This window comes from Citricoccus sp. (assembly GCF_032154715.1).
GTDB lineage: Bacteria > Actinomycetota > Actinomycetes > Actinomycetales > Micrococcaceae > Citricoccus.
In genome coordinates this window covers 1-115343 of sequence record NZ_JALDXU010000001.1, presented here as the reverse complement: position 1 = coordinate 115343, position 115343 = coordinate 1, and the positions used below count along the sequence as shown (strand labels likewise).

Annotated in this window: 95 protein-coding genes and 1 tRNA gene; 34 read left to right on the top strand and 62 right to left on the bottom strand. The window is 70.2% G+C overall.

What is annotated here, in order from left to right; genetic code table 11:
- Positions 1-56: 56 nt before the first annotated feature.
- Positions 57-806: a class I SAM-dependent methyltransferase gene (locus tag RUH65_RS00480; protein ID WP_313815193.1), complete on the bottom strand. Its 750-nt coding sequence runs from the start codon at positions 804-806 to the stop codon at positions 57-59.
- A 192-nt stretch (positions 807-998) separates the two neighbouring features.
- Between RUH65_RS00480 and RUH65_RS00475 the strand changes: the two genes are divergently transcribed.
- Positions 999-1565, top strand: a complete 567-nt coding sequence (locus tag RUH65_RS00475; RefSeq protein ID WP_313815192.1) for a GNAT family N-acetyltransferase — start codon at positions 999-1001, stop codon at positions 1563-1565.
- A gap of 98 nt (positions 1566-1663) precedes the next feature.
- Here the strand turns inward: RUH65_RS00475 and RUH65_RS00470 are convergent, their stop codons facing one another.
- From RUH65_RS00470 to RUH65_RS00455, 4 genes are all read right to left on the bottom strand, one after another.
- Positions 1664-2173 (bottom strand): hypothetical protein, encoded by a 510-nt coding sequence (locus RUH65_RS00470; protein WP_313815191.1) that lies wholly within the window; start codon positions 2171-2173, stop codon positions 1664-1666.
- A 726-nt stretch (positions 2174-2899) separates the two neighbouring features.
- Positions 2900-3970 (bottom strand): hypothetical protein, encoded by a 1071-nt coding sequence (locus tag RUH65_RS00465; protein WP_313815190.1) that lies wholly within the window; start codon positions 3968-3970, stop codon positions 2900-2902.
- 5 nt (positions 3971-3975) lie between these two features.
- Complete coding sequence (locus tag RUH65_RS00460) at positions 3976-5364, bottom strand: MFS transporter (RefSeq protein WP_313815189.1); 1389 nt, start codon at positions 5362-5364, stop codon at positions 3976-3978.
- A gap of 30 nt (positions 5365-5394) precedes the next feature.
- A complete protein-coding gene (locus RUH65_RS00455; RefSeq protein ID WP_313815188.1) occupies positions 5395-6180 on the bottom strand; it encodes a hypothetical protein in 786 nt (261 codons plus the stop codon).
- A gap of 388 nt (positions 6181-6568) precedes the next feature.
- On the opposite strand from RUH65_RS00455, the gene RUH65_RS00450 reads away from it, so the two are divergent.
- The 3 genes from RUH65_RS00450 to RUH65_RS00440 are packed head-to-tail and all read left to right on the top strand — an operon-like array spanning position 6569 to position 10571.
- Positions 6569-7195 carry an acyltransferase gene (locus RUH65_RS00450; RefSeq protein WP_313815187.1) on the top strand — a complete coding sequence of 209 codons (627 nt, stop codon included), beginning with the start codon at positions 6569-6571 and terminating at the stop codon, positions 7193-7195.
- Positions 7195-7734, top strand: a complete 540-nt coding sequence (locus tag RUH65_RS00445) for a VanZ family protein (RefSeq protein WP_313815186.1) — start codon at positions 7195-7197, stop codon at positions 7732-7734. Before RUH65_RS00450 ends, RUH65_RS00445 begins: the two co-directional genes overlap by 1 nt.
- Positions 7731-10571, top strand: coding sequence for a WecB/TagA/CpsF family glycosyltransferase (locus tag RUH65_RS00440; protein ID WP_313815184.1), 2841 nt, complete (start codon positions 7731-7733; stop codon positions 10569-10571). Before RUH65_RS00445 ends, RUH65_RS00440 begins: the two co-directional genes overlap by 4 nt.
- A 9-nt stretch (positions 10572-10580) precedes the next feature.
- On the opposite strand, the gene RUH65_RS00435 is transcribed toward RUH65_RS00440, so the two are convergent.
- The 18 genes from RUH65_RS00435 to RUH65_RS00350 all read right to left on the bottom strand — a co-directional run bounded on the left by RUH65_RS00435 (position 10581) and on the right by RUH65_RS00350 (position 34618).
- The gene (locus RUH65_RS00435; RefSeq protein ID WP_313815183.1) at positions 10581-11912 is read right to left on the bottom strand and encodes a hypothetical protein; all 1332 of its coding nucleotides are present in this window, start codon (positions 11910-11912) and stop codon (positions 10581-10583) included.
- A 21-nt stretch (positions 11913-11933) separates the two neighbouring features.
- A complete protein-coding gene (locus tag RUH65_RS00430; protein WP_313815182.1) occupies positions 11934-12842 on the bottom strand; it encodes a hypothetical protein in 909 nt (302 codons plus the stop codon).
- Between the two features lie 3 nt (positions 12843-12845).
- Complete coding sequence (locus RUH65_RS00425) at positions 12846-14231, bottom strand: O-antigen ligase family protein (RefSeq protein ID WP_313815180.1); 1386 nt, start codon at positions 14229-14231, stop codon at positions 12846-12848.
- Complete coding sequence (locus tag RUH65_RS00420; protein ID WP_313815179.1) at positions 14228-15148, bottom strand: DUF6492 family protein; 921 nt, start codon at positions 15146-15148, stop codon at positions 14228-14230. The genes RUH65_RS00425 and RUH65_RS00420 overlap by 4 nt, the downstream gene beginning before the upstream one ends.
- Positions 15145-16455: a glycosyltransferase family 1 protein gene (locus RUH65_RS00415; protein ID WP_313815178.1), complete on the bottom strand. Its 1311-nt coding sequence runs from the start codon at positions 16453-16455 to the stop codon at positions 15145-15147. The genes RUH65_RS00420 and RUH65_RS00415 overlap by 4 nt, the downstream gene beginning before the upstream one ends.
- Positions 16452-17672: a glycosyltransferase family A protein gene (locus tag RUH65_RS00410; RefSeq protein ID WP_313815177.1), complete on the bottom strand. Its 1221-nt coding sequence runs from the start codon at positions 17670-17672 to the stop codon at positions 16452-16454. Before RUH65_RS00410 ends, RUH65_RS00415 begins: the two co-directional genes overlap by 4 nt.
- Complete coding sequence (locus tag RUH65_RS00405) at positions 17669-19141, bottom strand: oligosaccharide flippase family protein (protein ID WP_396179305.1); 1473 nt, start codon at positions 19139-19141, stop codon at positions 17669-17671. Before RUH65_RS00405 ends, RUH65_RS00410 begins: the two co-directional genes overlap by 4 nt.
- Positions 19142-19236: 95 nt before the next feature.
- The gene (locus RUH65_RS00400; RefSeq protein WP_313815175.1) at positions 19237-20418 is read right to left on the bottom strand and encodes a glycosyltransferase family 4 protein; all 1182 of its coding nucleotides are present in this window, start codon (positions 20416-20418) and stop codon (positions 19237-19239) included.
- The gene (locus tag RUH65_RS00395; RefSeq protein WP_313815174.1) at positions 20415-21632 is read right to left on the bottom strand and encodes a DegT/DnrJ/EryC1/StrS family aminotransferase; all 1218 of its coding nucleotides are present in this window, start codon (positions 21630-21632) and stop codon (positions 20415-20417) included. The genes RUH65_RS00400 and RUH65_RS00395 overlap by 4 nt, the downstream gene beginning before the upstream one ends.
- On the bottom strand, positions 21629-22825 hold the full coding sequence (locus tag RUH65_RS00390; RefSeq protein ID WP_313815172.1) for a glycosyltransferase family 4 protein: 1197 nt from the start codon (positions 22823-22825) through the stop codon (positions 21629-21631). Before RUH65_RS00390 ends, RUH65_RS00395 begins: the two co-directional genes overlap by 4 nt.
- The gene (locus RUH65_RS00385; protein ID WP_313815171.1) at positions 22822-23526 is read right to left on the bottom strand and encodes an acetyltransferase; all 705 of its coding nucleotides are present in this window, start codon (positions 23524-23526) and stop codon (positions 22822-22824) included. The genes RUH65_RS00390 and RUH65_RS00385 overlap by 4 nt, the downstream gene beginning before the upstream one ends.
- 2 nt (positions 23527-23528) lie before the next feature.
- Entirely contained in the window at positions 23529-24692 is a 1164-nt protein-coding gene (locus RUH65_RS00380; RefSeq protein ID WP_313815170.1) for a DegT/DnrJ/EryC1/StrS family aminotransferase, read from the bottom strand.
- A 17-nt stretch (positions 24693-24709) separates the two neighbouring features.
- Positions 24710-25762: a GDP-mannose 4,6-dehydratase gene (locus RUH65_RS00375; protein WP_313815169.1), complete on the bottom strand. Its 1053-nt coding sequence runs from the start codon at positions 25760-25762 to the stop codon at positions 24710-24712.
- Positions 25759-26877 (bottom strand): Gfo/Idh/MocA family oxidoreductase, encoded by a 1119-nt coding sequence (locus RUH65_RS00370; protein WP_313815168.1) that lies wholly within the window; start codon positions 26875-26877, stop codon positions 25759-25761. The genes RUH65_RS00375 and RUH65_RS00370 overlap by 4 nt, the downstream gene beginning before the upstream one ends.
- Positions 26877-28499, bottom strand: coding sequence for a sugar transferase (locus RUH65_RS00365; RefSeq protein WP_313815166.1), 1623 nt, complete (start codon positions 28497-28499; stop codon positions 26877-26879). Before RUH65_RS00365 ends, RUH65_RS00370 begins: the two co-directional genes overlap by 1 nt.
- 378 nt (positions 28500-28877) lie before the next feature.
- Complete coding sequence (locus tag RUH65_RS00360) at positions 28878-31535, bottom strand: LuxR C-terminal-related transcriptional regulator (RefSeq protein WP_313815165.1); 2658 nt, start codon at positions 31533-31535, stop codon at positions 28878-28880.
- Entirely contained in the window at positions 31532-34264 is a 2733-nt protein-coding gene (locus RUH65_RS00355; RefSeq protein ID WP_313815164.1) for a LuxR C-terminal-related transcriptional regulator, read from the bottom strand. The genes RUH65_RS00360 and RUH65_RS00355 overlap by 4 nt, the downstream gene beginning before the upstream one ends.
- 282 nt (positions 34265-34546) lie before the next feature.
- Positions 34547-34618, bottom strand: a tRNA-Gln gene (locus RUH65_RS00350).
- Between the two features lie 274 nt (positions 34619-34892).
- Between RUH65_RS00350 and RUH65_RS00345 the strand changes: the two genes are divergently transcribed.
- The 9 genes from RUH65_RS00345 to RUH65_RS00305 all read left to right on the top strand — a co-directional run bounded on the left by RUH65_RS00345 (position 34893) and on the right by RUH65_RS00305 (position 44048).
- Positions 34893-35366, top strand: coding sequence for a UGSC family (seleno)protein (locus RUH65_RS00345; RefSeq protein WP_313815163.1), 474 nt, complete (start codon positions 34893-34895; stop codon positions 35364-35366).
- The gene (locus RUH65_RS00340) at positions 35363-36436 is read left to right on the top strand and encodes a hypothetical protein (protein WP_313815162.1); all 1074 of its coding nucleotides are present in this window, start codon (positions 35363-35365) and stop codon (positions 36434-36436) included. The genes RUH65_RS00345 and RUH65_RS00340 overlap by 4 nt, the downstream gene beginning before the upstream one ends.
- 63 nt (positions 36437-36499) lie before the next feature.
- A complete protein-coding gene (locus RUH65_RS00335; RefSeq protein WP_313815161.1) occupies positions 36500-37375 on the top strand; it encodes an SDR family oxidoreductase in 876 nt (291 codons plus the stop codon).
- 232 nt (positions 37376-37607) lie between these two features.
- Positions 37608-38468, top strand: a complete 861-nt coding sequence (locus RUH65_RS00330) for an IclR family transcriptional regulator (protein WP_313815160.1) — start codon at positions 37608-37610, stop codon at positions 38466-38468.
- 208 nt (positions 38469-38676) lie between these two features.
- Positions 38677-39699, top strand: coding sequence for an ABC transporter permease (locus RUH65_RS00325; RefSeq protein ID WP_313815159.1), 1023 nt, complete (start codon positions 38677-38679; stop codon positions 39697-39699).
- Between the two features lie 186 nt (positions 39700-39885).
- A complete protein-coding gene (locus tag RUH65_RS00320) occupies positions 39886-40695 on the top strand; it encodes an ABC transporter permease (RefSeq protein ID WP_313815158.1) in 810 nt (269 codons plus the stop codon).
- Positions 40692-41609 (top strand): ABC transporter ATP-binding protein, encoded by a 918-nt coding sequence (locus RUH65_RS00315; RefSeq protein ID WP_313815157.1) that lies wholly within the window; start codon positions 40692-40694, stop codon positions 41607-41609. The genes RUH65_RS00320 and RUH65_RS00315 overlap by 4 nt, the downstream gene beginning before the upstream one ends.
- Positions 41599-42375: an ATP-binding cassette domain-containing protein gene (locus RUH65_RS00310; protein WP_313815156.1), complete on the top strand. Its 777-nt coding sequence runs from the start codon at positions 41599-41601 to the stop codon at positions 42373-42375. Before RUH65_RS00315 ends, RUH65_RS00310 begins: the two co-directional genes overlap by 11 nt.
- A 68-nt stretch (positions 42376-42443) precedes the next feature.
- Positions 42444-44048 (top strand): ABC transporter substrate-binding protein, encoded by a 1605-nt coding sequence (locus RUH65_RS00305; protein WP_313815155.1) that lies wholly within the window; start codon positions 42444-42446, stop codon positions 44046-44048.
- A gap of 4 nt (positions 44049-44052) precedes the next feature.
- Here RUH65_RS00305 and RUH65_RS00300 read toward each other — a convergent pair whose 3' ends face one another.
- The 9 genes from RUH65_RS00300 to RUH65_RS00260 all read right to left on the bottom strand — a co-directional run bounded on the left by RUH65_RS00300 (position 44053) and on the right by RUH65_RS00260 (position 54680).
- Positions 44053-45921, bottom strand: coding sequence for an ABC-F family ATP-binding cassette domain-containing protein (locus RUH65_RS00300; protein ID WP_313815154.1), 1869 nt, complete (start codon positions 45919-45921; stop codon positions 44053-44055).
- Positions 45922-46890, bottom strand: coding sequence for a 4-(cytidine 5'-diphospho)-2-C-methyl-D-erythritol kinase (locus RUH65_RS00295; RefSeq protein ID WP_313815153.1), 969 nt, complete (start codon positions 46888-46890; stop codon positions 45922-45924).
- Positions 46887-47819: a 16S rRNA (adenine(1518)-N(6)/adenine(1519)-N(6))-dimethyltransferase RsmA gene (gene rsmA, locus RUH65_RS00290; RefSeq protein WP_396179297.1), complete on the bottom strand. Its 933-nt coding sequence runs from the start codon at positions 47817-47819 to the stop codon at positions 46887-46889. Before rsmA ends, RUH65_RS00295 begins: the two co-directional genes overlap by 4 nt.
- 95 nt (positions 47820-47914) lie before the next feature.
- Positions 47915-48952 carry a transglycosylase family protein gene (locus RUH65_RS00285; RefSeq protein ID WP_313815151.1) on the bottom strand — a complete coding sequence of 346 codons (1038 nt, stop codon included), beginning with the start codon at positions 48950-48952 and terminating at the stop codon, positions 47915-47917.
- Between the two features lie 186 nt (positions 48953-49138).
- Positions 49139-50149: a TatD family hydrolase gene (locus RUH65_RS00280; protein ID WP_313815150.1), complete on the bottom strand. Its 1011-nt coding sequence runs from the start codon at positions 50147-50149 to the stop codon at positions 49139-49141.
- Positions 50150-50263: 114 nt separating this feature from the next.
- Positions 50264-51724 carry a PepSY domain-containing protein gene (locus tag RUH65_RS00275; RefSeq protein ID WP_313815149.1) on the bottom strand — a complete coding sequence of 487 codons (1461 nt, stop codon included), beginning with the start codon at positions 51722-51724 and terminating at the stop codon, positions 50264-50266.
- Entirely contained in the window at positions 51721-53088 is a 1368-nt protein-coding gene (locus tag RUH65_RS00270; RefSeq protein WP_313815148.1) for a Dyp-type peroxidase, read from the bottom strand. The genes RUH65_RS00275 and RUH65_RS00270 overlap by 4 nt, the downstream gene beginning before the upstream one ends.
- On the bottom strand, positions 53075-53788 hold the full coding sequence (locus tag RUH65_RS00265) for a copper chaperone PCu(A)C (RefSeq protein WP_313815147.1): 714 nt from the start codon (positions 53786-53788) through the stop codon (positions 53075-53077). The genes RUH65_RS00270 and RUH65_RS00265 overlap by 14 nt, the downstream gene beginning before the upstream one ends.
- 238 nt (positions 53789-54026) lie before the next feature.
- Positions 54027-54680 (bottom strand): hypothetical protein, encoded by a 654-nt coding sequence (locus tag RUH65_RS00260; protein WP_313815146.1) that lies wholly within the window; start codon positions 54678-54680, stop codon positions 54027-54029.
- A gap of 243 nt (positions 54681-54923) precedes the next feature.
- Between RUH65_RS00260 and RUH65_RS00255 the strand changes: the two genes are divergently transcribed.
- Positions 54924-55538: a hypothetical protein gene (locus RUH65_RS00255; RefSeq protein WP_313815145.1), complete on the top strand. Its 615-nt coding sequence runs from the start codon at positions 54924-54926 to the stop codon at positions 55536-55538.
- A gap of 35 nt (positions 55539-55573) precedes the next feature.
- Here RUH65_RS00255 and pth read toward each other — a convergent pair whose 3' ends face one another.
- Both pth and RUH65_RS00245 read right to left on the bottom strand, forming a co-directional pair.
- Positions 55574-56143 (bottom strand): aminoacyl-tRNA hydrolase, encoded by a 570-nt coding sequence (gene pth, locus RUH65_RS00250; protein ID WP_313815144.1) that lies wholly within the window; start codon positions 56141-56143, stop codon positions 55574-55576.
- An 83-nt stretch (positions 56144-56226) separates the two neighbouring features.
- Positions 56227-56847, bottom strand: coding sequence for a 50S ribosomal protein L25/general stress protein Ctc (locus RUH65_RS00245; protein WP_313815143.1), 621 nt, complete (start codon positions 56845-56847; stop codon positions 56227-56229).
- A gap of 262 nt (positions 56848-57109) precedes the next feature.
- On the opposite strand from RUH65_RS00245, the gene RUH65_RS00240 reads away from it, so the two are divergent.
- Genes RUH65_RS00240 through RUH65_RS00230 form a run of 3 tightly spaced genes read left to right on the top strand, consistent with a single transcriptional unit; the run spans position 57110 to position 61726 of the window.
- Complete coding sequence (locus tag RUH65_RS00240; protein WP_313815227.1) at positions 57110-58093, top strand: MoxR family ATPase; 984 nt, start codon at positions 57110-57112, stop codon at positions 58091-58093.
- A gap of 34 nt (positions 58094-58127) precedes the next feature.
- A complete protein-coding gene (locus tag RUH65_RS00235) occupies positions 58128-59282 on the top strand; it encodes a DUF58 domain-containing protein (protein ID WP_313815142.1) in 1155 nt (384 codons plus the stop codon).
- The gene (locus RUH65_RS00230; RefSeq protein WP_313815141.1) at positions 59279-61726 is read left to right on the top strand and encodes a transglutaminase-like domain-containing protein; all 2448 of its coding nucleotides are present in this window, start codon (positions 59279-59281) and stop codon (positions 61724-61726) included. The genes RUH65_RS00235 and RUH65_RS00230 overlap by 4 nt, the downstream gene beginning before the upstream one ends.
- Positions 61727-61822: 96 nt before the next feature.
- Here the strand turns inward: RUH65_RS00230 and RUH65_RS00225 are convergent, their stop codons facing one another.
- The 14 genes from RUH65_RS00225 to RUH65_RS00160 all read right to left on the bottom strand — a co-directional run bounded on the left by RUH65_RS00225 (position 61823) and on the right by RUH65_RS00160 (position 77026).
- Entirely contained in the window at positions 61823-63316 is a 1494-nt protein-coding gene (locus RUH65_RS00225) for an NAD-dependent succinate-semialdehyde dehydrogenase (protein ID WP_313815140.1), read from the bottom strand.
- A 174-nt stretch (positions 63317-63490) separates the two neighbouring features.
- The gene (locus RUH65_RS00220; protein WP_313815138.1) at positions 63491-63862 is read right to left on the bottom strand and encodes a VOC family protein; all 372 of its coding nucleotides are present in this window, start codon (positions 63860-63862) and stop codon (positions 63491-63493) included.
- A gap of 40 nt (positions 63863-63902) precedes the next feature.
- Positions 63903-64778 carry a 16S rRNA (cytidine(1402)-2'-O)-methyltransferase gene (rsmI, locus tag RUH65_RS00215; RefSeq protein ID WP_313815136.1) on the bottom strand — a complete coding sequence of 292 codons (876 nt, stop codon included), beginning with the start codon at positions 64776-64778 and terminating at the stop codon, positions 63903-63905.
- A 16-nt stretch (positions 64779-64794) separates the two neighbouring features.
- Positions 64795-65484 (bottom strand): response regulator transcription factor, encoded by a 690-nt coding sequence (locus RUH65_RS00210; RefSeq protein WP_313815135.1) that lies wholly within the window; start codon positions 65482-65484, stop codon positions 64795-64797.
- Positions 65481-67991, bottom strand: coding sequence for a DUF4118 domain-containing protein (locus RUH65_RS00205; protein ID WP_313815134.1), 2511 nt, complete (start codon positions 67989-67991; stop codon positions 65481-65483). Before RUH65_RS00205 ends, RUH65_RS00210 begins: the two co-directional genes overlap by 4 nt.
- Positions 67992-67994: 3 nt before the next feature.
- A complete protein-coding gene (gene kdpC / locus RUH65_RS00200; protein ID WP_313815133.1) occupies positions 67995-68603 on the bottom strand; it encodes a potassium-transporting ATPase subunit KdpC in 609 nt (202 codons plus the stop codon).
- Positions 68604-68633: 30 nt separating this feature from the next.
- Positions 68634-70751 carry a potassium-transporting ATPase subunit KdpB gene (kdpB, locus tag RUH65_RS00195; RefSeq protein ID WP_313815226.1) on the bottom strand — a complete coding sequence of 706 codons (2118 nt, stop codon included), beginning with the start codon at positions 70749-70751 and terminating at the stop codon, positions 68634-68636.
- 45 nt (positions 70752-70796) lie between these two features.
- Positions 70797-72470, bottom strand: a complete 1674-nt coding sequence (gene kdpA / locus RUH65_RS00190; protein WP_313815132.1) for a potassium-transporting ATPase subunit KdpA — start codon at positions 72468-72470, stop codon at positions 70797-70799.
- Position 72471: 1 nt separating this feature from the next.
- Positions 72472-72558 carry a potassium-transporting ATPase subunit F gene (locus RUH65_RS00185; protein ID WP_313815225.1) on the bottom strand — a complete coding sequence of 29 codons (87 nt, stop codon included), beginning with the start codon at positions 72556-72558 and terminating at the stop codon, positions 72472-72474.
- A gap of 327 nt (positions 72559-72885) precedes the next feature.
- A complete protein-coding gene (ykgO, locus tag RUH65_RS00180) occupies positions 72886-73008 on the bottom strand; it encodes a type B 50S ribosomal protein L36 (protein ID WP_026544400.1) in 123 nt (40 codons plus the stop codon).
- Entirely contained in the window at positions 73005-74138 is a 1134-nt protein-coding gene (locus tag RUH65_RS00175) for a GTP-binding protein (protein WP_313815131.1), read from the bottom strand. The genes ykgO and RUH65_RS00175 overlap by 4 nt, the downstream gene beginning before the upstream one ends.
- 84 nt (positions 74139-74222) lie before the next feature.
- A complete protein-coding gene (locus RUH65_RS00170) occupies positions 74223-74618 on the bottom strand; it encodes a hypothetical protein (RefSeq protein WP_313815130.1) in 396 nt (131 codons plus the stop codon).
- 24 nt (positions 74619-74642) lie between these two features.
- Positions 74643-75680, bottom strand: a complete 1038-nt coding sequence (locus tag RUH65_RS00165) for a hemolysin family protein (protein WP_313815129.1) — start codon at positions 75678-75680, stop codon at positions 74643-74645.
- Positions 75680-77026: a hemolysin family protein gene (locus tag RUH65_RS00160; protein WP_313815128.1), complete on the bottom strand. Its 1347-nt coding sequence runs from the start codon at positions 77024-77026 to the stop codon at positions 75680-75682. Before RUH65_RS00160 ends, RUH65_RS00165 begins: the two co-directional genes overlap by 1 nt.
- 322 nt (positions 77027-77348) lie before the next feature.
- Between RUH65_RS00160 and RUH65_RS00155 the strand changes: the two genes are divergently transcribed.
- Positions 77349-78974: a dolichyl-phosphate-mannose--protein mannosyltransferase gene (locus RUH65_RS00155; RefSeq protein WP_396179326.1), complete on the top strand. Its 1626-nt coding sequence runs from the start codon at positions 77349-77351 to the stop codon at positions 78972-78974.
- A gap of 24 nt (positions 78975-78998) precedes the next feature.
- A complete protein-coding gene (locus tag RUH65_RS00150) occupies positions 78999-80813 on the top strand; it encodes an AMP-dependent synthetase/ligase (protein ID WP_313815224.1) in 1815 nt (604 codons plus the stop codon).
- A 130-nt stretch (positions 80814-80943) separates the two neighbouring features.
- Here the strand turns inward: RUH65_RS00150 and RUH65_RS00145 are convergent, their stop codons facing one another.
- The 3 genes from RUH65_RS00145 to RUH65_RS00135 all read right to left on the bottom strand — a co-directional run bounded on the left by RUH65_RS00145 (position 80944) and on the right by RUH65_RS00135 (position 84600).
- Positions 80944-82401 carry a TIGR01906 family membrane protein gene (locus RUH65_RS00145; protein WP_313815126.1) on the bottom strand — a complete coding sequence of 486 codons (1458 nt, stop codon included), beginning with the start codon at positions 82399-82401 and terminating at the stop codon, positions 80944-80946.
- 124 nt (positions 82402-82525) lie between these two features.
- Positions 82526-83455, bottom strand: a complete 930-nt coding sequence (locus RUH65_RS00140; RefSeq protein ID WP_313815125.1) for a hypothetical protein — start codon at positions 83453-83455, stop codon at positions 82526-82528.
- A gap of 152 nt (positions 83456-83607) precedes the next feature.
- Positions 83608-84600 (bottom strand): stage II sporulation protein M, encoded by a 993-nt coding sequence (locus RUH65_RS00135; RefSeq protein WP_313815124.1) that lies wholly within the window; start codon positions 84598-84600, stop codon positions 83608-83610.
- A gap of 97 nt (positions 84601-84697) precedes the next feature.
- On the opposite strand from RUH65_RS00135, the gene RUH65_RS00130 reads away from it, so the two are divergent.
- Positions 84698-85501 (top strand): RDD family protein, encoded by an 804-nt coding sequence (locus RUH65_RS00130; protein WP_313815123.1) that lies wholly within the window; start codon positions 84698-84700, stop codon positions 85499-85501.
- 105 nt (positions 85502-85606) lie between these two features.
- On the opposite strand, the gene ahcY is transcribed toward RUH65_RS00130, so the two are convergent.
- On the bottom strand, positions 85607-87172 hold the full coding sequence (gene ahcY / locus RUH65_RS00125; RefSeq protein WP_313815122.1) for an adenosylhomocysteinase: 1566 nt from the start codon (positions 87170-87172) through the stop codon (positions 85607-85609).
- A 68-nt stretch (positions 87173-87240) separates the two neighbouring features.
- Between ahcY and RUH65_RS00120 the strand changes: the two genes are divergently transcribed.
- Entirely contained in the window at positions 87241-88146 is a 906-nt protein-coding gene (locus tag RUH65_RS00120; RefSeq protein ID WP_313815120.1) for a phosphatase PAP2 family protein, read from the top strand.
- 43 nt (positions 88147-88189) lie between these two features.
- On the opposite strand, the gene RUH65_RS00115 is transcribed toward RUH65_RS00120, so the two are convergent.
- On the bottom strand, positions 88190-88621 hold the full coding sequence (locus RUH65_RS00115; protein ID WP_313815223.1) for a DUF3499 domain-containing protein: 432 nt from the start codon (positions 88619-88621) through the stop codon (positions 88190-88192).
- 173 nt (positions 88622-88794) lie between these two features.
- Between RUH65_RS00115 and RUH65_RS00110 the strand changes: the two genes are divergently transcribed.
- Positions 88795-89337: a metallopeptidase family protein gene (locus RUH65_RS00110; RefSeq protein WP_313815119.1), complete on the top strand. Its 543-nt coding sequence runs from the start codon at positions 88795-88797 to the stop codon at positions 89335-89337.
- Between the two features lie 71 nt (positions 89338-89408).
- Here the strand turns inward: RUH65_RS00110 and RUH65_RS00105 are convergent, their stop codons facing one another.
- From RUH65_RS00105 to RUH65_RS00095, 3 genes are all read right to left on the bottom strand, one after another.
- The gene (locus RUH65_RS00105) at positions 89409-91211 is read right to left on the bottom strand and encodes a DUF5719 family protein (RefSeq protein WP_313815118.1); all 1803 of its coding nucleotides are present in this window, start codon (positions 91209-91211) and stop codon (positions 89409-89411) included.
- Positions 91208-94735 (bottom strand): glycosyltransferase, encoded by a 3528-nt coding sequence (locus tag RUH65_RS00100; protein WP_396179288.1) that lies wholly within the window; start codon positions 94733-94735, stop codon positions 91208-91210. Before RUH65_RS00100 ends, RUH65_RS00105 begins: the two co-directional genes overlap by 4 nt.
- Before the next feature lie 71 nt (positions 94736-94806).
- Positions 94807-95433 (bottom strand): WhiB family transcriptional regulator, encoded by a 627-nt coding sequence (locus tag RUH65_RS00095; protein ID WP_313815117.1) that lies wholly within the window; start codon positions 95431-95433, stop codon positions 94807-94809.
- 341 nt (positions 95434-95774) lie between these two features.
- Here RUH65_RS00095 and RUH65_RS00090 point away from each other — a divergent pair, with 341 nt between their 5' ends.
- Positions 95775-96626, top strand: coding sequence for a TIGR03089 family protein (locus RUH65_RS00090; protein ID WP_313815116.1), 852 nt, complete (start codon positions 95775-95777; stop codon positions 96624-96626).
- Positions 96627-96630: 4 nt separating this feature from the next.
- On the opposite strand, the gene RUH65_RS00085 is transcribed toward RUH65_RS00090, so the two are convergent.
- On the bottom strand, positions 96631-97245 hold the full coding sequence (locus tag RUH65_RS00085) for a GtrA family protein (RefSeq protein ID WP_313815115.1): 615 nt from the start codon (positions 97243-97245) through the stop codon (positions 96631-96633).
- Positions 97246-97402: 157 nt separating this feature from the next.
- On the opposite strand from RUH65_RS00085, the gene RUH65_RS00080 reads away from it, so the two are divergent.
- From RUH65_RS00080 to RUH65_RS00070, 3 genes are read left to right on the top strand one after another with little or no spacing between them, the layout of a single operon-like run.
- A complete protein-coding gene (locus RUH65_RS00080; protein WP_313815114.1) occupies positions 97403-98644 on the top strand; it encodes a 5-(carboxyamino)imidazole ribonucleotide synthase in 1242 nt (413 codons plus the stop codon).
- A complete protein-coding gene (purE, locus tag RUH65_RS00075) occupies positions 98641-99213 on the top strand; it encodes a 5-(carboxyamino)imidazole ribonucleotide mutase (RefSeq protein WP_313815113.1) in 573 nt (190 codons plus the stop codon). The genes RUH65_RS00080 and purE overlap by 4 nt, the downstream gene beginning before the upstream one ends.
- Positions 99213-100847 carry an LCP family protein gene (locus tag RUH65_RS00070; protein ID WP_313815112.1) on the top strand — a complete coding sequence of 545 codons (1635 nt, stop codon included), beginning with the start codon at positions 99213-99215 and terminating at the stop codon, positions 100845-100847. Before purE ends, RUH65_RS00070 begins: the two co-directional genes overlap by 1 nt.
- Before the next feature lie 81 nt (positions 100848-100928).
- Here RUH65_RS00070 and RUH65_RS00065 read toward each other — a convergent pair whose 3' ends face one another.
- Together RUH65_RS00065 and lhgO are read right to left on the bottom strand one after the other, a co-directional pair.
- Positions 100929-102251, bottom strand: a complete 1323-nt coding sequence (locus RUH65_RS00065) for an MFS transporter (protein WP_313815111.1) — start codon at positions 102249-102251, stop codon at positions 100929-100931.
- An 89-nt stretch (positions 102252-102340) separates the two neighbouring features.
- Positions 102341-103549 (bottom strand): L-2-hydroxyglutarate oxidase, encoded by a 1209-nt coding sequence (lhgO, locus tag RUH65_RS00060; RefSeq protein ID WP_313815110.1) that lies wholly within the window; start codon positions 103547-103549, stop codon positions 102341-102343.
- Between the two features lie 110 nt (positions 103550-103659).
- On the opposite strand from lhgO, the gene RUH65_RS00055 reads away from it, so the two are divergent.
- Both RUH65_RS00055 and manA read left to right on the top strand, forming a co-directional pair.
- Positions 103660-104370: a GntR family transcriptional regulator gene (locus RUH65_RS00055; protein WP_313815109.1), complete on the top strand. Its 711-nt coding sequence runs from the start codon at positions 103660-103662 to the stop codon at positions 104368-104370.
- Between the two features lie 144 nt (positions 104371-104514).
- Positions 104515-105870 (top strand): mannose-6-phosphate isomerase, class I, encoded by a 1356-nt coding sequence (gene manA / locus RUH65_RS00050; protein ID WP_313815108.1) that lies wholly within the window; start codon positions 104515-104517, stop codon positions 105868-105870.
- Positions 105871-105896: 26 nt separating this feature from the next.
- Here manA and glpX read toward each other — a convergent pair whose 3' ends face one another.
- Positions 105897-106916: a class II fructose-bisphosphatase gene (gene glpX / locus RUH65_RS00045; protein ID WP_313815107.1), complete on the bottom strand. Its 1020-nt coding sequence runs from the start codon at positions 106914-106916 to the stop codon at positions 105897-105899.
- Positions 106917-107074: 158 nt separating this feature from the next.
- Between glpX and RUH65_RS00040 the strand changes: the two genes are divergently transcribed.
- From RUH65_RS00040 to RUH65_RS00030, 3 genes are read left to right on the top strand one after another with little or no spacing between them, the layout of a single operon-like run.
- Positions 107075-107701 (top strand): DUF4245 domain-containing protein, encoded by a 627-nt coding sequence (locus tag RUH65_RS00040; protein WP_313815106.1) that lies wholly within the window; start codon positions 107075-107077, stop codon positions 107699-107701.
- A gap of 30 nt (positions 107702-107731) precedes the next feature.
- Positions 107732-108403, top strand: coding sequence for a carbonic anhydrase (locus tag RUH65_RS00035; protein ID WP_313815105.1), 672 nt, complete (start codon positions 107732-107734; stop codon positions 108401-108403).
- Between the two features lie 24 nt (positions 108404-108427).
- Complete coding sequence (locus RUH65_RS00030) at positions 108428-109486, top strand: LLM class flavin-dependent oxidoreductase (RefSeq protein ID WP_313815104.1); 1059 nt, start codon at positions 108428-108430, stop codon at positions 109484-109486.
- A gap of 43 nt (positions 109487-109529) precedes the next feature.
- Here the strand turns inward: RUH65_RS00030 and RUH65_RS00025 are convergent, their stop codons facing one another.
- Entirely contained in the window at positions 109530-110282 is a 753-nt protein-coding gene (locus RUH65_RS00025) for a response regulator transcription factor (RefSeq protein ID WP_313815103.1), read from the bottom strand.
- Positions 110279-111664, bottom strand: coding sequence for a histidine kinase (locus RUH65_RS00020; RefSeq protein ID WP_313815102.1), 1386 nt, complete (start codon positions 111662-111664; stop codon positions 110279-110281). The genes RUH65_RS00025 and RUH65_RS00020 overlap by 4 nt, the downstream gene beginning before the upstream one ends.
- A gap of 158 nt (positions 111665-111822) precedes the next feature.
- Here RUH65_RS00020 and RUH65_RS00015 point away from each other — a divergent pair, with 158 nt between their 5' ends.
- The 3 genes from RUH65_RS00015 to RUH65_RS00005 all read left to right on the top strand — a co-directional run bounded on the left by RUH65_RS00015 (position 111823) and on the right by RUH65_RS00005 (position 115241).
- Entirely contained in the window at positions 111823-112980 is a 1158-nt protein-coding gene (locus RUH65_RS00015) for an ABC transporter permease (RefSeq protein WP_313815101.1), read from the top strand.
- Positions 112981-113112: 132 nt separating this feature from the next.
- Positions 113113-113793 carry an ABC transporter ATP-binding protein gene (locus RUH65_RS00010; protein WP_313815100.1) on the top strand — a complete coding sequence of 227 codons (681 nt, stop codon included), beginning with the start codon at positions 113113-113115 and terminating at the stop codon, positions 113791-113793.
- An 11-nt stretch (positions 113794-113804) separates the two neighbouring features.
- Positions 113805-115241, top strand: coding sequence for a class II fumarate hydratase (locus tag RUH65_RS00005; RefSeq protein WP_313815099.1), 1437 nt, complete (start codon positions 113805-113807; stop codon positions 115239-115241).
- Positions 115242-115343 lie beyond the last annotated feature (102 nt).

Here is a 115343-nt window from a genome sequence, read left to right as displayed (position 1 = left end):
GGTGTCCACGGCTCCGGCGATCGGATCTTGGGTAGCGGCGATCGTGGTGCAGGTCCTCAGGTGGGCGGGAGACGTCTCAGCAGCAGGGTGATGAAGCCGAGCGTTCCACGGTAGCCCTCCAGCCACGCTCGGCGGTGCTCGACGGACGTGGTCATGACCTGCGCGCTGTCGGGATCGTCGGGGTGGTCCAGGGCCCAGCGCGCGAGTGCCCCGGTCCAGGACCATTCGTAGTCGTCCCACTCCGCCAGGGTGCTGACGTGTCCCTGCAGGGGTACCCACCCGTTCGAAGCCGCGACTTCCACGCTGGTTGCCATGTCGCCGTAGTCCTCGAGCTCAGCGCCGAGCAGGTCTAGGGCTTGCTTGGTCGGGGCCTGCTCCCAGAAGCATTCGCCCACGAGTGCGCGGCCGTCTGGGCGCAGGTGGCGGCCCATCGCTGCCAGCGTGGGCTCGAGACCGCCGAAGGCGTGCGTCGCACCCACGCTGAGGACGACGTCAAACAGGTCGGGAGCAGCCCACTCACGGGCGTCGGCGCACACGAGCTGGAGGCGCTGCGAGAGGCCCTCCCGTTCGGCCTGCTCATGCACCCGCGCGAAGCCCTCGCCGGACAGGTCGACTCCGACCGCGGTCAACGACGGGTTGTGGCGCAGTGCCCGCAGCAGCCAGCTGCCGTCGCCGCAGCCTAGGTCGAGCACGCTGCCCTGACCGGTGACCGCCAGAGCGAGGAGGCGGTCAACGGTCTCCTCGCTCAACGGTGAGGCAATCGGGTGGTTGGCGTGCGCGAGGTCACTGATCCGGTTCCGGTCCACGGCCACAGCCTACGGTGGGGGACGTCGGAGTCATCCCCTCTTGACCGCCGCAGCGTATAGGCCATGGGTCGCGCCCGAACGGGGATCGGCTACCGGGTCGCCATTCGGTCCAGTAGGAGGCTTGCCCGGTGATGACAGGGCTGGTGCTGGACCCACGACGAGGTTCGGAGGCCGCAGACTTCGGAGTGCTGCGTGACGAAGGTAGATACTCTTACTGAGATGGCGTCGCTCAATTTTCCGCTTCGAACTCCCCGGCTGTCGCTTCGCCCTCATTGCGAAGCTGACGTGGATTGGCTGTACCGCGTTTATTCACGGCCAGACGTTTCTCGGTATCTCCTCGACGAGCCCTCAAGCCTCGACGACGTCCACAGAAGACTCTCTGAACGAATCCCCCGCGACGACTTGGATGGTGGACACGGATCGCTCTCCCTGGTGATTGAGCGAGAGCATCTTCCGATGGGAGATGTGCTGTTGTGGTTCACCGACCGAGAGCGTCGAGTCGCAGAGATTGGCTGGGTTCTCGATCCAGCCCATGGCGGTAAAGGCTTCGCTATCGAAGCCGTCTGCGCCGTCCTTGACCTCGCATTCAGTCACTACCGGCTACACCGTGTCACGGCACAGATGGATGCCCGCAATACGGCCTCGGCCAAGCTCGCACGTAGGGCCGGGATGCGTCAGGAAGCGCATCTACGTCAAGATTGGTGGAGCAAGGGCGAGTGGACCGATACCGTGATTTTCGGGAAGCTCTCCTCAGACTAGGCATGCGTCTCATCAGGTTATGTGCTACCGCAGAGGAATCATTCACCGGTAGCGCGCTGCGTGCCCCGCCAGTCTCGAGACCCACGGCCTCTGAACGTTCAGGACCGCGACTCTTGCTCAGCCAGCTTGGCCAGATGATGCAGCGAGTCGGCGAGACGTTCGGGCCCGATGGGCGGGAACTGTAGGTACAGGTGGACGGATTGGGGCACCGCCGCCCAGTCGTAGGTGAGCGTCACCTCGGTCCTCGTCGGACTGACCGGCACCAGGTCGTAACGCCAGAACCATCCGCCGAACTCTGGCTGGCCCTTGCCTTCGGGGTCGTGCCCGGTCATCCAACCGATGGCACGCGGAGGGTCGAGCACGTGGACTTTGTTCAACGTCTGATAGTCACCTTCTGGATGATCCGGGTGGTTCATGCCCATCCTGAAGATTTGACCCACTTCGGTCAGGCGCGCCTCATCCACGGCCTCCACCACCCGGCCAGTTGCGTCGGCAACCCAATTCCTTCCATCGATCGCCGCGTGCATCGTCGGATCTGACAGGACTGCAAACACCCTGTCGGCGGACGCGGCGACCACCATAGTCGCGCTCACATTCTCCTGCTCCACGGCCGGCACACTCCTTCATCATCTCGATCGAGATTTTAGTTGCCCCGGTGACGGGGAAAATGCGCCCTGCGGGCCACCTCCGCTTGGCTCCAGCGTTGCTCGGCTCGCAGGATGTGCATCCGATTGGTGATCATTCGAAGCGACTGCTGAGCCACGTCCAACTGAAGACCCAGACCAGTCCGGCGAAGGCCGACATCACTGCCGCGGTGAGCCGGGCGGGCTCAGGGCGTGAAAAGGGCGGCGCCGGCGGCTGTCAACGCAAGGGGATAGGGCCATCAGGTCTCGCGTCCCGTCCCATTGACGGTCTGACCGAGCAGAGCCAAGATCGTGTCAGCGACGGACTCGGGATCGTGAAGCTGGTGGAGGTGGCCGCCGTTCATCGTTCTCGTGGGCCATCCCCGGCGTACGGCGTCATCACGTTCATCGGTGTAGGTGTCGCCAAAGGCGAGGTAGGCCCCGGGTCGATGGTGCCACCCGCGGGGAGCAGGCATGACCACGGTGGGAGCAGGCCGTTGGCGTCCGTCTTCGTGCGCAGGAGCGCGAGGAAGGCGTTGAGGACGTCCTCGCCCGTCTGAACCCCAGCTGGCACCGACGCGATGATGGTGCGCCGGCCTCGGTCCTTAACAGCGTCGGCGACCGGGCGCCAGACCGACTGGCCGAGCAGCGGCTGGGCAGGAAGAGGAACGTGAGGGTCATTGGAACACTCTAGACACAGGTCACCGTGGGCTACCGGACCACCGAGGGCGACCAGGCGTGCTCGATGAACAGTTCGGGTTCGGCACCAGTCTCGGCCTCCAGGGCGAACACGTCGGCATCCCAGCCGGCGTCCTCGCGGGGCAGGCCGTAGAGCAGGGTGTCCCCGTCCAGCCACTCCAGCTGATCGTCGATCCCGCGCTCGAGCTCGATCACGGTCCGCTCCCCCGAGGCTAGGTCCAGGACCGCCACGTCCCAGTGCACGCCGGATCCGCCGACCAGGTCCCCACCGGAGTCCCGCCGGACCTTGAAAGCCACCCGGCTGCCGTCCGGGGACACCGACGGGCATTCGGCGTCCGTCGCCACTGACGTCATGGTCCGCGCTCCGAAGTCTCCCTCCATCAGCCAGGTCGTCCCGCCCGAGGCCACGGTGGCGTAGAAGCGGTCCCCACCGGCGAAGGTCACGCCCCACACATTGCGGTCGATCGCGGTCAGCGGTGCACCGTCCACGGAGATCCCGAAGTCCTGCAGGTTCCCGTAGTCCCGGCCGTCCGGACCCCCGGCTCCCCTCACGGTGGTTTCGGTGGAGAAGGAGTCCGCGGCGTAGGAGTGCCCGGTGACGAAGGCGGTGGTGGCGACCAGGCCGTCGTCGGACACCCGGGTCCGGCTGGGGATCCCGGCCAACGGCCACGTGGTCACCGGGCTGCCGCTGAGGCCCTGCCCGGAGTCGTAGACCTGCGTCTCGAAGGTGGTGGGCACCCCGCGCAAGGTCCGCAGGCAGGACAGGTACTCCCCCGCCACGTCCACCCGGTCGCAGGCCTGGCCACTGACCTGCCGGGCCCCGCCCGGATCGGCCAGGGCCACCGAGGACACCTTGCCGTACCCCTCGCCGGAGGCCGTGTTCCGGAACGTGACGTGCGGACCGTCCGGCAGGGCGAGCGCGAGTTCCGCGGCCGAGGTCCCCGTGGTCCGCGCCCGATGGTCCTCCAGGGCCTGGACACCGTAGACGCCCACGGCACTGAGGGAGACGGCGGCCACGCCTGCCAGCACCCACCACCGCGCGCGCCGGGACAGCCCGCCCCGCGCCACTGGCCGTTCCCGCACCGGCTTCACCGGCGGACCACCAGCCACCACGCCAGGGGCAACACCACCACCAGCACGACGGCGGCGCCCACCATCGTGGGCACGGCACCGAACAGCACCCACAGCGCCCCGAAACCGGTGGAGGCCACGAGCCGGGTGACCGCGACGACGGTCTGGGCGGCCCCGATGCCCGTGGCCGTCCGGCCCTGCGGGGACAACTGGCCGGCGAGCGCGGCCAGGACACCGTCCGTGGCGGCATAGAAGATCCCCAGCATCACCAGAGCCATCCCGAGCGCGATCCAGCTCCCGCCCATCGCCGCCGCCAGGTAGGCCCCGGCCAGGAACAGGTGCCCACCGACCAGGACCGCTGCACGGGAGGTCCGGTCGGCGATCCGGCCCACCGGGATGGCAAGCAGCAGGAAGACCCCGTTGGTGCCGACGAACAGCAGGGGGAACCACAGTGGATCGAGGTGGCCGTGGGACATGATGGCCAGGTAGATGAACCCGTCCCCCACGGTAAGCAGGCCGAGGATGCCCGCAGCCACCAGGAGCCGCTTGAGGGGACCGTCCAGGGTGCGCCAGCGCGGGCGCCGGGCCGTTCGAGCACGGAGGGCGAGGGAGCGGAGGTCGCGGGACCGGCGCGTGCGGGACCGGGGTTCACCGGACCGGACCACGGGCGGGGTCTCCGCGGCCGCCGGGACCGGTGCGGCCGGCGTCGTGGTGGAGGAGGAGCTGGTGGTGGTTCTGCTGAACCGGACGTTGGGGACGAAGAGGATCAGGGCCGCCACGCCGACCAGGGCGGCTGCGAGGGAGACGGCGAAGACCACGCGGTAGCCCTCGGGGACCAGCAGCAGCACCACGAAGGCCAGCAGTGGGCCGATGGTGGCGCCGATGGTGTCCAGCATGCGGTGGACGCCGAAGGAGCGCGCGAGGTGCTCGGGCTGCGAGACCTCCTGGATCATGGCGTCGCGCGGGGCGGTGCGGATGCCCTTGCCGATCCGATCGATCCCCACCAGCACGGCGATGCCCACGAAGCCCTGCACCACCAGCAGTCCCGCCCGCGTGAGCATGGAGAGGCCGTAGCCGGCCACCGCGATGGCCTTGGGCCGGTCGGTCCGGTCTGCGGCGTACCCGGCGGCGATCCGCACCACCGCGCTCACACCCTGGTGGAGCCCCTCGAGGAACCCGTAGGCCACCATGGACAGCCCCAACGCGCCGGTGACGTAGAGCGGCAGGACCGCCGCGACGGATTCGGAGGAGACATCCGTCAGCAGGCTGACCATCCCCAGGGCGACGACGGTCGGGGCCACCCGGAAGGCGGCGGTCCGGCCGGAGCGGCTTCCGGAGCGCGGGCCGGAGTCCGCAGGGTCAGGACCGGGGCCGGAGCGGGGCCGGTCGGCCAGGGAGAGGTACATGGGTCAGCCCCTTCGGAGTGCTGGTGTGGATTACCCGGCGTCGACGACGAAGGCGCCGCTGGCCGAGAGGTCGACGCGCCCGGTGGGCAGCGTGGGCGCTGTGACCGTCAGGGAGTCCGGGCCGAACCCGCACTGCATCTGCGGTGCCCCGTCCGGCGCCGGCGTTCGCGTGACGGGCCAGCCCAGGTCCTCGCAGCGCCGGGCGTAGAAGTCCAGGAGGTCGTGTGGATCGTCATCGCTGAGCACGTGCAGGCCGACCAGCACGCGCTGGCCCTGTGGGGACACGGAGGATGACTGGACCTCCGAGCCGTCCGGCACCGGCACCACGTGGTCCGGGAAGCCGGCCACCAGCTCGTGATCGGCGACGCCGGCCGCCGGCACCTCGGTGAGGGCCGGCTCCCGGGGGGCGGCGGACGGCAGCCGGTACGGTTCCGTGCCCTCGCCGTTCGGCACCTTGGGCTCCTGATCGGCGCCCGCTGGCGCCCCCGCGGCCGGGTCCCACGTGGGGTGGGCTCCGGCCACGCCGGTGGGGGCTGGCGAGCCGGCGGTTCCCGTTCCTGGACCAGCGTCGGCACCTGCATCTGGGTCTGCACCCGCCGGCTCTCCGGACGGCGCGGCACCCGTTGGCCCTGCCGGCCCAGCCGGTCCGGGGCTGGGGACGGCGGGGGATGCGGTCGTCGGCGTCGGCGAGGCCGGATGGCCCTTGTATCCGTCCGCGACGGGGCGGGCTTGCTGCGTGAGGTGGACGGCCAGCACGGCGATCAGGGCCAGGGCCACCACGGCAGCTGCTGCGGCGGCCCATCTGCGGACGGTCATGGGGACTCCTGGCGTGGTTCCGGGTGCCCGTGAAGGGCTACTGAGGGGTGGTGCTGGGGTGTGCTGGTGACGAGCACCGATGGAGGGCGCTGATCGGGTTCTGCCGCCAGACTATGGGGGTTGTCCCGCCCGGCCCAGAGTGGTTCATCCTCACCGTGGGCCGTGACCGGAGCGGTCCCCACGTGGTCTGCGTGGGCCGCCACCCACCGCCCTACGTGCCCCGGCCGGAGCGCTACTCGATTACCGCGCGATTCACCCGGATGACGGGGATTGCCGTTGCCCGGCACAGAAATCCGGCCCTACGTTGAGACCCACGGCCCACCCTGTGATCCCCCGCAGGGCATCCGGCCGATCGCCTTGGGAACCTGCCACCGTCTGGGAGCACGTGATGACCGTCCTGAACACCGACCCGCTGCGCGTCTCGTCCGCAGCCGCCCGCATCCTGCCGTCGGCCGATGTGGATCCGGGAGCCCAGGTGGGTCACGACTCGACGGTCTGGCACCTGGCCCAGATCCGCGAGGGCGCCGTCCTCGGACCGGGGTGCACCATCGGCCGGGGGGCCTACATCGGGCCGGACGTGGTGCTCGGCCGCAACTGCAAGGTGCAGAACTACGCCCTCGTCTACGAGCCGGCACGACTGGCGGACGGAGTCTTCATCGGCCCCGCCGCCGTGCTGACCAACGATGAGTTCCCCCGCGCCGTGAATACGGACGGCAGCCTCAAGTCAGCCGACGACTGGGTGGAGGTGGGGGTCACCATCGGCACCGGTGCCTCGATCGGCGCCCGCGCCGTGTGCATCGCCCCCGTCACCATCGGCGCGTGGGCCACGGTGGCCGCCGGAGCCGTGGTCACTCGGGATGTGCCGGACCATGCCATCGTCGTCGGGGTCCCCGCCCGCCAGGTCGGATGGGTCGGCGAGGCCGGCCGGCCCCTGAACGCACACGGACCGGGGTGGCGCTGTCCGGCGACAGGGCAGCTGTATCGGGAGACCGAATCCGGACTGGAACGATCCTGATGACCCTGACCACCTCCCCCACGTCCATGGATCTGCCATCCCACCCCACGGCCCGGCGTCACTGGGCCGGATGGCTTCTGGTGGCCTACCTGGTGCCGCTGTCCGCGCTCGTCCTGACCGTCCGACTCAGTGGCACGGGCCTCCCCCAGCTGGCCGACGCACTCGCCCTGCTCGCCAATGACCTGGCCGTGGTGCCCGGCCTGCGATTCGGGCACATCGAGGCCGCAGCCAACGTCCTGGCCTTCGTCCCTGTGGGCTTTCTGCTGGCTGCCCTGCTGGGGCGGTGGGCCGGCGCGTCCCGGCAGCGCAGGACCGGGATGACTCAGCGCCTGAGATCCGGGTTGCCGGACTGGTCGATCTGGCTGAGCGTCACGGCGTTGTCCGCCGGGATCGAGCTCATCCAGCTCTTCCTGCTCACCGAACGCAGTGCCACATGGCGTGACCTCGTGTGCAATTCCGCCGGCGCCCTGGCCGGCGTGCTCCTTTTCCGCATCATCCAGGTGGCACGCCACCGGGCTTCCAGGAGGAACAGACCATGATCGGACTCCATCCCCGTCTGCACACCCGAGTCGACCTGGCCGGAATCGTGGTGGATCTGATGGACGAACAGAGCGCGGTCCACACGATCACGGAGCGGGCCGGCCAACCGGCCCTCGCCGACCGTCCCGTGGGGGCAGAGGACCGGTACGCACCTCCCCTGTCCGTGGTCTCGGCGAACCTGGACCACATCGTCCAGTTCGGCCAGGACGGCAGGTGGCGCCGAACCCTGGGTGATTCCCTCTGCCCCACCTTGACGGACGACCGCGGAACCGCCCGTCGGCTGGACTGGCTCACGCTGCTGGACGGCGCGCCGCTGGTGGCCCAGGCCAACCGGCTGACGGGCCGCGAGTGGCCGCGCCTGGCCGGCAGCGATCTGATCGGCCCACTCCTGGATGCTGCCGACGAGGCCGGCATCACCGTGGGCTTCCTGGGTGGCTCCTACCTGGTCCAGCGGTTGCTGTCCCGCCAACTGGTCAGGACCAGGCCGGGGCTGGTGGTCGCCGGCATGTGGTCTCCGGACCGCAGCGACCTCGCTGACGAGGAGAAGTCTCTCGACCTGGCCGCATCCATCGCCGACGCCGGCGTGCAGCTCCTCATCGTCGGACTGGGCAAGCCGCGGCAGGAACTCTGGATCTCCCGTTACGGTCCGGCCACGGGCGCCAACGTCCTGCTGGCCTTCGGTGCCGTGGTGGACTTCCTGGCCGACGCCATCCAACGGGCCCCCCGCCTCGCCAGCGACCACGGGCTGGAATGGGCGTGGCGGCTGGCCCGGGAACCTCGGCGGCTGGCGAAACGCTACCTGCTGGACGACCCGCCGGGCCTGGTCCAGATGCGCCGGAACAGTGTCCTGCTCCCCCCGGACGGCACCGACGCGGCGGATCTCGATCCAGTGCGGACCGCCTCCTCGCTCGTGCCACGGGTGCCTCCCGAGACCACCGGATTCCCTCGTCAGGCCGGTTCGTTCGTGTCGCCCGGGCGCCATGCGGAGGTCGCCGTGATCACCGTGACCTACAACAGTGAGGCCGACATCGAGCGGTTCATCTCCAGTCTGCGCCGCGAGGCCGGCGACGTCCGCCTGCGCGTGATCGTCGCGGACAACGACTCCTCCGACCGCACGGTGGAGTTGCTCTCGGCCCAACCTGACGTCGTCGTGGTACCGACCGGAGGCAACCTGGGCTATGCGGCTGGCATCAACCGGGGCCAGGGAGCCGTCGGGGACGCCGAGGCCATCCTGGTCCTGAACCCGGACCTCGAGATCCGTCCCGGGGCGATCTCTCGGCTGCTGACCGAGATCCGCTCCGGGGCGGCCGACCTGGTGGTGCCGCGGCTCGTCGACGGCGACGGCGTCACCCAGCTGTCGTTGCGCCGGGAACCCCAGGTCAGCCGAGCGTTCGGTGATGCCGTGTTCGGTTCCTTCTGGCCGCAGCGTCCTCCCCAGCTCGCCGAGATCGACGCTGCGCCGGAGAGCTACCAGTTCGGCCATGAGATCGAGTGGGCCACTGGGGCCGCACTGATGATCGGGATCGGCACCGCCGTGCGCCTGGGCGATTGGGATGAGCGGTTCTTCCTCTACTCGGAGGAGACCGACTACTTCCGGCGGGCCCGGGACCTTGGGGCGACGATCTGGTACGAGCCCTCCGCCGTGATGATGCACTCCGGCTCGGGGTCCGGCTCCTCGGCTCGCCTCAACGCCCTGATGGCCGTCAACCGCGTGCGCTACATCCGCAAACACCATCCCGAACCGGTGGCATCGATGTACCGGACCCAGGTGATCCTCCACGAAGCCCTGCGCTCTCACCGCGACGACCGGAGGGGCATCCTGGGCACCGTCTCCGACGAAGCCCGCTGGGACGAGCTCCCGGGACCGACGGCCACGCCCTACCCCGCCAACGTCCTGACCGATTTCCCTCGCGGCTCGGTGATCATCCCGGCCCACAACGAGGCCGCCGTCATCCAGCGGACGCTGACCTCACTGGACCCCGTCCTGAGGACCGGCCGGGTGGAGGTCATCGTGGTCTGCAACGGATGCACCGACGAGACGGCCGAGCTGGCGGCCGCGGTGCCCGGAGTGCAGGTCCTGGACTGCCCCGTGCCCTCGAAGACCGCTGCCATGAATGCCGGTGACGCGGTGGCGACGCAATGGCCCCGGGTCTACCTGGACGCGGACACGGAGATCAGCCCGACGGCCCTGCGCAAGGTCCTGGAACGGCTCCACGGCCACGTTCTCGCGGCCCGGCCGGAGTTCCGCTACGACGTCAGCGGTGCCACCTGGCCGGTCCGTGCCTACTACCGGGCGCGGCGCCGCCTGCCCAGCACCCGGCAGGCCCTCTGGGGCGCTGGAGTGTTCGCCCTGACCGAGGAGGGGCACGCGCGGTTCGGGGAGTTCCCGAACGTGACGGCAGACGACTACTTCGTGGACCAGGTCTTCTCCGCCGAACAGAAGATGGTCGTTCCCGCCCCTCCGGTCCAGGTGCGGACACCCAAGGACGTGCGCTCCTTGATGAAAATCCTTCGGCGCAACACCCGTGGGCCGGCCGAGTTGCGCGAGAAGAGCGCGAATTCCGCGGTGGCTCCGCGTCTCGGACACCACGGCGTGAGTCCGGTGGACGGTGCCGCTGACTCAGACGACCGGCCAACGGCGACGCCGGCCTCCACGGCTTCGTCCACCGCCTGGGAGTTGTTCCGCTCCGTGCGTGGGCCACTGAGCGTCGTCGACGCCCTGTCCTACACCGGGCTGGCCGCCGCCCCGCGGCTCTACCGCAGGCGGGGCACAGAGACCAGGCCCCTCTGGGAGCGGGACGACAGCAGCCGGCGCCCCGAAAGACTGCCCCGCTGAGGTGGGCGTTCACAGTCCACAATCGTTGCCGATGAACCGATAGAGATGGACGGCGTTGCCATCGGCGAAGGTATCAGTGAAACGGCCTGAGCGCACGGAAACGGTGCGCCCCTCCCCCAACACGGTGGCGTCTCCAGGAACGGTGTCCGCTCCATTCTCGCCTCGGCCTCTGGGCCGAACACAGTCCAGGTGGAAGGACACTTCCCCCGGCGCCGGCGAGGCCGCGGTGGCCAGGACGTAGAGATCACCGTCGTGGGCCTTCACCACGGCGTCAGCAGCACCCTCCACAGTGAGTGCGCCTTGCAGGGAGGGAGCGTTGAGCACCGGAGCCAAGTCGGCCACACCAGAGTTGATCTCCGCGATCCCGTCGGCGAGATCGTCACCGCAGTCGCGCAGCACGTGAAAGCTCGGACACGGTCCACCGAAGCTGTGGCCGAAGTACACGATGCCCCGGGCTCCATGGACCAGACTCGACCAGACCGCTGCACGGATCTGCGGAACTTCAGGCGGCCGCAGGGTGCCGAGGTCCGAGGGCTGCCCCACCTCCACGAACGCCCAGACCGGCTTCGAACCCCGCGGATCCACCAGAGACCGAACCCGGTCCACCGTCCACCCGTAGTTGGCGGGCAGGCGGCACTCCTCATCGTCCAGCACCCGGGGCTCCGCCAGCATGGCCCCACCTTCCTGGGCACCACAGATGTTCGGGTCCGTGAACCAGTAGTTGTCTGCAGACACCACATCATGGGCGCCGTTGACGAAACCGGCTGCCTCCGCGTCCGTCTGCCAGAACGTCACGCCCTTGCCGAGATTGGAATAGGTCATGGTGGGTGAGGCGACATTCGCCGCTAGATCGTCCTGCACCGAGTATCCACAGGCGGTTCCCGGAACGGCGCATATCTCGCCTTGGCCGGGAAAGTTTCCGGTCCACGCGCCGTGGCCGGGGCCCGCCCACATGTCCACCTCGTCCCCCAGAACGGCCCCCTGCGCAGCCGAATCAGGCCATGACGTCAGCGCGTACTGGCCGTCGCCCAGGAATCCCAGTCTGGAATCCACGGAAAGGTCCACATACAGGTTCAGGCCAAGCTGCCGTTCCTGGAGCGCCTCCTCGGAGGAGGTCACGGATCCGAGCCAGAGGCCGAGCGGGAAATACTCCGGACCGGACGGCAGTCCGTTCTCGAATCTCGTGAAGAACTCTGTGCCGCCGTCGGGCTCCACCAGCGCAATTCCCTCCGGCACGTGCAGACGGCGGGCAGTGCTGGATCCGGTACCCGGCTCTGAAGTGGCGGGAAGGCACGCCGAGACCACGATGATGAGGGCCGTCGCCGTGGCTGTGGCCCTCATCCGTCTTTTGGCCGAGTACATCTAGCGGCCGACGATGTGCGGAACCGTGATGGCGTCCTCCAGGACTCGATCCTTTCGACGAGTGTTGTAGCCCGGGACTGCATCGATGGGCTGGCCATCAGCGGCGCCATCGCTCATGCTGCTGGCAGAGGAGCCGGTCGCACCGCTCCGCGTTGAGCGTCGCGCCGTGGTGGAACGAGCCTCCACCCGCTGCCCGCTGACCGGCTCGCTGACGGAGCCGGACGCCGGGACTTCATGACGTCCGGCCGCAGATGCGGCAGCGGCGGACCGGGTCCGGCGGCGGCTCGCCGCAATCGATTCCGCCAGCGAGACCGCGCCGAAAAGGAGCACCATCCCGACGACGCCCAGGATCGCGGTGAACCGGAGGCGACTGGAGAACACTTCCTGCGCCGGTGCCGGGCCGCTGATGGGCAGCGCCTCGATCAGGTACAGGTCATCGGCCTGGTTGACCTTCTGCACATCACGCATGATGCGGGTGAATTCCTCACTCAAGAAGGTCACGGTCTCCGTGGTTATCTCGGGCGATGGCCCCTCCACGGTGAGGTTCATCATGCCGGAGGAGGTCCCGTCCGGAGGCATCAACTCGAAATCGGAGGCCAGGCCCCGTTCCTCGAGTTTCTCGCCCACCTCCGTGGAGTTGACCCTCGCGATCACCACCTGAGCCAGCAGTGAGGTGTCGCGCCACCGCAGGTACGGGTTGTCCGCATTCTTGGCCGCGAGCTCCGGATCGTCCTGCAATTGTTCTTCGCTGGGCACTGACGGCATGGCCAGCGCGAAGGTCGCCCTGGACTCATAGCTCCGCGGAGCCCACAGCATTCCATAGGCGCAGGCCACCACCGTGAGCAACACCAGGGGGATGGTGACCCATTTGTGCGTCCACATGGTCTTGAGAACTGTCAGCGGATCCATGATCTACCTCCGTATTCCTTGCTGTTTGCTGTGGTTTCCAGTGGACCGTGCGATCCCCGGGGTCTGATTGAGGTGTTGCAGGACAAGGAGCCATACGGTGCCCGCCAGGCCGACGAAGATCGGCACCAGCAGGGCAAAGGTCTTGAAGGACATCGAATCGAATGCGGCCGAGGAGACCAGGGCCACGCACATGGCAGCGGCAACGCTCCCCGCCAGCAGCCGCAGCTCGGGGTCCGGGGCGTACCGGGCCGCCAGCATCGACGCCAGCGCGGGCACCAACAGGTAGATCACCAGTCCGGCCAATCCCACGACGCCCATGGTGACGGCCGTCAGGAGGTATTCGTTGTCGAAGATGTCCATGGCGTTGATGGGCATCCAGCTTCCGGGCCCGTGGCCGAAGACCGGCCGCTGGACCAAGAGCGTCCACGCCAGTGGGTAGTCATCGGTCCTGGCCGTGATGGACGGGTCCGAGCTGCCCGCGGTGGCGGTGCCGAAAAGCGTGGACACCATCCCCGGGATGGCCACGAACAGCACCATCAGGAACGTCGGGGCCGCCACCAGGGCCCACCGTCGCGCGGTACGGGGAAGGTACGGAATCATCACCGCGGCGCTGACAATCAGGCCCAGCATGGCCGATCTGGAGACGGTGGCCACGCAACAGAACGCCAACATGACGGCCGGGACCCATCGCCGCCAGGCCTTGGACCAGGTGGAGAACAGCCCCCACCAGATCGACAGGGGCAGCATCATGCTGCTCACGACGCCCAGCTCGATGGGATGCATGGTCATGCCGGCCACCCGGGTGAAAGCCCCGCGGGGCTGGAACGGCGTGCCTGACCCGTTGTCCTGGAATCCGGGCAGGAACGTGGCAATCCAGTCGACAGGATTCGTCAGAGTCGTGAACTGCAAGGCCGCCACCAGGCCGGACACGCTGGCCCCGGCCAGCATCCAGCCCACTGCCCTCCGGACGTCCTCGCGGGTCAGCAGGCACTGGGTGATGGACAGGGTCAGGCCGATTCCGGCCAACAACAACAGCAGCCATCGGTCAGCCGACGCCCTTTCCACCACCGTCGAGGTCCCGCTCATTCCGGCCATCAGCGAGGCGTAGCTCAGCAGCGAGACCAGGAGCCAGACCATCATGCCCACACGCGCCGGATGCCGGAACTCCCAGAGTGAGAACCGACCGAACACCGCCGATACCAGCCAGAGGCCCAGTAGGACGAGGCCCAGCAACTGGGCAACCCCACCGGAGGCTCCCGCCGGTTCCAGGACCAGATAGGCGGGGAATGCCACCACCAGGAACATCGTCCAGCGCAGCACCAGAGGTCCGCCTGTGGGGCGAGTTGCCAGGTGGTCAGGTGGTGCAGGGGCCATGCTGAGCGCGGTCATCGTGGTGATGCTCCGCTCAGTCGCTCGACGACGGCGCTGAAGACCCGATCTTCCGTATCCGTGTTGGACTGGATGTGGACGGCGCAGTCCTCGTCCTTGAACCCGGCGACGAAGCGCTCCACCTGGTCAGCGCCCATGGCCTCGGTTTCCCAGTAGCTGTGGCACAGGGTCGTGTCCCGCTGGAAGCGCAGGTCCGGCTCGGACCCGAAGGCGCGGACGTAGGTGCCGTAGAGGATGTCCTCGCTGAACCGCAGCCGCTCCGCGATCGCCTGGGCCCAGGGACCCCCGGACACTTCTTCGACCCGGTCCAGGCAGGCGCGCAGCAGACGAGGATCCCAGGACACCAGGCCGGCGATGTGATCCGGGTAGCTGTCCTCGAGGGTCCAGGGAAGTCCCAGCAGTTCGTGGGCGGTCTCAGCCCACCGATAGTGCCGCATCTCCGGGCCGATGGAGTTCTTCAGGGTATAGAGGCGGACGGTCCCGTCCCGGACCAGCTTTTCCGGAGCGAGATGCCGGACCAGGACGACGTCCGAGTCGATGTTGACCAGGACTTCTGCTGTCACGTGATCGACCATGCACATCTTGACGATCTGCTGCAGCACCCAGCCGCGCACCGGCTTCCACGGCCGTCGCCCATTGATCGCGGCGCAGTTGAACGACGCCGGCAGACCGGGGACCCTCCTCGTCGCCACGGCGAGCCGGTCGGTAGCTGTCACACCGGCTGGTAGCACGTCCTGATAGGTCCAGACCTCCAGGCGATCGCTTCCGATGTCTCGGAACAGGCGTGCGTCCCGACCGGGGACGATCACATGGTGCTTCACGCCAGCGTCCGTATAGCGACGGACCGAGGCATGGAGTCTGCGGAATCCGGCCAGGTCCGGACGAAATGAGGGGGTGATGACGGCCATGGAGGTCATGATGGATTCCTTCCAGGGGTACGGAGTCCTGCCCGACCACTCGGCGTCCGGGCAGTCTCTGATTGCGGTCGGTACTCACCGGGAGCCGGGACTGTGCCGCGCCGCACGGTGTCCTCGATGAAATCCGCGGTCATGGACTGGGACACCTCCCAGGACGGTCGCGGACGTTGAGCCAGGCGCCGAGCGCGACTGACGATGTTCGCAGCGTCAGCCCACACCACCTCGGCGAGCGCTGAGGCCAGGGCGTCCGGACGTCCTGGGGCCCACACGGCGTCGGGCGAGTCCAGGTCAAGACGAGGCCCGGGCAGGTCGTTGAGGACCGGGACATTGCCCGCGGCCAGCAGTTCGCCGGGAACCAGCGACACATTGGTGAAGGACATGGCCAGGGAGGCGATGGTGCGGTTGTACAACTGGTTCAGTGCGGCGGGGGGAACGGATCCGTGCTGCTCCACGGGGATGTTCCAACCGCGCACCTTGTCCCCGACGATGTGGATCGGCTGGTCCGGGCACAGTTGGTGGAAGCGCTCCAAGGTCTCCTTGGCCAACAGATAGCCCCGGCGGTCCACGGTCCTCTTGGCGTAGTAGACGATGCCGTGCCGGGGTTCTGGGGATTCCAGCAACCGGTAGGTGGAGGTATCGCAGCCGAACGGCACCAGCAGGGCCGGTTCCAGGTCCCGCTGGCGGCGCATCTCGGTCGCCACCATGCCGCCCAGCGCGATGTTCTGCAAGCCGAGGGTGTAGCTGGACTCCGCCAGGTCGTACAGATACCCATGGGGGAAGAAGAAGGGCTCGTAGTCCTGGATGAAGTAGAAGCCGATCGCCGTCCGGTTCCTGCTGGCGACCACGTGGGCGGTCTCCCAGGAGCTGGCCACCACGGCGTCGTAGCCGCCGAAGCCGTCGCCCACACTGGCGATGTCCGCTTCCAAGTCCGGCCAGGCACGGCGGATCACCGGCTCGTGACGGCCCACGCCCCCCGCCAGGGGGTCGTAGAACACCAGGGTGCAGTGATGTCCTCGGTCCTCGAGGGCGCGGACCATCCGGAACAGGGTCGTATGCCCTCCGGAACCGGCGCTGGGAGGGAAGCAGACGATCCCCACTCGCAGCCGGTCCACCCTGCGTCCCGGCTGGGCGGGGACCGGGCCGGCGTCGTAGATGTCCTCCGCTGCCAAGGGCAGCGAGGGCTCGTCCCAGGCCAGACGACGGCCGGCGAGTTCGCCGGCCTTCCGGGAGGCAGACCGTACTGCGCTGGCCCAGCCGTCCCGCTGGATCCGTTCGCCCAGGGTCCTGATGACCGTACTTGTGCTCATCTGGAGTACACCCCGTTCTGGTGCCAGGTGCGGAACTCCCGTACCCGTCGGAACCGGGCGGTCGCCCGGCGGCCCAGGGACATCGCGCGGTCCGCTGGACCGCGGGAGCGTGCCGCGCGGCGCAGGATGCGATCACGCGAGGTCAGGTTCCGGCGGGTGGGGGTCAGCTCCAGTTCGAGGAGGCGGGCGAACACCGGAGAGGTCCCCCCGTTGGCGTCCACCTCGTGTGAGAGCAATTGCAGGGTTTCCCGGTCCAACCGGTCGCTCACCGTCCGGCACGCCTCAGCGGCCCAGGGAAGACTGCCGACGGCACCTGAGAAAAGCGTGCTGAAAGCCAGCCGCCGTTCTGCCAGGTCCACGGCGATGTCCACCTCACGGGCGGAAAGACTGGCCGGGTGATCCCGGTGCCATGCCTGGTCCGCCCCGTGGACGTACCCGACATCACTGAACGAGGCCAGCCGGAGCCACATCTCCATGTCGTGAGTGTGGGCCAGGTCCCGCTGGCCTCCCACGCGATCCACCACGGAGCGGCGCATCAGCACCTCCGCCGAGGTGATGACATTGCGACCGTCCGCACAACGCTCCTGCACCCAACTGGCTCCGGGCCACACCGTCCATGAGGTGGCCCGGTCCCGGGCCGGGGGCAGTTGCTGTCCGTCCGTGAAGTGCACCGGGTGGCCGTACACCAGGCCCACGGAGGGAAACCGGCGGGCCAGGCGGACGGCCCGGGCCAGCGAACCCGGGGTCAGCAGGTCGTCAGCGTCCAGCCGCACCACGAATTCCCCGCTCGCCTCCGCCAAACCGTCATTGAAGGTCTGCACGGCGCCCCCGTTCCTCACGTGACGTACCACCTGGACACGCCCGTCCGCGGCAGCGAGTTCCTCGGCGACCAGGACGCTGTCATCCGTGGAGCAGTCGTCCACGACCACCACGTCCACCTCGACCCCGTCTTGCGACAGCACGCTGGTGATGGCCCCATGCAGGAATCGGCCATAGTTGAAGCAGGGGATCACCACCGTGACGGTGGCCAACGGCACGGACGCATCCGTGCCGTTCCCCACCGCGGTCCCAGTCCGGTCCCTCACCGTTCCGATGCCGGTGGTGATCTCGGCAGGGACGGCCAGGGCGCCGCGTCCAGTGCTGGGGCGGACGACGGCATTCCGGGCCGTGGGCAGGGTGAGGGTGCGGTGGTAGTACACAGCGGTCTCAGAGCTCAAGGGGTGGCCTCCGATGTGGTTGCAGGGTGCTGGATGACAGGGTCAGTGCTCTTCGCGTTGACCGGCTGCGCGGTGGCGACGGCCGTGGCGGGTTCCTCTTCGAGAACCTCGTCCGCCCCCAGAAGGCGCGCTTCCGAGATCCGTTGGCGCATCCACCGGAACAGGACCATCCCGTAGACGACGGTGCCGGCCGCGCCTCCGGCCAGCAGGTCCACCAGGGGATTCGGCCCGGCCAACGCGACGAGCCAGGTGGCGAGGGCTGCTGGAATGACGGCCACCAGCGGCGGCCAGAACACGGCCCAGACGGCAACGATGTCCACCCCGACGACGGCCAGGGAGCGGGCGTACAACGCGAGCAGGACGACGCTGGACACCACATGCCCCAGGGCGGCACCGGCACCGCTGCCAGTGAGGGTGCCGGCCACCAGCAAGGGCAGCAGCACTACCATCCAGGCGATCTGCAATCGCAGCACCCGGCCGGACTCGCCGCGAGCCAGCAGGTAGGAGGTGGACAGGTCAAGGACGGTGCGCAGTGCCCCGAAGGCTGCCAGCACCATCAGCAGGGGCACCGCGGCCAACCAGCGGCCGCCGTAGACCAACTCGATGACCGGCCCTGCCAAGAACACCAGCATGCTGCCCACCAACACCGAGACGGCCCACACCGGGGCCAGCGCGGTGGCCAACGAGCGGTCCTTGTGACCCGAGGCGACCCGCGAGAAGGCCGGGAGGGAGACCGAGCGGACGACTTGGCCGAGCACGCTCATCGGCCAGTTGGAGATGTTGAACGCCAGGAAGTAAAACCCGAGCACGGTGGCACCTGCCAGGGAGGAGACGAGGACCTTGTCGGCACCGAGCAGCACCCAGGACAGCAGGTTGGCGCCGGCCACCGGCAACCCGAAGAGCCAGACGCCCTTGGCGAGGGACCGGTCGAATCCGTAGCGGGGACGTTCCCCCGACAAGATGAACTGCAGGACGACGGCCACGAGCTGGGCGATCACGCGGGACACCGCGAGGGCCATAACTCCCCAGCCGCCGAGCACCAACGCCACCAACAGGACCGTGCCGACGACGAAGTCGACCACCGCGATGACGAAGACCTGTTTCTGCCGGAAGGTCCTCTGCAGGGTGGCATAGGGAACCACGCCGATACCGGCGATCACCAGGGTCAGTGACATCACCGCGAGTACCGGTCCCGTTCCGGGTGCGCCCAGCACCTCTGCCAGCCAGCTTGACCCGGCGGCCATGCCCCCCGTGAGGACCGCCGAGATGAGCACTCCCATGGTGGCCACGGTGGGCGCTTTGGCTCGGTGGTTGGCGGAGCGGATCAGGTCCGAGCTCAGCCCGAAGTCCGCCAGGGTCATCATCACCGTCTGCACCGTCAGCACCACGGCATACAGCCCGAATTGCTCCGGGGTGAACATCCGGGCAAGGAAGATGCCCACTGAGAACGTCCCCAGGCGGAGCACCATGCTGCTGACAGTGCTCCAGGCCAGGCCGCGGCGGATACCGGCGCTGACGGTCGTCTCCCGTTCAGTCCTGGCTTGGCTGGGCGGTGAGAGGACTTTCATGCCGCGACGCCCCCGCTCTTGGTGGATCGGTTCCTGGTGGTCAGGAAGGAACCGAATCCCGCGGCGGAATAGGCCAGGGATGAGGCCTTGCGTACCGTGCTGGTCCGGCGGGCGATGGCTCCGCGGTAGATCTCCTCCAGCCGACCGACGGCTCCGAGGAGGCTGTAGTGCTCCTCCACCACGCTCCGGGCCCAGGCACCCCGGGCACGCCGCTCCCCTGATTCCTCGGCCAGGAACTGCAGGGCGGAACGAACGGTGTACGGGTGTCCATCACCGACCCCGTAGAACCCCTCCTGCCGGAACTCGGGCAGGGTCAGCTGGGTGACCGGCCTGGTATAGCCCTGGTCCCCGAGGACCACGGCGGGCTTGCCGCAGGACATCCCCCGCAGGACGGAGCTGCCCATGCCGACCACCACGTCCGCCGCTCTATAGGCCGGCGCCGGATCATCCATGTTGCCTGGCACGATGACCACTGGGCGTCCGTGGCGGTCGTTGACCCCCCTCGCGGCACGTTGCACCGATTCCAGAGAGGGACCGTCTCCGGCGGCGATCAGGACCACCGGATGATGGGTCTCGGCGAGCCGGTTGACGGCGTCGATGGTCGCGAGGACGCCCGCGTCTTTGCCCAGGTCTGGGGTCATGCGCCCGACGACCGAGACCACGAAGTCTGTGGGTGCGATCCCCCACTGGTGGCGCGCGTCCCGGCGGCCCCCCGGCGCATCGGTGTGTGTATCGATGGGCGGCTCGATGACATGGCGGTACGGGTGGGCCCTGGCCTCATCCAGGAGTCGGCGGGTGCCGACGACCAGGTCGAGGTGCCGGGGCAGGAAACGGGGAATGTCCATGGACAGCACAGTCATGACCTGTGGCACCCCCAGCACCCCATGCGCACCGAAGGAGGCGCCGAGGGAGGGTGCCCATTCGTAAGTGTGCACGAGGTCGGCTCGCCACGATCGTACCCATCGGACGAGCCCCGTGGCCCAGGCGCCTGACAGCCGCAGCCCGCTGGGCGACGGGGCCCAGTCCAGTCCGCGCGCTTCCGCCACCCCGACCAGCCTTCCGGGCTCGCAGTACAGCATGACCTCGTGTCCTCGGTCCTGCATCCCGGCCGCCAGGTCTATCGCGTTGATCTGGCTTCCTCCCATACCCATGTCATGGGGGCAGACGATGATCCTCATAGCGCAGCAACGTTCCTCGATCGGCTTCGGCCGATGGCTCGCTCCAAGGCGATCACCACTCGTTCCTGCTGCTCCGCCGTGATGTGGGGGAAGATCGGCAGGGACAGCAGCCGGTCTGCTGCGGCCTCCGTGACGGGAAAGGCGTCCCGGGCCAGGCCTAGGTGTTCGTAGGCACCGGTGAGGTGCACGGGCACGGGGTAGTGCACCCCGGCCCCGATCCCCGCGGCGTGCAAGCCGTCCAGCACGGCGTCGCGGTTCTCCAACTGAACGGTGTAGAGGTGCCAGACGTGGTGGTTGCCCTCAGCCGCGGTGGGCAGCCACACGTCACCGGAGTCGGCCAGGGGCCGCAGCAGCTCCGCGTACCGGGCCGCCGCGGCCCGGCGCCCCTCGTTCCACCGCTCCAGCCTGGCCAACTTGGCCCGCAGCACCACGGCCTGGACCGTGTCCAGCCGCGAGTTCATGCCGACCGTGCTGTGCCGGTATTTGGACGGGCTCCCGTGCTCGCCCAGCACCCGGACGCGGGCCGCGAGCTCGGGGTCGTTGGTCATCACGGCGCCGGCATCCCCGGCGGCACCGAGGTTCTTCCCCGGATAGAAGCTGGTGCCGGCCGCCAGCCCCAGGCTGCCGGCCATCCGACCGTGCCGGAAGGCCCCCTGGGATTGGGCGGCATCCTCGATGACCACGACGCCGGCCCGCTCGGCCTGCGGACGGATCCGTTCGACGAACGCCGTCTGGCCGTAGAGGTGGACCGGCATGATGGCCTGGGTGCGCGCCGTCATGGCGGCGAGCGCCGCCTCGGGCTCGATCAACAGGTACCGGGGGTCCACATCCACCAGCACGGGCACGGCGCCGATCCGGCTGACGGCCTCGGCCGTGGCGATGAAGGTGTTCGCCGGAAGGATGACCTCTCCCCCGGGCTGCACGCCGGCGGCCCGCAGCGCCAGCTCGAGGGCGTCCGTGCCATTGCCGACGCCCACGCAGTCGGAGACCTCGATGAAGGCGGCGTATTCGGCCTCGAAGGCCTGGACGTCCGGTCCACCGATGAAGGCGGTCGTGTCGAAGACGCGGCGCAGACCTTCCTGGACCTCGGCGTCGATCTCGCGCTGCTGGGCGCCGAGATCCACGAAGGGGACCGGGCCGTTGGCATCGGCCTCAACCCGGGTGACCTGCGGGGTCTCGGCCATGGCCGTCGTCGGGGATGTGAAGGGGGTCATGCGATGGCTCCTTCCCGGGCCCACTGTTCGCGGTCCACCACGGACCCGAAGCGCATGGAGGTGAAGTACCGCGCGCTGGTGGCGGCGGAGCGTGCGAGAGACCGGGCCACGGCGGCCCGAGGAGACCTTCCCAGAGCAGTGTCCACATAGAGAGCGGCCAGGTGCTCGGCGGCCCGGTCGAGGTCATAACGGGTGGCCACGAGGTCCCGGCCGAAGGCTCCCAGCTGCCGGCGCCGCACGGGCGAGTCCGCCAGGTACTCCAGCGCCCCCGCCAGGTCGCGGGTGCCGGCGCCGCCCCGGCCGTACCAGCCGCTGTGCAGGAAGCCTGCCGCGGTGGTCTCGTCCAGGGTCCGCCAGAATCCGGCCTCACCGTGAACCACGAGGGGCTTGGCGTGGGCCAGTCCCTTGATGGCGGAGGACCCCATGCCCAGCACGATGTCCGCCGCCGCGTAGGCCGGGGCGGCGTCCAGCTGGAAGCCCACCGGTTGCACCACGGTCCAGCCGTGATGGGCGTTGACGGCGGCCGCCCGCCTCTGAACGGCCTGCAGGCCTTCCCCGTCTCCGGCGATCAGCAGCCGGACGGGCCGGGTCGCCGCCATCCGGTCCACCACACGGATGGCCTCCAGCACGCCTTGGAGCTTCTCGAGAGCCGTGGTGAGCATCGAGACGATCGAGATCACCAGGGCTCCGTCCGGGATGCCGAACCGGGCGCGAGCCGCGGCGATGTCCGTGGTCCGGTACCGGTCCATGTCCACGGGCGGCTCCAGCAGGTGGGCCCGGCGGCCCTGCTCCAGCATCCGTTGCTGGAGTTCCGGCGTCCCGACGACGAGGGGCACGTGGGTGGGCAGGAACCGGGGCACGTCCATGGACATGACGGACATCAGCAGGGGGACCTGCCGCCCGGCACCGAAGGCCGCCTGCAGGCAGGGCCGCCACTCATAGGCGTGGATCAGGTCGATGCGGTGCTGCCGAACCACCTCCTCCAGCCGCCGTGACCACCCCAGTCCGGGGGCGTCCGGCGCGGGGGCCTCCGCCCACTCGAGGCCGGTGTCCCGCAGGAGCTCCGTGAGGACGCCGGGCGCTGAGTAGATCGTCGGCTCGTGACCGTAGTGCCGCATGGCCGAGGCCATCTCGATCGCGTTCAGCTGGCTTCCGCCCATGCCGAGCTGGTGGGGACAGATCAGAATTCTCATGACGCGGTTCCTCTCAGGGTGCGAAGGGTGGCATGTGCGCCGGGGACCTGGCCCACGACGCCGGCCGGTTCCGGTTGACGGAGCGGCCCGGCTGGGTTTCCGGCCCAGGTCTGGGCGTCAGGCACGTCCTGCAGCACCACGGCCCCCATCCCGATGACCGCGTCCTCCCCCACCCGGACGTCCTGGCGGACGGAGACCTGCATGCCGAGATAGGCGCGGGAGCCCACGTGCACCCGGCCGGCCAGCGTGGCGCCGGCCGCGCAGGTGACGTGGTCGCCGAGGACGTCATCATGCGTGAGCACAGTGCGCGGCATCAGCACCGTGTGGCGGCCCAGGCGAACATCGCTGGTCAGCACACAGCCGGCCAGGAGGATGGACCCCGCTCCGATCTGGCTGCCCCCGCCGATCACCACCGAGGGGTGCACATGGGTGGCATAGCGCCCCTGCTCCACGCCCAGCCCGGCCAACCGGGCCTCGATGGCGGCTCGGCTGCGGCCCTGGCCGGCGCACAGCAGCAGCTTCTCCCGGCCGCCGGCCGCCTCGTCCAGGCCTCCGAGCACGGGCACGCCGTCCAGGACGGTGCCGTGCAACGCCTCGTCGTCATCAAGGAGGCCCACCACGGTGTCCCGGCCCGAAGACCGGATGGAGGCCAGCGTCTCGCGCGCCAGACCGCTGGCGGCCACCAGGAGAATCCGCGTCATGGCTATCGACTCCCCATGATGGTGGAGTGATTGCGGGTGTTGCGGGGTGACTCCGCGGCAGCCCGCAGGCTTGAGGTCACCCGACGGTGCTCGTCCTCGGTCATGGAGTGGAACACCGGCAGGATCAGCGTGTTGTCGGTGAGCCTCTCGGTCATGGGCAGGGGCCTGACCAGGCCCGAATGACCGGCGTAGGCGCCCTGGCGGTGTGCCGCCATGATGCCCCGCCGGGCGGAGATCCCATCCGCCGCCAGCCACGCGAGCAGTTCCTCGCGGTTCAGCGGGAAGTCGGGCAGGACTTCGACCCAGAAGGACTGGAAGTTGGAGGTGCCGTACTCCGGGTCCGTGACGTAGCGCAGCCCGGGCAGGGTGGACAGCACCGCCCGGTAGTCCTCCGCCAGGGCGCGGCGCCGCCGGACCATCTCCGGGAGCTTGCCCAGCTGGACCAGACCCATGGCCGCCTGCAGGTCCGTCATCCGGAAGTTGAACCCCACTTCGGAGTAGCTCTCCTGGACTGGCAGTACGGAGGTGTGACGCTCCGCCGCGGACACGTCCATGGAGTGTTCCCGCAACCGCCGGGCGCGGGAGGCCCACTCGGGGTTGTCCGTGGTGAGCATGCCACCCTCGCCGGTGGTGAGCAGCTTGCGCGGGTGGAAGGACCAGGCGGTCACGTCCGCCCCTGCGCCGACGGGATAACCGCGGTACGTGGACCCCGCCCCGCAGGCGGCGTCCTCGACCAGGGCCAGGGAGTGCCGGTCGCACAGGGTCCGGATCGGGTCCAGGTCCACGGGGACGCCGCCCTGGTCCACGGCGATCACGGCCGTGGTCCGAGGGGTCAGCACCGCGTCCAGGGTCTCGGCGGTCACGTTGCCGGTCACCAGGTCAACGTCCGCGAACACCGGCCTGGCTCCCACGTAGGTCACCGCATTGGCCGTGGCTATGAAGGAGAACGAGGGGACGATGACATCGTCGCCGGGCTGCACCCCCGCCACGAGCAGGGCGAGGTGCAGGGCGGTGGTGCAGGAGGAGGTGGCCACACCGTGGGAGACCCCGTGGGCCGTGCTGAAGGCCCGTTCGAACTCGACGGTCCGGGGCCCCTGGGCGACCCAGCCCGAGGCGATGACCCGGGCGACAGCCTCGGTCTCCTCCGGGCCCAGCCAGGGCTTCATCACATCAATTCGATGGCTCACGTCGGCACCGACTCCCCGGACCAGTTCGTGGCAGCCACTTGGTCCAGCAGTTCTTCCGGACTCGTTCCACACGTGCGGAACCACTCGACCAGATCTCTGATGCCCACGGAGAATTGCTGGGTGGGGCTCCACCCGGTCAGCTCGGTCATCCGTCGGTTGTCCACGATCAGCCGCCGAACATCACCTGGTCGGTCCGGCAAGACCTCCGGTACGAGATCGGAGCGTCCCACGGCCTCAGAGATGAGATCGCACAGGGATCTCATACTGACCTCGCGCCCCGTGCCAAGGTTCACGGTCTCGCCCACAGCCCTGTCGCACTCGGCCAGGGCCATCAGACCGGCCGCAGTATCGAGTACATGCATGAAATCTCGGGTCTGTTCACCCGTGCCGAACAACACCGGAGCTGTTCCTCCCAGGAGCCGGACGATCGTGCGTGGGATGATCTCGCCACTGTCACCCTCGTGGTGGCTTCGTGGCCCATAGGTGTTGAAGGGCCGCGCCACAATGGTCGGCACGCCGTACGTTCGGTACATGGCCCGCGAATAAGCCTCTCCGGCGAGCTTGCCTGCCCCGTACACCGTTTCCGGCCACGTCGGATGGCGTTCATCCATGGGCGCGTACTGAGCTGTGCCGAAGACCTCACTGCTACTGACGTGGACGAGTAGCCGGATCCCGGCGTCGCGGGCAGCCAAGCCGACGGTCAGGGAGCCCTCAGCATTGACTGCATGGTTCTCCTCAGGGGAGTGAAGACTGTGCCGAACACCCAGGCATGCAAGGTGGAAAACGATGTCGGCATCAGCACAGACGGCGTCCATGGCCCCTCTGTCCCTGACGTCGGCCACAGTGAGCGAGAATCTGTCATCGCCATGCCAGTGCCGCACGTTGCCTTCTGACCCGTTGGACAGGTTGTCCACCACCGTGACGGCAGCCGGGTTCCGGTCGTTCAGCAGCGCATCCACGAGGTGACTTCCGATAAAGCCAGCTCCGCCGGTCACGACAATCCGGGCGCCGTCAAGGGTGCTCGTGTCAGTGGATTGGACAGTGTTCACAGCGCTACCTCCATCGTGGTGTTCTGAGTGGCATCCGAGGGGATGCGCCCGCCCAGAGGGAACTTCGCCCCACCGGCGGCGAGGGAGGCACTGGCGGCCTCCAGCACGGCGAGCACCCGCAGCGCGGAATCGCCATCGGTGGGCGCCGGCTGGTCCTTGCGGATGGCCTCGGCAAAGGAAGTCACCATCAGGCCCAGAGGCTCGAACTCGGACAGCGCCGGGGACCAGGTGTCCCCCAGTCGGTAGGAGATGGCCGCGCCCTTGCGGGAGGCCACGTCCCCGAAGACCTGCTCCTGGCGGCCCAGGTCCACGCCCCGGTCGAAGATGCTCAGCCGCTGCTGCGGGTTCAGATCGTCCCAGACCAGGGTCTTCTTGCTGCCGCCGATCACCATCTGCCGGATCTTGGTCGGGGACAGCCAGTTGACGTGGACGTGGGCCAGGGCGCCGTTGGCCAGCGGCAGTGCCAGGTAGCCCACGCAGGACTTCCCGGATCGCAGCGGGTCAGCGCCCTGGGCCGAGACGGCTACCGGTTCCAGACCTCCCGGGAGGATGAAGTCCAGGATTGAGAGGTCGTGCGGGGCCAGATCCCAGAAGACGTCCACGTCCGGCTGGACCAGGCCCAGGTTGATGCGGACCGAGTCCACGTAGAGGATCTCGCCCAGCTCGCCGGAGGCGATGAGCTCACGGATCTTGAGCACGGCCGGGGTGTAGCAGTAGGTGTGGTCTGCCATCAGGACGGTCCCGGCGGCTCGGGCGGCCTCCACCATCTCGCGGCCGTGCTCGGAGGTGTCCGCCAGGGGCTTCTCCACCACCACGTGCTTGCCGGCGGCGATCGCCTGCATGGCGATCGCGTGGTGCGTGCGGGCCGGCGTCGCGATGGCCACGGCGTCCACCTCATGCCTGGCGAGCAGCTCGTCCACGGAGGTGACCACGGCCGGCTCGCCGGTCTTCCGGGCCAGCTCTTCGGCCCGCTCGAGGTCCATGTCACAGATGGCGACCAACTCCCAGTCGGAACTCATGGCGAAGTTCCGGGCCAGGTTGGGTCCCCAGTAGCCGGCGCCGATGACGGCGACGCGGAGGGCGGGGTTGACGGTGGAATCGGCGGCGATACTCATCAGTACGCTCCTTCGGGTTGGATCATGACTTTGAAGGTGCGCCACATGATCTGAAGATCGCCCGTGACGGACCAGTTCTCGACGTAATAGAGATCGAGGCGGACGCTTTCGTCCCACCCCAGGTTGGAGCGGCCGTTGATCTGCCACAGACCGGTGAGTCCGGGCTTGATGAACAGCCGGCGGCCCTCGTGGCCGGCATAGGCCGCCACCTCATCCGGCAGCGGGGGCCGGGGGCCGACGAGGGACATGTCCCCCTTGAGCACGTTCCAGAACTGCGGCAGCTCATCCAGCGAATGGTGCCGGAGCCGGGTGCCGATGCGGGTGACCCGGGGGTCGTCCTTCAGCTTGAACAGCGGTCCGGCGCCCTCATTGGCGAGCGTCAGCGCGGCCTTCTGCTGCTCTGCGTCCGGCCGCATGGTGCGGAACTTGTACATCCGGAACGGCGTCCCGCGGCGTCCGGTGCGGGTCTGGGCGAAGAACACCCCACCGGGCGAGTCCCGGTGGATCATCAAGGCCAGGACCCCGAAGAGGGGCAGCATCAGCAGCAGCGCCACGGCGGAGACGGCGATGTCCATGGTGCGCTTGACCACGTGTCGTCCGCCGTCGAAGGTGGGCTGCTCCACGTGCATCAGCGGCAGTCCCTCCACGGGACGGACGCTGATGCGGGGACCGGCCACGTTGGTCAGCGAGGACACCACGATCAGCTCGGCCCGGGACTCCTCCAGGGACCAGCCGAGATCGCGGATGGCCTGGTTCCCGCCGGTCAGCGACCCGGCCACGATCACGGCGTCGGCGTGCAGCCGTGCCACGGCGGAGGTGACGTGGTGGGTGCCGAGGAAGCTGGGGGCGTGACGGGAGGCGAGGGACGTCTTCTCCTCGTCCTCGGACGTGGCCTGCCCGTCCAGGACCACCCCGACCACCCGGTAGGCGGCACCGGACTTCCGCTCGATCTGGCGCAGCACATACTGCACGTCAGCCGGTTGGCCGACCACCACGACGTCGGACAGCGCGCAGCCGTGGATGCGCCGCCGGTGCAGCCACACACGCCAGAGCCACCGGCCCGCCAGCAGTCCGGCCAGGCCGGCGGGGAAGGCGATGAGCAGGAAGTACCGGCCCCCGGTCCCGCCCACCAGCAGGGCCAGGATCGCGAAGAGCCCGGCGGTGGCCGCGGTGGCCTCGAGGACCCGCTTGTACTCGGTCGCCCCCACAGCCATGGTCCGTGCCGAACGCGTCCGGAACAGCTGCAGCATGCCCACCCACAGCAGGGTGACGACGCCGGCCACCACCATGGCGGGCCGGTCCGGGTCCGTGAAGGCGAGCGCGGAGACATGACCGCCCAGGGCCGTGGCCAGGACGACCAGGACCACATCGGTCACGAGCACGCTGCGCCGGTAGCGGTCCCTCCAGTAGAGGGCCGGGACGGTGCCGGTCAGTGGAAGCATGGCCGGCACCTCCACGGTCCGGCCGAGGGTGGCGATACTGTGCCGGCCGGCGGGCACCGTCCCACCGGGGGTGCGCCAGGCGCGGAAGGGATGGCGCAGCGATGAGCGGCGAGAGGATCGGGACGCCGCGTCAGCGACCGGGTGGTGTGGTGCGATCACGCGTTCAGTGGCCTGGGACATGATCACATCCCGAGCCCATGCCGGCGCGCGGCGACAACGAAGTACTGCATCGGATCTCCCACCGGGGGTTGGTGCGGGAGCCACCCATGAGCGTGGCGAAGGACGGTTGACCGTTCAGGAAGGCCGGGGATGGCCTGCCGTTCGGACACCTTGAGCGTAGGTTCGGGGACCCCCGTCACACACCCGTATCCGCCTACTCGATTTGTCTGCGTGGACCGCGTGTGCGGTACCTGTCCGCTCCCTACGGGTACCCGGCACCCTCGTGGAATGACGCCGGCCACACTGGTGCTCTTTCATACGAGCGAGGCACCCGTCCCCCAGGTGGGGGGGGGGGGGTCCCTCACAAGGTCCGGAATCCGGACGCGCTCATGCTGCGCTTCAGAACTGGAGGTCGCGCAGCTCAGATCGGTCGGCGATGCCCAGCTTCGTGAACACCCGGTACAGGTGTCCCTCCACGGTCCGTTGCGAGACGAAGAGCTTCTCCGCCACGGCGGCGTTGCTCAACCCCTGGGCCGCCAGGTCCACGATCTCCTGTTCCCGCACGGTCAACTCGCCCAGGGCCAGGGCCCCCGCGATGTACGGCGGGAAGACGACGCCGGCCCGGCTCTGCAGGTGCTTGAGCCGACGGAGCGCCTCGCCACGGCGGCGCAGGTCACCAGCGCGGTGGTGCAGAAGGATCAGCCGGGCCCAGCACAGCGCCGCCGGCAGGACCGCTCCAGCGGCGGCCGCCTCCTCGGCCGCCTCGGCCAGTCCCCTCGGGTCCCGGACCAGGGACGGGTCCAGGGCCCGGGCGATTCCCGCTGAGCGTGGTCCCTGCGTGACCGTGGCGGTGCCGTGCAACTCCTCGATCACGGCCTCGTCCAGGTCCAGGGGATCCCGCAGCAGGATCAGGCTGAGCAGGATCTCGCGCCGGATGACGGGGTCTTGCTCCAGGCGCGGGTCTTCGAGGATTCGGCGCCACAGCGGTGGGTCCTCGTCCGCGGCGTCCGGATTGCGGTCCTCGGCGATGCTGAACAGGGCCAGGGACAACAGCCATCGGCTCTCCGGTCCGTAGGATGCTCCCGCCGCACGTTCCTCGGCGGTGGGGCTGGGCAGTCCCACGGTGACGGCGGCCCGCTGCGGTGCCAGCAAAGCCTCGGCGTACGGGAGCATCTGGGCGGGATCGTGGTGACGCAGCTCCACGACGGCGTCTTCCAGCCAGGCGGTCGCCTTCACCGGTGCCCCGTCGGCCGTCTCGGCCAGGTGCTGCAGGACCAGCACGGTGCCGGACCGCTGATGCCACTGGCGTGGTTCCAGGCTCAGCTGGTCCGCCAAGACCGCCTTGGCCCGGTCCGTGTACCCCGCCGCGATGTAGGCGAGCACCAGGTACACGAGGGCGTCCAGGCCGAACCGGGCGGAGAAGACCGGGACGGTGGCCGCGAGCTCGTAGGCCCGCTCCGCGGCGGGGATGGCGGCGTCCGGTTGTCCGGCCATGGCCAGGGCATCGGCCTGCATCAGCAGCATGATGGCCCGGGTGAAGTCCGGGGTCTGCGGATCATCTACCAGGAGCTGGGCCTGCTCCAGCAGTTCAGGCCGGTGCAGGTGAAGCGCGTCGCTGACCAGCATGTCCACCATCGTGGCCAGGGAAGCCGGCGTGACGGTGTGCTGGGGCAACCGTTCCCTGAGCTGGGCCATCAACGCGGGCAGGGCAGCCCAGGGGTTGGGTGCGTCCCCGGTCCGCACCCGGTTCAGGGCCATCAGGCTGAGGGCCTCCAGCCTGAGGTTCGGGTCCGTGGTCCGGACCGTCAGTTCCTCCAGCTCCGTCCTGGCCGCCCAGGTCCGTCCACCCACGAGCATGAGTTCGGATACGAGCAGGGCGGCCCGCGGATCCTGTGACTCGGACAGGAGGGGGGCCATGGCGCGGGCGGTGGGCCAGTCCTTGACCTGCAGCGCCCGGTAGCCGGCGTCCATGATCTCGCTGAGCGGCACCGGCTGTCCGCATTCCAGCGCCCAGAGGACGCTGCGGGCGGTCCGGTGTTCCGCCGCATCGCCGCCCGCGGCGTGCCACCTCTTGTACAGCTCAAAGCTGCGCCCCGGCGGGATGCGAGCCCGGAGCACCTCGGCGTGGATGGCCGCGGCCGGGCCCACCATGTCCGTGGACGCCCCCTCCCGCAGGAAGCCGGCGCCGAGCAGGTCATGCACATGCTCCCCCGCCACGGTCCTCAGGAGGGACCGCGGCGCCCACCCGGCCAGGGCCACGAGATCGAGTGTCTCGCGTTCGCCGGGCAGCAGGGAATCGTGCATGGCCTCCACCGTGTCGATGAGCCGCCCGTCCGGATCCGGGGCGGCCCGCAAGAGCATCCACGGCGCCGGCCGTCCCGGCAGTGCCGCCCCTTTCGGGGCCCGCACGAGGATCCCCTGGTCATGCGCGGACGCCAGGTAGGCGTTGATCAACCGGGGGTTACCCCCGGTCATCCCATGGATGGTTCGCACGGCGGCCTCGGTCAGCGGCCCGTCGAGGACCCCCGTGCACTGCCGCCGGACCTGCTGCAGGTCCGCGGGCTCCAGGCGGATGGTACTCAGTACACCGGTGTCTGCCAGGGCCGCGATGCCGGACTCCCGGCCGAGTGATCCGGTTCCGATCGTCAGCAGCGTGGCGGCCCGGTTCTGCACCAGCTGTGCCAGCACGAAGGCACTGGCCGCGTCGAGGTGCTGGACATCCACCACCACGATGACGGGGTTCGGCCCGAACTGCTGCAGGGCACGCAACACCTCCACAGGGGTGGTGAGGCCGGGCAGTGTGGCCAACAGGGGCGTCAGGGCCCCATACGGTACCTCGCGCAGGTTGGGGCTGCACTGGACGGTCTGCACGTCCGCCGTGCGTCCGCTGATCTCCAGGGCGGTCTGGACGAGGGAGGACTTGCCCATGCCGGGGCCGCCCAGGATCACGGCACCGGCAAAGCGCTCCCCCTGCAGGATGTCCACCAGGATGTCGACCTCCGGCGTCCTGCGCGGCAGGGTCCGCGGCGGAACGCGGCCCGTGACGGGTGCGGTCATGACGCGTTCCGTTGCGGGGCGTGCGCCGCAGCCAGCCGGGTCAGCTCGGCACGGCCCTTGAGCTGGAGCTTGGCGTAGATCTGGTAGAGGTGTCCTTCCACCGTCCGGATCGAGATCCCGCTGATCCGCGCGATCATGGCGTTGCTCTTGCCCGCCACCACGAGCCGCGAGATCTCCTTCTCCCGGCGGGTCAGCTCGGCCATCCAGTCCGGATCGCCCTCCAAGTCCTCCGTCTCCGCACCGCTCTTGCGCGCTGCGGATGCCGCGGTCTCGGCTAGGCGCCGTAACTGAGCGGGTGGCAGGTCCTTCAGCAGGGGTGAGCTGACGCGCTCGAAGTGCGCCGCATACCCCGCCGCCGCCAGTTGTTCCAGGGACCGGTACAGCAGGTCATGATCGTCCTCGAGCACCGATCGGGCCATCAGCAGACCCGGCCCGGAGGTGAGCGTCTGGGTGCCGGCAGCCGTCTCGGCCAGCCGCGGTGCCAGCCACATCTCTCCGAACTGGAAGGCGCTGGCCACCGCGAAGAACTCCACGGCGTAGAGCCCGTCGGCGGCAGCCCGGTCCGCGAGCGCCAGGATCCTCGCCGTCCGTGCCCGGGTGGAGTGGATCTCACCCGTGGACCAGGCCAGGAACAGTTCGGCCAGCCAGCCCAGCCGCCCCAGGGACGGGGCCGCCGCCGCGCGCGGATGTCCCTCCGCGCGGGCGTCCAGCAGCCGTGAGGGATCTCCTCCGGACGGATCGCTACGGTCGGCGGCACAGAACGCCTGAATGGCGATCGCCAGCTGGAGGTCCTGTGGTTGGCCGGCCACCTCCAGTTGGGCCGCCGCCCGTGAAGCCCGCTGCTCGGCGCGGTCCGGGTATCCCGTGATGGCGTCCAGGGCGGCGATGATGAGATCGGCATACAACACCGCATGGGGATTACCATGCCTCCCGGCCAGGACCGCCTCGGCCAGGTCCCGGCACCGCTGGGTCTGACCGCAGGTCAGCAGGACGGTCAGCATGGACTCTGCCATCACGGCCCGCTCGTAGGGACTGAGCACATCGTTGATGATTCCCAGGGTCCGGAAGCCGGTGAGTTCCCGGTCGAGCGAGACCAGGAGGCCCAGGGCGCCGGTCTGGTCGTCCGCCAGGGCCAGCGCCTCAGCACGGATGGACTTGGCGCGGAAGTGGATCGCCTCACTCGTGAAGAACACCCCGCCGGCGTCGAGCAGTTCAGGACGGTGTTCGGCCGGAACCACCTCCAAGCAGGCCAAGGTTTCGCGGAGGTCTCCGCGGGCCACGGCCAAGGCCGCGGCCTGCACGCTGAGCACGGCGGAGGACTGTTCCGGCGAACGCCGGATCGCTGCCTCGGCACCGTCCAGGTCGCCCACCACGGCCCGGGCCCGCGACTCGGCCCAGGCCAGGTGGACCCGACCCGCGGCCAAGGAGGCCCGCGGGCGGCCGCCCGTGGCCCGGACGACGTCGGAGAACAGGGAAATGGCTCCCTCAGCATCGCCGGCGGCCACCAGATCCTGGGCCGCCCGGAGCACGCTGAGGTATCCGGGGTCGAGGGCCTCGAGAGTACTGGCCAGCTCACGGTGACGGTCCGGTTCGATGGCCGCCAGGATCTCGGCCGCCTGCACGGAGGTGACCAGGGCCAGCCGGCCGCTGTGGCCGTTCCTGATCTCGAGCACCCGCTCGTCGTCGAGTTCGTCCAGCTCGGCGGCGAATCCCGTGTGGATGAGGTCACCGACGCGCATGGGCCCGCAGATCGCCAGCATCTCCAGCAACGCTCGCTGGCGCACCGGAAGATCCCGCAACACCGCGGTCGAGGCACCTCCCGAGGTGGATCGGGGCAGCGGTCCCGGGGCGAGGACCCAGCTGGAATCGATGCGCCGCAGCTTCCCGGAGACCACGCAGTCCCGGGCCAGTTGCCGCAACCGGTGGACGGAGCCCGAGCTGTGCTGCCACAGCACGGTCGAGGCGAAGCGGGACACGGTTCCCCCGAGCACTTCTTCGAGCAGACCGTGACTCGCCGTGGGGGTCAGCGGCCAGACCGTGATCCCGGTCAGGATCCCCATCCGGCGAAGGGCCGCCAGATCGAGGGGGGCCTCCGTCGGCCGGTCGCAGTGCACCACCAGGGTGATGCGGTTGATCTGGGACAGCTGTGCCAGGACGGTGATGGTGTCCGGGTCGATCTGGTCCGCCTGGGACACGATCACGATGGCCGGCTGCTCTCCGGGCGAGCGCAGGTAATCGGCCAGGGCCCAGACCATGCCGTGAATCTGCGCCGGCGGCGCCTCCTGCAGTCCAGAGAGCAGGATGGCCAGGGCTCCGTAAGGGGTGGCCGCAGCGAAAGGGCTGCCGTGGAGCCGGTAGACCGCCCGGTCCGGGCTGACTCCCGAGAGAGCCGATTCAATGGTCTCGCGGCGGTCACCGAGTTCGCCGGTTACAATCGCCCCGCCGGCACCGTGGCCCGTCAGAATCCTGCCGAGGGCCCGGGTCGCCTCATCCGGGGACTCCATCCAGCGACCGTCTGCCCCCGAGTCCAGCCAGGAGAGATCCAGCGGCGCCAGATCGGGGACGGCTACGGGGTCAGAAGCCAGCAGCCCGGTGGGGTGGATTACCGGTACCGGTCCGGGACGTGGGGGCTGGTCATGCTGGTCTTGCTCGTCGTGCTGGCCTGAGGACGGTTCGGTCACGAGCCGTTCGGGCGCGATGGATGGGGACGGGGAGGGAGACGGTTGCATGCTGTGAGCTTCCGGTTCAGTACTGACCATCCGGAGGGGGATCCGGACGGACCGCCGGGTGAGGGCGGTCCAGGGGCGGGGATGCCTCTAACCACCAGATCCTATGGAGCGCCGGCAAAGAGCGGAAGGTCCGTCCGCTGGAATGCGGTCCCCCGGGGTGAATTCAACCCTCGGATTTAACCCTTGACATTGCTCCGGGACGATGCATCGGCCAGTTTTCCCGATGTGCCTCTTCGGCCGAGAGGCGGGCGTCCTCGCCGCGGGCGGCATGGCGCCGCAGAGTTCCGCCCATAGGATTCGAACCTATACTGCACAGCTCCAAAGGCTGGCGTGCTGCCGTTACACCAGGGCGGAAAGGGTCGGCGTCGGACGGCCGTCGCGGACCGGCAACCTATTCTTCCACAGAGTACGGACCGACGCAGACGACGGTGGCACACGCAGGTCTTCCATCGCTTGGAATCCAACCCACCGAGAGCCTCCACCCCGGTCATAGTGGCCAGACGAGACTGCGGCAGCTGCCGCGAGGATGGAGGAAGCCATGACGGCCGGGATCCTTGACCCCACCATCAGCAGCATCAGCGGTAGAGAGCGGCCCGGCGGGCCGGCCACTGCAACCCAGAGTGCGACGGTGCCTCAGGTGGATTCCCTCCGGGGCAAGCGCGTGGGCCTGCTGGAGAACACGAAACGCAATGCAGCGGCCCTCCTGGATGCCCTGGGCACCGGACTGGCGGAGACGGACCACGTCGACCTGGTCCGGATGACGAAGCAGGACTTCGCCATGCCCTTGGCGCCAGACGTGGTGAAGGGCATCATCCACGACTGCGATGTGGTGGTGATCGGCATCGGTGACTGCGGCTCCTGCAGCGCCGCCGCGGTGGCGGACGGCATCGCCCTGGAGGAGCGGGGAGTGCCCGTGGCGGTCCTGTGCACGGAGGCCTTCGAGGTCACGTCACGTGCCATGGCCGGGCTCAAGGGGCGGCCGGACTTCCCCGTGCTTCTCATGCCGCATCCGATCGCCAATCTGACGAACGGAGACCTCACGGAACGCGGCCAGACGCTGGCGTCCCGGGTGCGCGGCCACTTCCTCGGCCCGGCCGCATGAGCCCGGACCTGGACGGGCCCACGGTTCCGGCGGGCACCACCGTCCCGGAGACCCGGCTGGATCCCGCCGCCTCCCGCGCCATGGCCGAGTACCTGTTCGACCGCGGGTGGTCGGACGGCCTGCCCGTGCTCCCGGCCACGCTGGAGGTAGTCGAGGACTTCCTGCTCCACACCGACCGGGATCCGGACGAGGTCCTGGCCGGTCTGCCCCAGCTGGACCGCCACGCCACTGTCCGGGACATCGCCCTGCACGCCGCCATGGCCGGGTGCCGCCCGGAGTACCTGCCCGTCGTCCTGACCGCCTGGGAGGCCCTGTCCCATGAGCGGGCGGCACGGGGTGGTGGCTGGCAGTCCACCAGCGGCCCGGCCCCCTTAGTGATCGTCAACGGCCCGATCCGCCACCGCCTGGGCGTCAACTCCACCGGCGGGGTGTTCGGTCCGGGGTTCCGGGCGAACATGACCATCCCCCGCGCCCTGGGCCTGACCGTGCGCAACGGCTTCGGAGTGGTTCCGCAACAACTGGAACAGGCGACCCAGGGGGTCCCGGGCCGCTGGTTCCACTGCGTGGGCGAGGACGAGGAGTCCAGCCCCTGGGCACCGCACAGCGCCGAGACCGGGGTGCCGGCCGGGCAGGACGCCGTCAGCGTGGTCCTGACCCGGACCAGCGAGTTCATCGACAACCGTTCCTTCCGCAGTGCCGGGGAGCTCCTGCGGGACATCGCGGACACCCTGCAACGGATGGGTCCCTGGATCTTCCGCAGCAGCTCGGCCGTCCTCGTCCTGAACCCGGCGCATGCCCGCGCCCTCGATGACGAGGGCCTGTCGAAGCAGGACGTCCGCCAATGGCTCGTCGAGCAGGCCGGGCACACTGAGGCCGATCTGGCCGCCGCCGGCAAGGGCCTGAGTGACCGACCCTTCGGCCCCTTCGCCCCGGACCACTTCCACCCGGCCGTCACGGACGCCACACCGGCTTCCCTGCCGATCGTGGTGGCCGGCTCCCCCAACGCGGCGATCTCCATGGTGGTCCGGGTGTTCAGCACGTGGTCGGGGCAATCCTTCCCGGTGCACTGACCCGCACGCCCACCCACCTCACAGCCCACCCACCCCACACCCCGACCCTAGGAGCACCACACCGTGTCCACCACCGCCCCCAGCCCCAGTACCGGCACTCACCCCCAGGCCTGGTCCGCAGCCGTCCAGGACGAGATCGCCCAGGCCGAGCACACTCCCTGGCTCGCCGGCAAGACAGCCGTCGTCGCCGGCGGCGGCCTGAGCGGGCCCGAGGGCGGCGTGGGTTTCGCCATGGCCTGGCTCTTCTCCCGGGCCGGCGCGGCCATCGCGGTGCTGGACCGGGACCAGGAGGCGGCGCAGCGGACCGTGGACGCCATCCGGGAGGCCGGGGGCCAGGCCAGCCGCTTCGCCGTGGACCTCACCGATGAGACGGATGTCCTGGCCACCGTGGACCGGGTGCTGGCCGAGTACGGATCCATCGACGTGGTGGGCAATTCCGTGGGCGGCGGCGGTATCACCGGCATCTTCGAGACCTCCCTGGAGGACTACCAGCGCGCCTTCGACGTCAACCTGGGCACCGCGCTGCTGCTGATGCGCGCCGTACAACCCCACATGACCTCCGGCGGGGCCATCATCCACGTCTCCTCCGGGGCGGTGGAGGGCCGCGGCCCCGGACTGCCCTACACACTGGCCAAGACGGCCCTCGAGAAGCTCTGCGTCGGCGCGGCCGCCACCCTGGCTCCGCGCGGCATCCGGGTCAACTGCATCCGGGTCGGCATGATCTGGGGCGCCTTCGCCGCTCGCGGCATGTCCCAGGAGCGCCGCGAGCTCAGAGCCGGCAGCGTGGCTCTGCGCACCGAGGGCAACGTCTGGGACATCGCGTCCGCCGCGCATTTTCTGTGCACCCCCGCCGCCCGGTGGGTCACCGGCCAGGTCCTCCCCGTGGACGGTGGCGGGACGGTGGCCCCGAGCGCGGGCCAGGCCGGATCCACCTCCTGACGGTCCGCTCCGGCCTGCCCCCTCCCCTCAGCCCCTTCCCCTCCGGCTTTCACCCGGCGGAAACCGGCCAGTAGGCACGACGCCGGCCCCTAACCTGATCCACACCCACCACCGGTGCGCCCCGCGAGCCCCGTCTCGCGCACGCCACTGAGCTTCCGGCTTCCGGCATCCGCCGGTCCGATTCGGCTGACGGCGTACCCCAACCGGGTGGGCACCGGAGGACTGACCCGCGATGAACCAGAACCTGCCCGTGGACATCCAGAGCGTCCGCGACCGGCTCCGCGACACCGCACCCGGACGCCCCAAGCGCACGGCCGCCTCCCGCGTCCTGTCCCTGCTGGACGCGTTCGGCCACCGGGGTGAGCCGCTGACGCTCTCCGAGATCGCCCGCCGTGCCGACTTGAGCCTGACCACCACCCACCGCCTCGCCCACGAGGTGCGGGAATGGGGCGGCCTGGACCTGGACGAGGAGGGACGGTACTGCCTCAGCCGCAAGATCTTGGAATTGGCGAGCGCCTCCACGGAGGACCTGCGCATCCGCGAGCTGGCCCTTCCGCATCTGGTGGACCTGCAACGCCGGACCGGACTCACCGTCAACCTCTCCGTGCGGGAGGGTGAGGATGTCATGTACCTGGAGGCCCTGCGGGCCCATCCCAACTACACGGGGCAGAACCGTATGGGCGGCCGGCTCCCCCTCCATGTCACCGCCACCGGGCTGGTCCTGCTGGCCTTCTCCAGCCGGCAGGAGCAGGACGAGTACCTGGCCACCCCCCTCAAGCGGTACACCCGGTTCACCAAGACCCGGCCTGAGGAACTGCACGAGAGCATGGACGCGGCCCGGCGCGAGGGCATCCTCCGGCTGGACGGCGCCCTGGCTGCCGGGGCCGGCTCCATCGCGGCCCCGGTGCCCGATGCCCTGGGCCAAGTCGATGTGGCCGTGGGCGCCATCTACGCGCTGCGGAACCCGGAACCCCACGGACTGCCGGACCTGGTGCTCGCCACCGCCCGCCGCATCGCCCGGGCGCGCTCCGAGCGCCCCGTCCTGGACCCTCGCACCATCGCCTTCAACCGCAGCCAGGCCGGTCTGGGCTGACGACGCCGGCCGAGCCGCTTCACCCTCCGGCGCGCCTTCCAACGCGTGGAAGGCGCCCTGTGGTCCACGTCACAGCCCCAGCAGACTGAGGGGAAACCCGGTCCGGACGGTCCCGGTCCACTCCCCCGGCCTCACGGCCGGGTCAACGGACCCCGGTGCATTCGCACCCGCCTCCTGACCGGATCCCCCCACCGCCGAGGAGGTGCCGGTGAAGGCCCGATTGATCCACTACGGCAGTCTGCTGTTGTCGTCACTCATCCTGTTCATCGCCGTGATCACGGTGCTGTTCTTCCTGCTGGAGCTGGCCCCGGGGGACCCCATCCAGACCCTGGTCGGTGACGTCCCCCTCTCCGAGGCCTTCCGGGCGCAGATCACCGCCGCCTACGGCCTGGACAAGTCGGTCTGGGAACGGTACGTGCTCTACCTCGGCAACGTCTTCACCGGAAACCTCGGGTTCTCCTTCGGCACGAACAACGAGCCGGTGCTGGACCTGATCCTCAGCCGGGCCGGGAACACCCTGGCCCTGGCGGTCCCCGCCTTCCTGATCTCCACCATCGGCGGCATCATCCTCGGCTCGATCGCCGCCCGGACCCGCAAGCGGTGGCTGGACGGCGGCATCTCCGGAGGCGCCGTGGCACTGTTCTCCGTCCCCAACTTCTGGTTCGGCATGCTGCTGATCATGGTGTTCTCGATCTGGCTGGGCTGGTTCCCCACCCAGGGCAAGAGCCCCTACGGGCAGCCGGGCATCGGCCTCGAGTACCTGGTCCTGCCCGTCATCACCATGGCCACCAGCGAGCTGGCGTACAAGACCCGCATCATGCGCTCGTCCATGATCGAGTCCCTGGGCCAGGACTTCGTGGACACGGCCCGCTCCAAGGGCCTCTCCTCGTCCCACGTGCTCTGGCGCCACGCCCTGCCCAACGCCCTGCTGCCCATGGTCACGGTCTCCGGCTACAGCCTCGGCTACATCCTGGCCGGATCTGTGCTGGTGGAACGGGTGTTCGGCTGGCCCGGCATGGGCCTGCTGTTCATCGACGCCATCAACCGCCAGAACAACATGGTCATCCTGGGCGTGGTGATCGTCCTGACCGTCGTGATCATCCTCGTCAACATCCTCACGGACGTGGTGTACGGGCTGGTCGATCCACGGTTGCGAGCCCAGTTCTCCCCCCAACGCACCCTGCCGCCCGAGGGCCGGCAGGACCGGCAGAGTGACGAGGTAGCGGCATGACCCAGCAGGAAACCAGCATGGTCCCCCCACCGGAGACCGCCGGCGCCGCCCGTGCCCTGGACCGGATGTTCCGCAATCGCAGCACCGCCCGGCCGCACCGGGGCACCACCACCGGCACGGCCGGACGCCCCCGCCGGTGCCGCCGGCCGGCGTCGTCCCCCGGGCACCGAACGGTCCCCCTGGCGCGTGTTCCTGCGCAAGCCCAGCACCATGGTGTTCCTGCCCCTGCTGGGGCTGTTCGTCCTCATCGCGGCCCTCGGACCGCTCCTGGTGGGCGATCCCTCCGCGACCGGCAACGCCGAACTGCTGGCGCCCAGTGCCGCCCACCCCCTGGGTACCGACCACCTGGGCCGGGACTACCTGGCCCGCGTGGTCAACGGCGGCCAGATCTCCCTCCTGGTGGGCTTCACCGTGGCGGTCCTCTGCATGACCATCGGCCTGATCGTCGGCGGACTCGCCGGCTATCACGGCGGCTGGATGGACACCCTGATGGTCAAGCTCGCGGAGTTCTTCCAGGTGCTGCCCGGCATCGTGCTGGCCCTGGTGGCGGCGGCGCTGCTGGGGGCCAACGTCTTCATCATCGTGGCCATCCTCTCCATCACCATGTGGCCGGCGGTGGCCAGGATCGTGCGGGCCGAGGCCATGCGCATCTCCCAGCTGGGCTACGTGGAGTCCGCCCGTGCGGCCGGGTTCCGGTCCGTGCGCATCATCTGGTCCGATGTGCTGCCCAACGCCCTGCCGCCCGTGCTGGTGGCCACGTCCATGACGGTGGGCCGGGCCATCCTCATCGAGTCGGGCCTGGCCTACCTGGGCATCGGTGATCCGTCCCACCCCTCGTGGGGTGCCCTGCTGAACTCCGCACAGGCCTACATGCGGGACGGCTGGTGGCTGGCCGTGGCCCCAGGCCTGTGCATCTTCCTGGTGGTGCTCGCCGTCAACATGCTCGGCGACGCCCTCAACGACGCCTACAACCCCACCGTCGGGAGGGTGAAATGACCACCACAGAGAACCCACCGGCAGCGGGCACTCCGCTGATCGAGCTCACCGGACTGAACGTGGTGCTGCCCACCGGGGAACGCAGCGAGGTGGAGGCGGTGAAGTCGGTGGACCTGGTGGTCCACGACGGCGAACGCGTCGGCCTGGTCGGCGAGTCCGGGTCCGGCAAGTCCGTCACCGGCCGGTCCATCGCCGGTCTGCTGCCCACCTCCCCCCGGGTGCGGGTGAGCGGCTCCATCCGCATCCGCGGCCAGGAGATGGTCGGGGCGCCGGCGCGGACCTGGGACGAGGTCCGGCGCAAGACCGTGGGCATGATCTTCCAGGACCCGTTGACGTTCCTGAACCCGACGATGCGCGTGGGGCGGCAGGTGGCCGAGTCGATCCCCGACCGGCGGCTGGTGCGCTCCGGGGCGGGCGGGGACCGCACGGCGCGGGACCGGGCCGTGTTCCGGTTCCTGCGGCAGGCCGGGTTGCCGGACGCCGAACAGGTCGCCGCGTCCTTCCCGCACGAACTCTCCGGCGGCATGCGCCAGCGGGTGCTGATCGCCATCGCCATCGCCAAGGAGCCGTCCCTGGTCCTGGCCGACGAGCCGACCACGGCCCTGGACGCCACCGTGCAGCAGCACGTGCTGCGCACCCTGGATGAGACCGTGGCCGAGCTCGGGACCTCGCTCATGCTCATCTCCCACGACCTCGCGGTGGTGGCCGGGATGACCGACCGGGTCTATGTCATGTACGCCGGCCGGATCGTGGAGGAGGGCCCCACCGCCCGGGTGCTCGCCGAGCCGCGGCACGAGTACACCCAGGCCCTGCTGCGCAGTGTCCGCAGCCTCACCGACCGGGACACCGACTTGTATTCCATCCCCCTGGCCCTGCGCCAGCGGTTCGCCGAGGAGCCGACCCATGTTGCTTGAGGCCATCGACGTCTCCAAGACGTTCCGTTCCCGCCGCACCTCGGCGCCCGTCCACGCCGTGCAGAACGCCACCCTGCGGGCCAGGCCCGGCGAGTTCGTGGCGATCGTGGGTGAGTCCGGTTCCGGCAAGTCCACCCTGGCCCGCCTGCTGCTGGACCTGCTCGACCCGACCGCGGGCTCCATCCAGCTGGACGGACGCGAGGTCGGCTCCATGGACCGCACCGAACGCCGGGCCTACCGGCGCAGTGTCCAGGCGGTGCTGCAGGATCCGGCCGGGTCCCTGAACCCCCGCAAGCGAGTGGTGCAGGCGATCGGCGAGGTCATCCGGCTGCACGGGATGGCCCGGGGGCCCGCCGAGACCCGCCAACGGGTCACCGAGGTCCTCGAGCTGGTGGGCATGGAGCCCGCGGCGGCCTTCATGGACCGCTTTCCGCACGAGCTCTCCGGCGGGCAGCGTCAGAGGGTGCTGATCGCGCGCGCCATCGCCCTGGATCCCCGCATCATCGTGGCCGACGAGGCCGTCTCCGCCCTCGATGCCTCCGTGAAGGCCGGCGTACTGGCCGTGATGGCAGACCTGAAGGACCGGCTCGGGGTCGGCTACGTCTTCATCACCCACGACCTGCCGGTGGTGCAGAAGGTCGCCGACCATGTGTACGTCATGCGCCACGGCCGCATCCTGGAGCACGGGCCGAAGGACCAGATCTTCGCGGACCCCTCCCACCCCTACACCCGTGAACTGCTCGCGGCGTCTCCGGCCCTGCCCTGAGCCCCGGCCGGCGTCCCACCAAGCACCTGCACCCATCCCTGCACCTCACCCTTGAAAGGCACCACATCATGCGCACACCACAGAAGCGAACCACCGGCCTGCTGGCCGTGCTCGCCGCCGGGGCCCTCGCCCTGACCGCGTGCACCGGAGGCACCGCCGGCGGAGGCGGCAACGGGGCCGAGGGCGGAGAACGTGTATACGTCCAGGCCATCGCCGACGATCCGATGGGCCTGAACGCCCAGCTGATCAGCGGCGCCACCCCCTCCATGTTCAGCGCCCAGATCCTGGACCCGCTGATCTTCCTCTCGCAGGACTACGAGATGACCCCGGGCCTGGCCGAGTCCTGGGAGCTCAGCGACGACGGCCTGGACCTGACCCTGGTCCTGCGGGAGGGCGTCACCTGGCACGACGGCGAGCCCTTCACCGCGGAGGACGTGGCTTTCAACTTCGAGGAGATCGTGCCCCTGCAGTCCTTCGGGGCGCAGATCGGCGAACGGCTGGAATCGGCCGAAGTGGTGGACGAGCACACCGTGGTCCTGCACCTGACCGAGCCGTTCGGGCCCCTGCTGGAGACGGTGGCCTCCCAGTTCATGGTCCCGAAGCACCTCTACGAGGGCACCGACTACGTGACGAACCAGGCGAACATGGAGCCGATCGGCACCGGGCCAATGGTCTTCGACTCCTACAGCTCCGGGGAACAGGTCACCCTGACCGCCAACCCGGACTACTGGGGCGGCGAGGTCCAGGTGGACCGGGCCGTCTACCCGATCATGACGGACCCAAATGCCCGGGCCGAGGCTCTGTTCGCCGGTGAGGTGGACCAGGCCTCCGTGGACGTCTCCCAGCAGGACCGCGTCGCGGATGACCCCACCACACTGCTGCTGGAAGACAGCAACTTCCCGCAGCTCGTGACCGTCATGTTCAATGCCCAGAGCGAGTACCTGGAGGATCCGGCGGTGCGGGCCGCCGTCTTCGCCGCCCTGGACCGGGAGGCGATCGTGGATACCGCCTTGAGTGGCATCGGCACGCCGGCCAACGGGTTCTTCCCCGAAGCCCTGGAGTGGGCCGTGAGCCCGGACGTGGATTTCTCACAGGACTTCCCGCGGGACGTGGACGCCATCAACGAGGCCTTGGATGAGGCCGGGTTCGAGCGCGGGGCTGACGGGATGCGGTTCACCCTGAACGTCCGGTACATCAATGAGCTCTCGGACGTGGCCGCCACCGTGGAGATGGCCCAGTCCATGCTGGAGGAGGTCGGCATCGGCATCGAGATGCAGGGCACCTCGGGCGCGGTCTTCACCGAGAAGGTCTACACGGAGAGCGACTTCGACCTGGCGTTCCTGCGCTCGACCGTCGGCGCGGACCCCAGCATCGGGATCGTGCGCTGGTACGAGTGCAACGACCAGAAGGCGGCCGCGGCCAATCCGTCCGGCCTGTGTGATCCCGAGATCGACGCCGCCGCGGCCGAGGCCCTGGCGACCTCCGTCCAGGCCGAGCGCGGCGTGGCGTTGACGGCCCTGCAGGACCGCGCCGCCGAGATGATGTACTACGCGCCGCTGGCCTGGTTCAACGGCGCCTTCCCGACCATCAACACGACGCGCTGGCAGGGTCAGGATGAGCCCACGCCGATGACCAACCGGATGCCGTGGACCACCATGACGATGGACGGGTAGGCGCCTAGCCCTCGGCGACCTCGCCGGCCTCGAGCCAGGCCATCTCGGCCTCGTCCTTGCGCTCGTGCAGGTCCTGTAACTGGGCGTTGGCCTCGGCCAGGGCGCCGAAGTCGCCGGCCGCGGACAGGGTGGCCATCCGCTCGTGCAGCGCGGACTCCTCCTGGGTCATCCGGGCCAGCTGCTTCTCCAGCTTGGCGGCCTCCTTGCGGGCGGCCCGCTTCTCGGCCTCGCTGACGCCGCCCTGCCCGGCGGCTCCCTCCCCCGCCTTCCCGACGCCGGCCCCGGAGCCGGCAGCGCCGGCACCGCCCGCTCCGGTGCCGGTCCCGCCGAAGCCGGTGCCGCCGGCCTCCTGGGCGGCGCGCAGCTTCAGGTACTGCTCCACACCCCCGGGCAGGTCACGGATCTGACCGTCGCCGAGCAGGGCCAGCTGATGGTCGGTGACGCGTTCGAGCAGGTAGCGGTCGTGGGACACCACCACGAGGGTGCCGGGCCAGCCGTCCAGCATGTCCTCCACCGCGGCCAAGGTGTCCGTGTCCAGGTCGTTGGTCGGCTCGTCCAGCATGAGCACGTTCGGGGAGCCGACCATCAGGCGCAGCAGCTGCAGCCGGCGGCGCTCGCCGCCGGAGAGGTCCGCCACCGGCGTCCACTGGCGGGAGGTGCCGAAGCCGAGCTGCTCCAGCAGCTGTCCCGGGGACAGGTCTTTGCCCCCCACCTGGAAGGAGTTACCCTCCTGGGCCATGACCTCGGCCACGCGCAGGTGCCGCACCTCGTCGAGTTCCGTGACGTCCTGGGTGAGGATGGCCGTCTGCACGGTCTTGCCGCGGCGGATTCGGCCGGAGTCCGGCGTGAGCTGGCCGTCGAGCAGGCGCATGAGGGTGGACTTGCCGGCGCCGTTGACGCCCACGATGCCCACCCGTTCGCCGGGGGCCAGCCGCAGCGTGACGTCGTCGAACAGCGTGCGGCTCCCGCCGCCGTCGGGCACCGGGACGGAATAGGTGACGTCCTCCAGGTCCAGGACGTCCTTGCCCAACCGGGCGGTGGCCATCTTGGACAGGGAGACGGAGTCCCGGGGCTCGGGGACGTCCGCGATGACGGCGTTGGCGGCGTCGATGCGGAACTTGGGCTTGGAGGTGCGGGCCGGGGCGCCGCGGCGCAGCCACGCCAACTCCTTCTTCACCAGTTGCTGGCGTTTGCCCTCGATCACGGCGGCGGCGCGGTCCCGTTCGGCGCGGGCGAGCATCCAGGCCGCGTAGCCGCCGTCGAAGGGCTCCACCGTGGCGTCATGGACCTCCCAGGTGCGCGTGCAGACCTCGTCGAGGAACCAGCGGTCGTGGGTGACCACGAGCAGGCCTCCGTCCGTGGCGCGCCAGCGGGTCTTGAGGTGTTCGGCCAGCCAGGCCACACCCTCCACGTCCAGGTGGTTGGTGGGCTCGTCCAGGAAGATCAGGTCGTCGCCACCGGCGAGCAGCCGGGCCAGGGCGGTGCGGCGGCGCTGGCCGCCGGAGAGGGTGCCCACGGTGCGGCCCCAGTCCAGTCCGCCGAGCAGGCCGCCCATGACGTCGCGGACCTTCGCATCCGAGGCCCAGACGTGGTCTGGGACATCGCCGACCACGGCGTGCTGCACCGTGTCCTCGGGGTCGAGGTCGTCCCGCTGGTCCAGGACGCCCAGGGTGGTGCCGCCGCGGCGGGTGACCCGGCCGTCGTCGGGGTCCTGCTGGCCGGCAAGGATCCGCATCAGAGTGGACTTGCCGTCACCGTTGCGGCCGACGAGACCGATCCGGTCCCCCTCGTCCACGCCGATCGAGACGGCGTCGAGGACAGTACGCGTGCCAAAGGAGATGCCGATGTTCTCGGCGCCGAGCAAATGAGCCATTTACAGCACTCTAGCCCCGTGGACCGGCCCATGGACGGCCACGGCGGCCACCCCGGTGCGGTCCTCGATGCGGGCGGCCAGCTGGAAGCTCTCCTCCGCGCTGCGGGCCAGGAACATCACGGTCGGGCCCGAGCCGGAGACCTGGCCGGCCAGGGCCCCCTCCTCGAGACCGACGTCCAGCATCTCGGAGAGCTCCGGCACCAGGGTGGCGGCGGGGACCTGCAGGTCATTGGCGAGCAGCAGGGCCAACTCCTCGGCATCACCGGACGTCAGCGCCTGGACGAGGTGGGGGTCCACCTCGGGGTCCGCCTCGGGCATGGGCAGCCCGCCCTCCTCGCGCAGCTGGTCCAGCAGCCCGTAGACCTGCGGGGTGGAGAGCCCGGTGGCGGCGGGCACCAGGACCAGGTGCACCGGATGGCGGGCCAGCAGGGGCGTGAGCTCATCGCCCACCCCGAGCCCGACGGCGGCCCCGCCCATCACGGCGAACGGCACGTCCGCGCCCAACGGCGCGGCGATCTCGGCCAGGGCCTGCCGGGAGAGGCCCGCGTCCCACAGGGCGGCGCAGGCCAGCAGGGCGGCGGCGGCGTCCGCGGACCCTCCACCCATGCCCCCGGCCACGGGGACCTGCTTGGTGATCTCCAGGTGCACGCCGTGGGTCTGCGGATCACGTCCCAGGTGCTCCCGCAGACGCAGCGCGGCCCGGGCGGCCAGGTTCGAGGAGTCCACGGGGATGGCGTCCGGGTCCACGAACGCACTGGACTGCTCGGAGAGGGCCACCGTGATCTCGCCGTCCTGGCGGGGGGTGGCCGTCACCTCCTCCAGCATCGAGACCGCGAGGTAGACGCTCGCCACCGGGTGGTAGCCGTCCGCACGCGGGCTGCCCACGCGCAGGGACAGGTTGACCTTGCCGGGGGCCTGCGCCGTCGCGTGACTGAAGAGCCGGGTGGCCGAGGGGGCAGGAAGGCTCACAGGCCGGCTCCTTCAGTGGGGGTCTCGGCGGCGGAGCCGTCCACCCGATGGGCGGCGATGCGGGCGAAGTCCCCGATGCCGAGCACCTCACCGCGGGCCCGGGGGTCGACTCCGGCGGCCCGCAGGGTGGCCTCGGCCGCGGTGGGTGATCCGGCCCACCCGGACAGTGCCGCCCGCAGCGTCTTGCGGCGCTGGGCGAAGGCGGCGTCCACCACGGCGAAGACCTCTTGACGACTGGCCGTGGCCTCGGGCGGCTGACGCCGGGAGAAGGCCACCAGCCCGGACTGGATCTTGGGGGCCGGCCAGAACACGTTCTTGCCGACGGTGCCGGCCTTGCGGACGGAGGCGTACCAGGCCGCCTTGGCGGAGGGCACGCCGTACGTCTTGGACCCCGGCCCGGCGGCGAGCCGGTCCGCGACCTCCTCCTGGACCATGACCAGGCCGTGCTCCAGCGAGGGCAATTCGGCCAGCAGGTGCAGCAGCACGGGCACGGCCACGTTGTAGGGCAGGTTGGCGACCAGGGCGGTGGGAGGGCCGGAGGCCGCGGCGGGACGGGCGGCTTCGAGCTCCGCGGCGGAGACGTGCATGGCGTCAGCCAGCACCACGGCCAGGCGATGGCCGGCCCCGGGGCGGAATTCCTCGGCGGTGCGGGCCAGCCGGCCGGCGGGAACGGGGTCGATCTCCACGGCGGTGACGGCCTCGGCCGCGTCCAGCAGCCCGAGCGTGAGCGACCCCAGGCCGGGGCCGATCTCGAGGGCGTGCTCGCCGGCACCCGTGCCGGAGACGGCCGTGATCCGCCGGATGGTGTTGGGGTCGATCACGAAGTTCTGCCCCAGTGTCTTGGTGGGCCGCAGGTCCAGCTCCGAGGCCAGTCGCCGGATGTCGGCGGGGGAAAGCAAGGGGGCGTCGGGTCCGGTCACGCACTCCATCCTACGTGGGGAAGAGACGCCAAGGGCCCGCCGAGGCGGGCCCTTGGGGATAACGGCGTCCTGCTGACGCCGGTGCAGCGGTGCGCTTCAGGCGCTCAGCGCAGGCCGAGCTGGGCGGAGCAGTGCGGCCAGTGGCCCCAGCCGCCGTTGGCCCGCAGGTTCTCAGCGGTGGCGATCTGCTCGGCCGGCGTGGCCTGGTGCGGCAGCGGCGCATACTGGGTGCCGCCGGCACCGGCCCACGAGGAGGCCGAGAACTGCAGGCCACCGTAGTAGCCGTTGCCGGTGTTGATGGACCAGTTGCCGCCGGACTCGCACTGGGCCAGGGACTGCCACACGCCGGACGCCGGGGCGCTGGCCCGCGACGCGGAGGAGGTGCCGGACGGCTCGGACGAACTGGCCGACTCAGACGAACTGGCCGAGTCAGTCGCCGCAGACGACCTGGCGGAGTCCGCGGCAGAGCTGGCGGAGGAGCGGGTCGGCTCCGGCTTCTGGGTCCCGACGGCGATGCGACGCTCGGCCGGTTCGCTCACGGTCTCGGTGGACGCGACCTGGCGGTCGGTTTCCTCACCGTCCACGGTGGTGACGGACCAGGTGGTGATCTTCTCGCCGGGAGTGCCGGCGGCCAGGACGGAGGTCTTGCCCTCGGCCAGGTCCTCGTCCTCGACCTCGACGGTCTCGAAGGGCACCTCCTCGGAGGTGGTCTCGGTGGTGGTGTCCACCCGCTGGACGGTCACGTCCACGTCCTGGGTGATCTCGGTGTCCAGGGCCGGCGAGACCAGGTCGTCCGCATCGAAGGACACCTCGTTCTCCCGCAGCGCCTGTTCGATGGTGGAGGCCTGGGTGGCGAAGCTCGTGGTCTCCCCGCCGGCGGTCACGGTGAGCACCTTCGGCAGGTCCACGGTCACCTGGGACGCGCGCTCCAGCTGGAGGACGGATTCGCCGAGGCTTTCGCCCGGAGCGCCCGCGTCCTGGCCGGCGTCCCGGGCGGAGACCCGGCTGGCGGTCTGATCCGAGGCGGTGACCTCGGCGCCGCGCTGGGTGACCACGAAGGCCACCAGTCCGCCGACCACCAGGGCCAGGGCTGCTACTTGGGCGATCACCTTGGCCAGGCGGCCCTTCATCATTCGTGCCATGTCCGTCCCGACGTTGTCGTCTCCGGTCACGGGGCTTCAGGGCCAATGGCACAGGCACACTGAACGGCCCGATCCGGCCCATTGAGGGACAACGATAACGGCAAGATAACGAAGATCTCAAATTGATCACGGCGGCCGGCGTGTCCGGAGTCCTTCCGGCGCGCCCGCGGGGGGCGAAAGCGCTGGTCAGAAGTCCCCGTAGACGCGCCTCGTGTTGTTCGCCACAGCCGCCGCCAGCACGTCGGCCTCCAGCCCGCGGGTCTCGGCCATGCCGCGCAGGGTCAGCGGCACCAGGTAGGGCGCGTTCGGGCGGCCCCGCCAGGGATGCGGGGTCAGGAACGGAGCGTCGGTCTCCACCAGGAGCAGGTCCTCGCGGGCCTCGGACAGCGCCGCGCGCAGGCCGTCATTGGCTTTGAAGGTCACGGGGCCGGCGAAGGACATGTACCAGCCGTGCTCGTTGCAGATCCGGGCGAGCTCCACATCACCGGAGAAGCAGTGGAACACCACCCGGTCCGGGCGCCGCGGGGTGTCCACGAGGATCCGGACCACGTCGTCATGGGCGTCCCGATCGTGGATCTGCACGGCCTTGCCCAGCCGGTGCGCCAGGTCCAGGTGCCAGCGGAACGCCTCCTGCTGGTCCTCCACCCCCTCGGGGCCCGTGCGGTAGTAGTCGAGGCCGGTCTCCCCCACGGCACGCACCCGGGGGTGGGCCGCGAGCGTCTCGATCTCGGCCAGCGCGGCGTCCAGGTGGCCGCGGGAGGCCAGCCGGGCGGCGTCGTTGGGGTGGATGGCCACGGCCCCCAGCAACCGGGGCTCGGCCTCGATCGCCTCGATGGTGAAGCGCGCCGACTCCACGTCACATCCCACCTGGATGGCCCCGGCGACCCCAACGGCGGCCGCGGCGTCCATCGCCTGGTGCACGTCCACGGAGACCAGGCCATCGCGGAAGTCCAGGTGGGTGTGGTTGTCCACCACGGGCACCCCCAGCGGTTCGGGTGCCGGCGGGTACTCCAGCCGGCGCTGGCGCTTGGACTTCTCCTCGTGTGGTTCCCGACGCCGGCCGGCAGCCGAGCCCTCCGCCTCGCCGTCACCGGTGGCCGGACTCTCGGTGGCGACCGGACGATAGGCCTCGGGAACGGCGGAGGTCTCGGGGTCGGTTGCGGCGCTGTCGGGCGTCGAGGATGCATCGGGGGCCATGCGCACCATGCTGGCACATCAGGATTCGGGCCCGGCAACTCCCGGGCGGGGTGCCCAGGCGCGAAGCGCTCGGGCGGGCAAGGATGTGCCCTGCTCGCTTGCCCGCCCGGGCGGCTAGGGGGACGGCACCCTTCGTTGTCGGGAGAGGCCGATCAACGTGTCGAGGACCAGGAACCCGAGCAGGGTCCATCCGACCAGAGGCAGGGCCAGAGCGATGAGGATCGCGCCGGTGGCGAGAGCCGCCAGACCCCACCAGGGTGCCCGTCCCAGGACGCCTCGCCGGGGCGGCGTGCCGACGGGTGACCGGGATTCGCGGGTAGGCCGGCGTTTCCACCACATCAGGTAGCCCAGCACGACCATGGTGGCGATGCCGGCGGCCAGGAAGAACAAGGCGATCTGGTTGGCCAGTCCGAACATGGAGCCCATGTGCAGGTCGATGCCCCACCGGGCGAGTTTCGCGGGGAGGCTGAACTCGGCGAAGTCCACGCGGTCGGTGGCCTCCAGGGTGGCGCCGTCGATGGCCACGGCGTCGACCTCCGTGGGGAAGCTGCGCTGGATCTCTTGGACGAGCCAGGCCGTCCCCTCGTCGGCGGGTGGCCTGATCTCCACCAGACCGGTGTTCACGTTGACCTGCTGGGAGGTGGCGAGCACGGCGTCGAAGATCGCCGGGTCCGTGCTGGCCGGCTCTGGGCCGCCGGGGGCGGATGCTGCATCTCCGTGGTGGTGGGCGTGTTCATCGACGGTGCCGGCCGGGTTCTCAAGACTGGTGCTGACCGTGGGGGTACCCCAGTTCAGGGCCGTGCGCAGGTTGGTCACGTTGGTCCCGGCCAGTTGGGACCAGGTGATGCCCGTGGCCGAGAGGAACAGAGCTCCCAGCACGATCCAGATCCCGAGGGAAGCATGCCAGCCAGAGAGGCGACGGCGTCCCGCGAGCCCGCGGCGGGGGCGGAGGAGATCTTTCTTCACCCGGGCCCGGCGAAGGCGCACGATCCACAGTCCGAGGCCGGCGAGGGCGACGATCCAGAGCCAGGAGGCGGCCAGCTCGCTGTAGAACCGTCCGGCATCGCCCAGGTGCAGGCTGCGGTGCAGCTGATCGATCCAGGTGCGCAACGGCAGGGCTCCGCTGGTGCCGTAGACGGTCATGTCGCCGAGCACCTGCCCCGTTCCCGGGTCGATGAAGACCGCGCGGGACTCGCTGTCACCGAGCCCGTCCTGATCGAACATCACCCGGGTGGTGTCGCCGGGGTCCGGGGCCGGACGGACGGCGGTGAGGGTGGCCTCTTCCCCGATGCGCTCCTGTGCGATGCCGACCTGCTCCCCCAGGGACAGCGGATCCGCGGTGGGCGGGGCACGGAGCACGTCGGCGTAGACGGCCTGCTCGAGCTGAGGGGAGAGAGCGTAGAGGGCACCGCTGGTGGCCGCGATGAGGATGAAAGGGCCGACGAGGATCCCGGCATAGAAGTGCAGGCGCAACAGGAGGGCACCGAACCACTTCTGCGGAGGGCGGGGCGGATCGGCGGACCGTGCTGGCGGCGGTGATCCCGGGTGAGTGTGGAGCGTCTGGTGCGTCGTCATGGCGTGGTGGTCTTTTCCGTGAAGAGGACATCGCCGATGAAGCCGCCTTCGGTGCATCCAGGAGGGATGGCGAAGACGGCTGAGCCGATCGGCGTGGTCCAGAGGTTCAGGTGGTCGGAGGAGTCCAGGCGTCGTTGGATCGGCACGTATTGCCGGTCCACATCGCACTGATAGGCGGCGAACAACAACCCCGCGTTGGACACTGGACGGGTCGCACCGTCGGTGTCGTCGGATCCCAGGTCCGGGCCGTCGTCGTAGTTGTACGCCCGGCGGAGCATGGCCTCGTCCGGGTTGTCGGTGCGGGAACGGCGCACGTGCGCGATGTCGGAGATCGTCGAGAACCCCGTGGGGTTGACGGCCTCCAGGTCTGGCTCGTCATGCTCGCGCTCCCCGGTGAGAGGCGCCCCGGTGTCCAGCCGTCGGCCGACCACGAGTTCCTTGCCCGGCCGGTCGAGCTCATCCCAGGAATCCAGGTCCATCGAGATGCGCCGCAGGACCAATGAGGTGCCGTTGGGAACCCAGGGCACCAGGGGCGACGTGGTGCCGTCCGCTTCACCTCCCCAGACCACGCGCTCCATGTGGCCGCTTTCCCTGGAGGGGTTGCCCGTGCCATCCACCTGACCGAACAGGTTGCGCATGGTCGTGCCCCCGGGGTGCGATCCACGGGCGGCCCGGAACCCGGTCTGGACCCACCGCACGGTGGTGAAGGCCCGGGCGTCCTTGAGCAACATCCGGCGCGCGTGGGCCAGGGAGACCGGGTCGTCCCCGCAGACCTGCAACAGCAGGTCCCCACCACTCCACCTGTCCTGCAGTCGGTCGATGCCGAAGTCCGGCAGATCCCTCAGCCAGGACGGAGCCCGCCCGGACGCCACGATCCGCATCAGTTCGGGCCCGAATCCGAAGGTCACGGTCAGCCGTGCCGGGGCGGCGGCCAACTCGGGCTCGGTGTCCGCCAGGGTGGCTTGGCCCTGGGTGAGCCGGGCCGAATCGTCGGTGAGCAGCTTCAGCATCCGCTGGATCCCGTCCCGGTCAGCGCCCTCACGCAAGTTCATCGCCACGAACACCGCATGGGTCTGGGCCGGCGTCTCGATGCCCGCCTGCCGCGGTCCGTAGAACGGCACAGTGTCGGTGCCCTGCGGCGAGCTGACGGGGACCGTCCCCGACTGACCGCCCGGACGCACCAAGCCATCTGTGCCCACCTCGCCGGAACCACCGCCAGCCGGTGGCGCGGTGGTCGGAGCGGCGTACCAGCCGCCCGCGTAGCCCAGGGCCGAGCCGACCAGCCCCCCTCCGACGACGCCCGCACCGAGCAGGAATCCGCGACGGGTCGGGTCGAACCGGTCCTCGTGCTCAGTGCTCGCCATGCCCGGCCCCTTGATCCATGTCGCCCATGTCTCCCATGTCATGTCCAGCGCCATGGCCCGTGCTGTCCGACGCCTCGTCCGTGCCCTCGTAGGTCTCGTTGGCTCCGGCATAGTCCTTGGCCACGGCCGTCAGGGTCTGCGTGCTGCCATCGGAGAACTCCACGACGACCTCGACGGTCTGTCCGGGTTCTATGGACTCGTTCAGTCCCATGGGCATCAGGTGGTTTCCGCCGGGAACCAGGGTCAGGGCTTCACCGGCCGGCACGGTGAATCCGCCCTCCTTCTCCTGCATCATGGTGGCGCCCGAACCGTCGTCTACGGTCTCGTGCAGCTCGACGGCGTCTGCCATCGGAGTGCGGGCGTCGACAATCTGCAGGTCCTGGTCCGTGGTGTTGGTCAGGGTCGCGAAGACCGCGGTCATCATGTCTTCCTGCTTGACAGCCTTGATCCAGGGGTCTTCAACGGACAACGGTGCGGTCGATGACGCCGAGGCGTCCTCTCGTGCACTGTCGGTGGACGTGGTACCACCGGCACTCGGGGCGGTGCTGCCGCCCTGGTCCGAGGCCGGCGCCGCGCAACCGGTCATCAGCAGCACGATGGCCGCACTGGTACCGAGCCATGCAGAGGCACCTCGCGCGCGACGGCCGGAGCGCGTGGAACGAATTGAACGGGACGAAGAGGTGGTCGTGGACAGCATCATGGGACTACTCCTGAGAGGACTGGGGTGCTCGAACGGTCGATCCGGCACAGCACCCAGGGAAAAGTGGATGGAGCCTGCGAGCGGAGGAGCGCGGAACGGCGTGAGGCCGCCGCGGCGCCTCGGGGACGCTCACGGAGAAAAGGGGATGCGTCGTCGCGCGCGCCCGTGGGACGTTGAGATGCCCCCCATGGGCCTGCTCATCAGAAGAGGGCAGAAGGGGAACCTTCCGCGACGAATCTCAGAACGAGGTGGCGGGAGGCCCTCGCAACCGCAGTGATGTCAGGATCGGCGTGGCCCGCCAACGCAGCCCCACTGTGGAAACGATCGGGACGACGGGGTAGGGCACGGCGGGCCGCCAGAGCACCAATTGTCCTGCCGGGGTCCTGAGCAGGAACCACCCGAGCGCCGACAGCGTGGCGCGTTCCCCGCCCCGCAGGACGGCAACGGTCAGGATCGCGGCGGTCAGGTGCGCCATGAGCATGGCCGGGCCCAGGGTGTGGTCGGCTGTGGCAGAAAGTCCGGACATCGTGGCGCCGGGGAGTTCTGCTCCGCCCACGGCAGGAAACGCTCCGCCGGGCAGATGGTGGGCGTGAGGGTCGATGAGCATCGGACCCGCAGCTGAGCCGGCGCCGGAATGGCCGGGCGAGAGGGAATACGCGCCATGGTAGAGGAACTGGCTGGCACTGACGGCTCCCAGCAGTCGCCACCAGGACAACATCCGGCCCGCCAGTCCGGTACAGATCAGGGCAGAGAAGACCAGCGTCAGCACCAGGACAGGAACCGAGGGCGTGGCATGTGCCGCCGCAGTCCCTTCAGCCGATCCGGTCATCGATGACGACGAGAGCAGGCCGGCCGCGGTGTGAGAACCGGCGGCGAGCAGAGTGGCGACCAACGCTGCAATCCACCCGCGCATCAGCCGGGCCGGACCGCGCATCGCCATTCCCCTCGCCGAACCTGTCGAGAAACCTAGCCAGAGCCTATCGGAGTTCTACACGTGGTAGAACAGGACAGGACTCTCCGGTCTGTAGCCCGCGGGATTCTTCGAGTACGGAACATCTCGCCGTTCACTACCATGGAGAGCCGGTGCTCGTCCGTCCGCGATGCACGCGCCACCAGCGAAAGGCCCCCCTCGAGCATGACCCACCAGCAAGCCACCGTGCTCTTCGTCTGCACGGGCAACATCTGCCGCTCCGCCTACGGCCACCACCTGCTGGCCCGGGAGCTGGACCAGGCCGCCCCCGGCAGCTACGCGGTCGTCTCAGCGGGCACCCAGGTCAATCCGCGGCTCACGGTCCCGCCACAGATCCATGCGCTCGAGCGTGCCGCGGGCCTGCAGACCTTGCGGGAGCACTCACCATCCCAGGTCAACGGACGGACAGTGCAGAAGGCGGACCTGATCGTGGGCGCGACCTCCGAGCACCTGGCCGCCGTCCTGCGGGAGACACCCGGGGCGCTCAACCGCTCCTTCACCATGCTGGAGTTCGGGGCGGCCGCCGCCGCCCTGGCCGCGGGATCACTGCCGGCGTGGACCGGTCCCGCCTCGGTGGATGCGACCCTGCCGGAGCGGGTCCGCGAGCTGGCCCGCCACCTGTCCCGGCACCGGCCGGCCATCCGCGGCTCACTGGAGTCGATCGATCTGCCGGACCCCTACGGCCGCGCGGACGAGGCTTACCCCGCCATGGCCGAGGCCCTCGAGCCGGCCGTGGACCACATGGTGCGGCTCCTGGCGGACGTGGCACGCCGGAGCTGAGGACACCGGCACCGGCACCCGTGCAGCCCCACCGCTCAACGCGTCGGCGCGGGGTGGAACTTCTGTTGCGCCTGCTCCAGGCTCGCGGTGGCCAGTTCGACCACGGCGTCGGCCGCGCGGTCCACGTGGAGGGGCAGCAGCTCGCGTTCGGCGGCGCTAAAGGGCCGCAGGACGAAGTCGGCGGCGGGCTGGCGCCCCGGCGGCCGGCCGACGCCGACGCGGACGCGGGGGTAATCCCGCGTGCCGAGCACCTGGGAGATGGACTTCAGCCCGTTGTGGCCGCCCTCGCTGCCGCCGATCTTCAGCTTCAGCGCGTCGAAGGGGATGTCGAGCTCGTCGTGCACCACGATGATGTTCGCCGGGGCCACGGAGTAGAACCGCGCCAGGGCGCCCACGGGGCGCCCTGACACGTTCATGTAGCTGGCCGGTTTGGCCAGCAGCAGCTTGGGTCCGCCGGGCGCCGTGTGGGCGGTGCCGACGGCGGCGCCCGCCTTGTGTGCGGTCAGGCGGGTCCCGAATCGGTCGGCCAGTTCGTCGATGACCATCTGGCCGACGTTGTGCCGGGTACGGGCGTAGTCGGGCCCGGGGTTCCCGAGCCCGACCACCAACCAGGTGGAGGCACCTGAGGCTGACGGAAAGGCCGGAGCACCGGCCCCCCGCCCCGTATCCTGCGGTGACACGAGAGGGATCAGCCCTCGGTCGTCTCGGCGGTGCCCTCGGAAGCGCCCTCGGCGGTCTCACCCTCGGCCTCGGTCTCGCCCAGGTCCTGGACGGTCAGCTCCGAGACGGTGGCGATGACGTGGTCATCCTCCAACTCCAGGGTGGAGCCGGCGGGCAGCTGAACGTCACTCGCGTAGACATGCTCGCCGGCCTGGTGGCCCTCGATGTTGATGGTGACGCTCTCCGGCAGCTGCGTGGCATCGGCCAGCACCGGCACGGAGGCCTCTTCGAGGTTGAAGGTGGTGCCCGGGGCGGCCTCTCCCTCGACGTGCACCCACACGTCCACCACGACCTTCTCGCCCCTCTGGACGACGATGAGGTCCAGGTGGTCGATGGTCTGCTTGATGAAGTTGCGCTGGATGGCCTTCGGCAGCACCAGGTGCTCCTTGCCGTCGCGGACCACGGTCAGCAGGGCGTTGGGATTACGAACGGCCAGGGAGGTCTGCTGGGCCGGCATCAGCAGGTGCACGGGGTCGCCGCCGTGGCCGTAGACCACCGCGGGGATCATCCCATCGCGGCGGGCCTGGCGCGAGGCGCCCTTGCCGAAGTCCTCGCGCAGGGTGACCTGGATCTTGGTGTTGTCGCTCATGGTGTTCCTCCTGTACTTCTTCATCCGCAGCCACGGTGGTGGCGGCGGGCCTTCCAGGCAGGAAAACAGCCGTGCAGTACGGCGGCCTCGTCGATCACGGAGCTGGAAGCTCCCTCGCCTGGGCAACGCGGACCAGCATACCAGTAGGCTGGGTTACCGAGGGGCCCGCACCAGCGCAGGAGGATCCGTGGACGTGTCAACCGCCCAGCAGGAGCACGAGGACGGAGCCGGCTCACGGCACGAGGGCGGGACCGGGAGCAGCCTGCACCAGGATGACTCATGGGCCGCGGGCGGTGATCGGCTGACCGCCGCCACGGCGGCGATGCTGGACGCCATGGACTCCGTGGTGGACGGCAAGCACCAGGCGGTCCGCACCGCCCTGCTGGTCCTGCTGGCCGGCGGGCACCTGCTCGTGGAGGACGTCCCGGGCGTGGGCAAGACCCTGCTGGCCCGGGCCCTGGCCCGGACCGTGGGCGGGAGGGTCAATCGCATCCAGTTCACCCCGGACCTGCTGCCCGGGGACGTCACCGGCGTCTCGGTGTTCAACCAGGACCGCCACACCTTCGAGTTCCGCCCGGGCGCCGTGTTCGCCAACATCGTCATCGGGGACGAGATCAACCGCGCCTCGGCCAAGACCCAGTCCGCCCTGCTCGAGTGCATGGAGGAGCACCAGGTCACCGTGGACGGGACCACCCACCGGCTCGAGGAGCCGTTCATGGTGGTGGCCACCCAGAATCCGGTGGAGTCCGAGGGGACCTATCCCCTGCCGGAGGCTCAGCGGGACCGATTCATGGCCCGCATCACCATGGGCTATCCGGACCCGGAGGCCGAGCTGCAGATGCTCCGCACCCACCAGGGGCCGCTGCCCTCTTCCGCCCCCGTGAACCGGTTGGCCCCCGTGACCACCACGCAGGACGTCCTGCAGATGATCGGGGCGGTGTCCCGGGTGCACGTCTCCGAGGCCGTCGCCCGGTACGTGATCGACCTGGGCCGTGCCAGCCGGGAGCACCCGGACGTCCTCGTCGGCGCGAGTCCCCGGTCCCTGCTGCAGCTGCTCCGTGCCGCCAAGGCCGAGGCCGCCATCAGCGGGCGGTCCTTCACCACGCCCCAGGACGTGGCCGGCGTCGTGCCCGTGGTGTTCCCGCACCGGCTGATGCTCCGGCGCCGCTCCACACAGGAGGCCGCCCAGGCCGACGCCACCACGCAGCGGATCCTGCACTCGGTTCCCGTGCCGGCCGGGCCGTGATGTCCTGAGCCGCTCCGAGACGATCCCCTCCGCCATGGCCCCCGCCCGCCCTTCCGCCCGAACCGCCCGGCGCGCCGCCGCTGGCTCCTCCTCCCCGACGGCGCCCCGCCCGACGCCGCGTGGGCTGGCCCTGACCGTGGCGGCCGCCCTGCTGGTGGTGGCGGGGCTGTCCCTGGGCCGGCGCGAGGCCGTCACGCTGGGACTCTTCCTGGCCGTGGCCGTGGGGATGTCCTGTGCGGTACTGGCGGCCCGGACCGTGCTGGCCCGGCGCGTCCGGCTGACGCGGTCCGTGGTGCCCGGTGCGCTCCAGGTGGGCGGCAGCGCGCAGATCACCCTGGACGGCACGATGCCCGGGCTGGTGGACGCGCTCCCCGCCGGCCGGCCGGTTCCCGTCCCGCCGAGCGGCTACCGGTGGCGGGCCCGCGAGCGCGGGGTGTACGACGTCGGCCCGGCCCTGGCCCGCCTGTCCGGCCCCTTCGGCCTGTGGTCCGCCCGTGCCCAGGTCGCCGGGACGAGCCGGGTCGAGGTGGAGCCCCTTCCCTTGGAGGACGACGAGCTCGACCGGGTCCTGCGGGCCGGCGTTGGTGAACACGATGCCGCCGACCTGCTGGGCAGCCACGCCGCGCCGGACGACCTGCTGGTACGCGAGCACCGGGACGGGGATGCCCTGACGCGCGTCCATTGGGGCGCGACCGCCCGGACCGGCCGGCTCATGGTGCGCCAGGAGGAATGGGCGCACGACGCCTGGGCGGTGGTGGTCCTGGACTGCCGCGCCGTCTCCTTCGCCGCCGGGCGGTTCGACGTGGACGGCGGTGCCGGCCGCCACTGGCAGAGCTCCCCGGGTTTCGAACGGGCCGTGCGGGCTGCGGCCGCCCTGATCCTGCGGCTGCAGGAGGCCGGCCACCAGGTGCTGCTGCTGGACCACGACGGCCACGCCCTGGACCCGTCCCTGGCGCCGGCCGTCCTCGAACCGTCCGTCCGGGAGGCCACGTGGCCGGCCGCGCTGCCGGGCGAGGCCGCCGCCGTCGTCGCCCTGCTCGGCACCGCCGTGGGGCAGGACCTCCCCGTGCTGGCCACGGTGCCGCACCATCTGCAACGGGTGGCGGTCCTCTTCGGGACCGGGGGCCGCCGGGACGCCGCCGAGCGGTTGGAGACCGACGGCTGGCTCGTGGCGGAGGGTGGGTCATGACCGCGGAGCAGACGGTGTCCCGGCCTGCATCCCACGCCGCCCCGCATCCTGATCGGACCGGCCGGTCACGGCTCCGGACCGTATGGCTGCCGGCGGCGCTGGTCGCGGTGCTGGTATTGTCCGCCGCCGTGGCCCTGGACGCGGCCTTCCGGGCACCGGTGGCCACGTGGCTGGGGCCCGCCTCGGGACCGGCCGTGGTGGGGCTGGGGGCCGCTGCGGTGGTCCGCAGCCTGGGCCCCCGGATGCTGCGCCCGCTGCTGGCGGGGTTGCTGGCCGCGGGGTGGTTCTGGTGCCGGCAGTGGTGGCCCGAGACCTTGATGTTCGGCCTGGTGCCGCAACCGGAGACCCTCGCCGCGATCGGCACCTCCACCGCCGATCTGCGCGAGACGATCTGGACGGGCACCATCCCCGTGGAGACCAGCGCGCCGCTGCTGGCCGGCGTCGGCGCCGTCCTGGCCCTGACCGCCCTGGTGACCGATGCCATCGCCGTGGGCCTGCGCTGCCCGGCCATCGCCGGACTCCCGCCCTTGGCCCTGATCGCCGGGGCGGCGGCGATCACGGCGGGGGCCACCCCCTGGCCGGCCCTGGCACTCGCTGCCGCCGCCTGGCTGGGACTGCTGGCAGCGAACGCGGGTTCGGCTGCGGTGGCGACCGGGGCTCCGGACGGAGGAGTCGGGGACGGGGACCGGTTCGGGAACGCGGGACGGGGCTGGACGGCGGGATGGGGCACGGTGGCCGCGGCCGGCGTCGCCGTGGGGGCCCTGGTCCTGGCGCAGTTGACCCTGCCCTTTCTGTCCGCGGGACTGGCACCCGAGGGCCAGCGCTTCATCATCGGGCAGGGCACCGGGCCGGTGAACCCGGCAGCGGATCTGAGTCAGGAGTTGCGCAGCGGTCAGGGGTACGCGGGCATCACCTATGAGACGGATGACGGCTTGGGCGTCTATCTGCGCACCGCCGTGGTGGACGACGTGATGGCCTCCCCCTGGGATGCGAACCCGCCGCAGTACGGCGGCGATCCGGCCGACACCTCCTTCTACCCGGCCGCGGCCCACCTCGCTCAGATCGAGGGCGGTGACGCCGCGCCCAACGGAAACCCGGTGTCCCTGTCCCTCGACGGCTGGACCGGGAACTGGGCCCCGCTGCCGGATCAGACCGTGGCCATCGAGCCGATCGTCGGCGAGTGGGGCTGGCAGGTGGACCCCACCACCTTCAGCGCCTACCGCCAGGAGGCGAGCCCGGTGGACCTCTCCTACCAGACCGACGTCCTGCCGCTGGACCTCACGTTCGAGGAGCTGGCCGACCGGGCCGGAGCGATCGCCCCGCAGGGCGTGTACAACCGGTGGGGCGCGGACCCGGCACTGGAGGGCTCCGCCGTCCAGGAGCTCGCCGAGGACCTCACCGCGGGGACGGACAACCCGGTGGAGCAGGCCGTGGCACTCCAGGACCATCTGCTCTCGGACGACTTCACCTATTCGGAGACGGCTCCGCTGGAGCAGGGCTATGACGGTTCCGGCCTCGAGCTGACGGAGCAGTTCCTGGAGGCCGGCGCCGGATACTGCATCCACTTCGCCTCCGCCATGGTGATGATGGCGCAGTCCGTGGACATCCCGGCCCGTGTGGTGGTGGGGTACGCCCCGGTCGGCGCGGCGGACGGGCGCCATCGGGTGACGGCGGATCGTGCCCACGCCTGGCCCGAGCTCTATATCGACCAGGTCGGCTGGGTGCCCTTCGAACCTACCCAGGGCGTCGGCCGCGTGCCGTCCTACGCCCAGTCCGAGGACACCGAGGAGCCCGTCGCCTCGCCCGATCCCTCCGTGGAGGGACAGGGAGCCTCTGCGTCCCCCTCCGCCTCCGAGGAAGCGGAGGCCTCGGGCGACGACGCCGGCCCGGCCGCCACCGCCGGGCCCGGTACTCCGGGTGCCCCCGGAGTCCCGGTCGGGCTGTTGCTCGGTGTGGCCGGGACGCTCCTCGCGGTGATGCTGCTGCTGGTCCTCCCCCGCGGGCTGCGGCACCGTCGGCGCCAGGCACGCTGGTCCTCTGGATCGGTGCCCCGGGCCTGGGCCGAGGTGGAGGACACCGCCCTGGACCTGGGTCTGGGCCGGCAGCCGCATGAGTCGGAGCAGGCGTTCGTCTCGAGGCTGACGGTGGCGTCTGAACTGAGCGGAGCTTCCGCGCCCCAGATGGTTGGGATCACCGGGATCACTGAGGTGGCGGGGATGGCAGGACGGTCACCGGACCTCGAGACCGCCGCGGACACCCTGGTGAAGGCGATCACCTGGGCCCGCTACGCCCCGGAGGGCGCACCGCCTCCCCAGGATGCCGAGGACGTGGCTGAGGCCGCCCGGGTGATCACCGCGGGACTGGAGGAGGCCGCGGATCCGGCCGCCCGGCGTCGTGCCCGGTGGTTCCCGCGGTCCCTGGTGCCAGAGTCACTCCGCAGCTGATCCAGCGCGACCAGTCACGGGCCACCACGCCACAAGACCCGCCGATCGTGACGGGGTCTAGAGGGGGTGGCCCGCGCGAGGCCCTGACGTCAGGGACTACTTCTGTGCGGCGTACGGGTCGGACAGGCCGATGTACTGCACCGTGGTGTACTCCTCGATGCCCTCGGCGCCGCCCTCGCGGCCCAGGCCGGACTGCTTCACGCCGCCGAACGGGGCGGAGGCGTTGGAGATGACACCGGCGTTGAAGCCGACCAGGCCGAACTCGATCTGCTCCGAGACCCGGAACATCGTGTTGACGTCCTTCGTGTAGATGTAGGAGGCCAGCCCGTACTGGGAGGCGTTCGCCAGTTCGATGGCCTCCTCCTCGGTGGCGAAGGTGGTCACGGGGGCCACCGGGCCGAAGATCTCCTCGGAGAGGATCGGGTTGTCACTGCCCACGGAGAGCAGGGTCGGGAGGTAGAAGTAGCCGTCGCCGTCCTTCGGCTGGCCCCCGGTGACGACCTCGCCACCGGCGGCCACGGAGTCCTGCACCAACTGGTGGATGTCATCGCGGGCGCCGCCGTCGATGATCGGACCCACGGTGGACTCCGGCTCGGTGCCTCGGGCCGGGTTCAGGGCCTGGAGTGCGGCGGCGAACTTGGCCTTGAACTCCACGGCCACGTCCTCGTGGACCAGGAAGCGGTTGGCCGCGGTGCAGGCCTCGCCCATGTTGCGCATCTTGGCGGCCATAGCGCCGTCGACGGCGGCATCCAGGTCCGCGTCCGCGAACACCAGGAACGGGGCGTTGCCGCCGAGCTCCATGGAGGTGCGCAGCACGTTGTTGGCGGCGTCCTGCATCAGCTTCACGCCCACCGGGGTGGAGCCGGTGAAGGAGACCTTGCGCAGGCGCGAGTCCTTCATCAGCGGGCCCGAGATGGCGGAGGCCGAGGAGCCGGCCACCACGTTCAGCACGCCCTTCGGCAGCCCGGCCTCCTGCATGACCTCGGCGAACAGCATGGAGGTCAGCGGGGTGAGCTTGGCGGGCTTGAGCACCATGGTGCACCCGGCGGCCACGGCGGGGGCGACCTTGCGGGTGGCCATCGCCAACGGGAAGTTCCACGGGGTGATCAGCAGGGACGGGCCCACCGGCTTGTGCGTCACGATCATCTTGTTCTTGCCCTCGGGCGAGGTGAAGTAGCGGCCGTAGTGGCGCACCGCCTCCTCGGAGAACCAGCGCAGGAACTCGGCACCGTAGGCCACCTCGCCGCGGGCCTCGGCCAGCGGCTTGCCCATCTCCAGGGTCATCAGCAGGGCGAAGTCCTCGGCACGTTCGGTGACCAGGTCGAAGGCGCGGCGCAGGATCTCGGCGCGCTCCCGCGGGGCGGTCAGCGCCCAGTCGTGCTGGGCGGCCGCGGCGGCGTCCAGGGCGGCCAGGGCGTCATCGGAGGTGCCGTCCTGGATGGACAGCAGGACCTTGCCCGTGGCCGGGTCATGGACGTCCAGGGTCTTGCCGGAGCTGGCGTCACGCCACGCCCCGTCGATCAGCAGGCCGGTGGGGACGGACTGCAGCAGTTCCTGCTCGCGTTCGGCAGTGACAGTGGTGACAGTCATGGGGAACCTCTCTTCCGGTCAGTCGGCTCGGTCGGGCCAGCCTGCGGCGTCCTGAGGACACCGGACGGCTGGGCACCGTCGGCCTCAGCCTACTGGCCGGCCACGGCCGGTGACGTGCGCGGGTCACTTTGCGACGAAGCCCCGGGAATCTCAGCCACTGGTCCCGTGAGGCAGCTAGGACCGGCAGAGACAGAAGGGGTGGCCCGCCGGGTCGAGGAAGACGCGGAAGCTCTCGCCCGGCTGGTGCTCCGTCTTGGTGGCCCCCAGCTCGAGAACGGCCTTCTCCCCCGCGTCGAGGTCCTCCACCATCACGTCGACGTGCATCTGCTGCGGGTTGTCCTGCCCCGGCCAGTCCGGTGCACGGTAGTCCTGGGCCCGCTGGAAGGAGATGCAGTTGCTGCCGTCGGCGGGCCGAAGGTCGAGCCAATGGTCGTCGCCCTCGGCCTGGTCCTGGACCTCCCATCCGAGCAGGGTGCCGTAGAACCCCGCCAGGGACGCTGGATCCGGACAGTCGATCACGAACGTGGGAAAACGTGCGATAGCCATGAGCGCCACCGTACTCCGCCGGAATCGGCTGGCCGAGACCTCAGGCGCGGGCGGCCAGCACCGCCTCGTAGAGGCCCCGCTTCGGGACGCCGCGGGCGGCGGCAACGGTGTTCACCGCCTCCTTCAACCGCGTTCCGGACGCCACCAGAACCTCGACGTCGGCCACCTGGCCGGCCGTGTCCGTGTCCGGTTCCGCCACGGTCCCGGCGGTGACGATGACGATCTCGCCGCGGATCTCCTTGGAGTTCGCCCACTGCACCAGGTGGGCCAGCGAGCCCCGGGCCACCTCCTCGTGGAGTTTGCTCAGCTCCCGGGCCACGCAGGCGGGCCGGTCGGCGCCGAAGGCGTCCCGCAGCGAGGCCAGCGAGGCGGCCAGCCGGTGCGGTGACTCGAAGAACACCAGGGTGCGGGCGTCCCGCGCCAGTTCGGTCAGCAGGCGCACCCGCTCGCCCTCCTTGCGGGGCAGGAACCCCTCGAAGGCGAAGCGGTCCGTCGGCAGCCCGGACAGCGCGAGCGCCGTGGTGACGGCGCTGGGCCCCGGGGCACAGGTGACGTCCACGCCCTCGGCCGCGGCCGTGGACACCAGTCGGTAGCCGGGATCGGACACCAGCGGCATCCCCGCATCGGTGACGACGGCGACGACGGCGCCACCCCGGGCGGCCGCCAACAGTTCCGGCGTGGATTCGCGTTCATTGTGTTCATGGTGGCTGACGACCTTGCCGGTGATCCGGACGCCCAGCCCCTGGGCCAGGTGATGGGCCCGCCGGGTGTCCTCGGCGGCCACGATGTCCGCGGTGGCCAGCAGGTCCTTGAGCCGCTGGGAGGCGTCGGCCAGATTCCCGATCGGTGTGGCCGCCAGCACGATCTGACCGGTGGTGTCGCCGAGCCGGTCCTCGGGGGTCTGTGTAGGCGCCATCCCCTCATGCTAGAGGTCATTCTTCAGGCTTGAACCGGTACCCCATGCCGGACTCGGTGAGCAGGTAGCGCGGATTCTTCGGATCGGGCTCGATCTTCTTGCGGAGCTGAGCGATGTAGAGCCGGAGGTAGCCGGTGTCGGTGACGTGCTCGGAACCCCAGATCTCCGTGAGCAGGTGTTGCCGGGTCACGAGCCGGCCCGCGTTCCGCACCAGGATGCCGAGCATGTCCCATTCGGTGGGGGTCAGCCGAATGGGCTGCGCGCCGTGATCGGTCTCGCGGGTGATGCTCTTGGCCGCCAGGTCGATGGTGATCCCGGCGATCCGGGTGACGGGCTCCGGGTCATGGCCAGGGGCCCGGCGTGTCAGGGCGCGAATGCGGGCGAGGAGCTCGTCGATCGAGAACGGCTTGGTGACGTAGTCGTCGGCTCCCGCATCCAGTGCTTCAACCTTGTCCGCCGCCCCCGTGCGTCCGGAGACCACCAGGATGGGAGCCCGGCTCCAGCCCCGGACGGCGTGGATGACCTCGAGGCCGCTGAGTCCGGGCATGCCGAGGTCCACCATGAAGAGGTCGGGGCGGTCGGCGACGGCGGCGTTGATGGCCGAGGTGCCGTCCGCGGCGGTGGTGACCTCGTAGCCCCGTGCACTCAGGGTGATGCGCAGGGCACGCAGGATCTGCGGGTCGTCGTCGGCGATGAGGATCCTCATGCGCTATCACGTCCTTGGGTGCCGGTGCCGTCGGGGCCGGCGCTCGGGAGGGCGATCACCATGGTGAGACCTCCACCGGGGGTGTCCTCCGCGTCCAGGATGCCGCCCATGCCCTCGGTGAATCCCTTCGACAGGGCCAATCCGAGGCCCAGCCCGCTGAGATTGTCCGTGTCCCCGAGCCGCTGGAAGGGAACGAAGATCTCCGGGCGGCGCTCGGCGGGGATGCCCGGCCCGTGGTCGATGATCCGAATCTGGATGGTGCCGGCGAAGGCGCTGGTGGCGATGCGCACCCGGGTGCCGGTGGGGGCGAAACGGTGGGCATTGGCGAGGAGGTTGACCACCACCCGCTGCAGGAGTCCCCGGTCGGCGATCAGCGGTGCGAGGCGGGAACCGAGATCGAGCTCCACGTCGCCGGGCCCGAGGTCGAGTTCGTCCAGGGCGGGCAGGATGACATCCTCGGCGTCGACCGGACCGAGTGAGACCCCGAGGGCGCCGGCCTGGATCCGCCCGACGTCCAGGAGATTGGTGACCAGGGAGCCGAGCGTCGCCAGGCTCTCCCCGGCGGTCGCCAGCAGTTCGTCACGGTCCTGCTCCGTATAGGCGGCGCCCGGCGATCTCAATCCGCCGACGGCGGCCGTCGCGGCGGCCAGCGGGCGCCGCAGGTCGTGGCTCACGGCGGAGAGCAGGGCACTCCTGACCCGGTCGGCCTCGGCCAGTGGCCCGATCTCTCGCGCCGTCTCCGTCAGGTCGGCGTGTTCCAGGGCCGCGTCCAGCTGGGCGGCGATGACGGCCAACAGCCCGCGCTCCGAGGCCTGCAGCGAACCGCCATGGAGCTCCAGTGTGGCGCGGGTTCCCACCGGCACCGTGGAGGGTGGCCCGCCCGCAAGCGGTTCACCCGACTGGGCCAGCACCCGCTCCCCCGCCACCAGTCGCACGCCGGCCAGGTGGAAGGCGTCACGGGTGCGGTCGATCAGCGCCCCGAGGGCGTCCTGCCCCCGCAGGACGCTGCCGGAGACCGTGGCCATCAGCTCGGCCTCGGCTCTCGCGCGGCGGGCTGCCCGGATGTGCCGGGCCGATTGGTCGACCACATAGCTGACCAGCATCGCGATCACGGTGTAGAGGACCAGGGCGAGCACATGGGCCGACTCATCCACGGTGACGGTGTGGAACGGTTCGACGAAGAAGAAGTCCAGGGTGATCCCGGACAGAACGGCCGCGAACACCGCCGGCCAGATCCCACCGACCAGGGCCACGATGACGACGAGCAGCTGATAGCCGAGCACTTCACTGGTGATGGACTCCGGGCTGCGCAGGGAGACGAGCAACCAGGTCAGCAGGGGCCCGCCACACAGTGCCAGGACCGCGCCCAGCACCTGCCGCCTCAGGGTCAGGCCACCGCTCAACCGGGGCAGTGTCTGGTGGCTCCCCGCCGCCGCGTGGGTGACGATGTGGACGTCGATATCGCCGGACTCGCGGATGACGGTCGCACCGATCCCGGGACCGGTGACGGCGGCTCGCAGGCGGCTGCGGCGGCTCACTCCGATGACGAGCTGGGTGGCGTCCGTCCCTTTGGCGAAGGCGACGAGCGCTGCCGGGATGTCGTCTCCCACAACCTGGTGGTAGGTCCCTCCGAGCTTCTCGACGAGGGATCGCTGGCGCGCCAGCGTCTCGGGCCGGGCGGGACGCAGCCCGTCCTGTCCGGCGATGTGGACCGCGAGGAGCTCACCACCCGCCGTGCGGGCGGCGATCCGTGCCCCCCGTCGCAGCAGGGTCTCTCCCTCCGGCCCTCCGGTCAGGGCGACCACGACGCGCTCGCGGGTCTCCCACGCGCCGTCGATGCCGTGTTCGGCCCGGTAGTCCTTCAGCGCGCTCTCGACCTCATCGGCCAACCACAGCAGCGCGAGTTCGCGCAGTGCGGTGAGGTTTCCCAGACGGAAGTAGTTGGACAGTGCGGCGTCGATGCGCTCGGCGGGATAGACGCGCCCCTCCGCAAGGCGGTCCCGCAGAGACTGGGGCGCGAGGTCGACCACCTCGATCTCGTCGGCGGAGCGTAGCACCGCATCAGGGACGGTCTCCCGCTGCGGCACCCCGGTGATCTGCTCGACCACGTCATTGAGTGACTCGATGTGCTGGATGTTCACGGTGGTCAGGACGTCGATCCCCGCGGCCAGCAGGTCCCGGACATCCTGCCACCGTTTCTCGTGCCGGGCCCCGGGGGCGTTGGTGTGCGCGAGCTCGTCGACCAGGGCCAGTTCCGGCGCCCGTGCCAGCACGGCCTCGAGGTCCATCTCTGTCAGTACGATCCCGCGATGCTCCAGGCTCCGGCGGGCGACCGTGTCCAAGCCCTGGGCCATGGCCGCCGTCGCGGCCCGGCCATGGGTCTCCACGAGCGCCACCACCACGTCGAGCCCCTCCTGGCGGAGGCGTTGGCCCTCCTCCAGCATGGTGTAGGTCTTGCCCACGCCCGGAGCGGCACCCAGGAGGACCCGCAGCCGTCCTCGCCCCATGCCCTATTCCTCCAGATCGTCCAGCGCGATGTTCAGGACGAGGACGTTCACCGTCGGCTCGCCCAGATACCCGAGGTCCCTGCCTTGAATCGTAGCCTCGACCAGGCGCCGCACCTCCGGTTCGGGCAGGCTCCTGGCACGGGCCACCCGGGGTACCTGGAGCAGGGCGTAGTCGGGGCTGATGTGCGGGTCGAGTCCGGACGAGGAAGCCGTGAGGGCGTCCGCCGGAATCGAGTCCTGGTCCACGCCGTCGAACGCGGCGATCTGGGCCTTCCGGTCCGCGATGAGGCCGACCAGGTCCGGGTTCTCCGGCCCGAGGTTGCTGCCGCTGGAGCCCGCCGCGTCATATCCCTCCCCTGCGGCCGAGGGGCGGGGTTGGAACCATTCCGGCAGCGGGTTGCCCTCGGTATCGCTGAAGGACTGCCCGATCAGGGCCGAACCGACGATCTCCTCCCCGGCCCGCACGGGCGAGCCATTGGCCTGGACTGGCAGAGCCACCTGTCCGATCCCGGTGACCACGGCGGGGTAGGCCACGCCGAGGACGAGGGTCAGGATGAGCATGGCGCGGAGGGCGACCCCGTAGGTTCGCGCTCCGGTGCGCGGTGAGGACATGGTGTGTCTCCTTGGATTCGGGAGGGCGGCTCAGAAGCCGGGGACGAGGGCGACCACGAGGTCGATCAGCTTGATGGCGATGAACGGGGTGATGACCCCGCCGAGGCCGTAGACCAGCAGGTTCCGGCCCAGCAGCCTCGAGGAGCTGCCCGGCCGGTACCGGACGCCCCGCAGGGCCAGCGGGATCAGGAGGATGATGATGAGTGCGTTGAAGATGACCGCCGAGAGCACGGCGGATGCCGGAGAGCTGAGCCCCATCACGTTCAGCACGGAGAGCCCGGGGAAGATCCCGACGAACATCGCCGGGATGATCGCGAAGTACTTGGCGATGTCGTTGGCGATCGAGAAGGTGGTCAGGGCACCGCGGGTGATCAGCAGTTGCTTGCCGATGGCCACGATGTCGATGAGCTTCGTCGGGTCGGAATCGAGGTCCACCATGTTCCCGGCCTCCTTGGCCGCCGAAGTCCCGGTGTTCATGGCCACCCCGACGTCGGCCTGGGCCAGCGCCGGGGCGTCGTTCGTCCCGTCCCCGGTCATCGCCACGAGTCGGCCGCCGGCCTGCTCGCGTTGGATGAGCGCCATCTTGTCCTCCGGGGTGGCCTCGGCGAGGAAATCGTCGACGCCGGCCTCGTCGGCGATCGCGCGGGCGGTGAGCGGGTTGTCGCCCGTGATCATCACCGTCCGGATCCCCATGGAGCGAAGCGCGGCGAAGCGTTCGGTGAGTCCGGCCTTGACGACGTCCTTCAGGTGTACCACCCCGAGAATGCGTGCCTGCCCGGCGGCGGTCCTGGTCGCCACCACGAGCGGAGTTCCGCCGCTCTGCGAGATCCGTTCCACCTCGGCGCCGAGTTCGTCCACGATCGCGGCGGGGATCGGTCTGTCCTGTCCGGCCCACGCGGTCACGGCGGTACCGGCACCTTTTCGGATCCGGGTCCCGTCCGGCAGGTCCAGACCGGACATCCGCGTCTGGGCCGTGAACGGCACGACGTCTCCGGGCGCCGTACCGCCGACGTCCACTCCACGATCCCGGGCGAGTTCGACGATGGACGTGCCCTCCGGCGTCGGATCCGCCAGCGAGGACAGCGCGGCGGCACGGATGAGGTCCTCGCGGGAGACGCCACCCACCGGGACGAAGGCGGATGCACGACGGTTGCCGTAGGTGATCGTCCCGGTCTTGTCGAGCAGCAGCGTCGTGACGTCGCCGGCGGCCTCGACGGCACGGCCTGACAGGGCCAGTACGTTGCGCTGCACGAGCCGGTCCATCCCCGCGATGCCGATCGCCGAGAGCAGGGCCCCGATAGTGGTCGGGATCAGGCAGACCAGGAGGGCGATGAGCACGGGCAGGGTGACCTGGCCGCCCACGGCGGAGGCGATCGGGGACAGCGTCATCGTGACCACAACGAAGATGATCGACAGGCTCGCCAGGAGCACGTTCAGCGCGATCTCGTTGGGGGTCTTCTGCCTCGTGGCGCCCTCCACCAGGGCGATCATCCGGTCGACGAACGTCTCCCCGGGGGTGGAGGTGATGCGCACGACGATCCGGTCCGAGAGGACCCGCGTGCCGCCGGTCACCGCACTGCGGTCACCGCCGGACTCGCGGACCACGGGCGCGGACTCACCGGTGATGGCCGACTCGTCGATCGAGGCGATGCCCCACACGATGTCCCCGTCCCCGGGAACCAGGTCGCCCGCGCAGACCACGACCGTGTCCCCGAGGCTCAGGTCCGCGGAGGCGATCTCGCTGACCGCCGCCCGCTCAGCCGCGGGATCAGCAGTCTCGTCGTAGTCATCGATTCGCTGGGCCATGGTGCTGGTCCTGGTCTTGCGCAGGCTTTCTGCCTGGGCCTTGCCCCGTCCCTCGGCCACGGACTCGGCGAGATTGGCGAACAGCACGGTGAACCACAGCCAGAGCGCGATGGCCCAGGTGAAGGAGCCGGGGACCGGTGTGCCGCCGGAGGACCCGGGACCGCCCAGGAACGGTTCCGCGATCGCGAGCACGGTGGTAAAAACCGCCCCGACTGCGACGATGAACATGACCGGGTTGTGCCAGAGCATCTGAGGGGCCAGCTTGCTGAATGCCCCGGGGACGGCAGCGGCCAGCGTCGCGGCGTTGAACGGGCCGCGATGACCGCCGTGCGTCAAGTTCATCCGGCCGCCCGGAGTGGTGAGGGAGTGGACAGTGGTGGGCATGGTCTAGAGCAGTCCTTCTGCGAGGGGACCCAGAGTAAGGATGGGAAAGAATGTCAGGGCGGTCAGGATGACCGTGACACCGGTCAGCAGGCCGATGAACAGTGGCCGGTGCGTCGGCAACGTGCCCGCGGTCTCGGGAACCTTGTCCTGGGACGCGAGGGAACCGGCCAGTGCCAGGACGAACAGGATGGGGAGGAAACGGCCCAGCAACATCACCACCCCGAGCACCGTGTTGAACCACGGGGTGTTCGCGGTGAGTCCGGCGAAGGCGGAGCCGTTGTTGTTCGCCGCCGAGGCGAAGGCGTAGATCACCTCGGACAGGCCGTGGCTTCCCGGGTTCCAGATCGAGGTGGACTCGACATCGGCCCGCACGGCCGGGAGCGCGAAGCTCAGGGCCGTCCCGAGGAGGACCAGGGTGGGCATGACCAGGAGGTAGAGACTGGCGATCTTGATCTGGCGTGGCCCGATCTTCTTGCCCAGGTACTCGGGGGTCCGCCCGACCAGCAGCCCGCCGATGAAGACGGTGATGACCGCGAGGACCAGCATGCCGTAGAGCCCGGCACCCACGCCGCCGGGAGCCACCTCCCCCACCATCATGTTGAGCATCGGCATCATCCCGCCCAAGGCGGTGTAGGAGTCGTGCATCGAGTTCACCGCACCTGTGGAGGTGATGGTGCTCGTGGTGGCGAAGAGTGTGGAGGCGAAGATGCCGAACCGCTGTTCCTTGCCCTCCATCGCACCGCCGGCCAATTCTGGTGCGGTTCCCGCGCCGGCCTGCTCCACGCTGGAGAGGATGACCAGCGAGGTGAGGTAGAGCGTGGCCATCACCGCGAGGACGGCGTAACCCTGCCGGTGGTCTCCCACCATGCGTCCGAAGGTCCGTGGCAGGCAGAACGGGATGGCGAGCATGAGCACGACCTGGAGCAGGCTCGTCCACGCCGTCGGGTTCTCGAAGGGGTGGGAGGAGTTGGCGTTGTAGAAGCCGCCACCATTGGTGCCCAGCACCTTGATGGCCTCCTGCGAGGCCACTGGCCCGCCGGGCACACTCTGCGTTGCTCCGGCCAGGGTGGGCATGTCCGTGAAGCCGTTGACGTTCTGCACCACACCGCCGATGATCAGCGCCACGGCCCCGAGCAAGGCCAGGGGCAGCAACAACCGGACCGTGCCACGCGTCAGGTCGACCCAGAAGTTCCCGAGGGTTCCCGAGCGTTCCCGGGCGAAGCCCCGGACGAGAGCGATGGCCACGGCGATGCCGACGGCGGCGGAGACGAAATTCTGCACCGTGAGTCCGGCGAGCTGCACGGTGTAGCCGAGGGTGGCATCCGGGGAGTAGCTCTGCCAGTTCGTGTTGGTCACGAAGGACACGGCCGTGTTGAAGGCGAGCCCCTCCGGGACGGCCGGGTACCCCAGTGAATACGGCAGCACCGCCTGGAGCCGCTGCAGCAGGTACACGAAGAGGATGCCCACCACGGAGAAGGCCAGGACCCCGCGCAGGTAGGCCCGCCACGACTGTTCGGCGGCGGGGTCCACACCGATCACCCGGTAGAAGCCCCGTTCGATCCACAGGTCTTTCCCCATGGTGTAGACGCGGGCCATGTACTCGCCCAGGGGGCGGTAGAGGAGGATCAGGACCAAGGCGACCGTGGCGCCCTGCAGCAGGGCGAACAGCACGCCCATCTCAGAACCGCTCCGGCTTCACCAGGGCACAGACCAGGTACGCGAGCGCGCACACACCGAGCACCGCCGCGATCAGGGATAAGACCATCACAGGCCCTCCACCCCCCGGGCGACGAGACCGAGCAGGACGAACACGGCGACCACACCGAGCGCGTGGACGATGTCCAACACAAGAGGCTCCTTCAGGAGACGAATCCGCATCCCTCTCAACCAGGAATGCGGCGGCCCGTTCTCGGGCACGCCACCTGATTACACACCCCTGATTCCCTGGAAAGCGGCGTCCTCACGGAATCCAAACGGTGAACCGCAGAACCCTCACCGTCCCCCTACGCCCGGCGGGCTACACAGGTACCCGCACGCTGTGGGCGGGGCGTGCGGCGTCAGGACCGCCGCGACATGCCGGCGGTGAACCGCCTCAGCCCTGGCGGGCCTTCATCCGTGGATTCTTCTTGTTGATGACGAACGTTCGCCCGCGCCGGCGGACCACCTGCGCGCCGGGGACCTTCTTCAGCGCCCGCAATGAGTTCCGAACTTTCATGATGTCCTCCGGGAGTCGATGTCATGGGTGGTGTGCAGGCCGAACGGGTCGGCCAGTGCGGTGAGACCGCTCTTCATCTCGGCGTCTGTCAGCTGACAGTCCGTGAGAAGTCGTGTGATCTCGACCGCGTCGAGGTCCTCGCCGGTCGCGGAGATCACGGTGCTCGGGTGGCCCGCGTCCGCGACGGCGCGGACAGAGGCGTTGGTGTCCTTGGCAGCCGATACCCCAGACGGGGCGCCCAGATAGGCGGGCCAGGGGCCTACATTCTCCAGCCATATGCGCGGACCGGCTCCCCGCAGCAGAATCCGGCATTCCGGTGCCGGCGCCATCCACAGCTGGCCACGGAGGCGACAGCAGCCCTGGGCGAGGGAACGCAGGGCGTGATGGAAGCGCTCCGGATGCAGCGGACGGTGGACCTGGTGGATGATCGTGGTGAACGGCGACGCGGAGGCGGCGCCGGCGGAGGACTCGTATGGATCGGCCCGCGACGGTGGTGCCGTCACGTCCTGCTGGAGGATGTCGACCTCGGGGGCCCGGTCGGTGATCCGCGCATGGGGGGCCAACTCCCGGAGCAGTTGAAGGCCCCGAGCACTGGCAGGTGGGTCGGCGGAGACCACGTCGGGGTCCGCCAGCAGCACGGTGTCAATCGAGGCCAGCTCCTCCATGAGGAACTCCCCGGGGGTCCTTTCATCATCGGGCAGGGCCAGGTAGCCGGACTCGAAGAGGGTGTGGCGGTCCCAGACCTGGTCCTCGACCGCACTCGGCGAACAGGCCAGCACCACGGCATGGAGCACCAATGACCGGCGTGCGCCGCTGCGCAGTGCCCCCACCACGGCGGCCGCCGGCAGTGCGGGAGGTAGGCCGAGTATGAGGTGCTCCACGCCGGCATCCCGGGCGCGTTGCACGGCGGGCACGATGTCCAGCCGAATGGCGCAACTGGGACAAGGATGTTCCAGTCGGGTCTCACCGCGCCGTGGGGGCACGCCGGGCCGGACAGTTCGGCACACCAGCAGTCCGTCCTCCAACAGGTCATGGAGCATCAGCACGGCTTCGGGATAAGCGGCGGCCAGCATGTCGCAGGCCTGTTGACGGCACAGGGCATCGAGAGAGCTGATGACGGTGAGGCGCATGACCGACATGCTACATGAGAATCATTCTCAATAATTGGCCGAACACAGCCGGTCCATCCCGTACCGCCCTCGTGGTCCCGGTAGTCAGCCGAACACCATCGGCAGGAGGGACAGCGCGAACCCGCACACCCCCAGCACCACGAAGGTGGACCCCAGGGCCAGGCAGACGCTGGTCGCTGCGGTGCGGCGCTCGAACCGCACCGCGGAGGGGTCACGCCGGCTCACATAGCCCCGGCACACGTCCTGGCCGGCCAGGCGGGCGCGTTCAGCGCCGCTCAGGGGCCGCTCCTGGAACTCGCCGGCGGAGAACCAACGCGCCCACAGCATGCCGCCGTCCGCCACGAGGACGACCTCGATGGGGGCCAGGCCCTTCTCACTCGCGCGCAGCAGCATTCCCACGAGCAGGACGGGCAGTCCGAGGATCAGCCCGATCCCAGAAATCAGGTCCCCCGCCACCCCGGCCCCTTCGAGGCCGTTCACGGCGCGCCTCCGTCCCGCCGGGCCCTACAGGGCGGCACGGCTGTCATCACGGATCTGGCCGACGAGTTCCTCCAGCATGTCCTCGAGCGTCACGACGCCGTAGGGGTGCCCGGCCTCGTCCACGGCCAGGGCGAGGTGCGCACCGTCGCGCTGCATGCGGCGCAGGGACGACTGCAGGTGGTCCTCCACGTGCAGCCGCGGCAGCTGCCGCACCAGGCCGTCCGGCACCGGCACGGTCCGCGCCTCCGGCTCCAGGCCCAACAGGTCCTTGACGTGGATGTAGCCGTTCAGGCTCCCGTCCTCGGCCTGGACGGGGAACCGCGAGTAGCCGTTCGCCGCGACCTTCTCGATCTGCTCCGGCGTGCATCCGGCCGGCAGGGTGACGACCTCGTGCAACGGGATCACGATGCTCTGGACGGAGCGCTCCTCGAAGGTGAGAGCGCCGAGCAGCAGCCGCTCGTCCTGGTGGTCCAGCAGCCCGCCCTCCCGGGACTCACCCACGAGCCCGGCCACCTCGTCCCGGGTGAAGGTGCTGGCGACCTCGTTCTTGGGCTCCACCTTGAACAGGCGCAGGATGCCGTTACCCATCGCGTTCATGGTCCACAGCAGCGGCTGCAGGGCACGCACGACGATGACCAGGGCAGGGCCCAGGATGAAGGCCATGCGCTCCGGCCCGGCCAGGGCGATGTTCTTGGGCACCATCTCGCCGAGCACCACGTGCAGGTAGGTCACCAAGGCGTACGCGATGATGTACGCGATGGTGTCGATCATCGTCACCGGGATCCCCCAGGCTTCGAAGGGCCCCTGCAGCGCGTAGACGATCATGGGCTTGGTGACGTAACCCAGGGCCAGGGAACACACCGTGATCCCCAACTGCGCCCCGGCCATCATCAGCGAGACGTTCTCGATGGCCCACAGGGTCATCTTGGCACCACGCCCGCCCTCCTCGGCCTGGGGTTCCACGATGCTGCGGCGGGCCGCGATGAGGGAGAACTCGGCGCCCACGAAGAAGAAGTTCGCCGCGAGCAGCACGACGGTCAGGATCATACCGACGGTATCCACTAGCGATCGTCCTCCTGGGACTCGAGGGGCGTGGCGGTGGCATGAACGCGGGCGATGCGCGCCCCGTCCATGGCCTCCACGGTGAGGGCGACCCGGGCGGCCGGGTAGCCGTGGGCCGGTTCGGTCACCAGTTCGACGCTGTCACCCACGGCCGCGATGCGGCCGAGGTCCAGGGTCAGGAGGCCGGCGATGGTGTCGTACTCGGCGTGCTCGGCGATCTGGTGCCCCAGCAGTTCACTGACCTCGTCCGGACGCAGTGCGCCGTCGAAGGCCCAGACCCCATGGGGCAGCCGCTCACTGGTCCGGTCGTCCGGATCGTGTTCATCGACCACCTCCCCCACGAGTTCCTCCACGAGGTCCTCGAGGGTGATCAGGCCGGCCACGTCCCCCGTCTCGTCCATCAGGACGGCCATCTGCAGGCCACCGGCGCGCAGGGTGTCCATCAAGTGGTCCAGCTCGATCGTGTCCGGCATGAGCGTGGGCACCTCCATCACCGTGGAGACAGGCGTGGACGCCCGCGCCTCGAACGGCACGGCCAGGCCACGGCGGATGTGGACCAGGCCCTCGACGGCCGACGAGCCCGGCTCCATCACCGGGAACCGTGAATGACCGGTGGTGGCCGCCGCCTGCAGCAGGTCCTGGACACTGCTGCCCGGGGCCAATGTGGTCATCCGGGTACTCGGGGTCATCGAGTCGTGGGCCCGGCGGTTGCCGAAGGCGAAGGAGCGCTGGATGAGCTCGGCGGTCTCTGCCGGCAGCACGCCCTGACGGGCGGAATGGCGCACCAGTACCGTGAGTTCCTCCGGCGAGCGGGCCGAGGCGAGTTCCTCCTGGGGCTCGATGCCGAGCAGTCGCACGATGCGGTTGGCCGTGCCGTTGAAGAACGCCAGCAGGGGCTTGGTCACGGTGCTGAAACCCCGCTGGAAGCCGACGACGGCCCGTGCGGTCGCCAGGGGCCGGGCGATGGCCAGGTTCTTCGGCACCAGCTCGCCGAACACCATGGTCAGGACGGTGGCCAGGACCAGGGCGAGGGCCACGGAGACGGACCGGGCCAGCGGTGCGGCCAGGCCGGCGTCGGTCAGAGGACCGACCACCAGGGCGGCGATGGCCGGTTCGGCCAGGAAGCCGATGCCCAGGTTGGTCAGGGTGATGCCCAACTGGGCCCCGGAGAGCTGCGTGGACAGGGTGTTCATGCCCTTCAGCACACCCGCGGCCTTCCGGTCCCCGTGCGCGGCGGCCTCACGGACCTCGTTCTTGTTGACCGTGATCAGGGCGAACTCCGCAGCCACGAAGAGGCCGCAGGCGATGATCAGCACCAGGCCGATCAGGATCGAGACTATTTCCAATGACTACACCCCCCACCGCACGTTGTGAGCGCCTGCGCTCGTGTCAGTGGGAGGCACGGACTGTGCCCCGGACTGTCACCGGGAGTAGACATCGGTTTCCTCTCAAGAAATCAGAAAAATCCCCGACCGACGGCCGGGGATGGACAAAATCATGCCAGCGTGATGGCTCCCGCGCAACTGGACGAGGCGGCCAGCCCACGCGCCCACCAGGGAGAGGCCGCGGAGGGACTCCCGGGCACCCGACCCCGTCCCCGCCTGCACGTACGATGGCAGGGTGCCTCAGTCCACCCCCACAGCGCAGTCGGTGCAGCCGGTGCAGCCGGTGCAGCCGGCACCTCCAGCGACCGCCACGGCCTCACCCCGGTGGTTGAGCACCCCCACAGCCGCCTACACGGACGCCGCCCTGCGGCTGAGGCTGCTCGGCGAACGCTTCCACCCGGGCCACTGGGGCTGGATCGTCCCGCTGGCCGTCACCGTCCTGGCCGGCGTCCTGCGCCTGATGCGGCTGGACCACCCGCACCAGCTGATCTTCGACGAGACCTACTACGTCAAGGACGCCTTCACCCTGCTGCAGTCCGGCGTGGAGATGAACTGGCCCGAGGACCACAACGAGCAGTTCGTGGCGGGCGACCCGCAACCGGAGAACACTCCCGAGTACGTGGTGCACCCCCCGCTGGGCAAATGGCTGATCGCCCTCGGTATGGCGGTGTTCGGTGCTGACAACGGCACCGGCTGGCGGTTCTCCGCGGCCGTGGCCGGCACCCTGTCCGTGCTGCTGACCGCCCTGATCGCCCAACGGCTCTTCCGTTCGGTCTTCCTCGGCGGCGTCGCCGGTCTCCTGCTGGCGGTGGAGGGCCATCACCTGGTGATGTCCCGCACCGGGCTGCTGGACATCTTCCTCTCCTTCTTCGTCCTGGCCGCCTTCGGCGCGTTGCTCCTGGACCGCGCGGACGGTCGGCGCCGACTGGCCGAGCGGCTCGCGGCCGCGGCCGCACGCCGGGGTGGGGCGCCGCCGTCGTCCCTGCTGAGGTACGGTCCGTGGCTGGGATGGCGCCCCTGGCGTCTGGTCGCCGGAATTCTCCTGGGCGCGGCCTGCGGGGTGAAGCTCTCCGGGCTCGCCTTCATGGCCGTCTTCGGGCTGATGACCGTGCTGTGGGACATGAACGCCCGGCGCGTGGCCGGCATCCGCCACTGGGTCCGCGCCGGCGTCACGCATGACGGGCTCTACGCCTTCGTCGCCGTCGTCGGCGTCGGTGCCCTGGCCTACCTGGCCACCTGGACCGGCTGGCTCGTCACCGGCCACGGCTACAACCGGCAGTGGCACACCACCCATCCCCCGCAGTCCTGGTGGGAGCACCTCGTGCCCGGCCCACTGCGCTCGCTGGGCGACTACCACCGGCAGTCCACCCAGTTCCACGAAGGCCTGTCCTCCGGCCACGACTACGCCTCGAACCCGTGGACGTGGCCGTTCATGGGCCGGCCCACCTCCTTCTACTACGAGGGCTACGACGACGGCGCGAACGGCTGCTCGGTGGACACCTGTTCCGCTGCCATCACCGATCTGGCGAATCCGGTCATCTGGTGGGCGGGAACCCTGGCCGTGCTGGCCCTGGTGTTCCTGTGGCTGGGCCGCCGCGACTGGCGGGCCGGTGCCTTCCTCGGGGTCTATGCCGCCGGCCAGCTCGTCTGGTTCCTCTGGCCGGAGCGGACCATGTTCTTCTTCTACACGATCGCCTACACGCCCTTCCTCATCCTCGCGCTCACCCTCTGCCTCGGGGCCCTGATGCGCACCGGCGGCCCCGTCAACCGCCGCCGGAACACGGTGCTGGTCCTGGCGGTCGTGGTGGTGGCCGTGGCCACCAGCGCGTTCTTCATGCCGGTCTGGACCGGCGAGATGATCCCCTATGACCAGTGGCGGCTGCGGATGTGGATGAGCAGCTGGATCTGATGCCGCGCTAGCATGAGGCGCATGATGCAGGAAGCCCAGACGGACCAGGTCGCCGACCTCCCGGCCGAGACCAACGTGACGGACCGGTTCCTGGCGGTGGCGGCCGAACGTCCCCACGCACCGGCCTATGCCGTGCGCAATGGGTCCGGCGGGTGGCTGGACGTCTCCTATGCCTCCTTCCTGGAGCAGGTGCGCTCCGCCGCCAAGGGCCTGATCGCGCTGGGCGTGGAACCGCAGTCCATGGTGGGCATCATGGCGCCCACCTCCTATGAGTGGGCCGTGATCGACCAGGCCATCTGGTTCGCCGGTGCCGTGTCCGTCCCCGTCTACGAGACGTCCTCCCCGGTGCAGGTGCAGCACATCCTCGCGGACTCCGGCACCCGGCTGGTCTTCACCGCCGCCGACCGGCACCGCACCGCGGTGGAGCGCGCCGCCGAGCAGGGCGGTTTCGAGGTCTCGGTGGTCCCGCTGGATGCCACCGGGCTGACCGAGCTGGGCCGCGCCGGCCGGGACATCACGGACGAGGCGCTCGAGGCGGCACGGACCTCGAGCTGCCTGGCCGACGTCGCCTCCCTCGTCTACACCTCCGGCACCACCGGCAAACCCAAGGGCGCCCGGATCACGCACGCGAACTTCGCCGTGGGCGCCGCCAACATCCTTCCCTTCGCCCGGGACATCGTGGGCGGCGGCGAGCAGCGCACCCTGATGTTCCTGCCGCTGGCCCACGTGCTGGCCCACGCCGTGCAGTACATCTGCCTGGTCGGCGGGATCCAGATCGCCCACGCCTCGGACCTGAAGACCCTGACCGCGGATCTCTCCTCCTTCCATCCCACGTGGCTGCTGGCGGTGCCGCGTGTGTTCGAGAAGCTCGACGCCGGCGCTGCCGCCGCCGCCCTGGAGGGTGGCACCGCGAAGGTCTTCGCGGCCGCCCGCGCCACCGCGATCGAGTACTCCGAGGCCCAGGACGCGCAGGCCCGGGGCGAGGGCAACGGGCCCGGGGCCCTGCTGCGGGCCCGCCACGCCTTGTTCGACCGCCTGGTCTACCCCAAGATCCGCCGGATCCTCGGCGGCTCGGCGCGGTACACCGTCTCCGGGGCCAGCGCCCTGAACCCGGAGCTGGCGCACTTCTTCCGCGGCGCAGGACTGGGAATGCAGGAGGGGTACGGCCTGACCGAGACCACGGCCCCCGCCACCCTCAACATCCCGGGCCACACCCGCATCGGCTCAGTGGGCCTGCCGGTGCCGGGCACCACCGTCCGCATCGCCGAGGACCAGGAGATCCTGATCCGCGGCACCATCGTCTTCGACGGGTACCACGGTCAGCCGGAGTCCTCCGCTGCCGCGCTGGACGAGGACGGCTTCTTCCGCACCGGGGACATCGGCCGGCTGGACGAGGACGGGTACCTCTACGTCACCGGCCGCAAGAAGGAGATCATCGTCACCGCCGGCGGCAAGAATGTCTACCCGACGCCCCTGGAGGAGACCATCCGCTCCGCCGGAGTGGTCTCCCAGGTGGTGGTGGTGGGCGACGGCCGTCCCTTCGTGGGCGCCCTCATCACCCTGGACGCGGACGGACTGGCCCAGTGGGCCAAGGCCCAGGGCCTCGGGTCCCTCTCCCGGGCTGAGGCCAGCATCCACGCAGGACTGCGGGCCGAGGTGCAGAAGGCCGTGGACCTGGCCAACGAGGAGGTCTCCCAGGCGGAGTCCATCCGGAAGTTCACCATCCTGGACACCGAGCTGACCGAGGAGTCCGGCCACCTCACCCCGTCCCTGAAGCTGCAGCGCAACATGGTCATCGCCGACTACTCGGGGGCCATAGAGGAGTTGTACCGCAAGTAGCCCCGCGGTTACGAGCACCCCCAGGTTACGAGCACGACCGCCGTCGTCTGGCCCGGCGCGTCTGAACAAGCAGCGTGATCGTAACCTCGTCGGCGCTAGGCCTCGGGCCTCAGGCCTCAGGCCTCAGGCCTCAGGCCTCCTGGGCGTCGTACCAGTCGTTGCGGCGCTGGATCAGGTCCATCTGGGCCACGCGGGACTCGTGCCGGCGGCGGCGGGTGGGCCAGGTGCAGATCAGGGTGACGATGAGGGTCACCAGCACCAGGGCGGCGATGCCGATCCCGGCGTCCATCCAGAACTGGTTCGGGTAGAGCCGGATCAGGGCGTCCGTGGCCTGGAACGTCCAGGTGCCGTCCGCGAAGAACAGGCTGTGGAAGGTCGCGAAGAACTGCTCCCAGCCCAGCACGGCCAGGACGGCCAGGGCGATCAGGACCACGAGCATCCAGACTGATCCGGCGAACAGCGAGCGGCGGATGCCGCCCTTGGCGGTGCGGGCCAGCACGATCATGAAGATGATGCACAGCAGGCCCAGTACGGCGCCGACGGCCATGCTGATGAGCATGACCAGCTTGACGTCCGCCATGTGGGAGACCTCGGTGTCCGTGAACAGCTGGTTGCCCTGGTGTGTCAGGTCGGACAGGTACCGGGGCGGTGCGGCGTTGAAGAGGAAGTCCATGCCGGCGGAGCCGTAGGTCAGCCGGTCCTCGGTGGTGAACCCCAGCTCGTCGGCCGGGAAGCCGGGACGGTGGTACTCGATCCACAGGAACAGCGGGGAGGCCACGGCGCGGACGGCGGCGATCAGCACGACGATCGGGAAGAAGATCGCCAGCAGCACCTGCAGCACCTTGGGTGCGGTCGAGGGGCCTTCCAGCGCCTCATCCCGGGCCGCGGCCCGCGCCTCGGCACCACGCAGGTCCCGACGCCGGTCCTCAGCGTCCGTAGCGGTCGCACCGCTGGCGAAGCCCCGGTAGTCATCCTGGGCAGTCTGCGGGGCCGTGCCGGACGTCCCAGCAGCCGCTCCCGCCCCCACAACAGCACCAGCACCCACCCCAGCGGCGGTTGAGCCGGCCACGGCGTCATCGTTCCACAGGGTGCCCGTTCCGTCGCGGCCGGACTCGGTATCCGGCTCCGGCGTGGATGTGGCGGTCACGGTCTCCGGCGGCAGTCCATTCCTCTCCCCGCGCGCCCGGCCGGCCGGGCGGTCCCGCGCCGCGGTATCGCCGGCGGCCCAGGCATCCAGCTCGGCCCGGTCGATGGACTGCGTCGACTGGGTTCCCGGATCCGCACGGTGTTCAGCGCGGTCGGCACCGCCAGCCCGGGCGATGGACTCGGTCGGCTGGGTGCCCAGATCCGCACGGTGTGAGCCGCCATCACCGGAGTCCAGGGCATCCGAGGTCACGGGCGCGGTGTCAGGACCCGCCTCGGCGGTCGGATCAGAGGTCTCCGCCTCGTCGTCCTCCATGAACGCCGCGTAGTCCAGACCGCTCTCGAACTCGTGGCTCTCCGCGTGCTCCGCTGCCCGCCCGTCCCGGTCCCCGTTCATACCCGAGGAGGCGTTCGTGCCGTCCTCTGACCTGTCCTTGCCAGCCATCGTCCTGCCTTCTGTTCGCGCGTGATGAGACGTTTCCTTCAGAGACTAGTGCCGCCTGAAGAGTCGGAGGCGGGGGCACGCCCGAGCCGGGCCACCACGGCGTTGCCAAGCCGTCAGTGGGCGGTCAAGCACCAACTCCATCGCAGACCCCATCATCATCGAATTCGCCGCTGCAGAGCTTCGTGGACTGCACCGAGGACACCGTGAAGCGGCCGTCACTGTCCTGCAGCTGGACCTGAAGACGCTCGCCGTGCGACCTGTCTCCAGCATCGGCCTCGCCGCCTCGGTAACCACCGATCAGGTCGACAGTCCACGTGCCGGCACCGTCCGGCGGAGAGCTGACGATGGCGCGTTCGGTCCCCGTGTTGTGAAATTCGGGTCCTGGCTCACCCTCCGGGGCCCGGAGGTCTGCCAACTGGAGCATCAGCTCTTCTGCATCGGTCCCGGATCCGACATCTGCGAAGTCGTCAGTGACGTCCGCCGCCGGGCCGAAGGTGGCCACGTACGGGCGGCTCACCCACCCGTAGAGGTCGCCGCCGTCCTCCGCGTCGGTGACGATCTCGATCCACCACCCTCCCTCGTCGACGAAGAATCCTTCTCGACCGGTCAGCGTCAGTCGGTCCATCGGGCCGGCGCTGGCGATCACATGATCCTCCGGGCCACCCGGCGTCAAGCGGATGTTCAAGCTGCTGTCCTCCGGCACCCCGACGACGTGGACCTCGTCCGTGGTGGGGAAAGCAGGCTCCGCGTTCTCGTCGTCATAGGGGCTGAGGGCATTGATCTCGTCGTCAGGCAGGGGTTCGGAGCCGGGACCGGAGGCGGCGGTGCCGTCCTGGTCCGGACTGGGCTCCTCACTCGGACTGGGCTCCCGGCTCGGACTGGGTTCTCCGACGGGAGACGCGGTGCCTTCCGCTGGAGCAGTGACAGTCTGGGTTTCCGAAGCGCCGCTGCTGCTGCCGGCCGGAACCTCAGACTGTGCACACGCCGTCGCCCCGAACAGGACTGCCGCAGCAAGGCCCAGGGCTTTGACGGTGGGCCTCAAGAATGCGTTCACGGTTCGGTGCCTCTCTCTGGGTGCCAGCACTCCACTGACATTGACTCTTCATCGTCACACCGTCCGTCTGCGGGGCACAACCACACCACGGCACTGGTAGCCGGATCGTTGCGGAATCGTGGACCCCCGGGTGCGGTGTACCCAGGGCGACCTCACGCCGTCAGCTGGCGGGCGCCGGCGTCGTGCGCCTCGAGGTCCCCGGTGGCGCCGGCGGCGACCGCGCGACGGCCGAGGATGAGCGTGTAGGCCCAGTAGCCGGCCAGCACGAGCAGGCCGATGCCCAGGCGCAGCCAATGCGGCAGCCCGGACGGGGTAACGAAACCCTCCACCACACCGGAGACCGCCAGCACGAGGACCAGCCCGGCGGCCACGGTGAACAGGGAGCGGCCCTCCGAGGCCAGGGAGTCGAGCCGGGTACGCTGCCCCGGGGCCACCCAGGACCAGAAGATCCGCAGCCCCGCGGCGCCGGCGATGAAGATCGCGGTGAGCTCCATGAACCCGTGCGGGAGGATGTACAGGAAGAAGGTGTCCAGCTCACCGTGGGCCGCCATGACTCCCCCGGAGATCCCGACGCCCTGAGCATTGACGAAGAGCACGTAGGGCACGAAGTAGCCGGTGATGCCGAACGCGACCTCCTGCGCGGCGATCCACGCGTTGTTGGTCCACACCTGCCCGGCGAAGGACGCGGCCGGGTTCTCGGAGTAGTAGCCGGTGAACTGTTCCTCGGCGTACGCGCGCATCTGCTCCTCGGTGCCCAGGGAGGCGAGCACCTCGGGTTCGCCGTTCACCCAGAAGCCGAACCAGACGGCCACGAGGCAGAAGGCCGCCCCGAGGAGCACCGTGAGCCAGCGGATCCGGTAGAACGCCGCGGGCAGCTGTTCGAGGAAGAAGCGGGAGAAGCCGGCGGAGGCGTTGGAGGGCGCCCCCGTGATCCGGTTGCGGGCCCGGGCCAGCACCATGGACAGCCCGGCAGCCTGTGGGCCGTCCGGGTCCTGAGCCTGCACCACGGAGAGGTGAGTGGAGGCCCGGCCATAGAGCTCGAGCAGCTCGTCGGCCTGCCCGGCGTCCAGGCGGCGGGTGCGCGCCAACGAGTCCAGCCGCTCCCACGTGGGGCGATGTACTGAGGCGTAGGCGTCCAGATCCACGACATCAGGCTACCGGCCGCTACGCTGGGCGGGGCACACGACGGGCCGCAGGAACCGTCCGGCACAGCTGCGGGACCGTATCGGGGGGGGGTAGTTCATGAGCACGACGGTGGTCACCGGCGAGGCCGTGGTGCTGCAATTGCGGCCGGCGTCGTTCGTGATCCGGGCCGCCGGCGCCCTCATCGACGCCATCGCCCTCGTGCTGGTCTTCCTCGCGGTGATCTGGGTCCTCGCCCAGACGATCCTCGAGGAACTGGACCCGGCCGCCGCCCAGGCCACGGTGCTGGCCCTCGTCGTCGGCCTGCTGGTGGGCGTCCCGCTGGCCGTGGAGACCCTCAGCCGGGGCCGTTCCCTGGGCAAGCTCGTCTTCGGCACCCGCGTGGTGCGGGACGACGGCGGTGCCATCCGTCTGCGGCACAGTCTCGTCCGCGTCCTGGTCGGGATCATGGAGTTGTGGATGACGTTCGGTTCCGTGGCCCTCATCGCGTCCATGCTGAACGAACGGGGCAAGCGCCTGGCGGACATGGTCGCCGGCAGCCAGGTGGTCGTCGAACGCCAGCGCGCGGTCCCGCCGCCGCTGCCCGGCGTTCCCGAGTCGATGCGGCCGTGGGCCGAGGTGGCCGACGTCGGCCGTCTCCCGGATGCCCTGGTCGCCTCCGTGACCCAGTTCCTGCGCAACGCCCGCTCGGTCCCGCCCGCGGTCCGCCACCAGACCGCCGGCCGCCTGGCCGCGCAGGTGGCGCCGTTCGTGACCCCGGGCCCGCCGGCCGGAGTGCTCATGGAGGACTTCCTGCTGGCCGTGGTGGCCGAGCGTCGCAACCGCGACTTCCGGCAGTTGAGCCGCCAGCAGGAGAGGGCGGACGCCGCCGCCGAGCGCCTGCACTCCCTGCCCTTCTCCTGATTCCCACCGCCACTCGCAACTGAGTCTCACGAATTGCCCCGGATTCGGTGGAAACAGGGGCAATTCGTGAGACTCAGTTGTGCGGGTGCTGGGGCGGGGCGGGGATCAGTAGCGGTAGTGGTCCGCCTTGTACGGGCCGGCCACGTCCACCCCGAGGTACTCGGCCTGGCCCTTGCTCAACTCGGTCAGGTGGGCGCCGAGGGCGGCCAGGTGCAGGCGGGCGACCTTCTCGTCCAGGACCTTCGGCAGCACGTAGACCTGCTTCTCATACTCCAGGCCGGTGATGGACCCGTGGCGGGCGAAGAGCTCCATCTGGGCCATCACCTGGTTGGTGAAGGAGGCGCTCATGACGAAGGACGGGTGGCCGGTGGCGTTGCCGAGGTTCAGCAGGCGCCCCTCGGAGAGCACGATGATCGAGCGCTCGTCCGCGGTGCCGGAGTCGAACGTCCACTCGTGGACCTGCGGCTTGATCTCGGTCTTGGTGATCCCGGGCGTCCGGGCCAGGCCGGCCATGTCCAGTTCGTTGTCGAAGTGGCCGACGTTGCCGACGATCGCCTTGTCCTTCATCCGGGCCATGTCCTCGGCCATGATGATGTCCTTGCCGCCCGTGGTGGTGATGAAGATGTCCCCGGAGGAGACCACCTCGTCGAGGCGGACCACCTGGAAGCCGTCCATGGCTGCCTGCAGGGCGTTGATCGGGTCCACCTCGGTGACGACCACGCGGGCCCCCTGGCCGCGGAAGGCGTCGGCGGCGCCCTTGCCGACGTCACCGTAGCCGCAGACGACCGCCGTCTTGCCGCCGATCAGCACGTCCGTGCCGCGCATGATGCCGTCCGGCAGCGAGTGGCGGATGCCGTACTTGTTGTCGAACTTCGACTTGGTGACCGAGTCGTTGACGTTGATGGCCGGGAACATCAGCTGACCCGTCTCGGCCAGCTGGTAGAGGCGGAGTACACCGGTGGTGGTCTCCTCCGTGACCCCGCGGATGCCCTGGGCGATCCGCGTGAAGCGCTGGCCGTCGGTGGCGAGCGAGGCCCGCAGGGTCTCGAGGATGACCTGGTACTCCTCGGGGTCCTCCGCCGTAGGGCTCGGCACGGCGCCGGCGGCCTCGAACTCGACGCCCTTGTGCAGCAGCAGGGTGGCGTCACCACCGTCGTCGAGGATCATGTTCGGGCCCAGCTCCGGGTCCTGGTCCGCCCCGGGCCAGAGCAGGATCTGGGAGGCGGTCCACCAGTAGTCGGTGAGGGTCTCGTTCTTCCAGGCGAAGACGGGGACGCCCTGGGGCTCCTCCACAGTCCCGTGGCCGACCACGATCGCGGCGGCCGCCTCGTCCTGGGTGGAGAAGATGTTGCAGGAGGCCCAGCGGACCTCGGCACCGAGCGCGGTGAGGGTCTCGATCAGCACGGCGGTCTGCACCGTCATGTGCAGGGAACCGGCGATCCGGGCACCCTTGAGCGGCTGCTCCTCGCCGAACTCGCGGCGCAGGGACATGAGCCCCGGCATCTCGTGCTCGGCCAGGCGGATCTGGTGGCGGCCGGCCTCGGCCAGGGAGAGATCCCGGACGGCGAAGTCGAAGGCGGCCCCGGGGACGGTGACGCGGTTGGCGTAGGCGGGATCAGCGGCCGGGGTGCCGGCCTGGGGCATGTCTCGGGCGGCGTGCTGTTCAGTCATGGACCTCAGCCTAAGGCAGCTGACTCCGTGAATCTCCCTGGGCGGATCGGGATGATTAGGCTCGCACTATGCGACGGCCACATCCCGAGGGCGACTCCGAACTCCTCTTGCCACGTGACCGAACTGCAACGCGATGGCTGCTGGGCGCGGGAATCAGCGGCCTGGTCCTTGTCGGCACCTACCTGCTCGCCGTCTGGACGCCGACGGGGCAGGCACTGGAGAACGCCGCTCTACGCGGTGCCGACCAGGTGAACAGCCAGGAGGTGGCCGACGCGAATGACGCGCTGCACGCCATCACGGTGTTCTCCCTCGGACTGGCCATCGTCGTGGTGGTGGCCATCGCCATGGCCCGGCGGCGGCTTGACCTGGCCGTCGCCGGTGCCGGGGTGATCGTGCTGGGCCAGGTGCTCACACAGGGACTGAAGCGTTTCGTCCTGCCACGACCGGAACTGGTCGAGGTCACCGGCAACTACACCCAGAACAGCTTTCCCAGTGGACACACCACCATCGCCATGACGGTCCTCTTCGCGTTGCTCATCGTCGTGCCGTACCGCTGGCGCGGAGTGATGATGTTCTTCGTCTGGCCCTGGGCGGTGGGAATCGGCGCGTATACGATCACCGCCAAATGGCACCGGTTCAGTGACACCCTCGGGGCCATGGCCGTGGCCCTGTTCTGCGCCTGCCTGGCCTCCTGGTGGCTGGCCCGCCGCGGCCAGGTGTCACGGCACACGGGCCGGGCCTACCCTGGCCGCGTGGTGCTCGTCGTCTTCATCGCGCTCACCGCCGTCGCCGCCGTCGCGCTCGGCGGCTTCCTGTGGGGCGTCGGCTTCGCCCAAGGCGTGGACTTCACCCAGCCGGAAGCGGCCTGGGACTACAACGCGTACCTCGGCGCGAACACCCTGGCCGCCGGGTTCGCCGGCGTGGCCACGCTGGCCTTCTGGACCCTGTGGCACCGGCGCCGGATCGGATCCTGACCGGAGCCAGTCCCTGTCTGGAGTCGGCAGCAGGACGGCCGGTTCAGCTGTCGCGCAGCAGGCGCAGCGCGGGACGGCCCGGGCGGGCGGGTGCGTCACCGTTGACGGAACCGTTGGCCTCCGGGCGCGGGCCGGCGTCGGGCGAGGTGCCGCGACGCCCCACCGAGGGTGCCGAGAACGACGCCGGAGGGGCCGGTTCGCCGCGGACCGACGGTTCACGCACCGCATGGGCCAGGGCCAACAGGTCGTCCGGCTCCTCCGGGACGGGGCGTTCGGAGCCCTCCGGCGGCTGGATGCGCAGCAGCTCCCAGCCCTTCGGCGCGGTCATGCTGCGGGCGTGCTTCTCGCACAGGTCATAGGTGTGGGGTTCGGCCAACCGGGACATGGGGCCCAGGACCACGGTGGAATCGGCATAGTTGTACGTCAGCGTTGCCAGAGCCGCGGATTGGCAGCTGGTCTTGGAGCACTGTCGCATCGATCCCACGGCAGACCACCCTACCGCGCTGGGTCCCGGAAGCCGTGCACTGCCTCGCCGGGACGCGTGTCCGGCGGCTCCCCGGCCCCGTCCGGAGACAGGGCCTCCATGCCCCGGCGGCGGCCTGCCGGTGTCCAGTACCGGCGCGTCCGCGCGGCGACTAGCATCGAGTCATGACTTCCTTCGAACCCGTTGCCGTGGAACACGGCGTGGCACGGGGCATGGGGCAGGATTCGGGCGCACCCCGCACGCCCAGCACCTCAGGACCCGCATCCGGACTCTCGTCGCCCTCGCCCCGCCGGGACCGCCGGGGACGGGGGCTGCGCGGACCGCTGATGCCACCGGGCCTTCCTGGCGCCCGCAGCCGCAACGAGGCCTTCTCCGACCACCTGGCCGCGGCGGTGTCCCGGCTGGCCGAGGTCTGCGGCCCCGCCGTGGAACAGGCCCGCTTCCGCATGACGATGGTCCCCGAGGACCTGGAGAGCCGCCTGGAACTGGTGCGGGCCTGGGGTGCCGAACTCGTGGACGATCCCACCGGCTCCATGCGCCGCGATGCCCAGGGCACGGCGGTCATCACCATCCACCGGCGCCCGCTCGAGGCCCGCTGTCCGGCTCCCTCCCTGCTGCCGGACCTCGTCTATGGCGCGGTCGTGGAGCAGTGGGCGGAGCTGACCGGTCTGGCACCCGAGGCCGTGGACCCGGACTTCCACTGGTAGACGGCGTCAACGGCCGGTAGTTGATGCCGGCGGGTGCGGGCCCTGGCCGGCGCCGGCGTTTCGGGGCCGGCTCAGTACCCCACGCGCACCGGGACGCCGGAGACCTGTTGCTGCCGCGGCACCACCGGGTACGCGGAGATCCCCTGCTCGCCGCGCACGTCCACGGCGGCGTGCACCTGGCCCTCGACGGTCTCCAGCAGGGCCCCCGCGGGGACGGCGCCTTCTCCGCCCGCCAGGTCCGCGAAGGAGAGGGCCCGGGTGGACTCCGGACCGAGTTCCTGCACCCGGGACTCCCCCAGGCTGCCGTCGTCCGCAACGGGGGTGATCTCCACGGCCCCGCCCTCCGCCGAGTACAGCACCAGGTTCGCGGTGGTGTTCTCGGGCCGGGACACCAGCTGTTCCAAACCCAGCGGGTCTACGGCGGACACGCTGGAGAAGTCGATCGGTTCGCCGGCCTGGCCGGAGAGGCCCCGGGCGCTGGCCGCCACGGGGGCATCGGCACTCACGGTGACGGTGTAGACGCCGTGGTCCAGCCCGTCGAGGGGAAAGCGCACGGTGGACCCGGCGCCGATGTCCACCAGGCCGCCCTCCGGCAGTTCCACGGTGCCGTCCGGGCCGCTCACGGTGATCTCGGCGGTGGCCGCACTGGCCGGCGCCGTGAGGGAGACGGCCGGGCCGGCCTGTTCGTAGCCGTCCTGGCCGGTGATCTCCTCGGTGACCGCCCGGTTCGGCACCACGAGTCCGGGCATGACCGCACTCTGAGAGGGGTTCGAGGTGGGCTGGATGATCTCCACACCGCCGGGCGTGATGCCGAAGAGCCGGTGCTGCTGGGCTGTGGCCCCGACCGCGCCCCCCTGGGCACGGAGGTGGACGGCCAGGTGCTCCTCATCCGGAGCCACGCCGCCGAGCACGATGGACCGGGTCTGGCCGGGAGCCAGCACGATGCCGGCGGTCCCCGGTGCCTCGACCGGCCCGTCCGCCCCGTAGAGGGTCAGGTCCACGGTGCTGGCTGAGGCCGAGGGGTTCGAGAGCACCAGGATCGAGGTCGAGCCCACCGTGGTGGTCAGGCCGGTCAGCCAGTGTTCGTGGGCCGGGGCGAGGCAGGAGCTGGCATCGGTGCCAGCCAGGTCGCCGTCCGTGGCTGAGTACAGGGACACGGCGTCCGAGGGCATCGCCTGCCCGCCGATCGGCTCGACCGTGACGGCCGTGGCCTCGCCCTCCTCGCCCCCCGGGGACAGCAGGTGGTCCACGGCGGACTCACGGACCGGGACGCCATCCGCTCCGGCCGTGGCCGGGTCCCCCTGTTGGACCTCTTCCGGCTGGGACTCGGTCAGGTCCACCGGGTCGGCGCCCCCGTCGGAGTCGCCGGTCTCGGCCGACTGCAGGGCGCTGACCGAGCTGCCGGGGAACCGACCGGCCAGATCGGAGAGCAGCACCGAGGTGACGCGGGAGACGGCGGAGGTGGAGACGGGGCTGAACTGCGTGTCCGTCCCCTCCTCGGCGCCGGCGGGCAGTCGCGGCGGGCCGGCGCAGACCGACCGGATCGGCACCGCGTTCAGCGCGGCGGGTGCGGCACGCCCGTCCACCTCCGGTGTGGCGGGCGGTACGAGCGTCCCGGCGGTGACCGCGGCGGCCACCAGGAGCACGACGCCGGCTCCGGCCAGACCCGCAGTCATCGGCGCCCGGCGGAGGGTGCCCCGTTGGTGCGCTTCGAGAGCCGCCTGGCGCTTGAGGTCGCGGGCCGCAGCGGCCCGCTGGCCCTTGAGCTGTCCCCGCGAGACCGGCTGGTCCTGCAGCGAGTCCTGGCCCGGGGTCCCGTCTCCGGCCGGAGTGCTGGAGTCGTCCGGCTGTTGATCGTGGTCCTGGCCGCTCATCCTTGTTCCCTCCGCACTGTGTCATCAACGGGGTCATCAACGGGGTCATCAACAGGATCATCGACGGAGTCGTCCCCAGGGCCGTCACCCGCTGTTCGTGGTCGGCGGTCCGTGCGCCGAGTGGGCGAGGGAATGGCCAGCAGGGCGGCGAGCACGAGCAGGAGTCCGGGGATCCACCAGGCCCACGCCGCGGCCGGGGAGGAGTGCCACACCCGGAGCTGACCACCGTCAGCGGGCAATTCGAACGCTTGGGCCCAGCCGGTGCCGTCATCGGTCTCGGCGTCGAGCGGCTCACCGTCGAGGGTGGCGTGCCAGCCGGCGTCGGCCCGTTCGGCCAGGATCAGCCGGCGCTCCTCGCCCTCCGCCGCGTCCTCGGCGGCGGGAACGGGGGTGTCCACGGTGGTGCCGGGCCGGGACACCAGATGGGTGGTCTCGCCGGCGCCGTTCACGATCCTGGCGCGGGCCGTCGAGAAGCCCATCCGGTCCTCGAGGTCATGCGTTCCGGCCACGGGGATGCCGCCGGGCTCCCCGGGAAGCACCCTCCACAGCCAGCCCGAATCGGTCAGGCCGACCGGAGCGAGGCCCGGAACGGCGTCGATGGAGGCGGCGGTGCTGAGCTCTCCCCCGTTGGGGTCCCGCAGCACCACGAATCCGGCCCCGAAGTCCTCGAGGGCGGGCCGCGGGTCCGCGTTGACCCCGGAGACCAGCTGGGCTCCCAGGCTCCGCAATTGTTCGTCGGCACGGTCGGGGGCGGCCGCCGTGGGGGTGGACAGGGGCCCGGTCAGCGAGCGGGCGGTCCACCCGGCGCTGAGCCGGTCCAGGGCGGGGCCGGCACCACTGGTGAGACTGACCTGCAGCTCGTCGGCACGGCGTTCCAGGACCACCGTCCGGGTCGCGAGCGCACTGGCGCCCTGATCGGCTGCGGTGGCCGGGAGCAGCCGGACGGGGCTGGGCTCGATGTTGCTGCCGGTGCCCAGCGTGGACAGGACGGCCTCGGCCTCGCCGTCCGCGGTGCGGGAGGTCAGGGCCTCGCCGGCGGCGGGGTCCAGGGTCGAGCCGGGGACGGTGCGCGGCAGCACCCAGAGGGTCGCGGTCAGGGCCACGGAACAGCTGGCCAGGACCGCCAGCACCACCACGGCGGTCCGCCGCGCGGGGCCGATGCCGGCGCGCAGCCCCAGCTGCGACGCCCCGGGGACCCGGCGTGGTCCAAGGACGCCGTTGAACCCGGCGACGGCGGCGATCAGCAGGCCCAGCAGCGCGGTGGAGGTGAAGGGGCCGGTGAACACCGTGACCAGGTCACCGTTGGCGTCCACCGAGGTGGCGATCAGGGGCGCGACGGCGGCACCGGCCAATCCCAGCACCGTGGCGGCCAGGGCGATGCGGGCCTGGGTGCCGATCCGCCCGGTCATGAAGGCGCCCACGACGGCTGCGATCAGGACGGGGAGCCCGATGACGAGTGCCGCGACCAGGGCCCAGGGGTATCCGGCCCCGCCGGGCACAGCCGTGTCCAGCCACGGCAGGGCCACCAGGCCGGAGTCCGCGGCGAAGGCCTCCGGGAAGCCGAGGATCTGCTGCCACAGCGGAGCCGGGTCGTAGGCCTGCGGCACGCCGGGATCCCCGAGGACCGCGCGCAGGTCCGTCCAGTGCGTCAGGACGGTGGGGAGGAACAGGGCCAGCCCGGGCAGCGGTGTCCACCACAGGGCCCGCCCTCGCTGGCCGATCAGCCCCGCGAGGAGGAGCACGCCCACCACCAGGAACGGCAGCAGCAAAGGCGCGGCGGTCCCCAGGGCGGCGAGGAGCAGGGCGGTCCAGCCCGAGGCGGTCCAGGAGATCACCCCGCGGTGGCCTGGGCGTTGCAGGGCACCCAGGGTGTCCTCCGTGACGCCCTCGGGGTCGGGACGCCGCAGGGCGGCCGAGCCGGTGGCGCGGATGACGGCCAGGGCCAGCCAGGGCAGGCCCAGGTGCACCAGGAGCGCCCCGGGACGGCCCTCACCGGCGGCGGTCAGCAGGGCCGGGGACAGCCCCCAGAGCAGGGCTGCCAGCAGGCGCACGCCGCGGCTGCGGGCCACGGCACCGGCGGCCATCCAGGCTCCGACGGCCGCCAGGGGCATGGCCAGGATGGTCAGCCACACCAGCGCCAGCGACCCCTGGCCGGTGACGCCGAGAACCGTCAGTGCCAGCCCGAAGGGGCCGGACTGGACGGGCGCTCCGACTCCGGCGGGCGCCCAGCTTCCCGTGGCGTGGTGCCAGAGTTCGGCGGCCGAGGCGGACAGCGGCAGCAGCGACCCGCCGGTCAGGGCCGGGGCTGCCAACAGGTCGCGCAGGCCCACGAGGGAGAGCCCGCCGAGCAGTAGCAGGGCCAGGACCAGGCCGGTGCCCACCCAGTTGCGTGCCGGCGTGGCCAGGGCGGCGAAGTCGTCGTGACCGCCCGTCGCCTCACTGGCGACCATCGTGGAGCCGGTGCCGTCCCCGATGATCTCCTCCGGGGATTCGAGGTCCAGGACGCTGCGCCGGTAGTTGCGCACCTCAGCGCGGGAGGCTTTGAGCGGGGCCACGATCGACCGGGGCGCCCGCCGGGTCTGGCGGGACCGGCGTCGGGCAGCCGCCAGGGGCAGGATCCGCACGAGGGTCCGCACCGTGCCGGCCAGATGGGAGCCGCCGCGGCCGGGTTCCTTGGCCAGCAGTGAGGCGGCGAATCCGCCCAGCCCCGTGATCAGGCCCCAGATCCACAGCAACGGCACCGCCCACGGCCGGGCGTGCTTCAGCCGTAGCCACAGGGAGGCCTCGCGGAGCGCCGAGGTACCGGCGTCCAGGCCCTCACCGCGGCCGTCGTGGCCGATGACCGCCTCGGGCACCACGACCACGCGGTGCCCGGCGAGCCGGTTGCGCCAGCACAGATCCACGACGGCGGACGCGGCCGGCCCGGAGGGATCGAATCCGCCCAGCCCGGACCAGACGTCCTGGCGGATGAGCATGCCGGGGGCGGACACGGCGAAGGTGTCCGTGCGGGCGTTGTACTGCCCCTGATCCAGTTCGCCGGGCTCGACGAGGCTGATGGGCTCGGCGGCGGCGGTGACGGTCAGGCCCACGTCCAGCAGGTGCCGGGGGCGGCCCAGCTCGATCTGCTTGCAGCCGGCGATGGTCACGGAGGGGGAGGTCTCCACGACCGTCATCAACCGCTGGAGGGCGTCCGGGGCGGGACGCGAATCGTCGTGGATCCACCACAGCCAGCCGGTGTCCCCCGCGCCGCCGGTGGGGTCTGAATCGGCGCCGCCGTCGAAGGAGCTCCATGAGTCGTACGCGGCGAAGACGAGGCCGGCGTCGTCCACGAGGCCGGCGAGCTGCTGCTGCAGTTCCCCGGCCAGGCCGGCACCGGTGCCGGCCTGGGTCTCGCCCGTTCCGGCCTCGGCGTGCCTTTCGGCGGCCCCGGTGAAGACGGCGACGATGCGGTCCGGGTGCCGGTCCTGGCCGAGCACTGCCTGGACGGCGTCAGCGGTCAGGTCGGGCCGCCGGTCGACGACCACGACGGCGGTGACGTGCTGGGCCGCTGGGCCGCCGGTGACGGCGGAGGCAGGCAGAGTGGCCGGTGCTGAAATCAGACTGACCGTTTCCGCAGGCGGCGCCGCTCACGCTCGGACAGGCCGCCCCAGATGCCGAAACGCTCGTCGTTGCCGAGGGCGTACTCAAGGCATTCGCTGCGAACGGTGCAGGCGGAGCAGACTTTCTTGGCGTCACGGGTGGACCCGCCCTTCTCGGGGAAGAAGGCCTCGGGGTCCGTCTGGGCGCACAGGGCGTCGACCTGCCAGGCGAGCTCGCCGTCCACGTCGAGGGGATCGGCCAGTCCGGGCAGGCCCAGCCACACGGAGGGCTGGGCGGTGTGGGAGGAGCCCGCGCCGGGCGCCTCGCCCGGGGCTTCCAGAGGTGCGACCGTGCCGGGGTGCAGGGCGGTCACGGTGGCGGTGACGTCGAGGGCGGAAACGGCCGGGGCATCGGCGTCGTCGACGCCATGGTCCACCAGGAAGGCGGTGGCCTGGTCCTCGAGGGATCCCAGGGAGGTGCCGGTCTCGAGGCGGCGGCCCGCGTCCGGGTCCGCCGGGTCGAGGAACCAGTCAGCGGGTACGCTGCGGCCCGGGTAGGGGCCGTCGGTCAAGGGCTGGCCGGACAGTCCGGACTGGTTGGCTTCGGACTCGTGGATCTCGTCGAGGCGCTGGGCGTTCTCCATGTGATTCCTCCCCGTTCTCACGCTGGTCATCCCGTCACCGGAGGTTCCGGTGTCTGCGGATCGGGCAGGGCTCCTGACACGCCTTCCGACCACGTTCCCCGCGGCGCCGGGCACGCCCGGACCGATTCCGTCTGTACAGACGGCAGCGGGGAACCAGTGGTGGGCGGTGGGAAGCGCCGTGGTCACCATGACCGTTCCTAAAGTGAATTACACCCGTGTAACTCACTGTTCGTCAAGCGGAGGCGGCACAATGTGAGGCGGGGAACGGCCCCGGACCTACCGACACGCCGCCGCGCCGACACGCGGATGTGGGCGTGTTGCCCCACGGTGAAAGGACATCCATGGTCAACCTCGGAACGAATCTACCCGGTGGAGCGGCGCGAGGCGGAAACGATCCGTCCGGCCGGCGGCTGACCTGGTTCGAGGCCATCGCGGCCTCACCCCGTCCGGCCGTGGTGGACCACTCCGCCGGCGGCGACCGCATCGAGCTCTCCGGCCGGGTCCTCGCCAACTGGGCCGCCAAGACCGCCAACCTGCTGGACGTCGAGGGCCACGGTCCCGGCTCCACGATCCTGGTGGACCTGCCCCTGGGCTGGAAATCTCTGGCCCTGCTGCTGGGGGCCGCACGCGCCGGCGTCCAGGTGCGGTTCGCCACCGCCTCCTCGTCCGCCCCGGCGGAATCCGGTCCGGTGGACCTGGTGGTGTCCGGGACGCCCGGGGCCTGGTCGGAGCATCCCGCCGACCTCTGGGCAGTGTCCCCGGGGACACTGCAGACCTCGGCGGCGGACGCGGAACTGCCGTCCCATGCCCTGGACTATGCCGCCGAGGTGCAGATGCAGGCGGACCAGTGCCACCTCCCCCTGCCGGGGACGAGCCTGCCGTCGCTCGCCGAGTCATGGGAGAACCTGCCGGCCCCGCCCCCCGCGGAGCAGGGCCCAGAGGTGACCACAGAGCACGCCGCGCGCCACCCCACCGACGACGCCGGCGCGGCCCTTCCCCGGTGGTCTCACCGCGAGCGGGGGCTGGTGGTGGCAGCCGCGGGCGGGCGGCTGGACCGCGCGACCGCGCGCGCCGTCGTCGAGACCTGGGACCGGGGACACCCGGTGGTGCTGGTGCCCGAACAGGACACCGACCTCAGCGGGGCCTCGGCCCGGCTCGTGGACGCCGAGCGGCTGGGCAGCCAGTCCCGGTGAGGGGTCAGCGGGGCTCGGCGGGTGTGCGTGCCGACGGCGCGACCGGCCCGGAGGCCGGTCCGGCGGTCGACGACGTGGCCCCCCTGCGGTGGCGGTGCGGCGTGTCGGCGGTGCGGATGACCGGCAATTCACCGGTGAGCCGTTCGCGGTCGTCCTTGAACTTGGGGTCCGCGTCCAGTTCCTCGGTGAACACCCAGAACCGGTAGGCGAAGAAACGGAAGATGGTGCCCAGGACCAGCCCGACCACGCTTCCGGCGATGAAGATGCCGGCGGTCGAGGTGACACCCAGTCCGTATTGCGCCACGAACACGCAACCGGCCTGGATGCCCATGCCGATGACATTCATCACGGCGAACAACACGAATTCGCGCATGAGGTTGTTCTGCCGGCGGTGGCGGAACGTCCAGAGGCGGTTGGCCACATAGGAGAAGATCGTGGCGACCACACTGGCCACGATCTTGGACTTGACGTTGCTGCCCTCCATCGGCCCGTGCATGAGCCACAGGAAGATCGCCGAGTCCACCACGAAGGCGGCCGCACCGACCGCCCCGAACTTGGCGACCTCGCGCCAGAGCATGGCGACCAGGGCCACGAAACGTTGCCACAGGTTGCTGATCATGGGGGTGGGTGGACTCCTTGTTGCGTGCAGAAGACGGGCCGAGAACCGGCAAATGTCCTTGCACACTTTAGACCGGATTCCTCCCCGTTTGCTGACAACTGGAGGCCGCCGGGCGGTTCTGCCGGGTTGGGACGGATCCGCTGGTTACCCTAGGTCCGTGAGTTTTCCTGTGATCGGAGTAGTGGGCGGCGGCCAATTGGCGCGCATGATGGCCCCGGCAGCAACGGCCCTGGGCGTGCGGGTGAAAGTCCTCGCCGAGGGCCCGGACGTCTCGGCCACCACGGCGGCCCCCTCCACGGTGGGCGACTACCGGGACCTCGAGGCACTGAAGGTCTTCGTGGCCGAGGTGGACGTGGTGACGTTCGACCATGAACACGTACCCCCGGGGCATCTGCGGGCGTTGGAGGCGGCCGGCGTGAACCTGCAGCCCGGGCCGGAGGCCCTGCAGTACGCCCAGGACAAGCTGCTCATGCGCCAGGCGTGTGACCGCCTGGGACTGCCGAACCCGGCATGGGCCGCCGTGTCCTCCGTGGCCGAGCTGCTCGCTTTCGGAGACCGGACCGGCTGGCCCGTGGTCCTCAAGACCCCGCGCGGGGGCTACGACGGCAAGGGCGTGCGGGTCCTGCGTTCGCCCGAGGCCGCCGAGAGCTGCGGCGACTGGTTCGAGCTGGGCTTCGAGGCCCTGCTGGCCGAGGAGATGGTGGACTTCTCCCGTGAGCTCTCCGCCCAGGTGGCCCGCAGCCCTTCGGGGGCGACCGCCTCCTACCCGGTGGTCGAGTCGATCCAGACGGACGGGGTGTGTGACGTGGTCACCGCCCCGGCGCCCGGCCTGGATCCCGGGACGGCCCACGCGGCCCAGGAGGCCGCCGTGGCCTTGGCCGAGGGACTCGGCGTGACCGGCATGCTCGCCGTGGAACTGTTCGAGACCCCCGGGGTCGGCCCCGGCTTCATGGTCAACGAACTGGCCATGCGCCCCCACAACTCGGGCCACTGGTCCATGGACGGCGCCGTCACCGGCCAGTTCGAGCAGCATGTCCGCGCGGTGCTGGACCTGCCCTTGGGATCCACGGCCCCTCTCGGTGCCTACACCGTGATGAAGAACTACCTCGGCGGAGCCAACGAGGACCTGTACGCGGCGTTCCCCAGCGCCATGACGGCCTTTCCGGAGGCCAAGATCCATGCCTACGGCAAGTCCGTTCGTCCCGGCCGCAAGATCGGACACGTCAACGTCACCGCGGCCACCCCCGAAGACCTGGCCACCGCCCGCGCGGCCGCCGAGGGAGCCGCCGCGATCATCAGCGAGGGACCGCAGTCCGGTCCAGAGGCCGGGCCAGACGCCCGTCCGGGCACCGGCGCACGGGCCGGATCGCCGGCCGCCGATCAGCAGGAGCAGTCATGACCCCCAGAGAAGCACCCGCGACCACCGGCCAGGCCGGCACGGCCCCTGCCCGGGTGGCCGTGATCATGGGCTCCGACTCGGACTGGCCCGTGATGGAGGCCGCCGCAGCGGCCCTGGAGGAATTCGGGATCCCCTATGAGGCCGGCGTCGTGTCCGCCCACCGCATGCCGCACGAGATGGTGGCCTTCGGCACCGAGGCACACGAACGCGGAATCCAGGTGATCATCGCCGGCGCCGGTGGCGCCGCACACCTGCCGGGCATGATCGCCTCCACCACTCCCCTGCCGGTGATCGGCGTGCCCGTGCCCCTCAAGACCCTCGACGGCATGGACTCCCTGCTGTCCATCGTGCAGATGCCCGCCGGCGTCCCGGTGGCCACCGTGTCCATCGGCGGCGCCCGCAACGCCGGGCTGCTGGCCGCGCGGATCCTCGCGGCGGGCGCTGACCCGGAGGCGGCGGAGCTGCGTGAGAAGCTGGTCCAGTTCGCCGCCGAACTACGGAACACGGCCAGCGCCAAGGGTGAACGGTTGCAGGAGTCGCTGGCCGGCCGGCCCGGATACCAACCGTGATGGCAGGCCAGACTCCCCAGCGGCATACCTCCCTCCTGCACGGCCCGCAGGGCGCGGGCACCGGAGGGTCCGACCCGGTCCGTGACCCGCAGAGCGCCCCGTCGCCGCAACGCACCAAGCGGGCCTGGATCCTGCTGCTGCTCACCCTGTTCGTCCCGGGCGGCGCCCAGGTGGTGGCCGGCAATCGTGCGCTCGGCCGCGCCGCACTGCGGGTGACCCTGACCGTGTGGTTCCTGGTCGTCGTCGGGCTCGTGCTGCTGGTGGTCAACCGGGACCTGCTGGTCCAAGTCTTCGCCAACACGTGGATCCAGCTGGCCGCCATTGTGGTCCTGGCGGCCCTGGCCATCGGCTGGGTGGTGCTCTGGATCGACACCTTCAGACTGATGCGGATCAGGCTGGTGTCTCCCGGGATGAAGCCGCTGCTGGCCTTCTCCACGGTGCTGCTGCTCGTGGCCACGTCCGGCGTGCTGGGATACGGCTCCTTCGCCGTGAACGCCGGACGCAACGCCCTGAACGAGATCTTCGCGCCCGGTCCCGCCATCGAGCCGGTGGCCGGCCGCTACAACTTCCTGCTCATGGGGGGCGACGCCGGTGAGGGCCGGACCGGGCTGAGGCCGGACTCCATCCATGTGGCCTCCGTGAATGCCGAGACCGGCAGCACGATCCTGTTCTCCATCCCCCGCAACTTCCAGAACGCCCCCTTCTCCGAGGACTCCCCCCTGTGGGGCGCCTACCCGGAGGGCTTCAACTGCGGCGACGAGTGCATCATCAACGCCCTGTACACGGACGTGATGGAGAACCACCAGGACCTCTACCCCGGTGCCGAGGATCCTGGTGCGGAGGCCATGATGGATGCCGCCGGCGGCATCCTCGGGCTGGAGATCCAGGCCTACGCGATGGTGGACATGGGCGGGTTCTCCCAGCTCATCGACTCCATGGGCGGAGTCACGGTCACCTCCGGCGGCTGGACCACCTACCGCGGCCCCCGGCCTGACGGCGAGTGGGGCAACGCCTGGTGGGGTCCCGGAACCTATGACTTCACCGGCGAGGAGGCCCTGGCCTTCGCCCGCTCCCGCCACTTCTCCACGGACTATTCGCGCATCCGCCGCCAGCAGTGCATCCAGTCCGCCATGCTGGCCCAGTTCAATCCCCAGACCCTGGTGACCCGCTTCCAGGGCATCCTGGATGCCGGCGAGCAGATCGTGGAGACCGATCTGCCCGGGCAGCAACTGGGAACGTTCGTCTCCCTGGCCACCAAGGGCCAGTCCCACGGCATGGGGCGGCTGACCATCGGTCCCCCGGACTTCGAGGGTGAGGACGGCCGGTTCACCACCTACCCGGACTTCGATGAGATCCACACCCGGGTGGACGGCATGCTCGCCGAGGACGGCACCCCGAACGCCGCCGGCACGTCCCCCGCACCGCTGCTGTTCGTGAATGCCACCGCTTCCCTGGTGGCCTCCGCCTCGCAGGAGGCCGGCACCAGCGACGACCCCGCTGACTGGCCGGCCCCGCCGACCCAGCCGGACGGATCCGAGATCACGCAGGAGTATCTGCAGCACCTCGAGGACACGGGCCAGACCGGCCTGCTCGAGGACGCCGCCTCCACCAACCACCTCTGCGCGGCGGGGTAAGCGACCTGGCTCAGCAGCGCCAGAGGCCCGCCCCAGGGTGCTGGCGGGCCTCTGGGGCTGACCGGATCCCGGCCGGGCGGCTCAGTTCCTGTCGGCCGTGTGCCGCTTGCCCTGATCGAAGGCTGCCCCCAGGATCACAAGGAGGCCGGCGACCACCAGGACCACGCTGACTCCCACAGTCGAGTTGGTGGGTGAGGCCACCACGAGGGACAGGGCGCCCAGCGGAGCCAGTCCGCCCGCCACGGCCGTGCCGATCTCACGGGCGGTGCCGACGCCGGTCGCCCGGGACTCGGCGGTGAACTGACGGGACAGAAAGGACCCTTGCGCGGAGAACATCATGGGCGCGAGGATGCCCGTGCCGATGCCGATGGCCAGGTATACGGACCAGGTGGAGGAGATTCCCAGCAGGCCCAAGAACCCGAACGCGAAGACGGCGGACAGGGCGCCGCCCCAGGAGATGACGGCCTTGGAGCCGAAGCGGTCGCACAGTTCACCGCAGATCGGCACCACCACGATGGCCACGAGCCCCGCGACCATGACCGCACCAGACGTGGTGTTGGCGCTGATGCCCTGGAACTCGTCCAGGTAGGCCACCGAGAAGGTCTTGAAGATGTAGCTCAGGGCGTTGTAGCCGATGGCCACGACGAAGACCACGAGCAGGCCGCGCCAGTGATTGCGGAACACCTGGCCGAACGTCGACTTGTGGTCCGTCTTCTCCACCTGGTTCTCGAATTCCGGCGACTCCGGCAGGGACTGGCGGACCCACATGCCCACACCGATCAGGACGATGCTGGCCACGAACGGGATGCGCCAGCCCCCGCTCATGAGGAATTCATCTCCGTTGAGGGTCATCACGAAGATGGTGGCGGAGGACAGGACGAGGCCGAGGTTCAGGCCGAGGGCCGGCCAGGCGCCCTGGCGGCCACGGCGGCCCGCCGAGGCGTGCTCGTAGGAGTTCACGGCCGCGGAGGCATACTCCGCGCCCGCGCCCATGCCCTGCAGCACGCGCAGGACCACCAGCAGGACCGGCGCCCACACTCCGGCCACGGCATAGGTGGGCAGGATGCCGATCAGGAAGGTCGAGATGCCCATCAGGGCGAAGGTAACGACCAGGGTCTTCTTGCGCCCGATGCGATCGCCCATCCGTCCGAAGACGATGCCGCCGATGGGCCGGGCGATGAACCCGACCGCGAAGGTCGCAAAGGCGCTCAGCGTCGCGAGCTGACTGTCCACGGCGGGAAAGAACACCGCGCCGAAGACGATCGAGGCCATGGTGGCGTAGAGGTAGAAGTCGAACCACTCGACGGTCGTTCCGACGACGGTGGCGGACATGACCTTGCGCAGGCGGCTGCGTTCCTCCTCGGGTGTCTCGGGCGGTCGGGGGGTGGTGGTGTGGGTGGTCATTCTCTTCTTTCACGTGGTGGAGCGGACTCGCCCGTCCGGCCCGTCCAGGCCGGAGGGCCTGGATGGAACAGGAGGGGTGGAGGAAGTGCTTAGACGGAGGACAGCCGGTGCTTCGCAGCCATCTCGGAGACGAGGTGTTCGGCGATGGCCAAGGAGGAGGTGGCTCCCGGTGACGGTGCGTTGCGCAGGAGCGTGGCGCGTCCGACGTCCTCGATGACGAAGTCGTCCACGAGGTTGCCGTGGGCATCCATCGACTGGGCGCGGATGCCGCGGGTGATGGGCGTGGACTCCGCCCCGTCCAGGGAGGGCACGTAGCGTGCGGCTCCGGCCAGGAACTTCTGGCGGGAGACCACGGCACCGAACTCCTGGACGGCCGCCGACACGTTGCGACTGGCGAACTTCCAGAAGCCCGGGCTGGCGACCACGTCCAGGCTGTCCTTGATGCCGATGCGGCGCCCGGAGTAGTTCTCCCGGCCGAAGGAGAGGAAGGCGTTGGGACCCACGAGCATCTCCCCGTCCACGCGCTTGGTCAGGTGGACGCCGAGGAAGGGGTAGGCCGGATCCGGTACCGGGTAGACCAGTCCGTTGAGCACGGTCCGGTACCCCGGGGCCAGCTTCGAGTACTGGCCGAAAAACGGCACGATCTTCGGGAAGGCACCTCCACCGGCCATCCGGGCGATGCGGTCCGATTGGAGTCCGGCACAGGCGATGACGAAGTCGTAGGGCTCGGTGCCTTCCGGGGTGCTGATGCTGCATCCGTCCGCCGTGTTGGTGATTCCGGTGACCTCGGCGCCGAGGCGAACGGTCCCACCCGCCGACCGGACGTCGTCGATCAGCGCGCGAGTCACCGCCGCGTAGTCGATGATCGCCGTGTGCGGGGAGTGCAGCGCGAGGCGCCCGGTGGCGTTGGGCTCGATCTCGAGGATCCGTTCCGGGCCGATCAGTTCGACTCCCGGCACGCCGTTGGCAAGGGCCTTCTCATGGATGGTCCGCAGCCGGTCCTCCTCGGCCCGCTCCAGGGCCACGACCAGCTTGCCGCACTCCTCGTAGGGCACGCCGCGATCCAGGGCGAAGTCCCGCAGCAGGTTGACCCCACGGCGGCACAACCTGGCCTTCAAGCTGCCTGGCTGGTAGTAGAGGCCGGCGTGGACCACGCCGGAGTTGTGGCCGGTCTGGTGGGAGGCCACACTGTCCGCCTTGTCGTACACGGTGACGTGGTCGTCGGGGAACCGTTGGGTCAGCTCCCGGGCGACCGCGGCACCGATGATTCCGGCTCCGATGACGGCGAATGAGGTCATGACTGGACCGTCGCTTTCTGTGGGTTGGGTGGAAACGCAGCGCATCAGGGCCCCGTCACCCCGTGGGGTCTATGGGGATGGCGGGCTGCCTGGATTGGCATACTGGAGGGATGAAATCTGTCCATCGGCCTTCGAGCCTGACCGACCAGGCCGTGGAATCGATTCGGATAGCGATCATCAGCGGTGACCTGGTTCCCGGTGAGCTGTACACGGCGACCGAGCTGGGCAACCAGCTCAACGTCTCCCGCACCCCGATCCGCGAGGCCCTGCAGGAGCTCGCCCGCCGCGGACTCGTCCAGATCGAGCGGAATCGCGGCGTACGCATCCTCAGCACCTCGCTCCAGAGCCTGATCGACGTGTTCCAGATCAGGCTCATGCTGGAGGTGCCGTTGGCCCGCCGCGCCACGCAGCTGAAGACGGCGGCCACGGCAGCCACGGTGGAGGAGGCCTACGAGGCTTTTCGACGCGCGGCGGAGGACGGTGACCCGGAACTGGTGCTCCGGGCCGATCGGGACTTCCACCGCACCCTGCTGGCCGGAGCCGGCAATGACAAGGCCACCCAGCTGCTCAGCGAACAGCGTGACTTCGTGCTGCAGACCGGCGTGGGAACCGTGCCCACCTCGCGCACCGCGCGGGAGTGCTTCGAGGATCACCGGGACATCATGGAGGCGTTCCGCCAGGGGCGCGACGCCGAGGTCGGTTCGGCCCTGGCGCGGCACATCAGCCACACCGCGACCATGCTGATCACCCAGGAGACCAGAGACCGGCCCGAGTTCGCGGATGCGCGGAGCGCCGAGGCCATCGACTGGCTGGTGCACTGACGGCTCCTCTCATGCCCGCGCGATGGTGGCCACAGGGCCACCGCGCCTGAAGTGTGGTGTGGACAACAGCCAGCATAATGGGTTGCATGCAACATGCAAGTACGATGCGGCGGGTCGACCCCGGCGGGTGGATAGGCTGGGAGCATGTTCCTGTTGCGCACCTCCATCCGTGACTACGCGTGGGGTTCCGCCACCCTGCTGGCCGAACTCCAGGGCCGGACTCCCACCGGCCGGCCGGAGGCGGAGATGTGGATGGGAGCCCACCCCGGTGCCCCCGCAGGAGCGGTCCCGGCGAGCGATCCCGACTCCGCGCCGGTGCCCCTCGACGAGTTGCTGGCCGCTGATCCGGAGGTCCTGCTGGGAGAAGCTGCGCGCTACGGCCGTCTGCCCTTCCTCGTGAAGCTGCTGGCGGCGGGGCGCCCCCTGTCCATCCAGGCACATCCGACTCGCGACCAGGCCCGCGCCGGGTTCGCCGCCGAGGAGGCCACGAACGTCCCGGCCTCTGCGCCCCACCGCAACTACCGGGATGACAACCACAAGCCCGAGATGCTCGTGGCCCTGACCCCGTTTTCCGCGCTGTGCGGATTTCGCTCGGCCCAGGATGCCGGCACCTCGTTCTCCCGGCTGGCCCAGGTGCTGGCTGAGAACATGGAGGAGCACGACGGCGGCCCGGACGGCCCCGCAGACGCCGCATCCGGGGCGCCTGGCACGTCCGCTGCCTCCGTGGCGCAGAGCCTGGCCGGCCACGCCGACCTCCTCCTGCACGGCGGCGCGGGGCCGGACGGCCAGGGCGGGCCGGGCAGCGCCAGTCTGGACGGCGGCGGGGGCCCGGCGCTCGAGCGCGTCTTCTCGGACCTGCTCGATCCCGCCGGGGACTGGTCCTCCGGCACCTGGGTGACGGCCGTCGTCGCCGCCCTGAAGAACGCCCCGCGGGCCCTGGACGAGGATCTGAACCTCGCCACGGCGGTGGGGATCGCCGAACATTTTCCGGCCGACCCGGGGGTGCTGGTCTCGATCCTGCTCAACCGCGTGGATCTGGCGCCGGGCCAGGCGGTCCACCTGCCGGCCGGCAATGTCCACGCCTACCTGCATGGACTGGGGGTGGAGGTCATGGCCGCGTCGGACAACGTGCTGCGCGGCGGGCTGACACCCAAACACGTGGACGTTCCAGAGCTGCGCCGGGTCGTCGCCTTCGAGTCCGTGCCGGTGCCCTACTGCGCCCCCCTCTCGGAGGGAGACGGCCATCTGGTGTTCCGTCCGCCGTTCGAGGAGTTCCAGGTGGAACGGCTGGATCTACCCGCCGCGGACGGCACTACCCTGGCCGCCCGCGGGCCGGTCCTGGCGCTGTGCACCGCCGGACGGGTCCGGGTGGAGGCGGGAGCCGAGGCTGCCGTGCTGGCCCCCGGGGAGTCGGTTTTCCTGACCGCGGCCGATGCCGCCGCGATCGTTCAGGGGGACAGCGGGGAGCCGGCCACCCTCTTCTCCGTCACCCTCCCCTGACAACACAGAACTGGCGGTGTGGTGGCTCAGCGCACCGGCAGAGCGTCCGGGCCGATCCAGGGCTCCCACTTGCGGGCCTGATGCTCGGCCTCGATCACGCGCACGGTGCCGGACTTGGAGCGCATGACCATGGACTGCGTGGTCACACGGTCGTTGTAATAACGCACCCCGCGCAGCAGGTCACCGTCGGTGATGCCGGTGGCGGCGAAGTAGGCGTTGTCGGTCTTGACCAGGTCGTCGGTGGTGAGGACCGCGTCCAAGTCGTGGCCGGCGTCGATGGCCCGCTGGCGCTCGGCATCGTCGATCGGGGCCAGGCGGCCCTGGATGACACCGCCGATGGCCTTGATGGCGCAGGCGGTGATGATGCCCTCGGGCGTGCCCCCGATGCCGAGCAGCATGTCCACGTCGGTGTCATAGCGGGCCGCGGCGATGCCCCCGGCCACGTCACCGTCCATGATGAACTTCACGCGGGCTCCGGCGGCGCGGATCTCGGCGACCAGCTTCTCGTGGCGCGGACGGTCCAGCACGCACACGTTCAGCTGGCTGATGGGCTTGCCCAGGGCCTTGGCGACCAGGTGGATGTTCTGCTTGATGGGCAGGCGGAGATCGACGAAGTCGGCTGCCTCCGGCCCCACCACGAGCTTGTCCATGTAGAACACCGCCGAGGGGTCGAACATGGCACCGCGCTCGGCGACGGCGAACACGGACAGGGCGTTGGGGTAGCCCATGGCGGTCAGGCGGGTGCCGTCGATCGGGTCCACGGCGACGTCCACCTCGGGCCCGGTGCCGTCACCGACGTTCTCGCCGTTGTAGAGCATGGGCGCCTCGTCCTTCTCGCCCTCGCCAATGACCACCACACCGTTCATCGCCACGGTGTCCATGAACGCGCGCATCGCGTCCACGGCGGCGCCGTCAGCAGTGTTCTTGTCCCCGTAGCCCACCCAGTGGCCGGCGGCGATGGCGGCGGCCTCGGTCACGCGGACCAGCTCCATGGCCAGGTTGCGGTCCGGCTTGGTCCCGGACACGGCCAGGCTCGGGCTGAGCATGCTGCGGTCTGTGTGATGCGGCTCCGCGGTGCGCGACTGTGCCGTGTCGGTCCGAACGCCATTGTTCTCGGGCTGGTCAGTGGTCACCGAAATACTCCGTCTGTGGGGGAACGTCTCTGAATCCATCCTAGTGTCCCGGCTGGTGGCAGAATGGACCGGTGACTTCCCCTCAGCCCGAGGCCGATCCGGCCGCCAGCTCGGCCACCACCCCTGCTCCCAAGCCGCGGCTGACGCAGAAGCAGGCCCAGCGGGCCGGACAGTCCGCGCGGGCCATGGTGATCTCCGTGCTGGCCACCCTGGCGATCGCCCTGCTGGTGGTGCTGATGAATCCCGGCAGCACCGAGGAGACCTACGAGCGCACCGTGGACGTGGCAGCCACCGCCGAGCAGGCCTCGGCCACCGCCGGCTTCTCCGCCGTCGCCCCGCGCGTCCCCGCCGAGTGGAACGCCAACTTCGCCCGGTGGAATGGCGCCGGCGTCGACCAGGTGGAGTTCTGGGAGGCCGGGTACGTCACCGCCGGTGACGACTTCGCCGGGTTCAAGCAGACCGTCCAGGCCAATCCCACGTGGCTGTCCCAGCAGATGGACAACGCGCCCCTGACCGGGACGCGCTCCGTGGACGGGACCACGTGGGACTTGTACGAGCCGGCCGACGGTGACCGGCATATGGTGACAGAACTGGACGGGACCACCGTCCTCCTCACTGGCTCCGGTGATCTGGCCGCGCTGGACACCCTGGCGGCCGCCATCCAGGACTCCCTCCACGATTCCGCCGAGGACAACTGACAGCAGTTCAACCACTAGGAAGCAGAGCCGATGACTGACAGTGCCGACCTGAAGACCGCCACCACTCCGTCCTCCTTTCCCCTCACCCCCTCTGCCGCGTGGGACCTGCTACGAACGGGCAACGAGCGCTTCGTGGCGGATGCCTCCCATCACCCCAACCAGGACGCCGCGCGCCGTGCCTCCCTGATGCACGAGCAGCATCCGATGGCCGTGATCTTCGGCTGCTCGGACTCCCGGCTCGCGGCCGAGATCATCTTCGATGTGGGGCTGGGCGACGTCTTCGTGGTCCGCACGGCCGGCCAGGTGATCGACGACGCCGTCCTCGGTTCCCTCGAGTACTCCGTGGACGTCCTCGACATCCCGCTGATCGTGGTCCTCGGCCATGACAGCTGTGGCGCGGTGACCGCCGCCGTGGAGTCCTACGTGTCCGGGGATATGCCCCCCGGGTTCATCCGCTCGCTCGTGGAGCGCATCATCCCCTCCGTGATCTCCGCCCGGCGTGCCGGGGTCAAGGATGTCAACGGCACCGTGATGGAGAACGTGCGCCAGATCAGCTCCCGTCTGATGGAGTCCTCGATGTCCGTGGCCAAGGCCGTCAACGAGGGCCGCACGGCCATCATCGGTGTGACCTACTCCCTGGACAACGGCACCGCCAATCCGGTCAAGATCATCGGCGACCTTGATCCGGACGAGGTCGACTGACCGAGCCCTGGAACAGGAACGGTAGTGAATCCCCACGTCATGGAAATCGGCGCCTACAGCTTCGGCGACACCCCCCTGAACCCCGACGGCTCCCCGCGGGCCACCGCGGAGGCCATCCGCAACCTCCACGCGGCCATCGTCCACGCCGATGCCGTCGGCCTGGACTACTTCGGGGTCGGCGAGCACCACACCGTGTCCATGCCCGCCTCCTCCCCCGGCGCCGTGATCGCCGCGGCGGCCGCGGCCACGGACCGGATCATCCTCGGCAGCGCCGCCAGCATCATCTCCACCGACGACCCGGTCCGAATCTTCCAGCAATTCGCCACCGCCGACGCCATCTCCGGCGGCGGCCGGATCGAGATCACCGCCGGCCGCGGTTCCTCCGTGGAGACCTTTCCGCTGTTCGGTCACGACCTGGCCGACTACGACGAGCTCTACGCCGACAAGCTCGACCTGCTGATGACCCTCAACGACAGCGCCGCCGAGCAGGTCAGCTGGTCCGGTCAACGACGCCCGGCCATCCCCGGCCTCGCCGTCGTGCCCCGCCCCGTGGAGGGGAAGCTGCCGATCTGGCTGGCCACCGGCGGGAACGCGGGCTCCTCGGCCCGGGCCGGGCAACTGGGCCTGCCGGTCTCCTACGGCATCATCGGCGGGGCGCCCCAGCGGTTCGCGCCCCTGGCCGAGCTGTACCGCCGTTCGGCCGCACAGTCCGGCCACGCACCAGGGGCCACCAAGGTGTCCGTGGCCGCTCTCGGGCTGGTCGCCCCGACGAAGAAGGAGGCCCTCGAGCGCATGTACCCCGGGTGGCACAACCTCAACGTCGAGATGGGCCGGCTGCGCGGCTGGCCGGCCCCGGACAGGAACGCCTACCTCGCCCAGGCCGACGCTCCGGGGGCGTATTACGTCGGCGATCCGGATGACGTCGCCGAACGCATCGTCCACCTGCACGGGTACCTGGGCCATATCCGCCACTTCCTTCAGATGGACATCGGCGGCCTGCCCCAGGAGCACTTCCTGGAGTCCCTCACCCTCCTCGCCACCGAGGTCAAACCCCGCGTCGAGCGTCTCCTGGCCCGAGACTGATCACCGGCCGAGGCCAGGACATCTTCCCTCAGAGTCCGGCGTCTCAACCGCGGATGAGACGCCGGGCCCGAGCCACGGTGACCGCCTCGGTACGGTTGCCCACCCCGAGCTTGGCGAAGATGTGATGCAGATGCGTCTTCACGGTGGCCTGTGAGATGAACAGACCCGCGGCAATCTGCTGATTGGTGTGGCCCAGGGCCAACTGCTCGAGGATGTCGGTCTCCCGCGGGCTGAGCGCTGGTTCCCTTCCGGATCCCGCCCCCAGAGCCCGGCGGGCGAGGTCCGCTGGGAGGATCCAATTCCCCGCTGCCGCCTGGCGAACGGCGTCTCGCAGCTCCTCCGGTGAGGCGTCCTTGAGCAGGTACCCCAAGGCTCCGGCAGCTACGGCGGCCTGGACGTCGGACACCGCACCGTAGGTGGAGACGATGAGCACGGGCAGCCCCGGATGGCTCCGGCCTAATCGCTCGGTGGCCTCGATTCCCGTGGGCCCGTCTCCGAGTTCAATGTCCATGATGACGACGTCCGGGCCTTCGTCGTTAGCCGTCATGCGCTCGACGGCGGCGAGCGCCTCGGTCGCGCCGGCCGCCTCCGCCACCACCGTGAGGCCCACGGCCTCGTTTCCGGATCGCGACGGCGTCCGGGGCCTCGATCGTCCCGGCTCAGGGGGTTCTCGCTCAGCGCTGGCGGCTCCAGCGACCCCCGCGGAGGACGCGCGGAATTCCAGGACCGCCCGCAGTCCGGCACGCACCACGGGATGGTCGTCCACGAGCAGGATGCGGAGAGGCTCACGGGTCATGAGGTCCCCCACCGTGGCAGGCTGAGGACCACCACGGTCCCGCTGGACCGCCCCCGGCCTCGTCCGTCCTCCGGTTCGTCGTTCAGGGCGTCCTCCACGGTGAGGGTGCCGCCGGCCCGGGCCGCCCGGTCCCGCATGGTGGCGATGCCGAACCCCTCGGGTCGGCCGCCACGGCCGGTGCCGTCGTCGAACACGTCCACCGTGACCTCATGCCGGTGCACGGCGAAGGTGACCACGCAGTGGGTGGCCTGTGCGTGCTGCAGGACGTTGGCCAGGGCCGACTGCGTCACCCGCAGCACGGTGGTGGCCGCGTCGGCACCCAGGGCCGGGTCGGCGTCGGGTCCGAGGAACTCCACGGTGAGCGCCGCACCGGCTGATCGCGCGGTCTCCTGGGTGTTTCGGCAGGCGGCCTCCAGCTCGGCGGTCAGCCCGGCCCCGGGATTCCGCTGCTCCACCAGGGCCCTGGCCTGGGCGAGGTTGTCCACGGCCGAGCGCTCGATCTGGTACAGCTGGCCGGCCAGGGGCTCGCCTGGCTGCTGCTCCTGCGCGGCGCGGGACAGCAGCACCACGGAGGCCAGCCCCTGTGCCAGGGTGTCATGCAGGTCCTGGGCCCACCGTTCCCGTTCGCGCATGGCGCCGGCATGCCGCTCCGCGCGGGCAAGGTCATCCCGGGTGGCCTGCAGTTCGGCCGCGATACGCCGCTGGGTGCGGGCCTCGGCGTAGAACAGCGCGTAGGCGGCGGACATGGCCACGGCCACCACCGCCCCGATCACGGGGCCCACCACGGCACCGATGCCGAGCGTTCCCTCATGCCACCAGAATCCGAGGAACACCGCCACGGTCAGCAGGACGACCAGGCTGATCGCCACCGGGACGGACTTCGGCCCCACCACGTGCAGGTGCAGGAAGAAGAGAGGGAACACGAGCCAGGCGAAATCCACGTGCACGGCCATCAGGCCCAGCCACGTGAGGGTGACGACGGCCAACCAGAGCAGCTGCCCCCGGACAACGATCTGCCCGTCGGCTCGCGCTGCTGGTGGCCCTGCTGTTCGCGCTGCTGGTGGCCCTGCTGTTCGCCCCGCAGTCGGTCCCCTGGTGCCAGGGGCCCGGCGGTCGCTGTACCGCTTCTCGACCACGGTCCCGACGAGATAGACCGCTGCGAACACCGCGGAGAGGGCGACGATCTGCCACACCAGTCCGTGCTGACCCGAGCGGAACGCCGGGACCAGGGAGCGGACGAGGCGGATGAGCAGCAATGCCGCCACGGTGACGTGCAGGATGAGGAGCATGGCCGCGAGCAGGGCCGGGATGCGGGTATCCGAGAGCCATGACGGCTCAGGGGGCGGCGCTATCGCCGGAGGTGTCGTGCGCTCGGATGCCATGGCTGCAGGGTAGCCCGGACCGGCCGCTGGTGGCCGTCCCGGAATCAACCGAAGGATGGAGCCACCAGTAGCCGGGTGGGCGATGCGCGCGGCGGAGACGGGCGGAAGGCTGGAGAGCAGCCACACCAGCCCACTCTCTCCGCCCAAGGAGCCCTTCCATGTCATCTCCCACGTTCCTGTCCCTGAGGGACGTCCGCTTCTCGTCCGGCCGCTTCGCCCTCATGGGCTCCGTGGTGGGTCTGATCAGCCTGTTGCTCGTCTTCCTCACCGCCCTCACCAACGGGCTGGCCCATCAGAACATCTCCGCTGTCACCGCATGGGAGGATGCGACCACCGACTCTGCCCAGGTCACGGTGGCCTTCGGCGCCGCCCACGCCACCACGGTGAAGGACGTGGAGGCGGACTTCACCGCCTCCGCCGTCACCACGGGCCAACTCGACGACTGGCGCCGGGACGCCCAGGTCGAGTGGGCCGAGCCGGTGGGCGTGGGCCAGGCCCGGGCCGATTCGGGCAGCGCCGTGACCGCCGTGACGCTGATGGGTCTGGAACCCGGCTCCCGCCTGGTCCCGGGGTCCTCGGGCGCCGCAACCGGCACCGACAGCACCGCCGACACCAGCGGTTCGCTGGAGGACGGTGCCCTGATCAGTACGAGCGCCGCCGAGCAACTCGGCGTCTCCGCTGGGGACGAGGTGACCGTCAACGGGCAATCCGTGCCGATTGCGCAGACCATCGAGGACAGCTGGTACTCCCACACCCCGGTGCTCTATGTGCCCTTGTCCACGTGGGCCGGCCTCACGCATGCTCCGGACGGAACCGCCTCGGTCCTGGTCGCCGGAACCGCGCCCGACGCCGGCCACCAGCCGAGCGCGGCCGTCGAGACCACCACGGTGGCCACGGACGTGGACGGCGCCCTGGGCGCCCTGCCCGCCTTCTCGTCCGAGAACGGCTCGCTCGTGATGATGCAGGCGTTCCTCTACGGCATCTCCGCCCTGGTGATCGCCGCCTTCATGGCCGTGTTCACGCTGCAGCGCACCCGGGACATCGCGGTGCTCAAGGCCTTGGGCGCCACCACCCGGTGGGTCGTCAGCGACGCGCTCACCCAGGCCGGGATAGTGCTGCTGACCGGGGCCGCCCTCGGCGGGGCCTTGGGTCTCGCCGGGATCGCGCTGGCAGCCGGCACGGTCCCGGTCCAGGTGGATGCTGCCGCCGTCGCCATCCCGGTGCTGGTCACCGTGGTGCTCGGGCTGGCAGCCTCCGTGGCGGCCGTCTGGCGAACGTGCCGCGTGGACCCGCTCGTCGCCCTCGGCGGCAGTTGAGCCCTGCTCCAGACCCCTTCATCATTCAAATTTTCGGGTGTCACACCTCCGATCCGGCGCGACACCCGGAAATCCGCATGACGAGAGCTCAGACCCCCACCCGTTACCCGTTACCCGTCAAAGGAACCTCCCATGCTGCACCTGTCCGACGTCACCCTGACCTACTCCGACGGCGACTCCGGCACCCTCAACGCGCTGGACTCCGTGGACCTCACTGTCCCGGCCGGTCAGATGCTCGCCCTCGTGGGCCCCTCCGGGTCCGGCAAGTCCTCCCTGCTGGCAGTCGCCGGGGCACTGGTCACTCCCACCTCCGGCACGGTCCACATCGGCGCCACGGAGATCACCGGGACCAGCGAGTCTGAGCGGGCCCGGCTGCGGCTCCAGCAGATCGGGCTGGTCTTCCAGCAACCGCAGTTGATGGCCTCCCTGACGGCCGTCGAGCAACTCCAGCTGGTCGGGGTGCTGCGCGGCAGTCGGCCCCACGCGGTCCGGGACGCGGCGCTGGACGCGCTGGCCGCCGTCGGGATGGCCACGGCAGCCCGACGGCGGCCGCACCAGCTCTCCGGCGGCCAGCGGCAGCGGGTGAACATCGCCCGGGCACTCATGGGTGAGCCCTCGGTGCTGTTGGTCGATGAGCCCACCTCGGCGCTGGACCAGCACCGCTCGGCGGAGGTCATGGAGCTGCTGGCCACCCTGACGAGGGACCGGGACACTGCCACGGTGGTCGTCACCCATGATCTGGAGTTCGTGGCGGTGGCGGACCGCACGGTCACCCTGCGTGATGGGCGCCTGACCGAGCACGCGACGGTCTAAAGTGGGGAACCATGACCGATCTGACTTCTTCGCAGCAATCTTCCGAACAGCAGTTCCGCATCGAGCACGACACCATGGGTGAGGTCAAGGTCCCGGTTGACGCCCTGTACCGTGCCCAGACCCAGCGTGCCGTGGAGAACTTCCCGATCTCCGGCAAGACCCTGGAACCGGCCCACGTCCACGCTCTGGCGCAGGTCAAGAAGGCAGCGGCGCAGGCCAATGCCGAGCTCGGCGTGATCGACGAGGAGCTCCGCGATGCGATCGTCGCCGCCGCGGACGAGGTCATCTCCGGCCAGCACGACGACCAGTACCCGATCGACGTGTTCCAGACCGGCTCCGGCACCTCCTCGAACATGAACACCAACGAGGTCCTCGCCAACCTGGCCACCCAGGCCCTGAAGGCAGCCGGTTCGGACGCCGAGGTCCACCCGAACGACCACGTCAACGCCTCGCAGTCCTCCAACGACGTCTTCCCGACCTCCGTGCACGTCGCCGTGACCGGGGCCCTGATCAACGACCTGAAGCCGGCCCTGGACCACCTGGCCGTGTCCCTGGAGAAGAAGGCGCAGGCCTTCGAGAACGTCGTCAAGTCCGGCCGTACCCACCTCATGGACGCCACCCCGGTGACCCTGGGCCAGGAGTTCGGCGGCTACGCCGCACAGGTCCGCTACGGCATCGAGCGCATCGACGCCTCATTGCCGCGCGTGGCCGAGGTCCCCCTGGGCGGCACCGCCGTGGGCACCGGCATCAACACCCCGAAGGGCTTCTCCGCCCGCGTCATCGAGCTGCTCGCCGCGGAGACCGGCCTGCCGCTGACGGAGGCCCGCAACCACTTCGAGGCCCAGGCGAACCGCGACGGTCTCGTGGAGGCCTCCGGCCAGCTGCGCAACATCGCGTACTCGTTCATGAAGATCAACAACGATCTGCGCTGGATGGGTTCCGGCCCCAATACCGGCCTCGGCGAGATCGCCATCCCGGACCTGCAGCCGGGATCCTCGATCATGCCGGGCAAGGTCAATCCCGTGATCTGCGAGGCCGCCATCATGGTCTCCGCCCAGGTCATCGGCAACGACACCACCATCTCGCTGTCCTCCACCAACGGCGCCTTCGAGCTGAATGTCGGCATCCCGGTGATGGCCGCGAACCTGCTCGAGTCCATCCGCCTGCTGGCCAACACGGCGCGGGTCATGGCGGACAAGATGATCGACGGCATCGAGGCCAACGTGGAGCGCTGCTCCTTCCTCGCCGGCGCCTCCCCCTCGATCGTGACCCCGCTGAACAAGGTCATCGGCTACGAGGCGGCAGCCAAGATCGCCAAGCACTCCGTGGCCCAGAAGATGACTGTCCGCGAGGCCGTCATCGATCTCGGCTACGTGGAGCGCGGCGAGGTCACCGAGGAGCAGTTGGACGCGGCCCTGGACACCATGTCCATGACGCACCCCGCCTGACCTTCCAGGAATCAGGGGCCCGGCACCTGGCCGCTGATCGCTGGTCGTTGGTCGTTGGTCGTTGGTCGTTGGTCGTTGACGCCGGCGCCAGCACCCTGACAC

Excerpts from the sequence above, each read along its gene's own strand:
- RUH65_RS00245 (WP_313815143.1), bottom strand. The coding sequence starts at position 56,847 with ATGAGCGACAACACCAAGATCCAGGTCACCCTGCGCGAGGACTTCGGC.
- RUH65_RS00285 (WP_313815151.1), bottom strand. The coding sequence starts at position 48,952 with ATGGCACGAATGATGAAGGGCCGCCTGGCCAAGGTGATCGCCCAAGTA.
- RUH65_RS00315 (WP_313815157.1), top strand. The coding sequence starts at position 40,692 with ATGACCACCACAGAGAACCCACCGGCAGCGGGCACTCCGCTGATCGAG.
- RUH65_RS00455 (WP_313815188.1), bottom strand. The coding sequence starts at position 6,180 with ATGACCGTCCGCAGATGGGCCGCCGCAGCAGCTGCCGTGGTGGCCCTG.
- RUH65_RS00360 (WP_313815165.1), bottom strand. The coding sequence starts at position 31,535 with ATGACCGCACCCGTCACGGGCCGCGTTCCGCCGCGGACCCTGCCGCGC.
- RUH65_RS00280 (WP_313815150.1), bottom strand. The coding sequence starts at position 50,149 with ATGGCCCCCGATGCATCCTCGACGCCCGACAGCGCCGCAACCGACCCC.
- kdpC (WP_313815133.1), bottom strand. The coding sequence starts at position 68,603 with ATGTCCTCACCGCGCACCGGAGCGCGAACCTACGGGGTCGCCCTCCGC.
- RUH65_RS00270 (WP_313815148.1), bottom strand. The coding sequence starts at position 53,088 with ATGGCGAGCACTGAGCACGAGGACCGGTTCGACCCGACCCGTCGCGGA.
- RUH65_RS00400 (WP_313815175.1), bottom strand. The coding sequence starts at position 20,418 with ATGAGGATCATCGTCTGCCCCCATGACATGGGTATGGGAGGAAGCCAG.
- rsmI (WP_313815136.1), bottom strand. The coding sequence starts at position 64,778 with ATGGCGCCTACACAGACCCCCGAGGACCGGCTCGGCGACACCACCGGT.
- RUH65_RS00405 (WP_396179305.1), bottom strand. The coding sequence starts at position 19,141 with ATGGTGCTCCGCCTGGGGACGTTCTCAGTGGGCATCTTCCTTGCCCGG.
- RUH65_RS00340 (WP_313815162.1), top strand. The coding sequence starts at position 35,363 with ATGAGCCCGGACCTGGACGGGCCCACGGTTCCGGCGGGCACCACCGTC.
- RUH65_RS00435 (WP_313815183.1), bottom strand. The coding sequence starts at position 11,912 with ATGAGGGCCACAGCCACGGCGACGGCCCTCATCATCGTGGTCTCGGCG.
- RUH65_RS00415 (WP_313815178.1), bottom strand. The coding sequence starts at position 16,455 with ATGAGCACAAGTACGGTCATCAGGACCCTGGGCGAACGGATCCAGCGG.
- RUH65_RS00370 (WP_313815168.1), bottom strand. The coding sequence starts at position 26,877 with ATGAGTATCGCCGCCGATTCCACCGTCAACCCCGCCCTCCGCGTCGCC.
- ahcY (WP_313815122.1), bottom strand. The coding sequence starts at position 87,172 with ATGACTGAACAGCACGCCGCCCGAGACATGCCCCAGGCCGGCACCCCG.
- ykgO (WP_026544400.1), bottom strand. The coding sequence starts at position 73,008 with ATGAAAGTTCGGAACTCATTGCGGGCGCTGAAGAAGGTCCCCGGCGCG.
- rsmA (WP_396179297.1), bottom strand. The coding sequence starts at position 47,819 with ATGGAGTGCGTGACCGGACCCGACGCCCCCTTGCTTTCCCCCGCCGAC.
- RUH65_RS00145 (WP_313815126.1), bottom strand. The coding sequence starts at position 82,401 with ATGGCTGGCAAGGACAGGTCAGAGGACGGCACGAACGCCTCCTCGGGT.
- RUH65_RS00265 (WP_313815147.1), bottom strand. The coding sequence starts at position 53,788 with ATGATGCTGTCCACGACCACCTCTTCGTCCCGTTCAATTCGTTCCACG.
- kdpB (WP_313815226.1), bottom strand. The coding sequence starts at position 70,751 with ATGAACTTGACGCACGGCGGTCATCGCGGCCCGTTCAACGCCGCGACG.
- RUH65_RS00355 (WP_313815164.1), bottom strand. The coding sequence starts at position 34,264 with ATGCAACCGTCTCCCTCCCCGTCCCCATCCATCGCGCCCGAACGGCTC.
- RUH65_RS00070 (WP_313815112.1), top strand. The coding sequence starts at position 99,213 with ATGGCAGGCCAGACTCCCCAGCGGCATACCTCCCTCCTGCACGGCCCG.
- RUH65_RS00210 (WP_313815135.1), bottom strand. The coding sequence starts at position 65,484 with ATGAGGATCCTCATCGCCGACGACGACCCGCAGATCCTGCGTGCCCTG.
- RUH65_RS00430 (WP_313815182.1), bottom strand. The coding sequence starts at position 12,842 with ATGGATCCGCTGACAGTTCTCAAGACCATGTGGACGCACAAATGGGTC.
- RUH65_RS00005 (WP_313815099.1), top strand. The coding sequence starts at position 113,805 with ATGACCGATCTGACTTCTTCGCAGCAATCTTCCGAACAGCAGTTCCGC.
- RUH65_RS00090 (WP_313815116.1), top strand. The coding sequence starts at position 95,775 with ATGGTCAACCTCGGAACGAATCTACCCGGTGGAGCGGCGCGAGGCGGA.
- RUH65_RS00300 (WP_313815154.1), bottom strand. The coding sequence starts at position 45,921 with ATGGCTCATTTGCTCGGCGCCGAGAACATCGGCATCTCCTTTGGCACG.
- kdpA (WP_313815132.1), bottom strand. The coding sequence starts at position 72,470 with ATGGGCGTGCTGTTCGCCCTGCTGCAGGGCGCCACGGTCGCCTTGGTC.
- RUH65_RS00425 (WP_313815180.1), bottom strand. The coding sequence starts at position 14,231 with ATGACCGCGCTCAGCATGGCCCCTGCACCACCTGACCACCTGGCAACT.
- RUH65_RS00025 (WP_313815103.1), bottom strand. The coding sequence starts at position 110,282 with ATGACCCGTGAGCCTCTCCGCATCCTGCTCGTGGACGACCATCCCGTG.
- RUH65_RS00445 (WP_313815186.1), top strand. The coding sequence starts at position 7,195 with ATGACCCTGACCACCTCCCCCACGTCCATGGATCTGCCATCCCACCCC.
- RUH65_RS00015 (WP_313815101.1), top strand. The coding sequence starts at position 111,823 with ATGTCATCTCCCACGTTCCTGTCCCTGAGGGACGTCCGCTTCTCGTCC.
- RUH65_RS00220 (WP_313815138.1), bottom strand. The coding sequence starts at position 63,862 with ATGGCTATCGCACGTTTTCCCACGTTCGTGATCGACTGTCCGGATCCA.
- RUH65_RS00230 (WP_313815141.1), top strand. The coding sequence starts at position 59,279 with ATGACCGCGGAGCAGACGGTGTCCCGGCCTGCATCCCACGCCGCCCCG.
- RUH65_RS00175 (WP_313815131.1), bottom strand. The coding sequence starts at position 74,138 with ATGCGCCTCACCGTCATCAGCTCTCTCGATGCCCTGTGCCGTCAACAG.
- RUH65_RS00310 (WP_313815156.1), top strand. The coding sequence starts at position 41,599 with ATGTTGCTTGAGGCCATCGACGTCTCCAAGACGTTCCGTTCCCGCCGC.
- RUH65_RS00020 (WP_313815102.1), bottom strand. The coding sequence starts at position 111,664 with ATGGCATCCGAGCGCACGACACCTCCGGCGATAGCGCCGCCCCCTGAG.
- RUH65_RS00120 (WP_313815120.1), top strand. The coding sequence starts at position 87,241 with ATGCGACGGCCACATCCCGAGGGCGACTCCGAACTCCTCTTGCCACGT.
- RUH65_RS00105 (WP_313815118.1), bottom strand. The coding sequence starts at position 91,211 with ATGAGCGGCCAGGACCACGATCAACAGCCGGACGACTCCAGCACTCCG.
- glpX (WP_313815107.1), bottom strand. The coding sequence starts at position 106,916 with ATGCTCAGCCCGAGCCTGGCCGTGTCCGGGACCAAGCCGGACCGCAAC.
- RUH65_RS00460 (WP_313815189.1), bottom strand. The coding sequence starts at position 5,364 with ATGTACCTCTCCCTGGCCGACCGGCCCCGCTCCGGCCCCGGTCCTGAC.
- RUH65_RS00235 (WP_313815142.1), top strand. The coding sequence starts at position 58,128 with ATGGCCCCCGCCCGCCCTTCCGCCCGAACCGCCCGGCGCGCCGCCGCT.
- lhgO (WP_313815110.1), bottom strand. The coding sequence starts at position 103,549 with ATGACCTCATTCGCCGTCATCGGAGCCGGAATCATCGGTGCCGCGGTC.
- RUH65_RS00130 (WP_313815123.1), top strand. The coding sequence starts at position 84,698 with ATGAGCACGACGGTGGTCACCGGCGAGGCCGTGGTGCTGCAATTGCGG.
- RUH65_RS00095 (WP_313815117.1), bottom strand. The coding sequence starts at position 95,433 with ATGGAGAACGCCCAGCGCCTCGACGAGATCCACGAGTCCGAAGCCAAC.
- RUH65_RS00205 (WP_313815134.1), bottom strand. The coding sequence starts at position 67,991 with ATGGGGCGAGGACGGCTGCGGGTCCTCCTGGGTGCCGCTCCGGGCGTG.
- RUH65_RS00440 (WP_313815184.1), top strand. The coding sequence starts at position 7,731 with ATGATCGGACTCCATCCCCGTCTGCACACCCGAGTCGACCTGGCCGGA.
- RUH65_RS00420 (WP_313815179.1), bottom strand. The coding sequence starts at position 15,148 with ATGACCTCCATGGCCGTCATCACCCCCTCATTTCGTCCGGACCTGGCC.
- RUH65_RS00450 (WP_313815187.1), top strand. The coding sequence starts at position 6,569 with ATGACCGTCCTGAACACCGACCCGCTGCGCGTCTCGTCCGCAGCCGCC.
- RUH65_RS00390 (WP_313815172.1), bottom strand. The coding sequence starts at position 22,825 with ATGAGAATTCTGATCTGTCCCCACCAGCTCGGCATGGGCGGAAGCCAG.
- RUH65_RS00010 (WP_313815100.1), top strand. The coding sequence starts at position 113,113 with ATGCTGCACCTGTCCGACGTCACCCTGACCTACTCCGACGGCGACTCC.
- RUH65_RS00255 (WP_313815145.1), top strand. The coding sequence starts at position 54,924 with ATGACCCACCAGCAAGCCACCGTGCTCTTCGTCTGCACGGGCAACATC.
- purE (WP_313815113.1), top strand. The coding sequence starts at position 98,641 with ATGACCCCCAGAGAAGCACCCGCGACCACCGGCCAGGCCGGCACGGCC.
- RUH65_RS00185 (WP_313815225.1), bottom strand. The coding sequence starts at position 72,558 with ATGGTCTTATCCCTGATCGCGGCGGTGCTCGGTGTGTGCGCGCTCGCG.
- RUH65_RS00330 (WP_313815160.1), top strand. The coding sequence starts at position 37,608 with ATGAACCAGAACCTGCCCGTGGACATCCAGAGCGTCCGCGACCGGCTC.
- RUH65_RS00110 (WP_313815119.1), top strand. The coding sequence starts at position 88,795 with ATGACTTCCTTCGAACCCGTTGCCGTGGAACACGGCGTGGCACGGGGC.
- RUH65_RS00395 (WP_313815174.1), bottom strand. The coding sequence starts at position 21,632 with ATGACCCCCTTCACATCCCCGACGACGGCCATGGCCGAGACCCCGCAG.
- RUH65_RS00385 (WP_313815171.1), bottom strand. The coding sequence starts at position 23,526 with ATGACGCGGATTCTCCTGGTGGCCGCCAGCGGTCTGGCGCGCGAGACG.
- RUH65_RS00305 (WP_313815155.1), top strand. The coding sequence starts at position 42,444 with ATGCGCACACCACAGAAGCGAACCACCGGCCTGCTGGCCGTGCTCGCC.
- RUH65_RS00065 (WP_313815111.1), bottom strand. The coding sequence starts at position 102,251 with ATGACCACCCACACCACCACCCCCCGACCGCCCGAGACACCCGAGGAG.
- RUH65_RS00380 (WP_313815170.1), bottom strand. The coding sequence starts at position 24,692 with ATGAAGCCCTGGCTGGGCCCGGAGGAGACCGAGGCTGTCGCCCGGGTC.
- RUH65_RS00055 (WP_313815109.1), top strand. The coding sequence starts at position 103,660 with ATGAAATCTGTCCATCGGCCTTCGAGCCTGACCGACCAGGCCGTGGAA.
- RUH65_RS00115 (WP_313815223.1), bottom strand. The coding sequence starts at position 88,621 with ATGCGACAGTGCTCCAAGACCAGCTGCCAATCCGCGGCTCTGGCAACG.
- RUH65_RS00035 (WP_313815105.1), top strand. The coding sequence starts at position 107,732 with ATGACTGACAGTGCCGACCTGAAGACCGCCACCACTCCGTCCTCCTTT.
- RUH65_RS00365 (WP_313815166.1), bottom strand. The coding sequence starts at position 28,499 with ATGTCCCAGGCCACTGAACGCGTGATCGCACCACACCACCCGGTCGCT.
- manA (WP_313815108.1), top strand. The coding sequence starts at position 104,515 with ATGTTCCTGTTGCGCACCTCCATCCGTGACTACGCGTGGGGTTCCGCC.
- RUH65_RS00150 (WP_313815224.1), top strand. The coding sequence starts at position 78,999 with ATGCAGGAAGCCCAGACGGACCAGGTCGCCGACCTCCCGGCCGAGACC.
- RUH65_RS00085 (WP_313815115.1), bottom strand. The coding sequence starts at position 97,245 with ATGATCAGCAACCTGTGGCAACGTTTCGTGGCCCTGGTCGCCATGCTC.
- RUH65_RS00275 (WP_313815149.1), bottom strand. The coding sequence starts at position 51,724 with ATGACGACGCACCAGACGCTCCACACTCACCCGGGATCACCGCCGCCA.
- RUH65_RS00225 (WP_313815140.1), bottom strand. The coding sequence starts at position 63,316 with ATGACTGTCACCACTGTCACTGCCGAACGCGAGCAGGAACTGCTGCAG.